The organism is Sphingomonas sp. IC4-52, assembly GCF_020707225.1.
Classification (GTDB): domain Bacteria; phylum Pseudomonadota; class Alphaproteobacteria; order Sphingomonadales; family Sphingomonadaceae; genus Sphingomonas.
Map to the genome: position 1 here is coordinate 1 of NZ_JAJFEU010000004.1, position 113,457 is coordinate 113,457.

109 protein-coding genes and 1 tRNA gene (1 of these 110 only partly in view) are annotated in these 113,457 nt (G+C 65.5%); 50 read left to right on the forward strand and 60 right to left on the reverse strand.

Annotated features, from left to right (window positions below; genetic code table 11):
• Positions 1-272 precede the first annotated feature (272 nt).
• The 4 genes from LK535_RS10870 (at position 273) to LK535_RS10885 (ending at position 3,953) form a co-directional block, all read left to right on the forward strand.
• Positions 273-1,325: a class I SAM-dependent methyltransferase gene (locus LK535_RS10870; protein ID WP_227771937.1), complete on the forward strand. Its 1,053-nt coding sequence runs from the start codon at positions 273-275 to the stop codon at positions 1,323-1,325.
• Positions 1,322-1,837, forward strand: a complete 516-nt coding sequence (locus LK535_RS10875) for a GNAT family N-acetyltransferase (protein WP_227771938.1) — start codon at positions 1,322-1,324, stop codon at positions 1,835-1,837. Before LK535_RS10870 ends, LK535_RS10875 begins: the two co-directional genes overlap by 4 nt.
• Positions 1,834-2,592, forward strand: coding sequence for a peptidoglycan editing factor PgeF (gene pgeF, locus LK535_RS10880; protein ID WP_227771939.1), 759 nt, complete (start codon positions 1,834-1,836; stop codon positions 2,590-2,592). Before LK535_RS10875 ends, pgeF begins: the two co-directional genes overlap by 4 nt.
• A gap of 146 nt (positions 2,593-2,738) precedes the next feature.
• Positions 2,739-3,953, forward strand: coding sequence for a UbiH/UbiF/VisC/COQ6 family ubiquinone biosynthesis hydroxylase (locus LK535_RS10885; RefSeq protein ID WP_227771940.1), 1,215 nt, complete (start codon positions 2,739-2,741; stop codon positions 3,951-3,953).
• A gap of 52 nt (positions 3,954-4,005) precedes the next feature.
• Here LK535_RS10885 and LK535_RS10890 read toward each other — a convergent pair whose 3' ends face one another.
• On the reverse strand, positions 4,006-4,749 hold the full coding sequence (locus LK535_RS10890; protein ID WP_227771941.1) for a hypothetical protein: 744 nt from the start codon (positions 4,747-4,749) through the stop codon (positions 4,006-4,008).
• A 293-nt stretch (positions 4,750-5,042) separates the two neighbouring features.
• Between LK535_RS10890 and LK535_RS10895 the strand changes: the two genes are divergently transcribed.
• Positions 5,043-5,735, forward strand: a complete 693-nt coding sequence (locus LK535_RS10895) for a phytanoyl-CoA dioxygenase family protein (RefSeq protein WP_227771942.1) — start codon at positions 5,043-5,045, stop codon at positions 5,733-5,735.
• 123 nt (positions 5,736-5,858) lie between these two features.
• Here the strand turns inward: LK535_RS10895 and LK535_RS10900 are convergent, their stop codons facing one another.
• Together LK535_RS10900 and LK535_RS10905 are read right to left on the reverse strand one after the other, a co-directional pair.
• A complete protein-coding gene (locus LK535_RS10900) occupies positions 5,859-6,659 on the reverse strand; it encodes a DUF72 domain-containing protein (RefSeq protein WP_227771943.1) in 801 nt (266 codons plus the stop codon).
• A 116-nt stretch (positions 6,660-6,775) separates the two neighbouring features.
• A tRNA-Gly gene (locus LK535_RS10905) sits at positions 6,776-6,850 on the reverse strand.
• Between the two features lie 141 nt (positions 6,851-6,991).
• Between LK535_RS10905 and LK535_RS10910 the strand changes: the two genes are divergently transcribed.
• The 8 genes from LK535_RS10910 (at position 6,992) to LK535_RS10945 (ending at position 14,162) form a co-directional block, all read left to right on the forward strand.
• Positions 6,992-7,702: a response regulator transcription factor gene (locus LK535_RS10910; protein WP_227771944.1), complete on the forward strand. Its 711-nt coding sequence runs from the start codon at positions 6,992-6,994 to the stop codon at positions 7,700-7,702.
• Entirely contained in the window at positions 7,699-9,039 is a 1,341-nt protein-coding gene (locus tag LK535_RS10915; protein ID WP_227771945.1) for an ATP-binding protein, read from the forward strand. The genes LK535_RS10910 and LK535_RS10915 overlap by 4 nt, the downstream gene beginning before the upstream one ends.
• 62 nt (positions 9,040-9,101) lie before the next feature.
• Entirely contained in the window at positions 9,102-9,800 is a 699-nt protein-coding gene (locus LK535_RS10920) for a carbonic anhydrase (protein WP_227771946.1), read from the forward strand.
• Complete coding sequence (locus LK535_RS10925; protein ID WP_227771947.1) at positions 9,800-11,329, forward strand: SulP family inorganic anion transporter; 1,530 nt, start codon at positions 9,800-9,802, stop codon at positions 11,327-11,329. The genes LK535_RS10920 and LK535_RS10925 overlap by 1 nt, the downstream gene beginning before the upstream one ends.
• 156 nt (positions 11,330-11,485) lie before the next feature.
• Positions 11,486-12,334, forward strand: coding sequence for a TorF family putative porin (locus LK535_RS10930; RefSeq protein WP_227771948.1), 849 nt, complete (start codon positions 11,486-11,488; stop codon positions 12,332-12,334).
• Between the two features lie 132 nt (positions 12,335-12,466).
• The gene (locus LK535_RS10935; protein ID WP_227772267.1) at positions 12,467-13,363 is read left to right on the forward strand and encodes a tetratricopeptide repeat protein; all 897 of its coding nucleotides are present in this window, start codon (positions 12,467-12,469) and stop codon (positions 13,361-13,363) included.
• A complete protein-coding gene (locus tag LK535_RS10940; RefSeq protein ID WP_227771949.1) occupies positions 13,360-13,977 on the forward strand; it encodes an LON peptidase substrate-binding domain-containing protein in 618 nt (205 codons plus the stop codon). The genes LK535_RS10935 and LK535_RS10940 overlap by 4 nt, the downstream gene beginning before the upstream one ends.
• Entirely contained in the window at positions 13,974-14,162 is a 189-nt protein-coding gene (locus tag LK535_RS10945) for a Trm112 family protein (RefSeq protein WP_227771950.1), read from the forward strand. The genes LK535_RS10940 and LK535_RS10945 overlap by 4 nt, the downstream gene beginning before the upstream one ends.
• Before the next feature lie 502 nt (positions 14,163-14,664).
• Here LK535_RS10945 and pal read toward each other — a convergent pair.
• The 7 genes from pal to LK535_RS10980 all read right to left on the reverse strand — a co-directional run bounded on the left by pal (position 14,665) and on the right by LK535_RS10980 (position 20,505).
• Positions 14,665-15,180 carry a peptidoglycan-associated lipoprotein Pal gene (gene pal, locus LK535_RS10950; protein WP_227771951.1) on the reverse strand — a complete coding sequence of 172 codons (516 nt, stop codon included), beginning with the start codon at positions 15,178-15,180 and terminating at the stop codon, positions 14,665-14,667.
• 46 nt (positions 15,181-15,226) lie between these two features.
• Positions 15,227-16,642, reverse strand: coding sequence for a Tol-Pal system beta propeller repeat protein TolB (gene tolB, locus LK535_RS10955; RefSeq protein ID WP_227771952.1), 1,416 nt, complete (start codon positions 16,640-16,642; stop codon positions 15,227-15,229).
• Between the two features lie 144 nt (positions 16,643-16,786).
• Positions 16,787-17,857: a cell envelope biogenesis protein TolA gene (locus tag LK535_RS10960; RefSeq protein WP_227771953.1), complete on the reverse strand. Its 1,071-nt coding sequence runs from the start codon at positions 17,855-17,857 to the stop codon at positions 16,787-16,789.
• 5 nt (positions 17,858-17,862) lie between these two features.
• Positions 17,863-18,294, reverse strand: a complete 432-nt coding sequence (gene tolR / locus LK535_RS10965) for a protein TolR (protein ID WP_227771954.1) — start codon at positions 18,292-18,294, stop codon at positions 17,863-17,865.
• Between the two features lie 44 nt (positions 18,295-18,338).
• The gene (gene tolQ / locus LK535_RS10970) at positions 18,339-19,031 is read right to left on the reverse strand and encodes a protein TolQ (protein WP_227771955.1); all 693 of its coding nucleotides are present in this window, start codon (positions 19,029-19,031) and stop codon (positions 18,339-18,341) included.
• Positions 19,028-19,495: a tol-pal system-associated acyl-CoA thioesterase gene (gene ybgC, locus LK535_RS10975; protein ID WP_321576558.1), complete on the reverse strand. Its 468-nt coding sequence runs from the start codon at positions 19,493-19,495 to the stop codon at positions 19,028-19,030. The genes tolQ and ybgC overlap by 4 nt, the downstream gene beginning before the upstream one ends.
• Before the next feature lie 56 nt (positions 19,496-19,551).
• Entirely contained in the window at positions 19,552-20,505 is a 954-nt protein-coding gene (locus LK535_RS10980) for a hypothetical protein (RefSeq protein WP_227771956.1), read from the reverse strand.
• Between the two features lie 205 nt (positions 20,506-20,710).
• Here LK535_RS10980 and glsA point away from each other — a divergent pair, with 205 nt between their 5' ends.
• Positions 20,711-21,667, forward strand: coding sequence for a glutaminase A (glsA, locus tag LK535_RS10985; protein WP_227771957.1), 957 nt, complete (start codon positions 20,711-20,713; stop codon positions 21,665-21,667).
• Positions 21,668-21,716: 49 nt separating this feature from the next.
• Here glsA and LK535_RS10990 read toward each other — a convergent pair whose 3' ends face one another.
• Positions 21,717-22,703 (reverse strand): NAD(P)H-dependent flavin oxidoreductase, encoded by a 987-nt coding sequence (locus LK535_RS10990; protein WP_227772269.1) that lies wholly within the window; start codon positions 22,701-22,703, stop codon positions 21,717-21,719.
• 89 nt (positions 22,704-22,792) lie between these two features.
• Here LK535_RS10990 and LK535_RS10995 point away from each other — a divergent pair, with 89 nt between their 5' ends.
• Both LK535_RS10995 and LK535_RS11000 read left to right on the forward strand, forming a co-directional pair.
• Positions 22,793-23,209: a secondary thiamine-phosphate synthase enzyme YjbQ gene (locus tag LK535_RS10995; RefSeq protein WP_227771958.1), complete on the forward strand. Its 417-nt coding sequence runs from the start codon at positions 22,793-22,795 to the stop codon at positions 23,207-23,209.
• Positions 23,210-23,214: 5 nt separating this feature from the next.
• Positions 23,215-24,696, forward strand: a complete 1,482-nt coding sequence (locus tag LK535_RS11000; protein ID WP_227772270.1) for an ABC1 kinase family protein — start codon at positions 23,215-23,217, stop codon at positions 24,694-24,696.
• 4 nt (positions 24,697-24,700) lie between these two features.
• On the opposite strand, the gene LK535_RS11005 is transcribed toward LK535_RS11000, so the two are convergent.
• Positions 24,701-25,972, reverse strand: coding sequence for an aspartate kinase (locus LK535_RS11005; RefSeq protein WP_227771959.1), 1,272 nt, complete (start codon positions 25,970-25,972; stop codon positions 24,701-24,703).
• A 52-nt stretch (positions 25,973-26,024) separates the two neighbouring features.
• Here LK535_RS11005 and ubiG point away from each other — a divergent pair, with 52 nt between their 5' ends.
• The 3 genes from ubiG to LK535_RS11020 all read left to right on the forward strand — a co-directional run bounded on the left by ubiG (position 26,025) and on the right by LK535_RS11020 (position 29,316).
• Positions 26,025-26,834, forward strand: a complete 810-nt coding sequence (gene ubiG, locus LK535_RS11010; RefSeq protein WP_227771960.1) for a bifunctional 2-polyprenyl-6-hydroxyphenol methylase/3-demethylubiquinol 3-O-methyltransferase UbiG — start codon at positions 26,025-26,027, stop codon at positions 26,832-26,834.
• Positions 26,835-26,909: 75 nt separating this feature from the next.
• Positions 26,910-28,988 carry an alpha/beta hydrolase family protein gene (locus tag LK535_RS11015; protein WP_227771961.1) on the forward strand — a complete coding sequence of 693 codons (2,079 nt, stop codon included), beginning with the start codon at positions 26,910-26,912 and terminating at the stop codon, positions 28,986-28,988.
• A 121-nt stretch (positions 28,989-29,109) separates the two neighbouring features.
• Positions 29,110-29,316, forward strand: coding sequence for a hypothetical protein (locus tag LK535_RS11020; RefSeq protein WP_227771962.1), 207 nt, complete (start codon positions 29,110-29,112; stop codon positions 29,314-29,316).
• A 96-nt stretch (positions 29,317-29,412) separates the two neighbouring features.
• Here the strand turns inward: LK535_RS11020 and LK535_RS11025 are convergent, their stop codons facing one another.
• The gene (locus LK535_RS11025) at positions 29,413-30,771 is read right to left on the reverse strand and encodes an NAD-dependent succinate-semialdehyde dehydrogenase (protein ID WP_227771963.1); all 1,359 of its coding nucleotides are present in this window, start codon (positions 30,769-30,771) and stop codon (positions 29,413-29,415) included.
• Positions 30,772-30,841: 70 nt separating this feature from the next.
• On the opposite strand from LK535_RS11025, the gene LK535_RS11030 reads away from it, so the two are divergent.
• The 4 genes from LK535_RS11030 to LK535_RS11045 all read left to right on the forward strand — a co-directional run bounded on the left by LK535_RS11030 (position 30,842) and on the right by LK535_RS11045 (position 33,313).
• On the forward strand, positions 30,842-31,078 hold the full coding sequence (locus LK535_RS11030; RefSeq protein WP_227771964.1) for an exodeoxyribonuclease VII small subunit: 237 nt from the start codon (positions 30,842-30,844) through the stop codon (positions 31,076-31,078).
• Positions 31,075-31,971 (forward strand): polyprenyl synthetase family protein, encoded by an 897-nt coding sequence (locus LK535_RS11035; RefSeq protein ID WP_227771965.1) that lies wholly within the window; start codon positions 31,075-31,077, stop codon positions 31,969-31,971. Before LK535_RS11030 ends, LK535_RS11035 begins: the two co-directional genes overlap by 4 nt.
• Positions 31,972-31,973: 2 nt before the next feature.
• On the forward strand, positions 31,974-32,480 hold the full coding sequence (gene coaD / locus LK535_RS11040; RefSeq protein ID WP_227771966.1) for a pantetheine-phosphate adenylyltransferase: 507 nt from the start codon (positions 31,974-31,976) through the stop codon (positions 32,478-32,480).
• A 119-nt stretch (positions 32,481-32,599) separates the two neighbouring features.
• On the forward strand, positions 32,600-33,313 hold the full coding sequence (locus LK535_RS11045; protein ID WP_227771967.1) for a peptidylprolyl isomerase: 714 nt from the start codon (positions 32,600-32,602) through the stop codon (positions 33,311-33,313).
• 182 nt (positions 33,314-33,495) lie between these two features.
• Here LK535_RS11045 and LK535_RS11050 read toward each other — a convergent pair whose 3' ends face one another.
• The 4 genes from LK535_RS11050 to LK535_RS11065 all read right to left on the reverse strand — a co-directional run bounded on the left by LK535_RS11050 (position 33,496) and on the right by LK535_RS11065 (position 39,344).
• Entirely contained in the window at positions 33,496-34,089 is a 594-nt protein-coding gene (locus LK535_RS11050; protein WP_227771968.1) for an exopolysaccharide biosynthesis protein, read from the reverse strand.
• A 117-nt stretch (positions 34,090-34,206) separates the two neighbouring features.
• The gene (gene katG / locus LK535_RS11055; RefSeq protein ID WP_227771969.1) at positions 34,207-36,444 is read right to left on the reverse strand and encodes a catalase/peroxidase HPI; all 2,238 of its coding nucleotides are present in this window, start codon (positions 36,442-36,444) and stop codon (positions 34,207-34,209) included.
• Positions 36,445-36,582: 138 nt separating this feature from the next.
• Positions 36,583-37,212 (reverse strand): arylesterase, encoded by a 630-nt coding sequence (locus LK535_RS11060; protein WP_227771970.1) that lies wholly within the window; start codon positions 37,210-37,212, stop codon positions 36,583-36,585.
• 101 nt (positions 37,213-37,313) lie between these two features.
• Positions 37,314-39,344, reverse strand: coding sequence for an amidohydrolase family protein (locus tag LK535_RS11065; protein WP_227771971.1), 2,031 nt, complete (start codon positions 39,342-39,344; stop codon positions 37,314-37,316).
• A gap of 145 nt (positions 39,345-39,489) precedes the next feature.
• On the opposite strand from LK535_RS11065, the gene LK535_RS11070 reads away from it, so the two are divergent.
• On the forward strand, positions 39,490-41,238 hold the full coding sequence (locus LK535_RS11070) for an ATP-binding protein (RefSeq protein ID WP_227771972.1): 1,749 nt from the start codon (positions 39,490-39,492) through the stop codon (positions 41,236-41,238).
• Positions 41,239-41,259: 21 nt separating this feature from the next.
• Here LK535_RS11070 and LK535_RS11075 read toward each other — a convergent pair whose 3' ends face one another.
• From LK535_RS11075 to LK535_RS11120, 10 genes are all read right to left on the reverse strand, one after another.
• The gene (locus tag LK535_RS11075; RefSeq protein ID WP_227771973.1) at positions 41,260-41,541 is read right to left on the reverse strand and encodes a hypothetical protein; all 282 of its coding nucleotides are present in this window, start codon (positions 41,539-41,541) and stop codon (positions 41,260-41,262) included.
• Positions 41,542-41,583: 42 nt separating this feature from the next.
• A complete protein-coding gene (gene uvsE, locus LK535_RS11080; protein ID WP_227771974.1) occupies positions 41,584-42,744 on the reverse strand; it encodes a UV DNA damage repair endonuclease UvsE in 1,161 nt (386 codons plus the stop codon).
• Positions 42,741-43,811: a DHH family phosphoesterase gene (locus tag LK535_RS11085; protein WP_227771975.1), complete on the reverse strand. Its 1,071-nt coding sequence runs from the start codon at positions 43,809-43,811 to the stop codon at positions 42,741-42,743. Before LK535_RS11085 ends, uvsE begins: the two co-directional genes overlap by 4 nt.
• A 68-nt stretch (positions 43,812-43,879) precedes the next feature.
• Complete coding sequence (locus tag LK535_RS11090; protein ID WP_227771976.1) at positions 43,880-44,833, reverse strand: FAD:protein FMN transferase; 954 nt, start codon at positions 44,831-44,833, stop codon at positions 43,880-43,882.
• Positions 44,834-44,884: 51 nt separating this feature from the next.
• Positions 44,885-45,751, reverse strand: a complete 867-nt coding sequence (locus LK535_RS11095; protein WP_227771977.1) for a DUF4198 domain-containing protein — start codon at positions 45,749-45,751, stop codon at positions 44,885-44,887.
• Positions 45,752-45,762: 11 nt separating this feature from the next.
• Positions 45,763-46,233, reverse strand: coding sequence for a DUF2271 domain-containing protein (locus LK535_RS11100; RefSeq protein ID WP_227771978.1), 471 nt, complete (start codon positions 46,231-46,233; stop codon positions 45,763-45,765).
• An 18-nt stretch (positions 46,234-46,251) separates the two neighbouring features.
• On the reverse strand, positions 46,252-46,956 hold the full coding sequence (locus LK535_RS11105) for a PepSY-associated TM helix domain-containing protein (RefSeq protein WP_227771979.1): 705 nt from the start codon (positions 46,954-46,956) through the stop codon (positions 46,252-46,254).
• A gap of 122 nt (positions 46,957-47,078) precedes the next feature.
• Positions 47,079-49,748 (reverse strand): phosphoenolpyruvate carboxylase, encoded by a 2,670-nt coding sequence (gene ppc / locus LK535_RS11110; RefSeq protein ID WP_227771980.1) that lies wholly within the window; start codon positions 49,746-49,748, stop codon positions 47,079-47,081.
• A gap of 32 nt (positions 49,749-49,780) precedes the next feature.
• Positions 49,781-50,188, reverse strand: a complete 408-nt coding sequence (locus tag LK535_RS11115) for a hypothetical protein (RefSeq protein ID WP_227771981.1) — start codon at positions 50,186-50,188, stop codon at positions 49,781-49,783.
• A 22-nt stretch (positions 50,189-50,210) separates the two neighbouring features.
• Positions 50,211-50,780 (reverse strand): HNH endonuclease, encoded by a 570-nt coding sequence (locus tag LK535_RS11120; RefSeq protein WP_227771982.1) that lies wholly within the window; start codon positions 50,778-50,780, stop codon positions 50,211-50,213.
• A gap of 99 nt (positions 50,781-50,879) precedes the next feature.
• On the opposite strand from LK535_RS11120, the gene LK535_RS11125 reads away from it, so the two are divergent.
• The 5 genes from LK535_RS11125 to egtD all read left to right on the forward strand — a co-directional run bounded on the left by LK535_RS11125 (position 50,880) and on the right by egtD (position 55,342).
• Complete coding sequence (locus LK535_RS11125) at positions 50,880-51,671, forward strand: enoyl-CoA hydratase/isomerase family protein (RefSeq protein WP_227771983.1); 792 nt, start codon at positions 50,880-50,882, stop codon at positions 51,669-51,671.
• A gap of 138 nt (positions 51,672-51,809) precedes the next feature.
• Positions 51,810-52,640 (forward strand): tRNA glutamyl-Q(34) synthetase GluQRS, encoded by an 831-nt coding sequence (gene gluQRS, locus LK535_RS11130; RefSeq protein WP_227771984.1) that lies wholly within the window; start codon positions 51,810-51,812, stop codon positions 52,638-52,640.
• A gap of 9 nt (positions 52,641-52,649) precedes the next feature.
• The gene (locus LK535_RS11135) at positions 52,650-52,886 is read left to right on the forward strand and encodes a twin transmembrane helix small protein (protein ID WP_227771985.1); all 237 of its coding nucleotides are present in this window, start codon (positions 52,650-52,652) and stop codon (positions 52,884-52,886) included.
• Positions 52,887-53,041: 155 nt separating this feature from the next.
• Positions 53,042-54,295: an ergothioneine biosynthesis protein EgtB gene (egtB, locus tag LK535_RS11140; RefSeq protein WP_227771986.1), complete on the forward strand. Its 1,254-nt coding sequence runs from the start codon at positions 53,042-53,044 to the stop codon at positions 54,293-54,295.
• 69 nt (positions 54,296-54,364) lie between these two features.
• Positions 54,365-55,342, forward strand: a complete 978-nt coding sequence (gene egtD, locus LK535_RS11145; RefSeq protein WP_227771987.1) for an L-histidine N(alpha)-methyltransferase — start codon at positions 54,365-54,367, stop codon at positions 55,340-55,342.
• 87 nt (positions 55,343-55,429) lie between these two features.
• Here the strand turns inward: egtD and kynU are convergent, their stop codons facing one another.
• From kynU to LK535_RS11160, 3 genes are read right to left on the reverse strand one after another with little or no spacing between them, the layout of a single operon-like run.
• Entirely contained in the window at positions 55,430-56,671 is a 1,242-nt protein-coding gene (kynU, locus tag LK535_RS11150; RefSeq protein WP_227771988.1) for a kynureninase, read from the reverse strand.
• Positions 56,668-57,489, reverse strand: a complete 822-nt coding sequence (kynA, locus tag LK535_RS11155; protein ID WP_227771989.1) for a tryptophan 2,3-dioxygenase — start codon at positions 57,487-57,489, stop codon at positions 56,668-56,670. The genes kynU and kynA overlap by 4 nt, the downstream gene beginning before the upstream one ends.
• A gap of 41 nt (positions 57,490-57,530) precedes the next feature.
• Positions 57,531-59,654 (reverse strand): DUF3857 domain-containing transglutaminase family protein, encoded by a 2,124-nt coding sequence (locus LK535_RS11160; RefSeq protein WP_227771990.1) that lies wholly within the window; start codon positions 59,652-59,654, stop codon positions 57,531-57,533.
• Positions 59,655-59,817: 163 nt separating this feature from the next.
• On the opposite strand from LK535_RS11160, the gene LK535_RS11165 reads away from it, so the two are divergent.
• Entirely contained in the window at positions 59,818-60,159 is a 342-nt protein-coding gene (locus LK535_RS11165) for a hypothetical protein (protein ID WP_227771991.1), read from the forward strand.
• Between the two features lie 62 nt (positions 60,160-60,221).
• Here LK535_RS11165 and LK535_RS11170 read toward each other — a convergent pair whose 3' ends face one another.
• Together LK535_RS11170 and LK535_RS11175 are read right to left on the reverse strand one after the other, a co-directional pair.
• Positions 60,222-60,542 carry a hypothetical protein gene (locus tag LK535_RS11170; protein WP_227771992.1) on the reverse strand — a complete coding sequence of 107 codons (321 nt, stop codon included), beginning with the start codon at positions 60,540-60,542 and terminating at the stop codon, positions 60,222-60,224.
• 159 nt (positions 60,543-60,701) lie between these two features.
• Entirely contained in the window at positions 60,702-62,036 is a 1,335-nt protein-coding gene (locus LK535_RS11175) for an MFS transporter (RefSeq protein WP_227771993.1), read from the reverse strand.
• A 269-nt stretch (positions 62,037-62,305) separates the two neighbouring features.
• On the opposite strand from LK535_RS11175, the gene LK535_RS11180 reads away from it, so the two are divergent.
• The gene (locus tag LK535_RS11180; protein WP_227771994.1) at positions 62,306-62,890 is read left to right on the forward strand and encodes a TetR/AcrR family transcriptional regulator; all 585 of its coding nucleotides are present in this window, start codon (positions 62,306-62,308) and stop codon (positions 62,888-62,890) included.
• Here LK535_RS11180 and LK535_RS11185 read toward each other — a convergent pair.
• The 4 genes from LK535_RS11185 to LK535_RS11200 all read right to left on the reverse strand — a co-directional run bounded on the left by LK535_RS11185 (position 62,844) and on the right by LK535_RS11200 (position 67,944).
• Positions 62,844-64,346, reverse strand: a complete 1,503-nt coding sequence (locus tag LK535_RS11185) for an efflux transporter outer membrane subunit (RefSeq protein ID WP_227771995.1) — start codon at positions 64,344-64,346, stop codon at positions 62,844-62,846. The genes LK535_RS11180 and LK535_RS11185 overlap by 47 nt on opposite strands.
• A complete protein-coding gene (locus LK535_RS11190; RefSeq protein WP_415837134.1) occupies positions 64,346-65,923 on the reverse strand; it encodes an MDR family MFS transporter in 1,578 nt (525 codons plus the stop codon). The genes LK535_RS11185 and LK535_RS11190 overlap by 1 nt, the downstream gene beginning before the upstream one ends.
• A complete protein-coding gene (locus LK535_RS11195) occupies positions 65,907-67,076 on the reverse strand; it encodes an HlyD family secretion protein (RefSeq protein ID WP_227771997.1) in 1,170 nt (389 codons plus the stop codon). The genes LK535_RS11190 and LK535_RS11195 overlap by 17 nt, the downstream gene beginning before the upstream one ends.
• 256 nt (positions 67,077-67,332) lie before the next feature.
• A complete protein-coding gene (locus tag LK535_RS11200) occupies positions 67,333-67,944 on the reverse strand; it encodes an ankyrin repeat domain-containing protein (RefSeq protein WP_227771998.1) in 612 nt (203 codons plus the stop codon).
• Positions 67,945-67,990: 46 nt separating this feature from the next.
• Here LK535_RS11200 and LK535_RS11205 point away from each other — a divergent pair, with 46 nt between their 5' ends.
• Genes LK535_RS11205 through LK535_RS11215 form a run of 3 tightly spaced genes read left to right on the forward strand, consistent with a single transcriptional unit; the run spans position 67,991 to position 69,727 of the window.
• Positions 67,991-68,572 carry an SCO family protein gene (locus tag LK535_RS11205; RefSeq protein ID WP_227771999.1) on the forward strand — a complete coding sequence of 194 codons (582 nt, stop codon included), beginning with the start codon at positions 67,991-67,993 and terminating at the stop codon, positions 68,570-68,572.
• A complete protein-coding gene (locus LK535_RS11210; RefSeq protein ID WP_227772000.1) occupies positions 68,569-69,000 on the forward strand; it encodes a YcgN family cysteine cluster protein in 432 nt (143 codons plus the stop codon). The genes LK535_RS11205 and LK535_RS11210 overlap by 4 nt, the downstream gene beginning before the upstream one ends.
• A 40-nt stretch (positions 69,001-69,040) precedes the next feature.
• Positions 69,041-69,727: a M48 family metallopeptidase gene (locus LK535_RS11215; protein WP_227772001.1), complete on the forward strand. Its 687-nt coding sequence runs from the start codon at positions 69,041-69,043 to the stop codon at positions 69,725-69,727.
• Here the strand turns inward: LK535_RS11215 and LK535_RS11220 are convergent.
• From LK535_RS11220 to rpmI, 8 genes are all read right to left on the reverse strand, one after another.
• The gene (locus LK535_RS11220) at positions 69,691-71,817 is read right to left on the reverse strand and encodes a transglycosylase domain-containing protein (RefSeq protein WP_227772002.1); all 2,127 of its coding nucleotides are present in this window, start codon (positions 71,815-71,817) and stop codon (positions 69,691-69,693) included. The two genes, LK535_RS11215 and LK535_RS11220, sit on opposite strands and share 37 nt — an antisense overlap.
• 90 nt (positions 71,818-71,907) lie before the next feature.
• Positions 71,908-72,303 (reverse strand): peptide-methionine (R)-S-oxide reductase MsrB, encoded by a 396-nt coding sequence (msrB, locus tag LK535_RS11225; RefSeq protein ID WP_227772003.1) that lies wholly within the window; start codon positions 72,301-72,303, stop codon positions 71,908-71,910.
• A 58-nt stretch (positions 72,304-72,361) separates the two neighbouring features.
• Positions 72,362-73,246 (reverse strand): class I SAM-dependent methyltransferase, encoded by an 885-nt coding sequence (locus tag LK535_RS11230; protein WP_227772004.1) that lies wholly within the window; start codon positions 73,244-73,246, stop codon positions 72,362-72,364.
• Positions 73,243-74,118, reverse strand: a complete 876-nt coding sequence (locus tag LK535_RS11235) for an aldose 1-epimerase family protein (protein ID WP_227772005.1) — start codon at positions 74,116-74,118, stop codon at positions 73,243-73,245. The genes LK535_RS11230 and LK535_RS11235 overlap by 4 nt, the downstream gene beginning before the upstream one ends.
• A 123-nt stretch (positions 74,119-74,241) precedes the next feature.
• Positions 74,242-76,593 (reverse strand): phenylalanine--tRNA ligase subunit beta, encoded by a 2,352-nt coding sequence (gene pheT, locus LK535_RS11240; protein WP_227772006.1) that lies wholly within the window; start codon positions 76,591-76,593, stop codon positions 74,242-74,244.
• Between the two features lie 13 nt (positions 76,594-76,606).
• A complete protein-coding gene (gene pheS / locus LK535_RS11245) occupies positions 76,607-77,764 on the reverse strand; it encodes a phenylalanine--tRNA ligase subunit alpha (protein WP_227772007.1) in 1,158 nt (385 codons plus the stop codon).
• 111 nt (positions 77,765-77,875) lie between these two features.
• The gene (gene rplT, locus LK535_RS11250) at positions 77,876-78,241 is read right to left on the reverse strand and encodes a 50S ribosomal protein L20 (protein WP_145117787.1); all 366 of its coding nucleotides are present in this window, start codon (positions 78,239-78,241) and stop codon (positions 77,876-77,878) included.
• 17 nt (positions 78,242-78,258) lie between these two features.
• Positions 78,259-78,462: a 50S ribosomal protein L35 gene (gene rpmI / locus LK535_RS11255; protein WP_046407959.1), complete on the reverse strand. Its 204-nt coding sequence runs from the start codon at positions 78,460-78,462 to the stop codon at positions 78,259-78,261.
• Positions 78,463-78,618: 156 nt separating this feature from the next.
• Here rpmI and LK535_RS11260 point away from each other — a divergent pair, with 156 nt between their 5' ends.
• Positions 78,619-80,754 (forward strand): AsmA family protein, encoded by a 2,136-nt coding sequence (locus tag LK535_RS11260; protein ID WP_227772008.1) that lies wholly within the window; start codon positions 78,619-78,621, stop codon positions 80,752-80,754.
• 11 nt (positions 80,755-80,765) lie between these two features.
• On the opposite strand, the gene LK535_RS11265 is transcribed toward LK535_RS11260, so the two are convergent.
• From LK535_RS11265 to LK535_RS11275, 3 genes are all read right to left on the reverse strand, one after another.
• Positions 80,766-80,996 (reverse strand): hypothetical protein, encoded by a 231-nt coding sequence (locus LK535_RS11265; protein WP_227772009.1) that lies wholly within the window; start codon positions 80,994-80,996, stop codon positions 80,766-80,768.
• Positions 80,997-81,087: 91 nt separating this feature from the next.
• Positions 81,088-81,393 carry a hypothetical protein gene (locus tag LK535_RS11270; RefSeq protein ID WP_227772010.1) on the reverse strand — a complete coding sequence of 102 codons (306 nt, stop codon included), beginning with the start codon at positions 81,391-81,393 and terminating at the stop codon, positions 81,088-81,090.
• Complete coding sequence (locus tag LK535_RS11275; RefSeq protein WP_227772011.1) at positions 81,362-82,534, reverse strand: aspartyl/asparaginyl beta-hydroxylase domain-containing protein; 1,173 nt, start codon at positions 82,532-82,534, stop codon at positions 81,362-81,364. The genes LK535_RS11270 and LK535_RS11275 overlap by 32 nt, the downstream gene beginning before the upstream one ends.
• A 74-nt stretch (positions 82,535-82,608) precedes the next feature.
• Between LK535_RS11275 and LK535_RS11280 the strand changes: the two genes are divergently transcribed.
• Positions 82,609-83,619, forward strand: coding sequence for a hypothetical protein (locus tag LK535_RS11280; RefSeq protein WP_227772012.1), 1,011 nt, complete (start codon positions 82,609-82,611; stop codon positions 83,617-83,619).
• 112 nt (positions 83,620-83,731) lie between these two features.
• Here the strand turns inward: LK535_RS11280 and LK535_RS11285 are convergent, their stop codons facing one another.
• Positions 83,732-86,773, reverse strand: coding sequence for a TonB-dependent receptor domain-containing protein (locus LK535_RS11285; protein ID WP_227772013.1), 3,042 nt, complete (start codon positions 86,771-86,773; stop codon positions 83,732-83,734).
• A gap of 240 nt (positions 86,774-87,013) precedes the next feature.
• Here LK535_RS11285 and LK535_RS11290 point away from each other — a divergent pair, with 240 nt between their 5' ends.
• Positions 87,014-87,562 (forward strand): hypothetical protein, encoded by a 549-nt coding sequence (locus tag LK535_RS11290; protein ID WP_227772014.1) that lies wholly within the window; start codon positions 87,014-87,016, stop codon positions 87,560-87,562.
• 31 nt (positions 87,563-87,593) lie between these two features.
• Here LK535_RS11290 and LK535_RS16940 read toward each other — a convergent pair whose 3' ends face one another.
• From LK535_RS16940 to LK535_RS11315, 5 genes are read right to left on the reverse strand one after another with little or no spacing between them, the layout of a single operon-like run.
• Positions 87,594-89,021, reverse strand: a complete 1,428-nt coding sequence (locus LK535_RS16940; protein ID WP_227772015.1) for an SGNH/GDSL hydrolase family protein — start codon at positions 89,019-89,021, stop codon at positions 87,594-87,596.
• A complete protein-coding gene (locus LK535_RS11300; RefSeq protein ID WP_227772016.1) occupies positions 89,018-89,446 on the reverse strand; it encodes a hypothetical protein in 429 nt (142 codons plus the stop codon). Before LK535_RS11300 ends, LK535_RS16940 begins: the two co-directional genes overlap by 4 nt.
• Positions 89,447-89,506: 60 nt before the next feature.
• Positions 89,507-90,679 (reverse strand): glycosyltransferase, encoded by a 1,173-nt coding sequence (locus tag LK535_RS11305; RefSeq protein WP_227772017.1) that lies wholly within the window; start codon positions 90,677-90,679, stop codon positions 89,507-89,509.
• Positions 90,676-91,629 (reverse strand): glycosyltransferase family 2 protein, encoded by a 954-nt coding sequence (locus LK535_RS11310; RefSeq protein ID WP_227772018.1) that lies wholly within the window; start codon positions 91,627-91,629, stop codon positions 90,676-90,678. The genes LK535_RS11305 and LK535_RS11310 overlap by 4 nt, the downstream gene beginning before the upstream one ends.
• Positions 91,626-91,922, reverse strand: a complete 297-nt coding sequence (locus LK535_RS11315) for a hypothetical protein (RefSeq protein WP_227772019.1) — start codon at positions 91,920-91,922, stop codon at positions 91,626-91,628. Before LK535_RS11315 ends, LK535_RS11310 begins: the two co-directional genes overlap by 4 nt.
• A 419-nt stretch (positions 91,923-92,341) precedes the next feature.
• Between LK535_RS11315 and LK535_RS11320 the strand changes: the two genes are divergently transcribed.
• Positions 92,342-93,805 carry a hypothetical protein gene (locus LK535_RS11320; RefSeq protein ID WP_227772020.1) on the forward strand — a complete coding sequence of 488 codons (1,464 nt, stop codon included), beginning with the start codon at positions 92,342-92,344 and terminating at the stop codon, positions 93,803-93,805.
• Here LK535_RS11320 and LK535_RS11325 read toward each other — a convergent pair.
• The 3 genes from LK535_RS11325 to LK535_RS11335 form a co-directional block, all read right to left on the reverse strand.
• The gene (locus LK535_RS11325; protein ID WP_227772021.1) at positions 93,802-94,683 is read right to left on the reverse strand and encodes a glycosyltransferase family 4 protein; all 882 of its coding nucleotides are present in this window, start codon (positions 94,681-94,683) and stop codon (positions 93,802-93,804) included. The genes LK535_RS11320 and LK535_RS11325 overlap by 4 nt on opposite strands.
• 121 nt (positions 94,684-94,804) lie before the next feature.
• Positions 94,805-96,106, reverse strand: a complete 1,302-nt coding sequence (locus LK535_RS11330; protein ID WP_227772022.1) for a lipopolysaccharide biosynthesis protein — start codon at positions 96,104-96,106, stop codon at positions 94,805-94,807.
• A 185-nt stretch (positions 96,107-96,291) separates the two neighbouring features.
• Entirely contained in the window at positions 96,292-97,257 is a 966-nt protein-coding gene (locus tag LK535_RS11335; protein WP_227772023.1) for an alpha/beta fold hydrolase, read from the reverse strand.
• A 79-nt stretch (positions 97,258-97,336) separates the two neighbouring features.
• Between LK535_RS11335 and LK535_RS11340 the strand changes: the two genes are divergently transcribed.
• Positions 97,337-98,020, forward strand: a complete 684-nt coding sequence (locus LK535_RS11340; RefSeq protein ID WP_227772024.1) for a DUF2490 domain-containing protein — start codon at positions 97,337-97,339, stop codon at positions 98,018-98,020.
• Between the two features lie 290 nt (positions 98,021-98,310).
• Here the strand turns inward: LK535_RS11340 and ctaD are convergent, their stop codons facing one another.
• Both ctaD and coxB read right to left on the reverse strand, forming a co-directional pair.
• Positions 98,311-99,993, reverse strand: coding sequence for a cytochrome c oxidase subunit I (gene ctaD / locus LK535_RS11345; protein WP_227772025.1), 1,683 nt, complete (start codon positions 99,991-99,993; stop codon positions 98,311-98,313).
• Between the two features lie 2 nt (positions 99,994-99,995).
• On the reverse strand, positions 99,996-101,156 hold the full coding sequence (gene coxB / locus LK535_RS11350; protein ID WP_227772026.1) for a cytochrome c oxidase subunit II: 1,161 nt from the start codon (positions 101,154-101,156) through the stop codon (positions 99,996-99,998).
• Positions 101,157-101,349: 193 nt separating this feature from the next.
• Between coxB and pyrE the strand changes: the two genes are divergently transcribed.
• The 6 genes from pyrE to maiA are packed head-to-tail and all read left to right on the forward strand — an operon-like array spanning position 101,350 to position 105,750.
• Positions 101,350-101,934, forward strand: coding sequence for an orotate phosphoribosyltransferase (gene pyrE, locus LK535_RS11355; protein ID WP_227772027.1), 585 nt, complete (start codon positions 101,350-101,352; stop codon positions 101,932-101,934).
• Between the two features lie 31 nt (positions 101,935-101,965).
• Entirely contained in the window at positions 101,966-102,694 is a 729-nt protein-coding gene (locus tag LK535_RS11360; RefSeq protein ID WP_227772028.1) for a pyridoxine 5'-phosphate synthase, read from the forward strand.
• A complete protein-coding gene (gene acpS / locus LK535_RS11365; protein ID WP_227772029.1) occupies positions 102,691-103,095 on the forward strand; it encodes a holo-ACP synthase in 405 nt (134 codons plus the stop codon). The genes LK535_RS11360 and acpS overlap by 4 nt, the downstream gene beginning before the upstream one ends.
• An 11-nt stretch (positions 103,096-103,106) precedes the next feature.
• Positions 103,107-104,054 carry a signal peptidase I gene (gene lepB, locus LK535_RS11370; protein ID WP_415837125.1) on the forward strand — a complete coding sequence of 316 codons (948 nt, stop codon included), beginning with the start codon at positions 103,107-103,109 and terminating at the stop codon, positions 104,052-104,054.
• Positions 104,051-105,124, forward strand: coding sequence for an AI-2E family transporter (locus LK535_RS11375; RefSeq protein WP_227772030.1), 1,074 nt, complete (start codon positions 104,051-104,053; stop codon positions 105,122-105,124). The genes lepB and LK535_RS11375 overlap by 4 nt, the downstream gene beginning before the upstream one ends.
• Positions 105,121-105,750 (forward strand): maleylacetoacetate isomerase, encoded by a 630-nt coding sequence (maiA, locus tag LK535_RS11380; RefSeq protein WP_227772031.1) that lies wholly within the window; start codon positions 105,121-105,123, stop codon positions 105,748-105,750. Before LK535_RS11375 ends, maiA begins: the two co-directional genes overlap by 4 nt.
• Here the strand turns inward: maiA and LK535_RS11385 are convergent.
• Positions 105,737-106,807: a glycosyltransferase gene (locus LK535_RS11385; RefSeq protein WP_227772032.1), complete on the reverse strand. Its 1,071-nt coding sequence runs from the start codon at positions 106,805-106,807 to the stop codon at positions 105,737-105,739. The two genes, maiA and LK535_RS11385, sit on opposite strands and share 14 nt — an antisense overlap.
• A 104-nt stretch (positions 106,808-106,911) precedes the next feature.
• On the opposite strand from LK535_RS11385, the gene LK535_RS11390 reads away from it, so the two are divergent.
• From LK535_RS11390 to LK535_RS11400, 3 genes are read left to right on the forward strand one after another with little or no spacing between them, the layout of a single operon-like run.
• Positions 106,912-107,859, forward strand: a complete 948-nt coding sequence (locus LK535_RS11390; RefSeq protein ID WP_227772033.1) for a hypothetical protein — start codon at positions 106,912-106,914, stop codon at positions 107,857-107,859.
• Complete coding sequence (locus tag LK535_RS11395) at positions 107,829-108,368, forward strand: DUF2141 domain-containing protein (RefSeq protein ID WP_415837126.1); 540 nt, start codon at positions 107,829-107,831, stop codon at positions 108,366-108,368. Before LK535_RS11390 ends, LK535_RS11395 begins: the two co-directional genes overlap by 31 nt.
• Position 108,369: 1 nt before the next feature.
• Positions 108,370-109,548, forward strand: coding sequence for a glycosyltransferase (locus LK535_RS11400; protein ID WP_227772034.1), 1,179 nt, complete (start codon positions 108,370-108,372; stop codon positions 109,546-109,548).
• Between the two features lie 19 nt (positions 109,549-109,567).
• On the opposite strand, the gene LK535_RS11405 is transcribed toward LK535_RS11400, so the two are convergent.
• On the reverse strand, positions 109,568-111,010 hold the full coding sequence (locus LK535_RS11405) for a DUF2029 domain-containing protein (RefSeq protein ID WP_227772035.1): 1,443 nt from the start codon (positions 111,008-111,010) through the stop codon (positions 109,568-109,570).
• Between the two features lie 200 nt (positions 111,011-111,210).
• Between LK535_RS11405 and infC the strand changes: the two genes are divergently transcribed.
• Entirely contained in the window at positions 111,211-111,744 is a 534-nt protein-coding gene (gene infC, locus LK535_RS11410; RefSeq protein ID WP_088334327.1) for a translation initiation factor IF-3, read from the forward strand.
• Positions 111,745-111,982: 238 nt separating this feature from the next.
• Positions 111,983-113,457 carry the 5' portion of a TonB-dependent receptor gene (locus LK535_RS11415; protein WP_227772036.1) on the forward strand. 1,360 nt of this gene lie beyond the right edge of the window, so 1,475 of the gene's 2,835 nt are visible here — the first part of the coding sequence; its start codon is at positions 111,983-111,985; the stop codon falls past the right edge of the window.

A 113,457-nucleotide genomic window follows, 5' to 3' on the forward strand; every position in this document is an offset into this window, starting at 1 on the left:
GGTTCGGGTGTTCTTCTGGGACTCGAACCTTCGAGCCCTCCCGCCATTGAAAAGGCGGGACAAAACTCGACCCTCCCCGGCGACCTCGATCACCTACCCCGGCATACTCCTCTTCTGGGCACCATTTTCCTGCAGGCAGGAATTCTCCCAAATACGGCTATATTCATCGCCGCCAGGCGCCGGCGTCTGGCGTGGCGAAGCCACCAGACCCGATCCACCAGACCCCACCTCCGCTTGCGGTAAGTGCGGCGGGTCGGCATGTCGGAGTGCTCATGACCGACAAGCCACATCACGATCCCGCGGCCGTGCGTGAGGGCAATTTGCCCGAACGGCTCGCCCGCGCCATTACGCTGGGCGGGCCGATCCCCGTCAGCCAGTTCATGGCAGCGGCGAACGCGCATTATTATGCGACCCGCGATCCGCTCGGCAGCGATGGCGATTTCACCACTGCCCCGGAAATCAGCCAGATGTTCGGCGAGCTCATCGGCTTGTGGGCTGCCGATCTGTGGGATCGCGCCGGGCGTCCCGAGGTCCGCTGGGTCGAGCTTGGTCCGGGAAGGGGCACGCTGACGGCCGATGCGATGCGTGCGGCTTCACGCGCGGGCTTCGCACCGCCGATCCACTTTGTCGAGACCAGTCCGGTGCTGCGGGAACGGCAAGCGGCCCGGGTGCCCGCCGCGACCTGGCACGACGATGTCGAGGATCTGCCCACGGACCGCCCGCTGATCATCATCGCCAACGAATTCTTCGACGCGCTGCCGATCCGCCAGCTGGTGCGCGGGCGCAGCGGCTGGCACGAGCGGATCGTCGCGTGCCAGGACCTGCTGTTCCTCCCCATCGCTGGCGCTTCCGTGCCCGACACCATCATTCCCGACGATCTGCGCGAGGCCGCGCCGGGCGCGATCATCGAGACCTCGCCGACCAGCGTCGGGATCATGCGCGTGCTTGCCGCGCGCATCGTGGCGCAGGGCGGTGCCCTGCTCGCCATCGATTATGGCTATGAGGGGCCGGCAATCGGCGAAACACTGCAAGCCGTGCGCGGCCATGCTTATGCCAACCCGTTCGAGGAGCCGGGCGACCGCGATCTGACCGCACACGTCGATTTCGCCACCCTTGGCATGGTCGGCACGGCCAGTGGCGCGGTGGTTTCCGGCCCGGTGCCACAAGGCGCGTTCCTGACGCGGCTGGGCATCGATGCCCGGGCCGCCGCGCTCGGCCCGCGCGTCGCGCCGGATCGGGATCGGCTGGTCGACGCGATGGGCACGCTGTTCAAGGCGATGGCCGTGCGCCATCGTGACTGGCCGGAGCCGGCAGGATTCGCATGATCGATTATCGCAATGCCGTGAACACGGACGGGCAAGCGCTGGATGCCATGGCCCGCCGGGTCTGGCTCGCCACCTTCGGCCATTCGGCGCCGGCCAAGGACATCGAGGCCTATGTGGCGCACGCTTACGGGCCGGAGGGGATGCTGCGCCGGCACCTCGCCGATCCGGACTTTGACTTCCAGATCGCGTTGGAGGGCGGGGTGGTGATCGGCTATTGCAAGGTCGGGCCGACGTTCTTCAACGGCGAGGTGCCCACCGAAGGCACGCTCCACCTGCATCAGCTTTATGTCGACCCCGCCGCGCATGGCAGCGGGGTGGCAGCGCATCTGCTCGACTGGTCCTGCGACCTGGCGCGGCGGCGCAATCGCCAGGCGATCCTGCTGACCGTGTGGGAGGAAAACCACCGCGCCCGCGCATTTTATGCCAAGCACGGTTTCACCCACATCGGGGATTATGCCTTCAAGACCGGTGGGCAGATTGACCGGGATCTGATCATGAGGCGCGAATTGTGAGCGATCTGGACGTTATTCGCGCGCGTGCGCTGGACGGAGTGGCGCACGGCTTTCTCGGTCGGCGCGGCGGCGTGTCGCAGGGCCTGCACGGCGGGCTGAACGTGGGGCTGGGGTCGGAAGATGATCCCGCCGCCGTGGCGGAAAACCGCCGTCGCGCGGCCGAAGCGGTGCTTCCCGGCGCGCCGCTCGTCACCTGTTTCCAGATCCATTCCGCCGATTGCGTTAACGTGACGGAGCCGCCGGCGGAGCGCCCGCGCGCCGACGCGCTGGTGACCAATCGTCCCGGCATGGCGCTGGGCATCCTGACCGCGGATTGTGCCCCGGTCCTGCTGGCGGATGCCGAGGCGGGCGTGATCGGCGCCGCCCATGCGGGGTGGAAGGGCGCGATCGGCGGCGTCACCGATTCCACGCTTGACGCCATGGAACAGCTCGGCGCCCGCCGCGATCGCATCGCCGCCGCGATCGGCCCCTGTATCGCCCGCACCAGCTATGAGGTGGATGAGGGCTTCCGACGGCGTTTCGAGGAGGAAGATCCCGCCAACGAGCGCTTCTTCGTCGATGCGCGTCAGGGTCATGCGCAGTTCGATCTGGAGGCCTATGTCACCCATCGCCTCGCCGCGGCGGGCGTACGGCGCATCGAGGCGCTGGGGCTGGATACTTATGCCGACGAAAGCCGCTTTTTCAGCTTTCGCCGCGCCACCCATCGCGGCGAACCCGATTACGGCCGGCAGATCGCCATCATCGGGCTGGCTTGACCGGCTGCTTTCGTCTTCCGCCCCCACGCGCTAGAGCGTCGCCAACACGCCCGCTGATCCGGTGACGACCGGCGCGTCGCCCCGACCCGCGCCCGGGACCACGTGGACGCAGAGGACGCGGAACGGAATATACAAGGGCCAAGCACATGCAGCACGCGGACGTACTCATCCTTGGCGGCGGGCTGGTCGGCGCGACCCTGGCGATCGCGTTGGATCGGCATGGCCTGTCCACGATCGTGGTCGATCCCGCGGACCCATCGGTCACGCTGTCGGCGGGTTTTGACGGTCGCGCCTCCGCCATCGCCAGCGCCAGCCATCGCATGCTGGAGGCAATTGGCGTCGCCGATCGGCTGGCAGGACAAGGCTGCGCCATTCGGCAAATCCGGGTGAGCGACGGGCTGGAACCCGGCGCACTCGATTTCATCCCGGATGCCGATGATGGCGCGCTTGGCATCATGTATGAAAATCGCGCCCTGCGCCGCGCGCTGGCACGGTCGCTGGCGGAAAGCGGCGTGGATTTTCGCCCGATGACTCGCGCCAGCAACGTTGAGCGTTCGGCAACCGGCGTGCGCGCCCTGCTGAGCGACGGCACCGAAGTCACGGCATCGCTGCTCGTTGCGGCGGAGGGGCGCAACTCGCCCACGCGGGCAGCCGCCGGGATCACGACGGCCCAGTGGCGCTATGATCATGCCGCCATCATTGGCGCCTTCCACCATGAACGCTCGCACGAAAATATCGCGTTCGAAATCTTCTATCCGTCGGGCCCCTTTGCGCTTCTTCCATTGGTGGACGATGAGGACGGACATCGTTGCGCCATCGTCTGGTCGGTGAAGCAGTCGCAAGGCCCGGCGATGCTGAAGCTTTCCGATCGCGCCTTTCTGGCAGAGGCGGAAAAGCGCATGGGCGGGTTCCTCGGTACATTGTCCAAGGCGAGCCCGCGGTCGAGCTATCCCCTGGGGTTCCATCATGCCGCCGCCATCACGGCCGAGCGGCTGGCGCTGATCGGTGACGCCGCGCATGGCATTCACCCGATCGCCGGGCAGGGGCTCAACCTCGGCTTCCGTGACGTGGCGGCGCTGGTGGAGGTGCTGGTGGAGGGTCGCCGCCTCGGGCTGGATGCCGGCGACGCACAATTGCTGGACCGCTATCGCCGCTGGCGGAGCCTGGACACGCTGATGGTGGCCGGCGCGACGGATACATTGACGCGGCTGTTCGGCATCCCCGGCCGCGCCGCCAGCGCGGTGCGCCGGTTCGGCATTTCGGCGGTAAACGCCATTCCGCCGCTCAAGGATCGCTTCATGGCGGAAGCGCGCGGCGAAACCGGCGCGCTGCCCCGCTTGCTACAGGGCCTGACCGTCTAAGGCGCTCTGCCGGCGGCCGGCGAGTCCGGCCGTCCGGCAGGCTGGCGTTTGTTCAAACGCCCGGCAGGCGCTGCGCCACGCTGATCCACGCGGCCGAGTTCATCAGCCCGACGCCGAAGGTCACCCCGGCGCCCGTCACGGCAGCGCCGGTCACGCTCGCCCAGTGCAGGCGGCCCCGTGACGCATAATCCCACCAGAACAGCAGCCCGAATGGCAGCAGCCCGATGACCTGGCTGATCGTGAACACCGCTGGCGATGGCGGCCCCAGGGGGATGCGGCCCATGGCCGGTCCCATGAACACCAGCGTCGCCGACAGCATCAGCCGCTTGTGCGCCTGTACGTCGCGCCGCCGGACGAAACCGAGCGTGGCCAGCGGCGCATAGGCGAGCAGCGCCCCCATTGGCAGTGCCATCCAGCCATAGGGGCTGATCCCCGGCGGCTGGGTCAGCCGCTGTGGCAGGTGGATCATCGTCAGGTACATGAACGGGATCATCAGTACCGCGACGATCATCCCCGCGACACCCAGCCGCATGTGCAGGTCGCGACGGCCGGCGGAAACCAGCTGCGTCTGCGCCCAGAAGATCGTCAGCCACAGGGTGCACAGCACGCCATGGGCGATCACCGTGGCGTCAAACGGCGCCAGCGGCCGCGGCGACGGCACCATGCCGCGCAGGAACCAGCTCGGTGCGAAACCGGCGAAGACCAGCGCGACCATCAGCCACGCCATGTAACGGTAGAAGCGCCGCTCCGCCGTATCGCGCGGGCGGGCAGCAGCAGCGGCGAAGGCGGTCGCCATGCGAAATACCTTTCATCCTGTCGATGAAGACTGCCTAGGCCACCGTCGGGCGCCCCTCACCCGCGCCGCGACGCGCCTGCGACCGTGCGACCGGCCTGCGATGAATGTGCAATCCACCTGTCGGCGGGCAGGACGGCGGCAGCACCGTTGCGTCCGCGGCCCGCACGGATCGTTGATCCGTCAGCCCCCTCCTTCTCGGGCGGCGTGGTTGAGGGCCGCGCCGGCACGAAAAGAGGTCCGCCAGGCGATGCACGTTTCACCTTGCCCGTTCCGCCTTTCCCGCGCGTAATCCGATGATGCGAGATCCCACGCCGGCGACCGCCGCGCTCACCCTTGGCCATGACGGGGCACAACTATACCGCGGCGCCCTCACCGCTCACCTCGGCGCCCTTCTCACTGCTGTCGATGACCTGCCGGACGGTCAGGCAGGGGTCCGCATCAACGGCCTTGCTCCCTTGCGCTCATTTCTTGCGCCGACCGGTCCGATCGGATCGATCGCAGCGGGCGTGCTCGGCCCGTCCAGCCGCGCGGTCCGGGCGGTGCTGTTCGACAAGACCGAAGGGACCAACTGGTCCTTGGGATGGCATCAGGATCGTACCATCTGCGTGCGACAAAGGATCGATGCTCCGGGCTTTGGCCCCTGGACGGTCAAAGGCGGCATGCAGCACGTTGCCCCGCCGTTCGAACTGCTTGCCCGCATGGTCACGATGCGGGTGCATCTCGACGATGTTCCGGCGACCAACGCCCCCCTGCTGATCGCACCAGGCTCCCACAAGGCCGGCCGCATTCCGGTCGACCGCATTGATGCCGCGGTGAACCGGCACGGCACGGCCGCGTGCCTCGCGCAGGCGGGGGACGCCTGGCTATACGCCACCCCGATCCTGCACGCTTCGCAAGCCGCAGCCGCGCCGATGCGCCGCCGCGTGCTCCAGATCGATTTCGCCGCCGAAGACCTGCCGGGCGACCTCGAGTGGCTCGGCGTTTGATTGCGTGTCCGGGCGCCGATCGTGCCGGATGCCGCTATCAGCACCGTCGCTGAATAGGCACCGCCGCCGGCTCGGAACCATGCTGGCCGATCGCCTCCGGAAGCAGGCCGAACTGTGCCGCAGTCAGGCCGACAGTCGCTCGATCAAGGCCAAAGCACCTGCGGGCGCCTTGGGTTTGAAGCCGTTGATGAAGAACACGAACGTGTCCCGCGGCTTCTGCTCCGGCGCTCCACTGGTCACATAGGGAAGGTCGCCCGGCTGGCCGCCCGCTGCCCATGTCCGAGCCGCCTCGGCCCAGCGATCCAGTGCTTCCGGGGCATAGCCTGCCGCCTCATCCTCCACCGCCGCCTCAAGCCGCGCGTACACGAAGTCGCCGGTCACATCCGCAATGGCGGGATAGTCCGTCGAGTCGCCGAACACGATGGCGACGCCGGCCGCCCGGCACATGGAAACGAACTCTGGAACGGCAAAGCTCTCGTGCCGCACCTGAACGGCATGGCGCAGCGCCACACCGTCCTGCACCTTCGGCAAAAGCGCGAGAAATGCTGCGAAATCATCGGGTTCGAACTTCTTCGTCGCCATGAACTGCCAGAGGATCGGCCCCAGCTTGTCGCCTAGCTCTACGATCCCTTGCGCAGCGAACTTGGCCACCGACTCTCCCGCCTCGGCCAGCACCTTGCGGTTGGTGCAAAAGCGCGACGCCTTCAACGTAAAGACAAATCCCTCCGGTGCCGTCGCGGCCCAGCTTGCAAACGTCGCGGGTTTGAACCCGCTGTAGTATGTCCCGTTCACCTCGATCGCGGTCACCTGCCGGCTGGCAAATTCCAACTCGCGCTTGATCGGCCACTTGGGGGGATAAAAACTGCCGCGCCACGGCTCGTAGGTCCATCCGCCGATGCCGACACGAATCGGTGCATAAGTCATGGCCGGCGGCTTAGCAGCACGTCAGCACAGTCGCGACGACTACCTCGCCTCCCCGCTCGGGATCCGGCCGTGTGATAATGCTGGTTCGGATGAGTCGCTGCCCCGATGGCAGCGACTGGAGCGGGCGAAGGGATTCGAACCCTCGACCCCAACCTTGGCAAGGTTGTGCTCTACCCCTGAGCTACGCCCGCTCTGGCGCCGTGTCCCGGAAGGTTCCGGGCTGGGTGAGGCGCGGCCACTAGCAGCGGGATTCGACCCCTGCAACCCCCAAATGCAACATTCTTCCAGAAAGATTGACCGAAGCGGCCCTTCCCGCCTACCTGCGCTGCGGCATGACAGCCCCTACCATCTTGCTCGTCGAGGACGATCCTGCGCTCCGCACGCTGACGGCGCGGGCGCTGCAGGAAAATGGCTTCAACGTGCGGCCTGCTTCGGCCGCGCCGGAAATGTGGCTCGCGCTGGACGCGGGGCCGGTGGACCTCGTCCTCCTGGACATCATGCTGCCGGGCACCAGCGGCATCGATTTGTGCCGCTCGCTTCGGCAAAAGAGCGACGTGCCGATCATCTTCATCTCGGCTCGCTCCAGTGAGACTGATCGGGTCGTCGGACTGGAACTTGGCGCAGACGATTACATCGCCAAGCCGTTCGGCGTTCGTGAGCTGGTTGCGCGGGTACGCGCGGTGCTCCGCCGTCCGGCGCTTGACCGCCGCTCCGGCGAAGGTGATCAGGGATTGCTCAGGTTCGAAGGCTGGACGATCAATTTGCCCCGTCGCGAACTCACTTCCCCCACCGGCGCGTCGGTGGATCTGACGGGCGCGGAGTTCGATCTCCTGGTTGCCCTCGCGGATCACGCGCAGCGCGTGATCGCGCGTGAACGGCTCATCGAGCTTTCCCGAACGCGGCTTGGCGACAGTTCGGATCGTTCCATTGATGTCCTCGTCAGCCGCCTCCGCCGCAAACTCTCCAGCGCGGGCGAGCAAGCACCGATCGTGACGGTGCGCGGTGTTGGTTACATGCTGAACGTCCCGGTGGAGCGCAGTTGAGGCGCTGGATACCGAGCGTCGGCCTGCTCGGGCAGGTCGTCGCCATTCTGTTGCTTACCATGCTGATCGAGTTCGGCGTCTCCACCCTGCTCTATGAGCGGGCGAGCGAGTTCTCCGTACGCGACGACGAGGCCAGGCGCTTGGCCGAACATCTCGTCATCAGTCGACGCCTGCTTGAGGATCGACCGCCAGCGCAGCGCCCGGCCTTGGCCAACGAACTCACGACCGACCGCTACGAGGTGCAGTGGGACGGGGCCGCCGGCATACCGCCCGCGGTGGAGCCAGCGCTCGATCCCATGCGCCGCCAAATCGTTGATTGGGAACCCTCGCTTAAAACCGGGGATCTGCGCCTGCGGCTCATCTCACCCGGGCGCAGTTCCAAGGTGCGCGGGGCCCTCAGATTGCGCGATGGCAGCTGGCTTCACTTCCGCACTCTTAACGCCGTGGCACGTCTGGAATTCGCCTTTGAGCGGATCCTGTTGGGGCTTGTGCCGGCGATTGCACTGATGGTGCTGGGCGGACTGATGCTCCGCCGCGCGCTCCACCCGCTGCGACGGCTCGCCGAGGCAGCGGATCGGGTTGGCCATGACGAGGTCGGGACGGTTCCTGAGGACGGCCCCCGGGAAGTCCGTCGGCTGGTTGGCGCCTTTAATCGGATGCAGGCGCGGATCGCGGCGTTGATTGACGCACGCACGCAATCATTGGCTGCGGTCGGACATGACCTGCGCACGCCACTCGCCCGGCTTCGCTTGCGAACGGAGGCGATCGCCAGTGCAGACACCCGAGAGGCGATCGGACGGGACATCTCGGAGATGGAGGCGATGATCGCGTCGCTCCTGGCCTTCCTGAGCGGAGACAGCGATCCGGAGAAGCCGTCAGCGCTGGACTTGGCGGTGCTGTGCGCAACGTTGGTCGATGATGCCGCTGATCGCGGGTATGACGCGACCTATGTCGGGCCCGATCATTTCGAGTTGCGCTTGCGCCGACTGGCAATGAAGCGGGCCCTCACCAATCTCGTCGACAATGCCCTGAAATATGGCAGGTGCGCGACTGTCGAGCTTTTGCCGGGCGACGGCATCGTGACGATACGAGTGTCGGACGAAGGCCCGGGCGTGCCCCACGAAGAGCTTGCCCATGTGCTGGAACCGTTCGTGCGTCTTGATCCGGCGCGGGGCCGCGACACGATCGGTTTTGGCCTCGGCCTGCCAATCGCGGTTCAGGCGATCAAGGCGGAAGGCGGAACCCTGACGCTCGCCAATCGCGCCGACGGCGGCTTGGTCGCCACTGTAATCCTGCCGATCACACAGCTGGCGTCCGGGACACAAAACGTAACGTGATCGCTGCGGGCCAGAAAGGCACGAGGATTATCTAGGCTGTTCCAAATTTAGGAGCAGCTTCCGTGAACGAACTGATCGGCCGCGTCTTTGACTTCGAAAAGAAAGTCTACGAGGACAGCCGCGCGCTTTACTCGAAGCTCGCAAACCATGGTCAAGAACCAAAGGCGTTGATGATCAGCTGTGCTGATTCGCGCGTGGTTCCAGAACAGATCATGCAGGCTCAGCCTGGCGACCTTTTTGTATGCCGCAACGCTGGCAACATCGTGCCGCCTTACGCAACGCAGAACGGCGGCGTCACTTCCACTGTTGAATATGCAGTATTGGCTCTTGGGATCCGCGACATCATTGTTTGCGGTCACTCCGACTGCGGCGCGATGAAGGGCCTGGCGGGCGATCCTGCCAAGCTTGAAGCCATGCCCAATGTGGTTGCTTGGCTCCGGCACGGCTCCGCTGCGCGACAAGTGGTGGATTCAAGCTATGCCGATCTCGAGGACGGCGCGCGCGTGCGGGCAGTGAGCCTTGAGAATGTCGTGGCGCAGCTTGCGCATCTGCGCACCCATCCGTCCGTTGCCGCAGGTATCGCCCGCGGCGAGATCGCGCTGCACGGTTGGTTCGTGGACATTCACGCCGGGCAGATGCTCGCCCTGAACGGCGAAACCGGCCGGTTCGAATCGGTTCGCGGCGATCGCCCGCTTCCAGTCGCTTTGCCCGCAGCGCGGCGCCTTGCGGCGGACTTCATCACTCAAGAGGCGGCTGAGTAATGACCCAGGCAGCGGTAGAGCGCCCCGGCGTCTCCATACCCTCAATTCAGTTCCTGGGGCGGGATCTCACCGCCTCGATCGTCGTGTTCCTGGTCGCGATGCCCCTGTGTATGGGCATCGCGGTCGCGTCCGGCGTGGCACCTGAAAAGGGGCTTATCACCGGCATCATCGGCGGCATCGTAGTCGGCGCGCTGGCCGGCTCGCCGCTGCAGGTCTCGGGCCCGGCCGCCGGCCTTGCAGTCATCGTTTTCGAACTCGTGCGCGATCAGGGCCTGTCAGCACTCGGACCGATTCTGATCCTGGCGGGTGCTATCCAAGTCGCGGCCGGTATCTTTCGCTTGGGCGGATGGTTTCGCGCCATCAGCCCCGCGGTGGTGCACGGCATGTTGGCCGGCATCGGCGTTCTGATCGTCGTGGGTCAATTCCACGTCCTGTTCGATGAGCGACCGCTCTCTTCCGGACCGGAAAACCTCGCCGCAATGCCCGGCCGTCTGCTTGGTTTGTCGTCCGACATTCGCGCGACCGAGCTGGCGTTCATGCTCGCGCTTGTCACGATCGGCGCCATGGTGGGCTGGGAGAAGTTCCGGCCGCAGGCGCTTCGCCTACTGCCGGGCGCGCTCGTTGGCGTGCTCGCCGCGACGCTCCTGACGCTGGTCTTCGGCCTGGATGTCGCAAAGGTGGTGGTGCCCGAATCGATCGTCGCCGCCATTGCGCCGCCCGAAAGCGGCTTCCTCGCACGGTTCATGGATCCGGCGATCCTTACAGCCGCGGTCGCCATCGCCTTTATCGCGTCCGCTGAAACGCTGCTGTCCGCCGCCGCCGTCGACAAGATGCATGATGGAGTCCGCACCGATTACAACAAGGAATTACGTGCGCAGGGCGTCGGCAACTTGCTGTGCGGCTTTGCCGGCTCTCTCCCGATGACGGGCGTCATCGTCCGCAGCTCTGCGAATGTTCAGGCCGGTGCCGTAACCCGCGCCTCTGCAATCCTGCACGGCATCTGGATCCTGGGTTTCGTCGCTCTGCTGCCGTGGTTGCTGCGGGCCATCCCGATGGCGTCGCTGGGCGCCGTGCTGGTGGTTACGGGTTGGCGCCTCGTCAGCCTCAAGCACGCCAAGCACCTGTTCAAGGATTATGGCGTTCTTCCAGTGGCGATCTGGGCTGTGACGTTGATCATGGTCGTGGCCACCGATCTGCTGACCGGCGTTCTGACCGGCATCGCCCTCACCGTTCTGGAACTGATCCCGAATCTTCGCCGCCTGAAGCTGAGGGTCAAGGAACAGCGCGACGGCGAGGCACATGCGATCGAACTTGATGGCGCGGCGACGTTCGTCACCCTGCCGAAGCTGTCGGCCACGCTGGATCGTGTCCCCGCCAGCGCACCGGTCCGCCTCGACGTCTCGAAGCTCGACGCGGTGGACCACACCACTGCTGAACTGCTGCGAGACTGGTTCCAGCGCCGCAAGGCCGCCGGAAATCCCGTGGAACTACGCGGCCAACGTGGCCGGATCGCCACACTGGCTGCATAAACCGTCGGTGCAGAAACACTTTGACGCAGTCCAGCAACATCTTGTTTGATCAGCTGCGATAGCGTCAAAGTGTCCGACCAGCTCGCGACCGCTCCCCGGGGAGGAGGAGCGCGGGCGGATCGGAAGCAGGAGGAGCCTCTGCCAACAGGAGGTTCCATGACGTTACTGAAATATATACCCGCGCTCATCCTGGCGTCCCTGGCGCTGCCCGCCGCCGCACAGGACGAAGAGCCCCCCAAGCCGGTCACAGTCAGCGGCAGCGTCGGTCTCGTCTCGGATTATCGATTCCGAGGCGTATCCCAGACAGACGAGAATCTTGCCGTGCAAGGCGGCATCACCATCGCTCATGAAAGCGGCCTGTACATTGGCACGTGGGGCTCGAACCTCGCGGGATGGGGCACGTTCGGTGGGGCCAACATGGAACTGGACCTCATCGCCGGGTACAAGGCGACGCTCGATGACGTGACGGTCGACGTGGGTGCCACCTGGTACATGTACCCGGGCGGATTCAATAACACCGACTTCATCGAACCCTACGTCAAGGTTTCCGGCACAATGGGTCCCGCGGCGCTCACTGCCGGCCTTGCCTATGCGCCCAAGCAGGAAGCGTTGGGGGCCTGGTACCTGAACGGCGCATCGGCCGCGGCTGGCGTTTATGACAACCCCGGCGACAAGAACGACAATCTCTATGTCTGGGTCGACGGCGCCGTTGGCGTGCCAAATACGCCCGTGACGCTGAAGGGACATGTCGGCTTTTCGAACGGTAATGAGGGTCTGGGCCCGTTCGCCACCAGCGTCGCCCCCACCGGTGAGTATATCGATTGGCTGATCGGGGCGGACTTCGCCATCCCAAGCACGCCGCTCACGCTGGGTGTGGCTTATGTCGACACCAATCTCAGCAGCCGGGATACGGCCTATATCCAGCCCAGCTTCAGCAAAGGGCAGGACGGCACAGGCTCGATCGCGGATGGCACCGTGCTGTTCTCGCTGACCGCGGCCTTCTGATCCTCGCCTGATCGCCCGCACGGGCGTCCCGTACTCAACCACGGAACGGGCCGGGGGGTTTGCTTCCCCCGGCCCGTCACCACATAAGGGGGATGAACGACTAATCGGGAGCAGCCCTTGGCTACGTTGGGAATGAGTGCCGCGGAAAAGGAAGCCGTTCAGGCGTTCCGCCGCGACGTGGTCGAACCGTCGATGACGAAGCTCGTCATCCTCGATTTCTGGGCGGAATGGTGCGGGCCGTGCAAGGCGCTCGCACCGGTGCTCGAAAAGGTGGCAGCTGCCTATGCCGACAAGGGCGTGGTGCTGGCCAAGGTCGATACTGACAAGAACCAGTTCATCGCCGCGCAATTCCAGATCCGCTCCATTCCAACCGTCTACGCGATGTTCCAGGGTCAATTGGTTGCCGATCTGACCAACGCCCGAACCGAGTCACAGCTGCGCACCAGTCTTGATCAGTTGCTGCGCCAATTGCCCATCCAGGGGGAGGCGCAATCGCAAGAGGCTGAGCTTGAGCCGCTGATCGCGATGGGCGAGCAAGTGCTCGGCGAAGGTGACGCTGAGCGCGCATTGTCAATTTTCGACCAATTGTTCGAAATGGCGCCCGATCATCCCGCGGTTCTGTCCGGTCGTATCCGCGCCCTGGTAGCTGCGGGTGCTCACGACGAAGCAGAAGCTGCCCTCGCCACCCTGCCGGACGACGTCGCCAGCCGCCCGGACATCGAACGCGCGCGCTCCGCTCTGGCACTCGCCAGATCCGCCCCCCAGGTCAGTGATCTGGTTCCCCTCGAAGCCGCGGTTGCTGCCAATCCTGACGATCTCCAGGCCCGCTTCGATCTTGCCAATGCGCAAATGGCTGCGGGCAACCGCGACGCGGCGGCTGACGGCTTCCTTGCCATCACTGCTCAGGAGCGTGACTGGAACGAGGGCGCGGCGCGTCAGCAACTCCTGAAGCTGTTTGAAGTGGTCGGGCTGGAGGATCCCTGGGTGTCGGCCCAGCGCCGCCGATTGTCCGCCATTCTCTTCGGATGACACGCCTTTCCATCTTTCCTTTGCCCGGCGCTCTGCTTTTTCCGGGCATGCACCTGCCGCTGCACATCTTCGAACCGAGGTATCGGGCAATGGTGTCCGATGCCATGGCGCGGGACCGCCGGATCGGCATGATTCAGCCGCGCGTCATGGAGGCTGGTGCCGGCGATCGGCCCGCCCTCTACGATCTCGGCTGCGTCGGACGCATTGCCGAGATCGAGATGCTGGACGACGGGCGCTCAAACCTGGTGCTCGAAGGGCTGTCGCTGTTTCGAGTGGTGCGCGAACTCGACGTATCCACCCTGTTCCGCCAGGTGGAGGCAGAACTCCTTCCGCCGCCAGAGCCGGAGACACTCTCGCTTGGCTCCCGCGCGTCGTTGGAGATGGAGGCCCGCCGCTTTGCCGATCGGCAAGGCTATGCGGTGGACTGGGAAGCGGTGTCGCGACTTGACGACCAAAGCCTGGTCAACGGCATCGCGCAAATTGCCCCGTTTGACGTGGCGGCGAAGCAGGCACTGCTGGAGGCCGACGGCATCACCAGCCGCGCCGACCTGATCGTACAGTTGATGCAATTCTTCGGCCGCCATGACGGCGATGACCGGGTGACGTTGCAGTGACGATCGATCCTTGGCTGCTCGAGCGGCTCGTCTGCCCGGCCACACGCACCCCGCTGATCCTGAGCGAACGGGGCGACGAGCTTGTGTCAGTGGCAGCAAGCTTGGCTTATCCGATCCGCGGCGGCGTTCCGGTGCTACTTGTCGAAGAAGCCCGGCCGCTCGCCGGCAGTTCTCTCAACGACTGAGCAAGGGCGGGCCATCATTCCGGCAGAGCCGCGAGACAGCGGCATCGTGAGCCTGCCGCTTGTTGGGGAGGGGAAGTACGCCTTCGTCGCTGCTTACGACGTCCTGGTCGCAGCGTCGGCCACTCGGTCGACGCGGACCTGACGCGGGGTCACGCTTCCGCCACCACGGCCGGGAAAGGAGACGAACAATGCATCGTCCAAGTTTCTTCCCGGCGTTGTTCGCCGGCTTCCTTCTCACCATTCTAACGTTGGCGCCGTCGATCGGCGCCGCTTGAAGCCTGCGGCGCCGGTTCGCTCCCCCGTCGCCGCTGCACATGCGGGCGTTCGCGGAACGGCGCGAACGCCCGCTTCTTTGGTGCGAGCAGAGTACGAAGCGTTCTTCAGCGCAGTTGAGCGCTGCCCTTCCCGCCTCGCAATCGGAACAAGACGCCGACGGGTCCGCATCCAGCCGCCGGCAGGCGCGCTTGCGACGCGCCGGTGCCGGCAACCGGAACGGTGCTGATCAGTTCAGGACCACCGTCACCGCGCGGCGGTTGCGTGCCCAGCTCTCCTCATCTGAACCAAGCGCCAGCGGACGTTCCTTGCCGTAGCTGATCGTGGTGATCCGGCTTGGCGAGATTCCCTGTGCCACTAGGTAGTTCTTGGCGGCATTGGCGCGGCGGTCGCCGAGTGCGAGGTTATACTCACGCGTGCCGCGCTCGTCGGCATGGCCCTCGATGGTCACGCGAATGTTCGGATAGCGCTGCAGCCAGACGACCTGGCTGTCGAGAATGCCGCGCGCCGTGCCATCGATGTCATATTGGTCAAGACCGAAGTTGACGGTGTCGCTGGTCACCGAACGCTTGAAGTCCTCGGACGAGCCCGGGACGACGGCGCCCTCGGTCGAACCGGTCGATCCGGTCGGCGCGGCTGGCGCTTCGCCGGGCGCGGGCGGAAGAACTTCGGGCCGCTTCTTCGAGCAAGCCGCAGTGGTCACCAGCGCAGTCGCGAGCAGGATCGTGGTGGTCAGTCTCGCCATTCTTTTTCTCCCATTTTCCGTACCCCGTGTTCCCCCGATAACAGATTCACGGCCGGATCGGACCCCAGGACGGGTCGGAGCCATCCAGCGGCGTTGGAACGCGGCGCTCGTTCACGCCGGTGAGGTCGACCGACCAGAGATCCGCCTTGCCGCTGCGGCCCTGTGCCGAACGGTAGAACATCAGCACGCGGCCGTTCGGGGCCCAGGACGGGCCCTCATCATGCCAGCTGTTCGTCAGGATCTTCTCGCCGGAGCCATTGGGGCTCATGATGCCGATCCGGAAGCCGCCCGACATGCGCGTGAACGCGATCAGATCGCCGCGCGGGCTCCAGGCCGGGGTGCCATAGCGTCCGCCACCGAAGCTGATGCGCTGCTGGTTCGATCCATCCGCGTTCATCACATAAAGCTGCTGCCCGCCGGAACGATCGCTCTCGAACACGATCCGGCTGCCATCCGGAGAGTAGCTGCCGCCAGTATCAATGCCCGGTGAATTGGTCAGGCGCTGCGGCGTGCCCCCGCTTGCCGGCACGCGATAAAGATCGGTGTTGCCGCCTGATGCCATGGAAAACAGGATCCAGCGGCCATCCGGCGAAAAGCGCGGTGCAAAGGTCGTGGCGACGTTCTGCACGACCAGCCGCTGCCGCCCGGAACCGATCTCATAAACATAGATGGCCGGCACCCGGCCGACGTAGCTCATGTACACGATCGATTGCTGGTTCGGGGAGAAGCGCGGTGTCAGAACGATCGACTGGCCGTTGGTCAGGAAGCGGTGGTTGGCGCCATCCTGGTCCATGATCGACAGGCGCTTGATGCGGTTTCCCTTAGGCCCGGTTTCGGACACGTAGACCACACGGCTGTCAAAATAGGGTCCCTCGCCAGTCAGGCGGGTGTAGACCATGTCGGCGCACTTGTGCGCAGCCCGACGCCAGTCTGACGGCGGCACCACAAAGCCCTGGCGCATCAGTTCCGTCTGCGCCGACACGTCGAACAGGTAGCAGCCAACAGTCAGCGTGCCGTCCCCATTGGCGCGGATATAGCCCTGCACCAGTGCCTGTGCGCCAGTGCCGCCCCAGTAGTCAAAGGCGGGAGCCTGCACTTCCGGGAACATGACCGTGCGCAGCTGCGCCGGCGACAATGGGTTGAACAGGCCGGAATTGCGCAGATCGTTGGTCACGATCTCCGCAAGCTGACGCCCAAGTGCATCCGTCGAACCGGCTGGCGTTTGCACAACGGTTGCCGCCGGCATGGTCGGGATGGCGATCGGCATTGGCGCCGAAATGCCGCCGGTCACGTCAACTTCCAGCGGTCCGCCCGGCGCTTGCGCGCCCAGAGGAGCAGGTTGCCCGGGAGCGGATTGCGTCTGAGCCACCGGCGCGGGCGCCGCGAGCGGTGGCGGTGGCACATCCTGCGCAACAACTGGCACAGCGAGCATGAGGGGGGCCAACAGGGCAAAGCGTTTCATCGTCTTCCTCTCACTCGGACGTGGTGCCCGGCTCCGTCGCGAAGCCATCCCGCCAATTCACGGGCCTAGATGAACGACACATGTAGCGCACATGAACCAGGCATCGGCGGATCGGCCCCGCGCGACACGCGTATCAGGCAAACGTCACCGCAGCTTCCACTTGAAGTTGATGTTGTTCCATCCGCCATTAGGCGTGTCGTAATATTCCGGCGGCAGTTTCAACGGGGAACACCCCTTGAACGCCGCGATGCCCAGATCCTTGACCCGTTGAGCGTAGCGCTCGTTCTGGGCGGTAACGCCGGTCTGGCGGACCACGGTCGGAGTAGCGGCAAGCGTGCCATTCTCGTTGAGGCGCAGGTTCAGCGTCGTCACGATCTCATTCGCGCCCGGGCCTGGGTCGACCTGACGATCCGCGCATGGCTGGATCTGACGTGCGATCGCCTGAACGATCGAGGCGAGCGCGGTTGCATCGATCTTCGCAGCGCGGGGCGTCTGGCTCCGGCTGGTCGAAGGTTCGGTCGTCAAGCCCTTCAGGAAATCATCGCCCAGCCGGCCGCCGCGCGGTTTCGTCGCCTTCGACTGGCTGTCCGATCCCGATCCACGCGCCTTGGCAGCTGCCGCGGCCTTGGCCTTGGCGTCCGCTGCGGCCTTTGCGCGCGCATCCGCCGCTGCCTTTGCCTTCGCCTCCGCTGCGGCCTTCGCCTTGGCAGCTGCAGCTTCCTTCGCGGCAGTTTCAGCCGCTGCGGCTTTCTTCGCCGCTTCGCGCTCGGCCGCCGGGTTCGGCCTCGGCTTTGGCTTGGGCTGCGGCTTCTCGTCCGGCTTGGGCGCAGGCTGCGGCTTGGGCGGCGCCGGCTTGGGCTTGGGCTCCTGCTTGGGCGCCGCCTTGGGTGCGGGCTTCGGCGGCTCAGGCTTTGGGGCTGGCTGCGGCGGCGCGGGTTCGGGCTCAGGCGCGGGCGCAGGTTCGGGCTCGGCCGGCGCGGGCGGCGCGGCATCGTCCGGCTCGCCAGTCTCCGGGGCGACCGACTGCGCCGGCTCCTCCACTGCTTGCGGCGCGGTCGCTTCCAGCCCCACGTCCTTCACCAGGCTGACGTCGATCGGCTGCTGTTTCAGCTTCTCTGGATTGGGGGTGGAGAGAAAGCCGACAGACAGCAGGCCGAACAGGATCAAATGCCCTGCGCCCGCTACTCCAAGCCCAACCTTTTCCGCCCGCTCCATCCGGGTTACTCGTCCCCGATCGTCACCAGCGCCACGCGGTTCAGCCCGGCACGGTTCAGTTCGCCCATCACGCGCATCACCCGCCCGTAATCGAGCGCACGGTCGGCACGAAGATACACCTGCGGCGGATCGCCTTCACCCGACTGCGCCGCGATCGCGTCGAGCCGAGCGGCCAGCGCGTCCTCAGACACTTCGTCCTTGGCGATGAAGATCCGGCCGTCCGCGTCAAGCGAGATCTCGGTCGGCTCCTTGTCCTGGTCCAGCGGCTTGGCGCGGCTGTCAGGCAGGTTCACCGGCACGCCGGCGGTCAGCAGCGGCGCGGTGACCATGAAGATGATCAGCAGCACGAGCATGACGTCGACCAGCGGCGTGACGTTGATGTCTGCCATCGGAGCGCGGCGCCCGCCGGATCGCTGTGAGGGAAGCGGCATCGCCATCGTTCAGCTCTTCGGAGCAACGATAGGAAGGCTCACCGGGCCGCTCACCGCTCGCGGTCCAGCTGACGCGACAGGGTTGCGTGGAACCCGTCGGCGAAGCGGTTCAGCCGCGCCTCGATGCGGTTGATGCCATGGCTGAAGCGATTGTACGCAATGACGGCCGGGATCGCTGCGAACAGGCCGATCGCAGTCGCGAAAAGTGCCTCGGCGATGCCGGGCGCCACTACCGCAAGGCTGGTGTTCTGCTGGCTGGCGATGCTGGTGAAGCTGCGCATGATGCCCCACACCGTCCCGAACAGGCCGACGAAGGGCGCCACCGATCCAACGGTCGCCAGCACGTTCAACCGATCGGACAGCTTATCGATCTCGCTTGCGACCGCTGCGCCCATGGTGGTCGCCAAACGTTCGCGCGTACCCCCGCGATCGATCACGGCGCCCTGAGTGGAGCGGCGCCATTCGGCAACGCCGGCTGCGAACACACGCGCGCTCGGCAGATCCTCGTCAGCCCGCGTTTTGTAGAAGGCATCGATGTCATCGGCCTTCCAGAAATCGCGCTCGAACGTCTCTGTTGCGCGCCGGGTACGACCCAGCTTGCGCCAGAACATGAAAATAATTGCCCAGGTCCAGATGCTTGCGGCGAGCAGGCCGAACATCACCAGCTTCACGACGATGTCGGCCTGCAGGAACAGCGCAACGGGTGAAAGCGTGGCAGCGTCGGTATTGAAGAACGGGTTCAAGGCCTCTTTTCCCCCTTGTCGACGAGAGCGGCAAAACGGTCGATCCAGTCGCGCGGTTGCCGCCGCGGCCGTCCAGATGGCGCCACGAGCGCCGCCACGACATCCGCCTCGGCCAGCACAAGCGTGTCGCGCATGACTCTCTGATGAATGGAAACACTCGCTGCGCCAACCGCCGTCACGCGCGTGCAGACAACCAGCGCATCGTCCAGTCGGGCGGGTGCCCGATAGCGGATGGCAAGGCTTGCCACGGCATAGGCGCCGGTGCCCGTCTCGTGCGCGGCACGCTGGTCCACGCCGGCCAGCCGAAGCATGTCCGATCGGGCACGCTCCATGAAGCGCAGGTAATTGGCGTGATATACGACCCCGGACAGGTCCGTGTCCTCGAAATAAACGCGCACGGGCAAGCGATGCTCTACGCCGGCAAAGCGCCCTTCCAGAGGCTGGTCGGCTTGGCCGGTTTCCATTTCGCCGTTGTTAACCGAACGTTGCCGGCTCGGGTAGCCCCATGGGGCCGATCTGATCAGTCGCGGAGAACCGCGGCATCAACCTCGATCCAGGGCACCCGGCGCGCGACCGCCGGAGCGCGCGCGGCCGGCGGCGGTGCTGCCCGCGTGCCAACCGCAGCCGCAGGTTTATTGGCCGTCGATGACGGGCCCGCGGCAGCAAGCCGGGTCGCGTTCGGCCCCGCTGCGGCATTCGCCGGCCTTGTTCCGGCCGCCGCAGCCACGCCCGCCCCGGAAGCGACGCTTCGGGAGGGTACCGCGGCACTCGATGAGGTCGCAGGCGCCGGCAGCGGGCTGGGCCGCGCGACCGAGACAGAGGCGGGCGCGGTGGGCTGCATGACAACAGCCGTTGCGCGCGACACCGGTATCGCCGCGGCCGGTGCGCCGCCAACAACCGGGACCGAAACCGGCGCTGCGAGCGCAATCATCGGGCGGGGCGCCAGCATTTCGGCAAATGGCGCATCAAGGGTCGGCAGCACAGCCGCGGCGAACGTCTGCAACTCACCGGGCGTCAGGCGCTCTGATTCGGCCAGCGTCGCTGCCGCGGCGGTGCAGAATGCCTCGCGCGCCTGCGCCTGCGAGAAGAAGTTGTAGAGCCTGGTCATCGCGTCGTCATAGCGATCCTGCCAGTCTCCCCCACCGGCGCGATACTGTTCGGAAAGCTGCGTCTGTGCGCTCGCCAATGTGGCTTTGTGCGTCGCCAGCATGGCATTGTAGCGTTGCACGATGGTCGCTTCCTGCGCCCCGCGGCAGGCGAGCGCCGCGACGTTCAGTGCCACCCGCATGTGCCATACCGTCGCCGCTGGAGAGAGCCCGCGGTTGATTGGCGTGATCGGGGGCGTGACGTGGACCGGAACAGCCGGAGGCTCAGGAGGCGGCACGACCACCGCCACTTCCTTTGGCCGGGAGGCGCAGGCAGCCACCGCAGCGATGGCTGCGACGGCGACGATGGCTTGCGTTACGCGTGACATGGCGGCTCCGTTCTCCCCCCGGCGCTACTACCCGATGCTGTGCCGGCCCATGGGTGAATGCAAGGTAAAGGAACCCGATCCCTCCAATGATCCGGGATCCACTGGCACCGCGCTGATGCCGGTTCCTGCATGCGCCTCGCCGACAGGGCACCGAATCGGTGCAGGCGACGTTGTTGGCCCAACCCAGATCAAGATCGGAGACGGTATGACGCAGACCCCGGCGGTGGAAGAGTTGAACCAGATTGTGACGGACATCGCACGGGAGATCAGCGAGAACGCAGAGGAGATCGAGCGGGCTGCCGATGCCAAGGAGGAAGGGCTTTCCCCCGGCCCTTTCGGCATCGCCGTCACCACTGCGAACGGCGAACTTTTGTCCGCGGGGGCGGCGAAAACCCTCTTTCCGCTACAGAGCATTGCCAAGGTTTTCGCGTTGGAGCTTGCCCTGTGCGCGATCGGGGATGATGTCTTCAAACGGGTGGGACGCGAACCGTCTGGTGATCCGTTCAACTCAATCGTCGATCTGGAGCGAACCGCAGGGGTGCCGCGCAACCCCTTCGTGAACGCAGGTGCCCTCGCGGTCGTGGATATCCTCGTCGAAGCTTTGGACGAGGATGCCCAGGCCAGTGCGGTGGTGAACTTCGTCCGCCAGCACAGCGGGCGGACAGTTATCGACCTGGATCAGGACGTGCTGGCGTCTGAGCACGAAGCCGGCGATCTCAACCGCGCCATGATGAGCTTCATGCGCCACCACGGCAATCTCCACTCGTCGGTAGACGAGGTGATGGAGGCCTATGTCAGGCAGTGCGCCATCATGTTGGATTGCGAGGGCCTGGCGCGAACGGGCCTGTTCCTCGCCCGTACCCGGCGCAATCCGGCCTACGAGGAAGCGGATGCGATTGCCCGGCGCATGCGCAAGCTGCTCGCCTTGATGATGACGTGCGGCCATTATGACGGGTCAGGAGATTTTGCGCTGCGTGTCGGGCTGCCGGCAAAGAGCGGCGTCGGCGGCGGAATCCTTGCCGTCGTTCCGGAAACCGCCGCGATCGCGGTGTGGTCACCTAATCTTGATCAGCACGGAAATTCGATGCTGGGCGTGCGCGCGCTTGAGATGCTGGCACACCGCACTGGCTGGTCCGTCTTTGGCCCGCCCATGATCGGCTGAACGGGCAACGCCCGCCCATGATCAGGCGGGCGTCGACGAGAGCTTGGAGCTATGCCGCGCGCTGCTCCAGCGCCTGCGCCGCCTCGGCTATCAGCGATGCGATGATGTCGGCCAGCGGCTCTTCCTTGGTGACCATGCCGACCGACTGGCCCGCCATCACGCTGCCATGCTCGACATCGCCATCGATCACCGCGCGGCGCAGCGCACCGGCCCAATAATGTTCGATCTGCAGCTGCGCTTCGGCCATCGCCACCGCGCCTTCGTCCAGCGCCTGCGCCACTTCGCGCTGCTTGGCGGTGAACAGCTCGCCGCCGGCATTCTTCAGCGCGCGCACCGGGATCACCGGCAGCCGCGGGTCGATCTGCACGCTCGCCACCGCGTCGCGGGCAGAGGCGCGGATGAAGGCCTGCTTGAACTTGGGATGCGCGATCGATTCGGTCGCGCAGACGAAGCGCGTGCCGAGCTGGACGCCCGCTGCACCCATGTCGAGATAGCCCGCGATCGCCTCGCCGCGCCCGATGCCGCCAGCGATGAACACCGGCACGTCATTGGCGATCGCCGGCAGGATCTCCTGCGCCAGCACGCTGGTCGAAACCGGGCCGATATGCCCGCCCGCTTCCGACCCCTCGATCACCAAAGCATCCACGCCCGAGCGGATCAGCTTCTTCGCCAGCGCCAGCGTCGGCGCAAAGCAGATGACCTTGGCGCCGCTCGCCTTGATCGCCTCCAGCGAGCCCTTGGGCGGCAGCCCGCCTGCCAGCACGACATGGCCTACCTCGTGCTTCGCGCACACCTCGATCAGCGCCATCAGGTCGGGGTGCATGGTGATCAGGTTCACGCCGAACGGCTTGTCGGTCAGCGCCTTGGTCGCGGCGATCTCCTTGTCGAGCAGCTCGACCGTCATCGCCCCGCACGCGATCACGCCGAAACCGCCGGCGTTCGACATAGCGGCGACCAGATTGCGCTCGCTCACCCAGCTCATCGCGCCGGCCATGATGGCCACTTCGCTGCCGAGGAATGCGGCGCCGCGCTCCATGCGGCGGGCGAGACGGGCGGAACCGGAACGGTCAATCTTGGTATCGTTCATCACCGCGCCGCTACACCGGTCGCGCAGCGGAGACAAACATGCGGCAGCACGCCACCGAATTGATTGTTACTGCGCCCGGCCAGGGCCTGCACGAATTCACCCGCGACGTTGTGGCCTGGGTCGCCTCGACCGGGGTGGATCAGGGCCTCCTCACCCTCTTCATCCGCCACACCTCCGCCTCGCTGCTGATCCAGGAGAATGCCGCCCCCGCCGCACGCCGCGACATGGAACGCTACCTCGCCCGCATCGCCCCCAAATCGCGCGATTACGAGCATGACGATGAGGGGCCGGACGACATGCCCGCGCATTTGCGATCGGCGCTCACCGCCACCAGCCTCTCGATCCCCGTCGCGAACGGCCGCGCGGTGCTCGGCACGTGGCAGGGCATCTACCTCTTCGAGCATCGCCGCGCGTCGCACCGCCGGCAGGTCGCGCTTCACCTGATCGGCGAGTGACCGGAATGCTGGGAACGCTGAAAGTCGCCGCCCGCGATCGCGCCCGGCTGGGCGAGGTCGCCGCCGTCATGTCGCGCTTCGGCCTCGACGTGCTGCTCGCCCGCCTCGGGCTCGGCGGCGCGCAGGACCAGCCCGAGCCGTTCGATCTGCCCGATCGCACCCGCCGCGCGCTCGAGGCGCTCGGCCCCACCTGGGTGAAGCTCGGCCAGATCATGGCGACCCGCGCGGATATCCTGCCGCCCCAATGGATCGCCGCATTCGAACAGCTGCAAAGCTCGGCCCCGCGCCTGCCCTTCGAGGAGCTCCGCCCCGCCGTCGAGACCGCGCTCGGCGAGCCGCCCGAAACGGTGTTCGCCCACTTCGATGCCGAGCCGCTCGCCGCCGCCTCGATGGCGCAGGTCCACCGCGCAACGCTGCACGACGGCACCGCCGTGGTGGTCAAGATCCGCCGCCCCGGCATCCGCCCGCGAATGGAGGCGGATCTCCGCCTGCTCGGTGAGGTCGCCCGCGTTATGGAGCGCTCCAATGCGGAGGCCCGCCGCTTCGGCGCGACCAAGCTCATCCGCCAGCTCGGCAGCGCGATCCTGGGCGAACTCGATTTCGCCAACGAGGGCCGCAACGCCGATCTGCTGCGCGACGATTTCGCGCGCGACTCCCGCGTGCTGATCCCGCGCATCCACTGGGATTATACGTCCGAAGCGCTGATCGTGATGGACCACATCCGCGGCGTGCCGCCGCGCAACGCCCAGGTGCTGCGGGATGCCGGGATCGACCCCGCCGTGATCGCCGCCTCGGGCGCGGACATCGTGCTTCAGATGGCGCTCATCAACGGCCGCTTCCACGGCGATCCGCACCCCGGCAACCTCCTGTGCTTGCCCGGCAACCGCATCGGCATGATCGATTTCGGCCTCATCGGCCACGTCAGCCCGCGCCGGCGTGAGGAATTCATCGCCTTCGTCCAGGCACTGGTCACCGACGATCCCGCGCTCCTCGCCGAAACGCTCGCCCGCTGGGCCGAACTGGAACATCAGGTCCCGCGCTTCATGCCGATCGCGGAGGGGCTGGTGGTCCGCCACGGCCGCCGTCTGGTGCTGGCCGATCTCGTCGCCGACCTGTTCGGCACGCTGCGCGAGGAGAAGCTCGCCTTCCCGCCCGATCTGCTGCTTTTGTTCAAGGCGCTGATCACATTGGATGGCGTGCTCGGCGCGATCGAGCCCGACTTCGATCTCGCCGCCGCGATGCGCCGGGCAAGCGGCCGGCTGGTGATGGAGCGGCTATCGCCGGAACGCTGGTCACGCCGCGCCGCCGCCGTCGCACTGGAGGTCGATCGGCTGGGAGACGATCTCCCGCGTCTGATCCGCGCGCTCGTCCGCCGCGCGGAGGCCCCGCCAACGGCTGCCCCGGCGCAGCCGTTCGACAGCCGCATCCTCGCGGCCGCCCTGATCGTCGCCGCGCTGATCATCGCGGCGGCGATCATGCTGACCTAGCGGCTCAGGCCGCCTCGTCGGCGTCGAGGCCGTAGGCGGTGTGCAGCACGCGCACCGCCAGCTCGGTCTCGTCCTCGTTGATCAGCACGCTGACCTTGATCTCGCTGGTCGAGATCGCAAGGATGTTGATCCCGCGCGCGCCCAGCGTCGAGAACATCGTGCTCGCGACGCCCGCATGGCTGCGCATGCCGACGCCGACGACGCTGATCTTCGCCACGCGCGTGTCGTGCACCAGCTCCTCGAAGCCGATCGCCGCACGCGCCTGGTTCAGCGTCTCGATTGATCGCGCGAGGTCCGCCGCCGGCACGGTGAAGGTCACGTCCGTCGAGCCCGAGCCCCGCGCTCCGTGATCGTGCGCGATATTCTGGATGATCATGTCGACGTTGATGTTCGCCGCGGCCAGCGGCTCGAAGATCGCCGACACCGAACCCGGCTTGTCGGGCACTGCGGTCAGCGTGATCTTCGCTTCGTTCTTGTCGTGCGCGATGCCGGTGATCAGCTGGCGTTCCACGTCTTCAACCTCCTCTTCGCCCACGATCATCGTACCGGGCAGTGTATCCGCCATCGGCGCATCGTCGCCGGTGAACGACGAGAGCACCTGGACGCGGACGTTTTCCTTCATCGCCAGGCCCACCGAGCGCGTCTGCAGCACCTTGGCGCCGACGCTGGCGAGCTCCAGCATTTCCTCATACGTCACCTTGGCGAGCTTGCGCGCGCGCGGCACGATGCGCGGATCGGTGGTATAGACGCCGTCGACGTCGGTGTAGATGTCGCAGCGATCGGCCTTGATCGCTGCCGCCACCGCCACCGCCGACGTGTCGGAGCCGCCACGGCCCAGCGTCGTCACGCGCCCCTCATGCACGCCCTGGAAGCCGGGGATCACCGCCACTTCGCCCGCACCCATGCTGGCGAGCAGTGCCTCGGCATCGATCGTTTCGATCCGCGCCTTGGCGAACGCGCCGGACGTGTTGACCGGCAGCTGCCAGCCCAGCCAGGAACGCGCCGGCACGCCGATCGCCTGCAGCGCGATCGCCAGCAGCCCGCTGGTGATCTGCTCGCCGGCGGAAACGACGACGTCATATTCCTTGGGATCGTAGAGCGCGCTCGCTTCGCGGCAGAAGTTCACCAGCCGGTCGGTCTCGCCAGCCATGGCGGAAACCACCACCGCCACTTCGTTGCCGGCCGCCGCCTCGCGTTTCACCCGCGCGGCGACCGAGCGAATCCGCTCGATCCCCGCCATCGAGGTGCCGCCGAATTTCATGACGATGCGGGCCACGGGAATACTCTCGGAGCTTGGGGAAAACAGGCGCGCCTGATAGGAGCGCCCCATGGTGGACGCAACCGTAACAACCGATACCGCTCCGGCCAGCCCCGGCGCAAGCAGCCCCGATTACGCCAGCCCCGATCACGCGAGCCCCGATCACGCGAGCATCGTCGCGACCGAGGCGGCGCATTTCGGCGCGATGGCGAAGGACTGGTGGGATCCGCGCGGTTCCTCGGCGATGCTCCACCGGCTGAACCCGGTGCGGCTGCGCTACATCCGCGAACAGGCCGACCGGCACTTCGATCTCGATCCGGCGAGCTTCACGCCGCTTGCCGGCAAGACCGCGCTCGATGTCGGTTGCGGCGCCGGCCTGCTGGCGGAGCCGTTGAAGCGCCTTGGCGCCGCCGTCACCGCGATCGACGCCGCGCCCGAAAATATCGCGGTGGCGCGCGAGCACGCGCACGCGAGCGGTCTCGTCATCGATTATCGCGCCGGCGGCGTGGAGGCAGTGGCGGGCGAGACGTTCGACCTCGTCACCTGCCTCGAGGTGATCGAGCATGTCGCCGATCCTGCGTCCTTCGTCGCCGGCCTCGCCGGCGCGCTGGCGGAGGGCGGCCTGCTGATTCTCTCCACCCCCAATCGCACCCCGCTGTCGCGCGTCGCGATGATCACGCTTGCCGAAGGGACCGGCCGGATCCCGAAGGGCACGCATAATTGGGACAAGTTCCTGACGCCAGAGGAACTGACCGAGCTGCTCGACAAGGCCGGCCTCACCGTGCGCGAAACGCGCGGGCTCAGCTTCTCGCCGACCGCCGGCTTCACCCTCTCGGACTCGCTCGCGCTCAATTACCTGATTACCGCCACCCGCGCCTGAACCACCGCGCGCAATCCACCGCTTGCGCGCCACGCCCGATCGCGCTTCAACGCCGCATCCTCACCGGAGACGTTGATGCGCATCTTGTCCTTGCTTCTCGCCTGCACCGCCATCGCCGCCGCGCCTGTCGCGGCCCAGCAGCAGACCAACGCTGCCCCGGTCGACGGCCCCACCCGCACCTTCACCGGCGCTGATCTCTTCGGCCTCTCGATCGCCGCCGATCCGCAGATCAGCCCCGACGGCCGCACCATCGTCTACGTCCGCCGCACCGGCGACATCATGAGCGATCGGATGCAGTCCTCGCTGTGGCTGATCGATGTCGCGAGCGGCAAGCAATCGCCCTTCGCTACCAGCGGCTCAAGCCCGCGCTGGTCACCGGACGGCACGCGCATCGCCTATGTCGCCGCGGACGGCGATCGTGCGCAGCTGTTCGTTCGGTGGGTCGCGACCGGCGCCAGCACCCGCGTCACCAGCCTGCCGGGTGACCCGAACAGCCTCGCCTGGTCGCCTGACGGCAAGCGCATCGCCTATATCGCCACCGTTGCCGGCCAGCCGACCACGCTCGGCAAGGCGCCCGCGAAGCCGGAGGGTGCGAAATGGGCCGAGCCGCTCGAGGTGATCGACCGCATCACCTATCGCAACGACGGACCCGGCTATCGCAAGCCCGGCTATGACCATCTCTTTGTCGTCGCGGCAGAAGGCGGCGCGGCGCAGCAGCTCACCTTCGGCAAGTTCGACGATGGCGGCCCGCTTTCGTGGAGTGCCGATGGCCGCACCATCCTGTTCTCCGCCATCCGCGGCCCCGATGCCGAGCGCCAGGTGATGAATTCCGAGGTGATCGCGGTCGATGCGAACAGCGGCACGCTGCGCACGCTCACCAGCCGCGACGGCCCGGATGCCGCACCGCGCTATTCTGATGACGGCAGCCGAATCGCCTGGATCGGCTTCGACGACAAGCGCCGCGCCTATACCAATGCGGAGCTTTACGTCGGCGATGCGAACGCTGCGGCGCCACGCTCGCTGACCGCGTCGCTCGATCGCTCGATCGAGGACGCGCAATGGGCCGGCGACGGCCGCTCGCTCTACGCCAGCTATGACGACAAGGGGCAGCGCAAGCTCGCCCGCATCGGGCTCGACGGGCGTTCGACGGTGCTTGCGGATAATCTCGCCGGCGGCGGGCTCGACCGCCCCTATACGGGCGGCGACTTCTCCGTCTCGCGCGGCGGCACCGTGGCGTACACCGGCGGTGACGCCTCGGCACCCGCGGACGTATGGGTGTGGAGCGGCGGCAAGGCGCGCCGCCTGACGAACCTCAACGCCGTGCTCACCGCCTCCAAGACGCTGGCACCGGTGCGCAAGGTCCCGGTGACGGCGCCGGACGGCCGCCCGATCGACGCCTGGCTCGCCACCCCGCCGGGCTGGCAGCCGGGTACCCGCGTGCCGCTGATCCTGGAGATCCACGGTGGGCCGCATTCCGCCTATGGCCCCAGCTTCGCGACCGACGTCCAGCTCTATGCCTCGGGCGGCTACGCGGTGCTGTGGACCAACCCGCGCGGCTCCACCTCCTACGGCGCCGAATTCGCGAACCTGATCGACAAGAACTACCCCAGCCAGGACTATGACGATCTCATGGCCGCGGTGGATGCGACGATCGCCGAAGGCGTGGCCGATCCCAACAACCTGTTCGTCACCGGCGGCTCGGGCGGCGGCGTGCTCACCTCCTGGATCGTCGGGAAGACCAACCGGTTCAAGGCGGCGGCCACGCAGAAGCCGGTGATCAACTGGATCAGCGAGGCGCTGACGATGGACAACACGCTGTTCACGTCGCGCTACTGGTTCTCCAAGCTGCCGTGGGAAGATCCCATGGGTTATTGGAACCGCTCGCCGCTCAGTCTCGTCGGCAACGTGAAGACGCCGACGCTAGTGGTGGTGGGTAGCGAGGATTACCGCACGCCCGTGAGCGAGAGTGAGCAATATTATGCCGCGCTCCAGATCGCCGGTGTGCCAACTGCCCTCGTGAAGGTGCCGGGCGCCAGCCATGGCGGCTTCACCAGTCGCCCGTCGCAATCCGCGGCGAAGGCGAGCGCAATCCTTGCCTGGTTCGATCGCTACCGCGGCGCCGCTCCAGCCGCGGCGGCAACGCCGACCAACTGAGCAATCGAACCTACTGCTGCCGCCGCGCCGGGTATTCCGTCGCGGCGGCACGTCAGTGCGCGGCAGTGTTACGGTTTGTGCCGGATTGCGCACGACTGATAGCCGGGATAGCGTCACCAACATGGTCAACCGTCGTCAGATCGCCCTAGCCGCTGGTGCGCTGTCGTTGACGGCGCTTGCCACCGTTGATCGGCCAAGCGCCGATGTACAGATTTTGACCCATGACAGTCGTGATGCCGCGCCGGCGCGCTTCCAGGCGGCTGTGGACCTGGGCGTTGCCAGCGCCTCCATTCTCGTGACGTGGACGGCCGAGCGCCTGGTGCGCTGAGCCTGAGCGGCTACACGGAAGCATCAGCGATCGCTCGCGCCCGATGGCCTCGAACGAACGGAACGCAAATCACCCGAAGGGGCGCCCCCTTCAGCGTCAGTTGAACACGGTCTTCAAGTTCATGAATTCGTGAAGGCCGTAACTGCCCAGCTCACGACCATGGCCTGATCGCTTGATGCCGCCAAACGGCGCTTCGGGCGTGGAGGCAAGCATCTTGTTTACCGCCATCATGCCCGAGGCGATATCGCGGGCGAAGCGCGCCTGCTCTTCCCGATCCTCGGTCCAGACCGAGGCGCCGAGACCGAACGGAACGTCGTTCGCCAGTGCGATCGTCGCATCCATGTCATTTGCGCGAAATACCATGGCAACCGGCCCGAACAACTCCTCCTGCGCCGCGGGATCGTCGATGGGGACGTCCACCAATATCCCTGCCGACATGAAGGCGCCCTTCCCCGGCAACGCCTCGCCGCCGAACAGCAGGCGTCCACCCGCCTTCCGGATCCGGGCGAGCTGATCAACCACGGTCTGGCGCTGCTCCTCGCTGGACAGCGGACCCATCTGAGTTGCGTCATCCATCGGATCACCCGCCACCACCGCCTTCATCCCGGCGGCAAACTTCTCCAGAAAGGCGTCGTACACGTCGGTGTGCACAATCATCCTTTTGGCGCAAATGCAGGATTGCCCGGTGTTCTGGACGCGGGCTGTCACCGCCGCTTTGGCTGCGGCATCCAGATCGGCAGACGGCATGACGATGAACGGATCGGAACCGCCAAGTTCCAGGACAACCTTTTTCAACGCCGCACCCGCGGCCTCCGCCACTTTCGCGCCGGCCCCTTCGCTGCCCGTCAGGGTCACCGCCGAAATCCGGTCATCCGCGATCAGCCTCGCCACCTTGTCGCTCTTGATCGGAAGGTTCTGGAACAGGCCGGCAGGCGCGCCGGCCGATCGAACGCGCTCTTCCATGGCGGCCGCGACGCCTTGGGAAACAGAGGCATGTTTCAGCAAACCGGCGTTGCCGGCCATGATCGTGGGTGCAAGCCAGCGCACAACCTGCCAATATGGGAAGTTCCACGGCATCACGGCCAACACAGGCCCGATTGGAAGATAGTGGGTGGTCGCCGTGCCGCCCGGCACCTTCACCTCGCGGGGGGCCAGCATCGCCGGCCCATTTTCCGCATAATAGCGGAAAGCCGCGACGCACTTTTCCACCTCGGCGATCGCGGACTTCAGCGTTTTGCCCATCTCGCGAGTCGCGATCTCCGCCAAACGACGCTTGTCGGTCTCAAATGCTTCCGCGATCCGCTCCAGCAGCCCGCATCGCGTCTCGTAATCCGTGATGCGCCACTCGTCCCACCCGGCGCGCGCTGCGTCGAGGCGCTCCTCGATCTCGTGGTCGTTCAGTTCAGGATAGCGAGCAAGTGGCTCGCCGGTGGCCGGGTTGATGGTTTGAAACATATTGCCTCAAACGATTGCTGAGCGGCGCGTATCCTTGACCCCTGGCGGTGGCGTGGCCCATAGCGCGCGCATGGACAATCCTGTGGAGAGCCTGACGTTCGAGGCCGCGCTCAAGGAACTCGAGTCGATCGTCGCACGCCTCGAGTCCGGGGACACCCCGCTGCAGGACGCAATCGAGCTTTACGAACGCGGCAATGCGCTGCGCGCGCGTTGCGCCGAACGGCTCGATGCCGCGCAAGCGCGCATTGAGGCAATCCGGCTCGACGCGGAAGGTCGCGCGACCAGCACGCCGTTCACCGCCGGATGAGCCCGTCCCCTGCGCTTGCAGCGGCACTGGCCGACACCGCGCGCGAGATCGACGCCCGGTTCGACGCACTCCTGACGATCCCGGATGATCCGCGCGCGGATCTCTATCGTGCCATGCGCCACGCAGCGATCGATGGCGGCAAGCGGCTGCGTCCTTTGCTGGTTTTCGCCACCGCTCGGCTGTTCAACTGTGACATGGAGTGCGCCGCGCGTGTCGCCACGGCTCTGGAGGCGATCCACGTCTATTCGCTGATCCATGATGATCTGCCGGCGATGGACGATGACGATCTGCGGCGCGGCCGGCCCACCGTTCACAAGCAGTTTGGCGAAGCAACCGCGATCCTGGCCGGCGACTGCCTGCATGCGCTGGCATTCGAGGTTCTCGCCGATCCGGCGACCCATCCCGATCCGTTCGTACGCGCGGAACTGGTGCTCGATCTTGCCCGTGCGGCCGGGCCCGCCGGTATGGCCGGCGGCCAAATGATGGACCTTGAGGCCGAGCGCGCGAGCTTTGATCTCACCACCGTTACGCGTCTGCAGGCGATGAAGACGGGGGCCCTGATCCTGGCAGCGGTGGAGGCAGGGGCGATCCTTGGCCGTGTGCCGCCGGAAGGTCGCGTTCACCTGCGTGGTTATGCCCGGGATGTCGGCCTGGCCTTCCAGATCGTCGACGATCTCCTCGATGTGGAAGGCGACGAGGCACTCGCCGGCAAGAAGCTGCGCAAGGATGCGGGCGCAGGCAAGGAAACCTTCGTCTCCTTGCTGGGCATTGAGCCGGCCCGCGAACGCTGCCGGTTGCTGGTCGATCAGTCGATCGCCCATCTTCGCCACTACGGGCCCGAGGCGGACCTGCTCCGCGACATCGCGCGCTTCGTGCTTCAAAGGGACCATTGAGCATGACCACTCGCATCGGCGTTTATCCAGGCACTTTCGACCCGATCACCCTCGGCCACATGGATATCATCCGCCGCGGCGCGAAGCTGGTCGATCGGCTGGTAATCGGCGTGACGACCAATCCGTCGAAAAGCCCGATGTTCAGCCTGGAAGAACGCATGATGATGGTGAAGCGCGAATGCGCCAGCCTGGATGCGACTATCGACGTGGTCAGCTTCGACCTGTTGCTGATGGACTTTGCCGAGCGTGAAGGGGCGAGCGTGATCGTCCGCGGCCTGCGCGCCGTTGCTGACTTCGAATACGAATATCAGATGGCGGGCATGAACCAGCAGTTGAATGATCGCATCGAGACGGTCTTCCTGATGGCCGACGTGGCATTGCAGCCGATCGCCAGCCGGCTGGTCAAGGAAATCGCCATTTTCGGTGGTGAGATCGGCAAGTTCGTGACCCCGGCGGTGCGCGAGGAAGTCGTCGCGCGTGTCGCGGAGACCGGGCGCCGCGGCAGGTAACCCCTTCCGGCGGCACAAGGCCGACGCCCTCAGGGGCAACGCGCACGGTCGCGCAGTTCAGTTTGGCGCAAGGCGCGATCTGGTTTAGGGCCTGGTCAAACGATCTGGTTGGGAAGACGATGCGGTTTGTTGGAATGATCGCGATGCTGGCAGCGTTGCTGGCAGGGCCGGCCATGGCCCAGGAAAAAACCCCGGAAACGCAGGCGACCGCAACCGCTTCCAAGCAGCGCTACACGCCGCCGCCCACGACCGACCTTGAGAATACCTGGTTGCTGGACCTGTCGAGCGGCGGCCGCGTGTCCATCTGGCTGCGCCCCGACGTGGCGCCCGACATGGTACGCCGGATCAAGAACCTGACCCGTCGCAAGTTCTATGACGGCCTCACGTTCCACCGCGTGATCGACGGCTTCATGGCCCAGGGCGGCGACCCGCAGGGCGACGGCACCGGCGGATCGGACCTGCCTGACGTGAAGGCTGAGTTCAATTACCTGCCGCACGTACGCGGTGCGGTCGCGGCGGCCCGCGCCCAGGACGAAAACAGCGCAAACAGCCAGTTCTACATCATGCTGATGCCGCGCCTCAGCCTGGACGGTAAGTACACCGTTTTCGGGCGCGTGCTTCAGGGCATGCAATATGTCGATGCGATCGAAAAGGGCGAGCCGCCGGCGAACCCCACGCGTATCCTCCACGCTTATATCGCGGCCGATAATCCTCCGCCTTATCAGGCAGCGCCGGTCACCCCGCCGCCGTCGCTGGACGCACCCGCAACGCTCCCCAGCGCCAAGCCCGCGGGCAACGCGAAGCCGGCAACCAAGGCCAAGCCGCGCCGCTGAACGCCGTGAGGGAGTGCGGAACGTGCCGCACTCCTCCTGCCCGAACGTCGTCACCCGGGCGGACAATCGCGCTCTGCGTGACAACGACAGGCGCCGATAAGGCGAGAAGCCTGACCGCCGACCGGCCGGCATGTCACTGGGCGACGATCGTCCCAGCGCTCAACGCGCCCTTTAACCGAAGGCTAGGCGCGCGAACTGAGCAGGCCGGCCGCCACCGCCAGCGCCGCTCCAGCCGCCACGAAGGCGACGATCATCAGCAGACCGTCCTTGACCAGCAAGGCCATGCCGAACGCCGCGATCGCAGCCATCGGCGCCGTGGTCGCCAGCGGCAATAGCTCCAGTGGCGGGATCGCCAGGGTCAGCACGAGGATCGCAGCAGCCGCCACCCTGACCATCGGCCCCTTCGTCAGCCCCGGCAGCCGTCCGTGGAACCACTTGTCCATCCGCTTGCCGACCGGCCGGACCTTCTCGACCGCCTTCTTCACTTTCTCGGAACTGAGCGAGCGATTGGCAAGAAAACCCGGCAGCCAGAGATGCTTTCGGCCGAACAGCATTTGCACAGCGGTCAGCACGATCACCAGCGCCAGCACAGTGGGCAAGCCGGGTATCGAGCCCACCGGCGAGATGTCGATCAGCGGGATGATGACCAGAAAGGGAGCGTAGCTTCGGTTTCCGAACGCCTCGATCGTCTGACCGAGCGACACTTCGTCCTTCTCGTCTGCCAGTTCGTCAAGTCGGTCGAGTATGTCGCCGACGCTGTGCGGTTCATCTGCCATCCGGTGCTGAACGGCGCGCCGCGTGCCACGGTTCCGCCACCGTAACGGTCTCTGCATACGCATAGGGCCGCGGCACCCGTGGATGCCGCGGCCCCTGTGTCACCGTCTAGGCTGCGATTACTTGTACTTCAGGTCGAAGCGATCGGCTTCCATCACCTTGGTCCAGGCCGCGACGAAGTCCTTCACGAACTTCTCCTTCGCGTCGTCGCAGGCATAGACTTCGGCCAGCGCGCGCAGCTGCGAATTGGCGCCGAACACCAGGTCGGTGCGCGATGCCCGCCAGCGCGGCTCGTCGGTGGCGCGATCGGTACCGATGTAGAGCTCGTCGCTCTTCTCATCGACCTGCTTCCACGCCGTGCCCATGTCGAGCAGGTTGACGAAATAATCGTTCGTCAGCTGCCCCGGCTTGTCGGTCAGCACGCCATGGTCGGTATCGCCATGGTTGGCGCCGATCACGCGCATCCCGCCGACCAGCACCGTCATCTCCGGCCCGCTCAGCCCCAGCAGCTGCGCCCGGTCGACCAGCAGCTCCTCGGTCGGCACGTTGAACCGCACCTGCAGGTAGTTGCGGAAGCCATCGGCCTTTGGCTCCAGCACATCGAAGCTCGCGGCATCGGTCTGCTCTTCCGTCGCGTCGGTGCGGCCCGGGGTGAACGGCACCTCGATGTCATGACCGGCCGCCTTCGCCGCCTGCTCCACGCCCACGCTGCCGCCCAGCACGATCAGGTCGGCGATCGACACCTTCTTGCCGCCGCTCGCGCTGCCGTCGAAGTCCGCCTTGATGCGTTCATAGACGTCGAGCACCTTGGCGAGCTTCTCGGGCTCGTTGACGTCCCAGCTGCGCTGCGGCTCCAGCCGAATGCGCGCGCCATTGGCGCCGCCGCGATGGTCGGACTGGCGATAGGTCGAGGCCGAGGCCCAGGCCGTCTTCACCAGCTCGCTCGTCGACAGGCCGGAATCCGCGATCTTCTGCTTCAGCGCCTGGACGTCCGCCGCATCGATCGGGGCGTAATCGGCCTTCGGGATCGGATCCTGCCAGATCAGATCCTCTGCCGGCACGTCCGGGCCGAAGTAGCGGATCTTGGGCCCCATGTCGCGGTGGCACAGCTTGAACCACGCGCGGGCGAAGGCATCGGCGAACAGGTCCGGATTGCTGCGGAACCGCTCGGAGATCTCGCGGTACTTCGGGTCGACCTTCATCGCCATGTCGGCGGTGGTCATCATTGTCGGCACCTTGACGCCGGGCGTATGGGCCTTGGGCGCCAGCGTCTCAGGCGGGTTGCCGATCGGCTGCCACTGCCACGCACCGGCCGGGCTCTTCACCAGCTCATATTCGTGGTCGAGCAGCATCTCGAAATAGGTCATGTCCCATTTCGTCGGGGTCGGCGTCCACGCGCCCTCGATGCCGCTGGTGATCGTGTGATCGCCCATGCCGCTCTCGTGGGTGGACGTCCAGCCGAGGCCCATCTGCGCAATGTCCGCGCCTTCCGGCTCTGCGCCGACGAGCGATGCGTCGCCCGCGCCATGCGCCTTGCCGAAGGTGTGGCCGCCGGCGGTGAGCGCCACGACTTCCTCGTCGTTCATGCCCATGCGGTGGAACGTCTCGCGGATGTCGCGCGCCGAACCCTTGGGATCAGGCTCGCCGCCCGGCCCTTCCGGATTGACGTAGATGAGGCCCATCTGGATCGCCGCGAGCGGGTTCTCCAGCGCCAGCCCCGACTTCTCGTCGATGCGCGTCTGGCCGAGCCATTCCTCCTCGGTGCCCCAGTAGATGTCCTTCTCGGGCTCGAACACGTCCTCGCGCCCGCCGCCGAAACCGAACACCGGGCCGCCCATCGATTCGATCGCGACATTGCCGGTCAGGATGAACAGGTCGGCCCAGCTCAGCTTGCGGCCGTACTTCTGCTTGATCGGCCACAGCAGGCGCCGCGCCTTGTCGAGGTTGCCGTTATCCGGCCAGCTGTTGAGGGGGGCGAACCGCTGCGCGCCCGATGACGAACCGCCGCGCCCGTCGCCGGTGCGATAGGTGCCGGCCGAGTGCCACGCCATGCGGATGAAGAACGGGCCATAGTGACCATAATCGGCCGGCCACCACGGCTGGCTGTCGGTCATCAGCGCGCGCAGATCAGCCTTCACTGCTTCCAGGTCGAGCGTCTTGAATTCGGCTGCGTAATCGAAATCGTCGCCCATCGGATTTCCCGACAGGCCATTCTGTTGAAGAATTTCCAGCGAAAGCTGGTTCGGCCACCAATCCCGGTTCGTACGGCCGAGCAACTTGCGAAGCGCGGCCGGTTCCTTGGAATGATCGCTGAGGGGGCTTCCGGTAACCGGGCAGCCGCTGGTCGTCGCGTCCATGGGGGATCTCCTCATCCTCGGCACATTGTGCGCCAAGACTAGGCCGATGCGGCGCCGTTGAAAGCGACATAAATTCGTCAGCGACAGCGAGGAAATCGATCAGTTCTTCAGGAACAAACTGCCGGATCGATCAAACCGTTAGGCGGCGCGCGCCGCGGCAACGGGCGAAAGCGCGCGTTCAATCGTCGGCAGCAGATGGTCGACAACAGCGGTGATCGCGGCACCATTGGGGTGAATTCGGTCGGCGAGCACCATGGTCGGATGGCCGAGAACACCGGGCGGGAAGAAGCTGGCCAGCAGCGTGCCGTGTCGCGCGGCAACCTCCTGATGGATGCCCAGAAAAGCGCCGGTTCGCGCACGCAGGAACGCCGGCGGCTCCAGCGTGGTCAGCAGAACCGGGATGTCACAGCGGCTGAACTCAAGGAGGATCGCGTCCAGATTGCCCTCCGTTTGCGCGGGCGAGAGGCCCCGCAAAACGTCATTGGCGCCAATTTGCACGATGGCGAGATCCGGACGCTCGGTCAGCCGCGACAGCACACCCGGCAGACGGCGCCGGGCGTCGCCGCTGGTGTTGCCCGACACGCCGGCATTGATCACCCGCGCCCCGTCGTGCCGCTCGCGCAGGCGATGTTGAAGCTGGGCGGGGAAGCTCTGGTCGGCAGCAAGGCCATATCCGGCGACAAGGCTGTCGCCAAAGGCAAGAACCAGCGGTGCGTTGGTGGGCATGATCAGCAAGATGGTGATCCGCCACGGTTTTTCGAGGCTCATCGGCCAGCGAAAGCTTGCCGGCGGCAGGGCGGGAAAGGCGCGGGGCCTCACCCCTGCACCACCGGGTGCGCGAGGCGGCCAAGACCGCCCCGCGCAGCCGATCAGTTGGCAGCGCCGCTCACCAAGGGCGCGGGCGCGAACGGCTTGATGCCGAACTCGGGATAGACTTCTGCCGGATAATAGAAGGTGCCGTCCTTCACGACCATGGCGATGCTCTTGACCGCCTTGAAATCCTTGGTCGGATCGCCCGGCACCAGGAAGAAGTCAGCCAGCTTGCCCTTCTCGACTGAGCCGAGCGTCGCATCCTGCCTGAGGTACTTGGCCATATCCCAGGTCGCGCGGGTCAGGATCTGCGCCGGCGTCATGCCGACCTGCTGGTACAGTTCCAGTTCGCGGTGAAAGGTGAAGGATCCGCCCGTATCGGTGCCCGGCACGATCATCGCGCCGCGCTCGTTCAGCATCCGCACCGTCGCGACGATCTTGTCATAGGCGCCGCGATACGCCGCATCATCGCCCGGCGCGGTTGCGTCGATCCACGCCTGCTTCAGACCGCGCTGAGCGCCGATCGGCAAGTGATCGAAATAGTCCGCCGCACCCGGTGCCATCTGGCCATCGCGATTGAGCAGCAGGTTCTCGTGGATGCCAAGCGTCACGTCGATCGGCGTCTTGCGCGCGGTGACGAGGCCCATCGTATGCTGCACCCGTTCGCTGTTGAGATCCAGCGATGGCAGCCGCTTCAGCGCGGTCAGCCGGAACAGCGTACGCGTGTCCTCGGTCGGCTTGATCACCCATTGCAGCATGAACTGGTTGATATGGGTCATTTCGTCGAACCCGGCCTCGATCATCTGATCGGCGGTGGCGAACGCGGGCACGTGGCCGGCCACCTTCAGGCCGCGCGCATGGGCTTCCTTCACCAGCGCGGGGATCCACGCCGGATTCATGCTGTTGTACGACTTCACGCCCCAATAGCCGCCATGGTCGGCATACCAGCGGACTGCCGCAACGGCCTCCGCCTCGCTGTTGACGAGAATGCCGTTGTTGGCGCTGAACTGGCTCTTGCCTTCGATGAAGCCCGCGCGAACGATGCGCGGCCCGGCGATCACGCCGCCGTCGATGCGCTCGATCAGCTTGTCGAGCACCGCATTGTCATTGCCCATGTCGCGCATGGTGGTGACGCCGGCGACCAGGTTCAGCAGCGCGCCTTCCTGTCCGGTGTGGGCGTGCATCTCGTACATGCCCGGAATGATCGTGCCGCCAGCGCCGTCGATCACGACCTCGCCCTTGCCGCCCTTCTGCGTCAACGGCTCGACGCCCATGATCTTGTTGCCGGATACCAGCACCGACGCCGGCGCGCCGACCGTGCCGGTCTTCGAATCGAACACCCGCACGTTGCGGATGCGCACCGTTCCCGAATAGCGGTGCGCCACCTTCTTGTTGATCGCGACAAACCGATCGGTGGACCATTGCGCGGCCAGGGTCTTCAGCCGCTCCGCTTCATCCTCATAGCCGGCGCGCACGATCACCTGCCGGGGAGACACGCTCGCGAACATCTCGCCCTTCTCGTCGAGAAGGACCGTGTCCGGCGTGGTCTCGATCCCGCCGAGATCATAACGCGTGACCTTCAGTGGCCCGCCGGTGCCGTTCACCGTCAGCGTCTCGCCCTTGGTCAGCGTCAGCGTCCCACCCGGCAGTGCGGTGATCGTGGTGCCGCCCGCCTTCATGATGGCGCGGGCATAAAGTGCGGTCGCCCAGGGGCTGCCGCTCTGGGCCACATAGACGGCCGAACCCGTGGCGTTGGCCGTCCCCTTGCCGGTAGCATCCGTCCAAGTGGCCTGCGCCCCTTGTCGCGCGAAATGCTCCTCGACCTTGGAGCCGAAGGTGGTTGTGCCGTTGATGTCCCAGGCGACAGGCAGGCCCTTGGCATCGAGCTGCAGGGTCTCTTTCATCGTCGGGCCGCGGCCGTTGTTCTTGTAATCGAAGTCGATGGCCGTGCGGTCGCCCTGCACATCGGCATTCAGATGGCCCACGTTCTTGCCCCCGAAGATTACGCTGTAGCGCTGCATTTCCGCGGCGGCGTTGGTGGCAAGCGAAAGGGCGAGCGCAGCAATTGCTGCCGAGGACAGGAGCTTCATACGCCCGCCGTTACGTGGCAGCCACCGCCCGCGCAACAACCTGTCGCGTCCAGCCATTCCCGGAACAACTGGCTGAATAGACTCTTCTAATGCGAACCACCGCCCGGTAAATGGCCGGCCAAATGCGGTTAATTCGGATGACGACGTGGCGGAAAAGGACTCCGGGAACACCACCATCGACATTGAAGGTAACGGCCAGAGCGCTGGCGTCCCCGCTGCGGGCGCGATGGACGTAGGCGCGCACGAGCCGCTGGGCGCCAGCAGCGACGGCAAGCGGCACTGGCGCGAAAGCACCATCACCGAACCTGGCTTGAACAATCGCGGCAACGTCTTCTTCGCCGCTATCGAGATGACGCGGATGCCGATGATCCTCACCGATCCGCATCAGCCCGATAACCCGATCGTCTTTGCCAACAAGGCCTTTCTCGACCTCACCCTCTATGAGGAGGAGGAAGTTCTCGGCCGCAACTGCCGGTTCCTTCAGGGCGCTCGCACCGATTCGGAAAGCGTGGCCGAACTGCGCGATGCCGTGGCCGCGAACCAGTCGATCGCGCTGGAGATCCTGAACTACAAGCGCGACGGAACGCCGTTCTGGAACGCAGTATTCATCGGCCCGGTCTATGACACATCCGGCAAGCTGCTCTACTTCTTCGCCAGCCAGCTCGACGTCACCCGCCGACGCGAAAGCGAAAGATCGTACCTGCAGGCGCAGAAGATGGAGGCGGTGGGACAGCTCACTGCCGGCCTTGCGCACGATTTCAACAATCTGCTTCAGGTGGTGAACGGCAATCTCGAGCTCGCCGTGGCCCGCAGCTCCGATGAACGCGTGCTGCGCTATCTGGCAAGTGCGCGAGGGGCCGCTGAACGCGGCGCAAAGCTCACCGGCCAATTGCTCGCCTTTGCACGCAAGACCCGGCTCGATCCCCGGCCGGTGGACGTCAGCGAGTGCCTCAACAGCTTCGCCGACGTGATGGAAAGCGCGCTCGGCAAGAAGGTGGAGCTTCACTTCAGCCTGCGCCGGGGCCTGCCCAAGGCGCTGCTCGATCCGCAGCAACTCGAAATGGCGGTCCTCAACATCGCGCTCAATGCCAAGGATGCGATGCCGACCGGCGGAGTGATCGAGCTTTCCACCGCCCGGGTGCGGCTGAACGGCGACGCTGCGTCGCGCGGCCTCTCGCCCGGCGAATATGTCGCAGTGCAGGTGCGCGACGAGGGCGAAGGCATGACGCCGGAGGTGATCGAACGCGCGGTCGAGCCGTTCTTCACGACCAAGGGTGTGGGCAAGGGCACCGGCCTGGGCCTCGCCATGGCGAGCGGCTTCGTTCAGCAGTCGCGTGGGCGGCTGGAGATCGAGAGCACGCCGGGCAAGGGAACCACGGTCCGGATGCTGTTCCCCGTCGCCGCCCGCGACGAACGCGATCTCGCCCCTGAGCCGCAGCAAAACAGCAAGCCGGCATCGTCAAATCAGTCGGGCGCCCACATCCTGGTGGTCGAAGACAGCCCGGAAGTCCTCGCCCTTGCGCGGGAGATCTTGGAGGAGGTCGGCTACCGGATCACCACCGCCGAAACCGGCGAAGAGGGCTTGGCCGCCTTCCGGAGCGCGCCCGAGGAATCGATCGATCTCGTGTTCACCGATCTCGTCATGCCAGGCGGCATCAACGGAATCGTGCTGGCACAGGAAATCGCCAAGATCGCGCCTGACGTGCCGGTGCTGATGACGACCGGCTATAACGAGGAACTGGTCGCCGATGGTCCGCTGCGCAGCGGGCTCGACGTCCTGGGTAAGCCCTATCGCCGCGCCGACCTGCTCGACCGCGTTCGCCAGGCCCTGAACCGCAAGGGTGATGGCGGGCCGCGCCGCCATATCTCGGACTATGGCTCGGCCGAGGAGTGAACGGTCTGGCGGTCCCGCCCGTCAGATCACGTCGGGCAAGGGCGCCGTTCCGGCCGACCGGCTGACGTACAGCTTTTCCGCGCAATGTTCGTTTGCCCAGGCGAGGCCGGCAGCCTCCGCATCGTCATAGGTCGCATAGGGTTCACCCCCGACCAGCGACACTGATTCAGCAGCGTCGGTATCGCCGCAGCGGAACAGCACTGATCCGTTCAAGCGGTAACGACCATCGTCCAGTTCCTGGATCCTGATGCAGTCGCTGTCGCTGGGCGCCGGCTCACCTGCCGGCAGTTTCGTGATGTCCATGATGCCTCCAGATCTCGGCCGGGAACACAACGCACGAACGGCTCATTCCGCCGCCATCAACCCTTCGTCCACGTCCGGCTCGTCGTCGGCGCTCACACCGCCATCGAGCCGCGCCTCGTCGGCGGCCAGATCCGCCGCATCCTCCTGCGTGATGCCGAACCGTGCCGCGACGTCGGGGGCGAAGCGCAGCAGATCCGGACGCAGCCTCAGCAGGCTGAGATCCTTCGCCTTGCCCTCCATCATCACGTCGAAGAGCAGCCCGTCGGCCATGCGCATGAAGGTGGCGAATTCGAACGGGTTCGTGAAATCGGCGTGCCCCGTCCAGATCGGCGGCCGAAGCACAGTCTTCACGCGGGCGGTTGCCTTTACCGGCGCCTTCAGCACCTCGCCCTTGCGCGCCCGCCCCTTGCCCGCCTTGGCGTCTGCCCGCTGCTTGGCGGTGATCTTCTGCTTCACTTCCCGCATCTCGGTACGCGGCGAGGAGAAATGAATCTTCGGTCGCACGCCGGCGGGCCAGGTGGCGAGAAATCGTTCCAGCGTGTCGCGCATGTCCAGCCGCTCGGGATTGAGGCACCAGAAATGCTGGTAGTCGAACACGCAGCGCACGCCGGTTCGCTCGTGGATCCACAACACGTCGGCGGCCGAAAAGCGGATGTCGTCATTTTCCAGCACCAAGCGCCGCTTCACGTGTTCGGGGCATTGCTCCCACCCCTCGATCCAGCGGGCACGGCTCGCTTCATGATCGTCATAGACGCCCCCGACATGGGTGATCATCACCGCTTCGTCGTTAAGCTCCATACGGTCCAGCATCTCGGCCTGGCTGGACAGATCCCAGATGCTCTTCTTGGTAAGCTCCGGATTGGGCGCGTTCAGCAGAACATATTGCGACGGGTGGAATGACAGGCGGATGTCATACGCGCGGGCCTTGGCGCCGAACGCGCGCAACTCGGCATCGCTTTCGGCCACCATGTTGTGAAACTGCGGCATGTCGGGATGGGTCGCGTAGGGCGCGATGTCCGACGACAGGCGGTACATGTCGAGCTTCTCGGCCTTCAGATAGTCCAGCACCGTGTCGAGCAGCTCCAACGAGCATTTGAGATGCGGGTTCTTCTGCCATCGACGAGTGTCGCCGGATTTCAGGCCAGGCTTGCCCATCACCTTCACAGGAAAACCGAGGCGAAGCGGACGGCTGTTGTCTGTCATGAAAGCACCTGCGCCTGAGGGATGCCGAGGCCGCGCACGAAACTGTTCCAATCGGCCAGAGTCAGGGCGCCACCGGTGGCCTGGGCATGGCCGTTGCCGTAGCGGCCATCCGCATCCGGCGGCCGGTGTTCGGCAAGAAAGTCGATGAGGTTGCGTCCGCTTGCCGATCGCGCGGCGAAATGGACCCACCCGGGGCGGTAGCCATGATTGGCCGCGATGACGATCTTATCCTTCAGCCGGCCGCGCCATTGCTGCGCCACCAGCGGATGGATCTGGCATGGCGTGTCGAGTGTGATGAGCGCCACGTCCCCCACCACCACGGGCGGCTGGCGCTTGCCTGCTTCCATGGCAGCGCGAACTTCGGCCTTCGCTGCCCGCAATGCCTCGGAATCGGCATCCACGCCCTTGGTGATTGCCTTGGGCCCATCGGCGCTGAGCAGCAGCCGCAGCGCCGGGCCGGCATCCGCCGCGGCGGTGCGTCGGGGCGCGTTGATCAGCGACACCGCGTCGCGCAGCGCGGTCTTGCCCCAGCGCGCCTGTGCTTCGGCAAGCTCGGGAAAGTCACGGCCTTCCTCCATGTCGCCGATCAGGCCGATGGCGGCCAGCCAGAGCAGGTCGTCGACATCCCCCAGCGCTCCCGCCGCCCAATACGCCAGCAGCGCACTGGTCGGCTCAGGCGACAGGCCGTTGCCGCTGATCGTGATCGCACCCGCAGGCTCGCCGGTCGGCACATGATGATCGATGACGACCGTCGGGCATCCGGGCAGCACGGGAGTGGCCCGCGTGCCAAGGTCGAGCAGGATCAGCCCCGCCGGGTCACCGGCGGAAAGGCGGCTCGCCACGTCCGGATCCCAGGGCGTCTCACCCTTTCCCGTTAGATGAATGGCATGGCGGCGTCCCGCTCGCTCGAGCGCCCGCGCTAGCACAGCGGCCGCCGCCAGCCCATCCGCGTCGAAATGCGACAGGATGGCGATCGTGCCATCCGGATCAAATCCGCCGAGCGCCTCCGCGCACGCCTCTTGCGCCGCAGTGCGCGGGTCTGAAGCAAAGGCAAGCCGGCCGATCATCTGGAATGAACGCGGCGCATGCCGGTGCGGGTCCGCGCCCGCAGGTGCCCCTTCGTACAGGCGCCCGTTTAATCAACCAGCATCCGGGAAAGGGCGGGGCTGAACCATTCGATCAGTCCCTCGGGCTGCCGGATCAATGCCCGCGCGGCGAGGTCGTTCGCCTCCGCAAGCGCCTTCATCTCCGTTGGTTCAGCTACGCTGAGCGCAGTGGCCCAGGCATCGGCCAGCATCGCCGAGCGATGAACAACACTGACCAACAGCGCATGGCCCACCGGCTCGCCGGTTCGAGGGTCGATGGTGTGCCGCCCGCGGACATAATCTCCGGACGTCGCCACGGCGAGCTGATGAAGCGCCAATCGCAGCGGCAGCGCGAGAGCGCCCGGCGTTTCCAGATCCACCCACCAGGGATCGCCATCGGGCCGTATCCCGCGCCCCACGAACTCGCCGCCGATCTCAACGAGACTGTGCCCGACGCCGTGCTCGGCCACCACCGCGGCAAGGCAATCGACCGCATAACCTTTGGCGATGCCGGACAGGTCGAGCCGTACGTCCGCCCGGCGCTGCAAACGGCGCGCCGGGGGATCAAAGGCGAGCTGTCGCCATCCGCCCGTCTGCACTGCCGCCGCGATTGCCTCCGCCGTCGGTGCTGCCGCCGATCGCTGCGGCCCATAGCCCCATAGATCAACCAACTTCCCCAGCGCGGGGTCGAACGCTCCACCCGACGCCACTGCCACGTCCAGCGCCGCGGCGATCACTGTCGCGAAGTCCGGTGGCAGCATCGTCCAGCGTCCGGGCGGAGCGCGGTTGAACCGGCTGATCAGCGAGTCCAGCAGCCAGTGGCTCATTTCCGAAACGAGCTGATCCAGCCGGCGTTCGATCGCGCGGCCGATACTGTCCACGTCCAGCCCGGCCGACGCTGCAAGCTTCACCTGCCAGCGCGTCCCCATTGTGGCGCCGCCGAGCTCCCGCACGGCTAGATCGGGGCTCCACCCGGCCAAAGCGGCCGGGTCGATCTCAGGCACCAGCAGCCTTGGCTGTCCCGCCGGAATGTCGGGCGACGCCACGGCCTCAGGTCAGGGTGCCGGCACCTCGAGCGTGGTGGTGAAGGTCATGCGCCGCTCCGTCGCACGCGGAACGCTCGCCTTGGCGTCCGTCACGGTTGCGCTCATCCAGTACATGCCGGGCACTGGCCATTTGACCCGCAACAGCCCGTCCGCGCCGGTGGTCAGCTCCTGGACCGCTTCGTTTTCGCGGAACTTCTTCGACCCAGGCACCACCGTCACGGTCACGCCGGCAGCGGGCTTGCCGTCAACCAGAAAGCGGAACTGCCCCTCTTCGTCCGACACCAGCTCGCTCGGATGCGTAACCGGCTGCATCTCCAGCCCCTTGCCGGTCGGCTTGAAGACACCGTCGCTGGGCGCGCCGGCCGTGACATAGATGGCGTTCTGACCCATGACCTCGGTCAGCTTCACATCCGTCGCGCCCGCCGGAATCTCCGCCGGCGTGGCGACGCTCTGTACCCGCGGTGCCCCCTGCGGCGCACCGGCGCCCGCTGCCGGCGGCGGGCCGCGTCGGCCGCCTACCCGCCACGTCTCGCCATTCAGCTTGAAGCTGCCCATCACAGAGGACATTTCGGTGCCGATCTTCCACGTGCCGGGCTTGTCGACCTTGACGTCGAACGTGGAGCGATGACGACCAGTCGCGGCGTTCTCGATCGCACCCTGCGTGCCATCGGGTGCCCACACCTTGATCTGCTCGGGCCGCATGGCGACGTGATCCGGGTAGAAGAGGTCGTTCGAAACCGCCGCGTCCACCGTCACATATTGGTTGGTGTCGGACAAAGTGGTGGTCGATGGCAACAGCCATTGACGGTGCGCAAGGGCGGGAGCTGCAAGCGTTGCGGCGCCCACGGCGGCGAGCAGGATGGTCTTCAGGCGCATGGTGATCTTCCTCAACGAACGGTGATGGAGCCGAGCTCGGTGCTGCCGCTGGCGCTGCCGCCGCGACCGGGCACAGTGATCGGCACACGCACCAATTCCCGCCCGCCGGTTTCGCGCGCGGCCTCGACGTTCAGCACATATTGCCCCGCCGGCAGGTTCTTGGGCAGCGGGATCTGATAGGTGCCGGGCGCTCGGGTTGCACCGCTGACACCGTCGGCCGGCAGCTTCAGGCTTCGGCCGCCCTTGCGCCACCAGCTGCGCAGATCGGCGAGCCACTTGGTCCCCGGCTCGGCGCCGCCTTTTTTTACGTCATACCAGACGAATACGGTTCGCGCCGCGCCGCCGGATGCCGGCTCCAGCCACCCTGCAACATAGGGCCGGTGATATTCGGCGACCTTCAGCCGCGGTACGGTGACGCTGACGGTTTGGGCGGCGGCGGGCGCGCTCACCACGCCGGCAAGAAGCAGATAGGCAGGGCGCATGGGTTCGCGAAAGCTCCCTCAGTGGATCAGGAACAGGGCCAGCAGCAGCGGCACGATGATGCTCGTGGCGACCAGCGGCCAGGTGGACGGACGATGCCGGGCGTGAAGCTGCAACAGCAGCAGCCCCGTCAGGGTGAAGATGATGCAGGCAACCGCAAAGACGTCGATGAACCAGAACCACGGGTCCCCGGTGTTGCGGCCTTTATGGAGGTCGTTGAAATAGGAGATCCAGCCGCGCCAGGTCGTCTCCGCGGTAATGGTGCCGTTTTCCCGATCGATGCTGACCCAGCTGTCCCGGCCCGGCCCAGGCATGGCGACATAGACTTCCTCGTCCGACCACTCACCGGGCCGGCCCGCCGGGTCGACGGCCACCGCCGCCGCCACCGCGCTGGCAACAGAGGCGGGAAGCGGTGCGTCGGCGGCATGGTCTCCGCGCAATTCAGCCAGCCGCGGCGGCGGCAGCGTCGCTTCCGCGCGCGTCACTTGCGGCTCGGCGCCGATCGTTGCCGCATGATTCAGCGTGATGCCGGTGATCGCGAACAGGAACATGCCGGCCAATGAAACGGCCGCGCTGACCCAATGCCACATATGCAGCTGCTTCAGCCAGAAGGCGCGAACCTTCTTCCTGGGCTTGGCAGGGGCAACAGGACGGGAAGACGCGGTCCGGGGCCGTTCGCCCGACACTCGCTGTTCACCCGTCACGTCCACGTCGCTGGCCTGCATGCCCATTCCATCTACGCGCTGAGGTCAGCCGCTTTCGACATCCGGCTAGAGCAATCGCGAATAACTCGCAACAGCAAAGGGCAGCCAGCGTCAGCGCCGGCTAGCGGTCGCCACCGGATCCTTCACCCCGAATTGCGTAGCGCCGTGGCGATCGCATTGATCGACAGGAGAATGCCTTCGGCAATCCGCGCATCATCCTCCCCGGCGCGGTGACGGCGCATCAATTCGATCTGCAGCAGATTGAGCGGCTCGATATACGGCAGACGCAGACGGATGGACGCGTCCAGGGTGGGATGCTTTTCCAGCAGCCGCGACTGCCCCGTCACCTGCAACAGCCCGTCCTGCGTGATCTGCCAATCATCGCGAATGCGCGAGAAGATGCGATGCCCCAACTTCTCGTCTTCGACGAGGCTCGCGTAGCGTTCGGCAATGCCCATGTCCGATTTGGCGAGCACCATTTCCATATTGGCGAGCGTGGCGGCGAACAGCGGCCAGCCCTCGGCCATCTCCGCAAGCAGCGCCTTGTCCTCGAACGCCGCGATCGCCTGACCCACGCCATACCAGCCGGGCAGCATCACGCGCGCCTGCGCCCAGCTGAACACCCAGGGAATGGCGCGCAGGTCCTCGATCTTTGCCGACTTCTTCCGGCTTGCCGGGCGGCTGCCGATCTTGAGGCCGGAGATCTCCGCAATCGGGGTCATCTGCCGGAAGAAGGTGTTGAACCCTTCCGTGCCGTAAACGAGATCGCGATAGGCGTGGAAGGCGGCGTCCGAGAGCCGGTCCATCGCTCGGGCAAAGGTTTCATTTTCGGCATTGGAAAGCGGCGCTGGCGACAGGCTGGCCAGCAGCGTGGCCGATGCCATGGCCTCCAGGTTCGTAATCGCGCTTTCGCGGGTGCCGTATTTGCCCGCGATCACCTCGCCCTGCTCAGTGATGCGGATGCGGCCCTGCACCGTGCCGGGCGGCTGTGCGCGGATCGCGGCGAAGCTGGACCCGCCACCGCGCCCCACGGCGCCGCCGCGACCGTGGAACAGCTGCATGCCAACGCCGGCCGCTTCGAACACCGGCTTCAGCGCCGTCGATGCTTTGGAGAGTTGCCAGGTGGACGTAAGGTAGCCGCCGTCCTTGTTGCTGTCGGAATAACCGATCATCACTTCCTGGTGGCCACGCGCGCGGGCGATCGCGGCCACTTCCGGCAGTGCGAACCAAGCGCTCATGATGCCCGGCGCAGCTTCCAGATCCCCGATCGTTTCGAACAACGGCACGGCCATCACCTGCGCCTGCGGGGGATCGCCCGGCACATAAAGGCCAACTTCCTTCAGCAGCAGATGCACTTCGAGCAGGTCGCTGACCGAAGTGCACATCGACACAATATACTGGCGGATGCACGCCCGTCCGTAAGTCGCGTGTGCCTCTGCCGCCGCTGCGACGATCGCGAGCTCCTTGGCGGTTTCCTCGGAATAACTGATGAAGCGGCTGGTCAGCGGCCGCGCCGTGGCAAGTTCGCGGGTCAGCAGCGCCACCCGCTCGTCCTCGCTCAGCGTCGCGTAATCGGCACAGACACCGGCGCGGGCCAGCAACTCGCCAACCACCCGCTCATGAACAGCGCTGTTCTGCCTCAGGTCGAGCGTCGCGAGATGAAACCCGAACACTTCCACCGCGCGGATCAAACGCCCAATCACTCCGCCGCTGGCGAGCAGGCCGCCACCCGCGGCGGACAAGGCGCGCGCCATGGCAACCAGATCCGCGCGAAAGGCGCGGGGATCGGGATACGGCTCTGCGTCACGCGCCGCCGGCCGTGGCGGCCGGGTGCCTACCAGCTTGCGATAGGTAGCCGCCAGGCGCGCGTAGATCCCCGACAGCGCGCGACGATATGGCTCGTCACGCCGGCTTTCGGCATCATCCCCGCTGGCTTCGGCTAATGCGATCACGGCCGGGTCCACCGGTGCATGATCCGCCGAGATCGACAGTTCCGCGCCCAACGCATGCAGCTGATCGAGATAATAGCCAATCGCCGCGCCCGAGGCCTTGCCCAGCGCGACCTTCAGCGATTCAGCCGTCACGAACGGGTTGCCGTCGCGATCGCCACCGATCCAGCTTCCCGGCCGCAGGAACCCGGGGACACGCTGTCCCATCGCGCGGTCCCACCGCTGGTACAGCGCAGGGATCACCGGCAAGAACACGTCGCGCAGATAACTGAGCGCGGTTTCCACCTCGTCCGTCACGTACAGCCGTTCGCGGCGGAGCACGCGGGTCTGCCACAGCAGCGCGACCTGCCGAACGATCGCCTCGTCGATGCGGTCGCCGTCCGGCGTTTCCTCCGCGCCCGTATCGCGAAGCGCCATCAGTTCGGCGATGCGGTTGCGATGGTCGATCATGCTCTTGCGCCGCACCTCGGTCGGGTGGGCGGTCAGCACCGGCGCGATCAGCGCATGGTCGAGCAGCGCCAGCACGGCGTCGCGGTCGACGCCCTCGTCCGCGAGTCGCTCCACCGCGGAAGCAACGTCCGCCCCTTCCTCTGCCGTTATCCCCTGCCGGTCCTCCGCCAGGTTGGCCAGCATAGAGAAGAGCATGAAGCCGCGAACGAAATCGAGCGTCTCGTCGAGCGACAACGCCTCGAGATGGTGATCCACTGCGATCCCGGCGCCGCGATGCCGCTCGACCGATGCCGAGCGGATCGCTTCGGTGGCGGCGAACAGTCGCTCCCCGCCCAAGGCCCGGATCACATCCCCCAGGACTCGCCCAAGATACCGGATATCATCATTGTTGGTGATCGACGGAAGCGCGCTCATTCCGCCATGCTGCAACCCGCCGACCACCGCCGTCAACGCGCAGCTTCGCCAGGTGTGGTCTGGCGTTCCTCCTGTCGGCGCTTGCGATAGGTGTCGCGTTCCTCGCTGGTCAGCGTGCCGTCCTTGTTCAGATCATTGCGATCGAACCAGTCGAGCATCAGGTCACCCGATTCCTGCGGGCTGAGCGCGCCGTCCTTGTTGGTATCTCCGCGCGCGATCATCGGGCGCAGCCGCTCCGGCAGTTCGTCGGCCACGATGCGGTCGTCACCGTTCACGTCCATGCGGTGGAACCGCCGCTCGATCTCGCTGCCGAAATCAAGCCGGGAGGTCACGGTGGGCGGCGTATAGTTATTGGCCGCGGCGTGATCATTCTGTTCTTCGCGCGTGCCACAGGCTGCCAGCAGCGAACCGCACGCCGCCAGCATCATCAACGATCGCATCCCCGATTAACCTCCCTCAAGATCAGGCTTCCAGCTCAACGTCCCAATAAAGCCAATCGTGCCACGTTTCGTGGAGATAGTTGGGAGGAAAGCTTCGGCCATGCTCCTGGAGCTGCCAGCTGGTCGGGCGGATCGGCTCGATATGGAGCGGCATCGCCGCCTGTTTCGGTGTCCGCCCGCCCTTGCGCAAGTTGCAGGGGGAACAAGACGTGACGACATTCTCCCATGTCGTGCGGCCGCCCTGCGCGCGCGGCACCACATGATCGAATGTCAGCTCGCGCACATGCTTGCCGCAATATTGGCAGGCGAATCGATCGCGCAGAAACAGGTTGAACCGGGTGAAGGCCGGAAATTGTGACGGCTTCACATATTGTTTCAGCGCGATCACCGATGGCAGCCGGATCGACTGCGTGGGACTTCTCACCTCGCGCTCATAATGGGCGACAATGTCGACCCGGTCGAGAAACACTGCCTTGACCGCAGTCTGCCATGGCCAGATGCTGAGCGGATAATAAGACAAAGGCGTATAGTCGGCGTTCAGAACGAGCGTCGGGCACGCGTCCGGATGGCGGATCAGATCGGGATGGAACAAGCAGGTCCCCCTTCGATACCGTGTCGTGGCGTGATGTCACGCCAAGCGATGACGCCATGATGACAGCCGGCGATTCACCGGGTCAAGGGGAGAGGATATTTGACCGACACTGTTACCTATGAGGTCGCTGATCATGTCGCGACAATCACGCTCAATCGTCCGGAGCGACGCAACGCGCTGAACTGGGATGCCTATGGCCGACTCGAGGCGGCGTTCCGGCGCTCGGTAACTGACGAGGACGTTCGCTGCGTGATCGTCACCGGCGCCGATCCCGCCTTCTGTTCGGGCGACGACGTGGCGGAGATCATGGCTGGCCCGGATTCCTTCACTGCGCGCAAGGCGCCGCCGGTGGTCCGACACCAGCCCACCCCCGCCGCCATGGCTGCGCTGGAATGCGACAAGCCGGTGATCGCCGCGGTGAACGGTGCCGCGGTCGGCTGGGGCATGGAACTGGCGCTTTATGCCGACATCCGCCTCGCATCGGAGAAGGCGAAATTCGCGGAATTGTTCATCAAGCGCGGGCTCGTGTGCGATGTCGGCGGCTTTTATCGCCTGCCCGCGATCGTCGGCCCGGCAAAGGCGGCGGAACTGCTGTTCACCGGCGACGTGATCGACGCGGGCGAAGCGGCGCGCATCGGCTTGGTGCGCGAAGTCGTGCCGCATGCGGAGCTGATGACGCAGGCCCGCGCGCTCGCCGCGCGCATCGCCGCGAATCCGCCGCTCGCACTGCGCTACATGAAAGAAGGCCTTCGCCGCGCCGCTTATGGCGATCCGCGAGAATTGGGCGGTTGGGCGATCGAGACGATCCGCCGCCTCATGTCCACCGAGGACCATAAGGAAGGCGTCGCGGCCTTCATGGAAAAGCGCGAACCGGTGTTCAGCGGCCGCTGAGCGAAGACTCGCCCCGGCGCTTCCGATCATCGGGAGCGCCGCCGCCTTGCCTCCGTCATAATAGCTAGCGTTGCAAGTACCGCGCCTTGGCCAAGCGGAGTCTTGCCGCGCGCACCGCGCCTCTACACATGCCCACGCGTGATCGTTACTCGCTTTGCCCCCTCGCCAACCGGCCGGCTGCACCTCGGCCACGCGTACAGCGCGATCCTCTCCCATGATCTCGCCCGCAGCCGCGGCGGCCGCTTCCTGCTGCGGATCGAGGATATCGACGGCACCCGCAGCCGCCCCGAACATGTCGAGACGATCATCGCCGATCTCGCCTGGCTCGGGCTCACCTGGGACGGCGAGGTGCTCCACCAGTCCGATCGTCTTCCCGCTTATGCCGAGGCGCTTGACCGGCTGCGCGACATGGGCCTGCTGTATCGCTGCTATTGTACCCGCGCGGAGATCGCCGCCGCCAGCCTGTCCGCCCCGCATGGCGCCGAACCGCTCTACCCCGGCACCTGCCGCGCGCGGGTGCCGCATCATCCCGATCGGCCGCATTGCTGGCGACTCGACATGGCGAAAGCCGTCGCGCGTACCGGGCCGATCACTTGGCAGGACCACGGCATTGTCATCGCCGCCGACCCGCTGTCGGCGGGCGACGTGGTGCTCGCCCGCAAGGATGCGCCAGCCAGCTATCATCTCGCGGTCACGGTGGACGACGCATGGCAGGGCGTGACAGACGTGGTGCGCGGACGGGATCTGTTCGCCGCCACCCACGTCCATCGCCTGCTCCAGGCGCTGCTTGATCTGCCCACGCCGGCCTATCACCACCATCCGCTGCTCACCGGGCCCGATGGCCTGCGGCTGGCCAAGCGGCACGGTGCCCCGGCTCTGGCAGACATGCGCGAAGGCGGCGCCGACGGCCTAGCGCTCGCCGCGGAACTGCGTGCGGGACGGGTTCCCATTGGCACGGGCGATGCCTAGATTGGGTCCATGCAGACGTTCCTGGTCATCCTCCTCATTGCGGCGCTGATTGCGACGCTGGTTGCGCTGGTGCGCGGCATTGTGGCGTTCCTTCAGAACGCCAGCGCGGAGGCTCGGGGAACCGGCACCGCCGGTCCGACGCAAGGACAGCTCAAATCGAACAAGATGATGCAGCAGCGCATCCTGTTTCAGGGGCTGGCCGTCATCATCGTCGTCGTTCTGCTGTTCGCTGCCGGGCGCACCTGATCGCGCGCGGCCGTGCGCCGCGTGATGAACCAAAAGGCCGGCTGTTGGTTGAACCTTGATCGAGGTTAGCGGATGGTCGGAGGGGGCATTCACCTTCCTTCCACGTTTGCCCGTGCGCGCTTGCGCAGCGACGGTCATGGAAGGTTCAACGGTAGATGCAGCCGAGGGAAGCCACCTCGCACGATGATCTGGCCGCCCGGTTCGGCCGGGTCCGTTCGCTCAGCGAGGCGCTGGTAGCGCCGCTGAGCGACGCTGACGCCACCGTTCAGTCGATGGATGATGCGTCTCCCGCCAAATGGCACCTGGCGCATACCACCTGGTTTTTCGAAACGTTCGTTCTGCGCGATCACGTCGCCGACTATCGGCTGCACGACCCGCGCTTTCCCTTTCTTTTCAACAGCTATTACGAGGCCGAGGGGCGCCGCCATGCGCGTGGTCGCCGCGGCATGGTGACACGCCCGACCCTTGCTGAAGTGAAGGTCTATCGCGCGGCGGTGGACTCGGCGTTGATCACGGCGCTGCCCTCTCTCGGCGGTACGCCGCGCGATCTGGTGGAGCTCGGCTGTCATCACGAACAGCAGCATCAGGAACTGCTGCTTACCGACATCCTCCACCTGTTTTCCGAAAACCCGCTGGAACCGGCCTTGTGGTCGCCCGCGCCCAAGGTCCCCGTGGCAATGCCGGACACGATCAACTGGCTCGACCGCGATGAGGGCGTGATCGAGATCGGCCATGATGGTCGGGGCTTCGCCTTCGACTGCGAGGGGCCGCGCCACCGCACGTTGGTTTCGGCGCATTCCCTCGCGGATCGGACCGTCACGAACGGCGAGTGGCAGCAATTCATTGCCGACGGGGGCTATCGGGAGCCTCGCTGGTGGCTGTCGGACGGCTGGTCCTGGCTGCAGCGCGAGGGGATCCATGCGCCGCTCTATTGGGAAGAGCGCGATGGCGTCTGGACCCGCTTCGGACTGGACGGCCGCCGCCCGATCGATCCCGCCGCGCCGGTGACTCATGTCAGCTTCTATGAGGCGGATGCCTATGCAAGCTGGGCAGGCGCCCGATTGCCGACGGAAGCCGAGTGGGAGGCAGCCGCCGCGGCCCATGATCCGAACGGCGGCAACCAGCTGGATTCGGCCAGCGCGGTCGAACCGCGGCCTGCCGAGGGCGGCCCGGCGTTCTTCGGCGACGTCTGGGAATGGACGGGCAGCGCCTATCGTCCCTATCCCGGCTTTTCGGCCGCCGACGGCGCTGTGGGCGAATATAACGGCAAGTTCATGAGCGGGCAGTTCGTGCTGCGCGGGGGATCCTGCGCCACGCCGCGCGGCCACGCTCGCACCTCCTACCGCAACTTCTTCTACCCCCACCAGCGCTGGCAATTCACCGGCGTCCGGCTGGCTCGGGACCGCTGACACCAAACGTCGCTGCGCGGGCGCTTGCGCTCATCAACCGGACGGCGCGCCAAAACAGGAAGGAAGCCAATGCTGAAGCAGGAAATGGAGGACGGCCAAGCCTCCCTTGCCGATCCGCAGTTCCGCGCGGACGTTCTGAACGGCCTTGCGCTTCGCCCCCGGGCCATTCCGGCGCGCTGGTTCTACGATCGCCGTGGATCAGATCTGTTCGAAGAGATCACCCGCCTGCCGGAATATTACCCGACCCGAACCGAAACGGCGCTGCTGGAGCGGATCGCGCCGGAGCTTGCTGCCCAGATCCCCCCTGGGTCGGCGGTGGTTGAGTTCGGCTCGGGTTCCTCGACGAAGACGCCATTGATCCTCGATGCGGTCCGGCCCAGCGCTTACGTCCCGATCGACATTTCCGGCGACATGCTGCGCGAATCCTCGCGCGTGCTGTCGGCCCGCTATCCCGCCCTGCTGGTCCTGCCGTTTGAGGCGGACTTCACGCGGCTGGTGGATCTGCCCCGCACCATTGCCAGCGCGCCGAAACTTGGCTTCTTCCCTGGCTCCACCATCGGCAATCTCATCCCGCGCGCTGCCGTCGACCTGTTGCGGGCCATGCGCGGGTCGCTCGGCCAGGGCGCACGCTTGTTGATCGGCATGGACCGCGTGAAGGACGAAGCCGTGCTGGTTCGCGCCTATGACGATGCGGCCGGCGTGACGGCGGCGTTCAACTGCAATCTCCTGGCGCGGATCAATCGCGAGCTGGAGGGCACGATCCCGCTCGACGCCTTCCGCCATCGCGCGATCTGGAACGATGACCGGGCACGAATCGAAATGCACCTGGAGGCGACCCGCGACGTGTCGTTCGAAGTCGAGGGGCGACCATTCTCCATCGACTCCGGTGAGACCATCCATACCGAGAACAGCCACAAATACGGCCCACGCGACGCACGTATCCTGCTGCGCGCCGGCGGCTGGACGCCGGTGATGGAATGGACCGACCCCGACGATCTGTTCGCCGTCATCCTGGCCGAGGCGCAACCGGAACGCTTCGCCCCCTGAAGGCAGCGGAGACGGCCGCGTCGCGGCGCCTGCCAGGGGGAGTGAAGACGAGGGGTTTTCGCCGCGGACCCTCGTCGGCCCAAGCGATCACGTCACCGCTGCGCGAATAGCATAAGCAGGGTCGCGCCACGCTCCCGTGGCCATGACCTCGGCCAGCATCTCCACCGCGCGCCACACATCCTCATGCGAGGTGTACAGCGGCGTCAGCCCGAGCCGCAGGACATCGGGCGCGCGGAAGTCGCCGATCACGCCGCGCGCAATCAGCGCCTGGCAAATCTCCCAGGCGTGATCATGCGCCACGCTGACATGGCTACCGCGCGCATCGGGATCGCGCGGCGTTACGATGGTAAAGCCCGCGCCGACGCACCGCTGCTCGATCCCGGCGATCAGCAACTCGCTGAGCGACCGGCTCTTCGCCGTCACATCCGCTATCGCGACGCCGTCAAAGGTATCGAGCCCCGCGTCGAGCGCAGCCATGCCGAGGATCGGCGGCGTGCCACACAGGAACCGCTTCATGCCATTCGCCGGCGCATAATCGTCGCCGAAGTCGAACGGCGCGCCATGCCCCATCCAGCCGGTCAGCGGTGACCGCAACTGCCCCTGCCATCGCCGCGCGACATAGAGGAACGCCGGGGCGCCTGGCCCGCCGTTCAGATATTTGTAGCCGCAGCCGACCGCGAGATCGGCATCGCATCCATCAAGGTCGATCTCCACCGCGCCGGCGCTATGGCTGAGATCCCAAAGGATCAGCGCGCCCGCCGCATGGGCGGCCGCGGTAAGGCCGGCCATGTCCAGCTTCGCGCCTGTCTTGTAGTGGACATGGGTGAGCACCACGATCGCCGTATCGCCGTCGATCGCCCCGGCAATCTCGCTCGCCGGAACGGTCCGCACGCGGCGATCGGGCAGCATCGCCGCCACCCCCTGCGCAATATACAGGTCGGTCGGAAAATTGCCGGGCTCGGTCAGGATCGTGGAACGGCCGGGGGCGGCGAGGCAGGCGGCAGTGATCAGCTTGAAGAGGTTCGCCGACGTGGAATCGGCCACGATCACCTCGTCCGCCGCTGCCCCGATCAGCGGCGCGATGCGCGCGCCCAACCGCGCAGGCGCGTCGATCCAGCCATGCTTGTTCCAGCTGGCGATCAGGTCCTCGCCCCACTCCCCCGCAATCGCAGCCGCCACCCGGGCCGGCGTGGCGCACGGCAAGGCGCCCAGCGAATTGCCATCGAGGTACGTCACCCCCTTCGGCAGCGCAAAACGCGCGCGGCAAGGGCTGAGCGGATCGGCGAGGTCGATCGCCTGAACCTCGGCAAGCTTGGGCCAGGCCGTCACAGCACGGCCCTCACCGTCAGCAGTTCGGGGAAGAACACCTGGTCGATCACCCGCGCCAGATACGGCACGCCAGCGGTGCCGCCGGTCCCGCGCTTGAACCCGATCACGCGCTCCACCGTCTTCAGATGGCCGAACCGCCACAGTTGGAAACGATATTCCAGATCAACCAGCTTCTCCGCCAGTTCATAGAGGTTCCAATACCGTTCGGGCTCCGCATACACCTGGCGCCAGCAGGCTTCCACCGCCTCGGACGCCTCATAGGGCTGGGTAACGTCGCGCGTCAGCTGCGCCTCCGGTACCGGCAGCCCCGCCCGCGCCAGCGCGCGGAGCGCCTCGTCATAGATGCTCGGCTGCTCCAGAGCGTCCTGAAGCATCGCTTGGAAAGCCGGTGCATCGGCGAACACGCGGATCATGCCAGCGTTCTTGTTCCCCATCAGGAACTCCATCGCGCGATACTGGTGCGACTGGAAGCCGGAGCTGGAGCCGAGCTTGTCGCGCATGGCGGAATAATCGGCCGGCGTAATCGTCGCCAGTATCTCCCAGCTGCCGATCAGCTGCTGCTGGATCCTCGCGACGCGGGCCATCATCTTGAACGCGGCGTCCAGGCGATCCTCGGCGATCGCCCGGCGCGCGGCGGTCAGTTCATGAAGGCACAATTTCATCCACAGTTCGGACGCCTGATGGATGACGATGAACAGCATCTCGTCATGCGTATCGGACAACGGCGTCTGGCAGGCGAGAAGCTCGTCCAGCCGGAGATAGCCGGTATAGGTCAATCCCGCCGGTGCACCGGCGGAGGGGTCGGAGCGGTTTTCCATGGCTCCGTCCCTAGCGCGATTGGCCCCCTTGGCGCAGCCAGTTAGTTTGCCCCCGCGCCCGCCGTTGTCGTTGCGGTCGTCCGAACCTGGCTCTGGCAGGGCGGGGTGGCGCTGGCGAAATCCTCGAAGCTGCCGAAGCGGCTCGTGGCGTCTGCCGCTATCGTGCTTGCCTTACCGGTCACTTCCCAGACATAGGATTTGTTATTGTCAAAGCCGGCGATGGCCGCGTTGAGCGCCGCCGCTTCGGCTGCGCTGATCTCGGGCGCATCGACCCGGCGGCTCTTCACCATGCGGGCGACCTGCCCGTCGAAGGACGAGATCCGCCAGTAGGAGATGCCGCCGAGCGTCCGGTCCATCGGCTTCGAGGAAAAGGACCAGCGAAAACCCTTGCCGGCCGGCGGCACCTTCACCGTTGTCGCGTAGCAGGAAAATGCGGGATAGTCGTTCGCATAGGGCGCGTCCTGCGGCTGATCCTTCGGCCGGTTCAGTTCGGACGGCGGCGGAAAGCCCCCGCCGAAGAGATAATGGGTATGGCCGTCCTTGGCGTCGCCCTCCCAGTCCATCTTACCCTCGCCGGTCAGACCAAGCACCAGCAGGCGGTTGTCCTCGTCAAAGCGCCAGCTCGTATTTGATGCTTCGACGGCGGGATATTGCTGGCGCCAGTAAGCGGCCAGCATCTTGTCCGCATCGCTCGTCGCCACTCCGGCAAGCTGGGCGCGAATGGCGTAGATCTCGTCGCCGCGCAGCGTCTGCTGGATACGATATCGAGCCGGCTTGTCGAACCCGGCGGAGGCATCGATGTCCACCACTTCGACGCGGTTCGGCAGGCGCGGGGCCGGGAAGGCGAGCGGCTCAAGCGCGCCGCCGTCGGCCCTCAGCGGCAGGACCCAGCGGGACAGCGGCGGATCGAGTGTCGCGAGCGAACGGTCCCCCAGACGCGTGCCGTCCAGCCAGACGGGCGCGCCGTTCACGGTGGCGCGCACGACGACATGATCGAAAAGGGCGGGGCTGGGCAGCCGCTGGTCCATGCCGTCGCCGCCCTTGCTCGCCACCAGCACGGCCTCCGCCGTGATCCCCATCTCGCGGAGCAGCGCGATCAGCAGTGCGGACTTGCCCTTGCAATCGCCGAACTTGCGGCTCCATGTCTCGTCGGCGCCGGCCGGCCGGTAATTGCCGCCGTCCAGCCCGACGTAAACGTAACGGATCCGGTCCTGAACCACGCGCAGCGCCGCCTCGACCCGGCGCGCCGGATCGCTGGTCTGTGCGGCGATCCGATTGGCTTCCGCGCGCACGGGCGAGTCCGCCGCCAGATCGGCCGCCTGGGCAAAGGGCGCAGCGAACGACCGGGACAAGGTGGCCCAGTCCGGATAATCACCGAATTGCACCAGCCGCTTCACCATATAACGCACGGGCGCCTGGTCTGGCAGGCTCACCGATGCAGGATCAACGAGCAGATATTGATGCTCGACCTCCGTTCCGATCTCGCGGCTCGTCGGGCTGGGAAGATCGCCGGCGCTGCGAAAGGTCAGCGCGGCGGCCTTGGGTGACAGCACACGCAGCCGGTAGGCACCCCGGATGCCCACCAGCGGGAATTGCATGAAGCCGTCCGCGCGTTCGGCGGGGGCAAGGCCGCGGCGCCGCTTGGTGGCCGCAAACTCCAGTTCGTCGCCGATCTGGAGCCCCGCCGCCTGCAGCGTTGCGGTAAGATCACCGTGAAGCATCGACTGCTCGAGATCATTCTCGCGCTGGATAACGGCGAACTTCTGGCCCGCGAGCACATCGGTGCTCTTGCCGTCGCGAATGATCGTCAGGCGATGAACGATCATTTCCTCGTTGGCCGGTGACCAGGCAACCGCGATGTTGCCAGCGCCCAGTCCTTCCGGAGAAAGGATCTTCAGCTTCCAGGATTGATATTCCTCCTGCACCCCGCTGTTCACCCGGACTTGGCTGTCGGAATAAACAACCCGCAATGGAGCGCCGGGCGGAAGGGGAGCATCGCTGGCGGCGGGCGGTGCAATCACCCATTCCGGGGCCGGCGCGTATCGAACGTCCCGCACACTGACCGCGCCCTTGTTCGTTGCCTGATGCTGCGCCGGCCGCACCTGCGCGCTCGCATTGCTGGCGAGCGCACTCACCAGGACGATCGATAATCCCCCAAACCGCATATGTCCCCCAATGTCCCCACGCGAAGCTACCAGCGCTTGTCATCGCTCGCGAGGCACATTCGTAGCCGCCGATCGAATAGCGCCGTCCTGTTTGGGGAAAGGGGCGAACGATCGGGCAAAGCGGCGGATGACAGGCGCGGGGCAGAACCGCTAAGCGCGCCCCATGTATTATGTCGCGCTCAAGAACTTTGTTGCGAGCATGGTTGAAGGCGGCGCCGACACGCTGGCCCATGTCCATGGCGGCATGCTGGTACTCATGCTGGCGCGGCTGATCACACGCCGCTCGCTCGCGACGCCAGTGCCGCTGGCCTGCGTCGTTGTTCTTCAGGTGCTCAACGAGTGCATCGACCGGTACAATCACGGATCGTGGCGTTGGCCGGACACGATCGGCGATACGTTGAACACGCTGTTCTGGCCAACGGTGCTGTTCGTCGGCCTTCGCCTGCGCCGCCAGCGCGATCCCGCGCCAAGCGTCGCGACCGGCAAGGTGGCCGAGGAAGCATAAGCGCGAACGCGCCCCCGGGCGCCCGCACCTGGCGCACCGGAGAACGCGCGTCCGGCTCGTCGTTACTCGGGCTCTACCGTCACGCTGGGACGGCGATTGATGATCACGCCGCGCTCGGCCATTTCCTTTGCGAAGTCATGCCGGGCATCGGCAACCTCGCGTCGATATTCGGCCCATGCGTCAACCCGATCGGCCTGGTCGTTCGCTCGGGCCAGATCCTTGCGCAGTTCGCGCCGGGCTTCGCTCAGATCAGTTTTGTAATCCAGATAATGTGAATTACTGTCGTCATACACAGCACCGCGGAAAGGCTTGTCGCCAGCCTGTGCCGGCGATGCTGCAATGAGCGGAATACTGGCTGCGGCCAGTGCAATGATGATCTTCATACGCCTCCTCCGATTACTCTTTGCGGAGGCTGGTTATAACCGCGCCGAAGGTAGGTCGGTTCCCTTCAACCAGAATCACCACCTGAACTGGCATGCTCTATTATCAGCCATTCAGCGCCTTTACTTTATGGACGCGGAGACAAAATCATGAGGGCGTGATCAGCCAGCCATGCGGCGGCGATCGTCGGCATCAAGCGCGCTGAGCGAGGATCCCTTGCTTTCCCGCATGAACATCGCGGCGATCAGGCTGACGCCCGCGCTCAGGCCGACATAGATCGCGAGCGGCATCCAGCTGTCATAGACGCGCAACATCGACGCCCCGATCAGCGGCGCCCAGGATCCCGCCACGATTGCGGTCACCTGATAGCCGAGCGACACGCCGGAATAGCGCATCCGCGTCGGGAACATCTCCGCCATGATCGCTGGCTGCGGCGCATACATGAGGCCATGGACCGCGAGGCCCGCCATGATCGCGGCGAGCATGATGACCGTGTCTCCGGTGTCGAACATGGGAAATGCGGCGAACGGCCATGCCATCGCTAGTGCGGACCCCAGAAGGTAGATCGGGCGGCGGCCCAGCCGGTCGGCCAGTGCGCCAGCCGCCGGAATGACCACGACGTGCAGCAGGTGGCCAACGAACAGGAGTCCCAGGATACGGCTCGTGGCGATGCCGCGATGGGCCAGGTAGGTGATCGAGAACGTGACCACCATGTAATAGAGGATGTTCTCGCCGAACCGCAGCCCCATCGCGTTGAACACCGCGCGCGGGTATCGCCGGAACACTTCGGTCACGCCATGCCCGGCATCGGCGCGACGTTCCGCCTCCTCCCGCGCCGCATGGAACAGCGGGGAATCGCTCACCTGTGTGCGGATGTAATAGCCGATCGCGATAATGATCACCGACAGCCAGAAGGCGACCCGCCATCCCCAGGCGAGGAAGGCCTCCTCGGATAGGAAGGTGGACAGGAGCAGCAGCACGACGGTGGCCAGCACATTGCCCAGCGGCACGCCGGCCTGGGGAAAGCTGCCCCAGAAGGCGCGGCTCCGGTTGGGACTATGCTCCGTCACCAGCAGGACGGCCCCGCCCCATTCGCCGCCGAGCGCGAATCCCTGGATGAACCGCAACAGCACCAGCAGCGCCGGCGCCCAATAGCCGATCGCGTCGAACCCCGGCAGGCAGCCCATCAGGAATGTCGACGCCCCGATCAGGACCAGGCTGAACTGAAGCAGCGACTTGCGCCCGATCCGGTCTCCGACGTGTCCAAGGACGACGCCGCCAAGCGGTCGCGCGATGAAGCCTACGGCATAAGTGGCAAAGGCCGCGATGATGCCGTCCAGATTGTTGGCGGTCTGCGGAAAGAACAGCTTGCCGAATACCAGCGTCGCCGCTGTGCCGTAGAGGAAGAATTCATACCATTCGACGATGGTGCCGGCCATCGACGCGCCGACCACCTTGCGCAGGTGGGACAGGTCCGCCTTGGCTTCGTGCTCCATCTCACTTCCCCTCCTGCGCGCCGGACGGCATTGACCCGCACCCTGCTGAATGACGGCTTAGATCGGCTGCCACTCCTTGCCCAGCGCGCTCGCTATCGGACGTTGGCGGACGGCATAGCCAGCTGGCCATCGCTCCGCCCGGAAAGGCCGATCGAACCCGGCAATGCACTGTTTTGACCCAATGCAATCCTGTTTTGGGCCGCGAGTGCCCCACCCAATTCGTCATCCGCCAGGGACAAGCCGCCTGGCCCTCCCTATATTGCCCCCGCATGGAGAGGCACGAGCCAGACAAGCGCCGCAGCCGCGCGCCGCGGCGCGACGCGCAGGAACGACGCGAAGCCCTGATCGCTTCGGCGGTCCTATGCTTCACCGCGGAGGGCTATCGCGTCCCACTGGACACGATTGCGGAGCGCGCGGGCGTGGGCCGCGGCACGCTTTATCGCAACTTCAAGGACCGCGACGCCCTCGTGGTGGCGATCTTCTCGCGTGAGGCTGACAGGCTGGAACAGGTCATCGATCCCGCCCGCCCGCTTGTGGACATCCTCTCGGGCTTCGTGCTGGACGGCGCCGTTGCATCCTCCCTGTTCGCGCGTATCGCCGCTGATCTGCAACTGGACGAAACCAACCGCGCCGCCCTTGAGGCGCTAGGCAACAGGATGGAGCGGATTTTTGCCCCCGCGGTCGCCGCCGCCAAGGAACGCGGCGAGATCGCATTCACCGTCACGCCGCGCGACATCGTGCTCGCCGCCCGTATGGCCAGCACCGTGATGCTGCCCTTTCTGAGCGAGGATGAAGTGGCGGCTCAGGTCAGCGAAGCGCTGCGCCTGGTGTTTGACGGCCTGCGCCCCCGTTAGGGTTCGGCGCACGCCAGCCGAGGCCCAGCGCCTTGTTTATCGCAATATAGCTCTGCGTTAGCTGAGCCTTCGCCTGGGCGACGGCAGCCGCCGCAGCGATCCGTTGCCGCTCCACGTCGAGTTGGTCGATCACCGTAGTTGTTCCTGCCTCTACCCGCTGGCGGTTAAGCGCAGCGGCCCGGTTCGCGGTCGCTTCGGCCTGCGCAAACCGGCCCAGCTGTGCACGCGTGCTGCCGAACCGCGACAATGCGGTTTCTGCCTCCTGCAGCGCCTCCAGCACGGCTTGGCGGTACCCGGCCTCTGCCGAGTCGCGCTGCGCTTCCGAAGCCCGGGTGGCCGCTCGCGCCCGTCCGAAATCCAGGAACGACCAGTTCAGCGAGGGCGCAATCAGGGTGGTCAGGTTTCCGAGGTCAAATATGTCGCCCGGCTTCGTGCCGCCCAGCCCCAGAAGCCCCATGAAGCTGATCCCCGGCAGCTCCTTCGCCTTGTTCACTCCGACGCCAGCAGTGGCAGCCGCCAGCTGCCGTTCCGCCGCCCGGATATCCGGACGTTGAGCAATCAATGCGGCCGGATTGCCGATCGGTACGGTGGCCGGAGGGAGCGGCACCGGCGCATCTGCGGCGAGCATGGTATCGACGGCGCCCGGTGCCTGCCCGGTGAGTACCGCCAAGAGGTTCAACTGCTCGTCCCGCTGCGCGCCGAGCGGGATCGCCTCCGCCTCGGTATTTTCCAGCTGGTTCTGCAGGCGCTCGAGCTGCAATCGGGAGGCGGTACCGCGGTCAACGCGCTGACGCGTCAGCGCAAGCTGCTGCTGCTGAAGCCTGGTGGATTCGGCATTCAGCCGGATGCGCGCCTGTATATCGCGAAGCGCGACATACGCCTGGGCGACCTGTGCGGAGAGAGAGACCTGCGCATCCGCCAGATCTGCTTCGCGGGCTGCTGCAGTAGCGCGCGCCTGCTCGACGCCGCGTCGCCCGCCGCCGAATAGATCGATTTCCCAGGAAACGTTGAGACCGACATTGTAGAACTCGAGCGCCGTTCCGCCGTCTCCCGCACCATCTTGTCCGCCGTTGCCCCCGGATCCGCCGCCGGGCGCCCCCAACCCGACGCCGGGCAGTTCCGCATATAGATACTGCCCCGTGGCGCTGGCGCTCGGGAGGCGCGCGGCCCGCTGTTGACGCAGTTGAGCCTCTGCCTCGCGGATACGGGCGCTTGCCTGATCAAGGCTCGGGTTATGCGCCAGGGCATCCTGTACCAGCGCGTCAAGGGTGGGATCGCCTAGGGCCTCCCACCAGCGCGCCAGACCGGGTGTGGCGCTAAGCGCTGGATCCCGAGCCCGCACAAAGGTGCCGCGATCAACAGCCTGCGAGGCTGCCGCTGGAGGTCCCTTATAGTCCGGACCGACCGTGCACCCGCCGACTAGAGCCAGGGCTGAAGGCAAAACAAGTCGCCGCATCAGTGCACCATCGCCGGGCCGGCATCCTTGGGCAGGGGGCGCAGGAACAGCACGAGCGGCAACACCACCAATGTTCCCACCCCCATGATCCAGAATATGTCGTTATAGGTCATCACGAGCGCCTCCGCCTGGATCTGCTGCGATAGGAGCCGAAGACCGGCCTCCTGGTCACCGACCGCCTGCGTCAGGGACCCGACGTAATCCTGAACGCTCTGGCTGTTGGCACCGAGCGATTCCTCAAGGCGCCGCGAATGGTACCATAGGCGCTTGTCCTGGAGGATCGAGATACCCGCGAGCGCAAAGCTGCCACCCAGATTGCGCACTGCGTTGAACAGCCCGGATGCGTCGCCGGCATCCTCTGCCGGCACGGACCGGACCACGGCCTGGCTGAGGAACAACATGCCGAGGATCTGCCCGACGCCCCGCATCAACTGCGAGATGGTGAAATCACCTCCACTCGATTGCGCGGTCAGGTTGGAGTCCAGAAGCGCGGAACTTCCCATGATCAGGAGGCCGCCAGCGACAGCTAGGCGGATATCCACTCTCCTGAGCAGCAGCGGTACGATCGCCATCAGAAACAGGCTCGGCAAGCCGGATAGCAGCACCACCTTCCCGGACTGAAGGGCATTGTAATCCGCCAACGTGGCCAGGAATTGCGGGATGGCATAGCTGGTGCCGTACAACACCATGCCCAACACCATGCCCATGAGCGCCACAGCGCCGAACTGCCGGTCTAAAAGGAGCTTTAACTTGATGATCGGCCGTTTGGCGGTCGCCTGACCCCAGAAGAGCAGCCCGAAACCGACCAGACTGATCACGAACATCCAGCGAATCAGGCTGGAGTCAAACCATTGTTCGCGCTGCCCATCCTCCAGAAGGACGGTCAGGCCACCCAGACCAAGCGCCAGGCCGACGATCCCGAGCCAATCCGCCTCGCGGATGAGATGCAGGTTGGATTTTTCGTGCCGCAGCCCAAGCAGAAGCAAGGTCACCAGCACCGCGCAAATCGGCACATTGATGAAAAAGGCATAGTGCCAGCTGATATTCTCGGTGAGCCACCCACCGATCAGCGGGCCGAGCACGGGCCCAAGAATGGCAGTCACACCAAAGGCGGCGATGCCGATCGGCTGTTGGGCGGGCGGCAGCCGCTGCGCGATGATGGTTTGTGCCGTCGGGATCATCGCCCCGCCGGTAAAGCCTTGCCCGATCCGCCCGACGATCATCATCGGCAGACTCGTGGAAAGCCCGCACACCACTGAAAATGCCGTGAACAGTGCGGCAGCCAACAGCAGAAATGTCCTCAGACCGAGCATCCGCTCGAGCCAGGCCGCCATCGGAATGATCACGATCTCCGCGACAAGATAGGCGGTGGCGATCCACGTTCCCTCCGTCCCGCTCGCCCCTATCTCCCCTTGGATGGTGGGCAGGGCAGAATTGACGATCGAGATATCGAGGGTCGCCATGAACGCGCCCAAAGTTCCTGCCGCGACGGCCAGCCAGGCGCCGAGATCTGCACGCTTTGTGCCGGTCCGCGGCGCCGCAGGTGCCAAGCTCGCCACGTCAGCGCGCCCGCTGATTTGCTTGAACCGTTTCCTGCTGTTCGCGAATGCGCTCGAGCTCTTCGCGTGCGGACTTCGTGTTCACCGTTACGGTCAGAGACAAGCCGGGTACGAGCAACCGGCGAGCCGCCGGTGTTGCTTCTATCGAGATGCGCACCGGAACGCGCTGGGTGATCTTCGTGAAATTCCCCGTGGCGTTCTGCGGCGGAAGCAAGGAGAATTGCGCACCGGTCCCCGGCGCCTGACTTTCTACGCGCCCGCCGAGTTCCATTCCGCCCAGCGCATCGACCTTGATCGTGGCTGGCTGGCCGGGCCGCATCAGCGCGAGCTGCGTCTCCTTGAAATTTGCCCTGATATAGAGCTTGTCCAAGGGCACGATCGACATCAGCCGCGTACCAGCTTGCACGAATTGGCCGACGGTCACCGTTTTGTTGCCGATCCGCCCCGCGATGGCTGCGCGAATGACGGTTGCGCCCACATCCACATTAGCAGCGGCCAGTTGCGCCCGCGCGGCCTGCCCCTGCGCCTGCCCTTGCCGTACCTGGCTTTCGAGTGAAGCGACCCGGCGCTGCTGCATCGCCAAAACGGCTTCCTGTGCCCGTACGTTTTCCGCCGACTGCCGCGCCGTGACCTCAAGCTGTGCGAGTTGCTGGCGACTTTCCGCACCCGATGCAGCGAGCGGCCGATATCGCGCCACCTCGCCTGCATCGAAGGCCGCCTTGGCGCGTGCAGCGGCCAGTTGAGCCCTTGCTTGCTCGATCGTGGCATATTGCTCGCGGATCTGGGCGCGGACCGCATCCGCTTGTGCCATGGCGACCGCGATCTGCGCCTCTGCCTGTGCCGCTTGTGCGCGCGCGTTTCGCGGGTCGATCCGCAGGAGCGGCTGGCCCGCCGTTACGTCCTGATTTTCCGACACGAGAACGTCAGCGACATAGCCGGCCACCCGCGGCGCAACCGTGACCATATCGGCCGCCAGCTGCGCATCGTTGGTTTCCTGCAGGTATTTGCCGGTGGTTTGGTATCGGAGGAACCACAACCCACCCCCGGCAAGCACGACAACGGCAACCAACGCCAGGACCAACTTCGTCCGCGCGCTGAGCGACTTGCGCCCGCTGGAGCCATCATCCTGCACGTCAATCGACTGATCTTCGCCGACCTGAGATTCGGTCATCACGGAACTCGCGACTGGTGGTGCCAGGGGGGCACCTGGGGGGGAGAGGCTGTTAAACGGACGTTTTGTCCGGATCAAGACGCGCGAGGCCACCCGATCGTTCCAGCGCTTCTGCAAGCTCGAGGAAAGAATGCGCACGCCACGGTGGCTCGGCGTTCAGCACGCAAAAAGTAGTGGCCGCGGAAAACGCCCGCGGCCATCACAGATGTATTGCGAAACTGCAGCGAAGAGCGGGCACGCTCCCGCCCCCCTCGGATTACATTCGCGGCCCAGCCACTGCGCGAACTGCTTGTTTGGGCTTTTCGTCGATCAGCTTGGCAATAGCCGGGGCACGCGCGTCAGCCCTGGCGTAGTCCCGCGCCGACATGCCGGCCACGTTATCGGTCTGGTCTGGATTTGCCCCCGCGGCCAAGAGGCTGCGCACGAGCGCGAGATCACGCTTCTGCACGGCGCGGATCAGCGGGGTCTCCCCGCCCCCGTTGCCGAGATTCGGATTGGCCTTCGCGGCGGCAAGGAGGTCGACGATCGCGTGCTGGCCATATTGCACCGCAAGGAGCAGCGGCGTGTCGCCGCGGCCGTCGCGCATGTTCGGATCAGCGCCCCGTGCAAGCAGGAAGCGAAGATAGGTTGCGTCCCCCCGCTTCGTCACGATGTGCAGCGCGCCCTCACCCGTGGTGACATCCCGTGCGTTGACGATGCGCTGGCCCGGCTGGTCGAGCATCTTCACGACCTCGTCGCCGTTCGATTTACGCACCGCTTCGAGGAACTTGTAGCCTTGCGACTGCTGCTGGGCCGCGGCAGGTAGCGCCGCGAGGATCAGGACGGGGACGAACAGGCGGCTAAGCGTCTTCACGGGCAAACGATCCATCTGATGGTTGCGATGGCCGCCCTAACAGATCAAGGCTGCTCGTGCCATGAACGTCCGACCATTCACCTGGCTCGCGCCACTCGCCCTTCTCGCCTGCTCCCCGGCTCAGTCGCCGGTCAGCCCGCCGTTGGAAGGAGCACGCATCGGGGGCCCGTTCACGCTCGTCGATCAGGACGGGAAGCGCTTGTCCGACTCCGCCCTAGCTGGCCGGTACCGCATCATGTATTTTGGCTACACTTTCTGCCCTGATGTCTGCCCCGTTGATGTCCAGAATCTGGCTGCCGGGCTGAAGCTTCTTGAACAGAGCGATCCTGCGCTGGCGAAAGAGATCGTCCCGGTGTTCATCACCGTCGATCCGGAGCGGGATACGCCGGCGGTCTTGAAACAGTTCGTGTCTGCCTTTCACCCGCGCATGATTGGGCTGACCGGCACGCCGGAGGAAATCTCCAAGGTGGCCAAAGAGTTCGCTATCTTCTATCAACGGGGGAAAGGCACCACCGGCGGCTATCTGATGGATCACAGCCGCCAGGCTTATTTGATGTCGCCCGAGGGCAAGCCGCTTGCCCTGCTGCCGCAGGACGGGGCGCCACAGGCGATCGCTGACGAGATCAAACGCTGGGCTGAATGAACCGCTTCTGGGAAGATACGCCGCTCGAAAAGCTGGACCGCGCACAGTGGGAAGCGCTGTGCGACGGTTGCGGCAAATGCTGCCTCCACAAATTGGAGGATGAGGAAACGGGCGAACTCTTCCCGACCAACGTCGCCTGCCGGTTGCTCGATCGACGTAGTGGGCAATGCTCCAACTACCGGCATCGTCACGCCTACGTCTCTGAGTGCGTGCGCCTTTCGATGCGCAACGTCGATGCGATCGAATGGCTGCCCACCACCTGTGCATACCGCCTGCGCCTCCACGGTGAACAACTGCCGGACTGGCACTATCTCGTCTCCGGTGATCGCGAGGCTGTGCACCAAGCAGGCGAGTCGGTGCGCGGTTGGACGATCAGCGAGGACGACGCCGGCGAACTCGAATATCACATGACCGACCGCCGCCTGTGATCGCCCACGGCCTCGCTGATCTGCCTCTCCCTACCCAGCCGTGACCGAAGACATCGAGATCGTCCGCCACCCCACCGCGCGGCGGGTAAAGCTGGCATTTGATCCCGCAACCGGTCGTATTCGCCTGACGGTCCCCAAACGTGCTTCGACCAGCAAGGCGCTGGCATGGGCGGCCGGTCACCGCGAGTGGATCGCGGCCCAGCGCGCCAACTTGCCGCAGGCGCGGCCCTTTGTGCCTGGGGCAATGATTCCGGTCGACGACGAGATGCTGACAATCGACTGGCGCGAAGGTCCATCGCGGATCGTGCGGCGCGACGGAGATCGTTTGCTCCTCTCCGGCCCGGAAGCAACGATCGCCCGGCGGGTGGAAGCGTGGTTCCGTCGAGAAGCGCTACGGCTGCTCAAGGCCGACAGCGCCTTTTACGCCGCCCGTGCAAAGGTTGCTGTTGATCGGGTGACGGTCGGCGATCCGCGGGGGCGCTGGGGCAGTTGCAGCAGCAACGGCGCAATCCGGTATAGCTGGCGCCTGATATTTGCACCGGCCGCAGTACGACAGGCGACCGCTGCTCATGAAGTCGCGCACTGCGTCCACATGAATCACTCACCCGCCTTTCATGCGCTGGTCGAAGCGCTGTACGGCAGTGATCCTAGCCCGCATCGGCAATGGCTGCGCGCCAATGGCGCCTCGCTTCACTGGTACGGTCGTTCTTCAATAGGGGGCGGCTGAGGCCGGCGATCGCGGCGGGACTCGCGCGGCGGCTCGCGCCCGGTCACCCGATCGATCCAGTCCTGGTCCAGGCGCTGGTCTAGGGCGGCCGGTGCCGAAGGCTCCTCATCATAGCCTTCGGGCACTGGCCGTTCGCCACGCGGCGAAGGACGCTCGATACCGCGTCCATAGCTTTCGTCGGGCACGGGCACGCCATCAACCGCAACCGGGGCGCCGCTTTCATCCACGAAGATGCTGTTGTCGGGCTCTCCGAAATAGCTCTCTTCGTCTGGCTCCAGCTGCCACTCGGGCAGGGTTACTTCCGTCTCGAACTGCTCAATGGGCCGTGCCGCCACCGCCTTGCCCATGAACTGGGCAAAAGCGCGTGCGGGGGCGGCACCGCCCTGCAATCCGCCAATTGGCTTCGCGTCATCGCGGCCCATCCATACTCCGGTCGTGAGACCAGAGGAGAAGCCCAGGAACCACCCGTCCTTCGACGAAGAAGTGGTGCCCGTCTTACCAGCCACGGGGCGACCGATCTGTGCGGCACGGCCAGTGCCGGTGTTAACCGCGGTCTGCAGCAGGTCCGTCATCTGAGCCGCTACATAAGGCGCCACAAGCACGCGGCTGCGATCTACCTCATGTTCGTAGATCACCTCGTTGTTCGCCGTCACTTTGGTGATGCCGAACGGCGTCACCGCAACGCCCTTGTTTGCGACGCTTGCGAACGCGCGCGTCATGTCGATCAGTCGCACGTCGGATGTGCCAAGCACCATCGACGGATGCGTGTTGATGGACGATGTGATGCCGAAGCGGCGGGCCATGTCGGCGACAGTCGTAAAGCCGACCTGCTGCCCCAGCTTCGCCGCGACGGTGTTCAAGGAATACGCAAAGGCAGTGCGCAACGTCACTTGCCCGGAGAAGCGCCGCGAACTGTTGCGGGGGCTCCATCCGCCAATCGTCACTGGCTCGTCTACCACCGTCGACTCAGGGGTCATCCCCGCTTCCAGCGCAGCCAGATAAACGAACAGCTTGAACGCAGAGCCTGGCTGGCGCTGCGCTTGGGTTGCGCGGTTGTAGATCGAGGACACATAGTCCTTGCCGCCGACCATGGCCCGCACAGCCCCGTCGCGATCGAGGGCGACAAGAGCGCCCTGGGCACCACCCGGAGCATTGGCCCGGATCGCAGCGTCAGCAGCCCTCTGCATGTTGAGATCGAGCGTGGTCCAGACCTCCAGCGGTCGTTCGGTTTCATCGATCAACAATTCCAGCTGCGGCAACGCCCAATCGGTGAAGTAACGCACGCTGTTTTGCTTGGGCTCGGGTGCAAGCTTCACGGCATTCGGGTCGGCATCCGCCGCCTCGCTGGCGCTGATCACGCCATTCTCAGCCATCACGCGCAGCACCACCTGCGCCCGATCAACAGCCGCCTGAGCGTCTGCGGTGGGAGAGTAATTGGATGGCGCCTTCACCAACCCGGCAATAATCGCCGCTTCACTCAGCGAGAGCCGGTTGGCGCCATGACCGAAGAACTTGCGCGACGCCGCGTCGATCCCATAAGCGCCGCCGCCATAGTAAACCTTGTTCAGGTAAAGTTCGAGCACCTGATCCTTGGTGAACTTGCGCTCCATAGCGAGCGCGAGGATCCATTCGCGGAACTTGCGGCCGAACTTCTTCTGATTGTTAAGGAAGACGTTACGCGCGAGCTGCTGCGTAATCGTGGAGCCGCCCTGCACCCAGCGCCCCCGATCCAGGCGGACCTTGACCGATCGTGCGACGCCGATCGGATCCACGCCGACATGGCTGTAGAAGCGCTTGTCCTCAACGGCGATGGTCGCATCGCGCATCACGCGCGGAATTCGATCGAACGGCAGCCACTCACCATAGCTTGGCCCGATGGAGACGAGAACCGTGCCGTCCACCGCATGCACGCGAATCATCTGACCGTTCGGTGAGGATTTCAGCTCTTCAAACGAGGGCAGCTGCGCACGCGCGATGTAAACCGCGGTGACAAGGGCACCAACCGCCAGCACCGCGAGCGCGATCAGCAACTTGATCGTGATCGACAGGCGGCGGCGCCAAGGCGAACGGGGGGCAGGGGCGCGGGCCATCGAAGCGCCTTGTGGGATAGAAGCTTAGGCTGTGCTTAACAAGATGAGCTACCTCCACCGCGCCGGCGCAAACCGGCGTGGCGAAGCCGCTTACTTGCGAGCGCGGAAATCGAGGCTGACGGAGTTCATGCAGTAACGCAGTCCCGTCGGCGGCGGGCCATCGGGGAACACATGGCCAAGGTGGCTGTCGCACCGTCCGCAGCGCGATTCGATCCGGATCATGCCATGGCTGGTGTCGCGATGATCGGTCACCGCATCAGCCGCAATCGGCTGGGTAAAGCTGGGCCAGCCCGATCCCGAATCATATTTGTCGGCGCTGTCGAACAATTCCAGCGCGCAGGCCGCGCAATGATAGATGCCGTCAGCCTTGTAATCATTGTACTTGCCGGCGAACGCCCGCTCGGTGCCTGCCTCACGCAGCACATGATATTGTTCGGGCGTAAGCCGCTGTTTCCATTCGGCTTCCGACAGGTTCAACTGATCCATGGGCGACTGTTCTCCGTAACTTTCCCTGCATCTGGGAGCGCGCGATGCAGGGTGCAAGTCACGCGTTGGACCAGCGCGCCCAGATCGCGGTCGGCAGCACCAAGCCGCGCGCCTCTTCGCGCACGCCAAGCTCGCCACATTCCACCTTACCCGGGAGATCGGCGAACACCTGGCGCAGCATCTCGCCGATCGCCAGCGCGGACATGCGCACGGCATAGACGGTGAGGAACAGCGCGCGCGAGTTGCCATCGAGCAGCTGGCGGCAATCCGCGATCAGGCCGGGCAGATGCTCCTCCAGGCGCCAGATCTCGCCATCCGGCCCGCGGCCATATTTGGGCGGATCGAGCAGGATCGCGTCATAGCGGCGGCCGCGCCTCACCTCGCGCGCGACGAACTTTGCCGCATCGTCGACGATCCAGCGCACAGGGCGATCGGCCATACCGGAAAGCTTCGCATTGGCGCGCGCCGCCTCGACCGATTTCTTGGACGCATCGACATGGACCATCTTCGCGCCCGCCGCTGACAGCGCGAGTGTGCCGACGCCGGTATAACCAAACAAATTCAATGCTTCAGGCTCGGCCACGCCGTCCAGCTGCTCACGCAGCCAGGACCAGACTGGCGCCATGTCGGGAAAGAAGCCCAGGTGGCGGAAGGGTGTGTTCTGCGCGGTGAAGCGCACCGTGCCGGGGCCGACACCCCAGGCGAGCGACCAGCCGTCGCGTGGCACGGGACGGGTGTAATGCCACTGGCCGCCGCCGTCCTCGTCGCTGCCAGGAATGAATTCTCCGTGTGATTTCCAGTCGTTACTGGCCGGCGCCCAGAGCGCCTGCGGTTCGGGCCGGATGAAGCGATAGTCGCCGTAGCGCTCCAGCTTTCGCCCGTGGCCGCAATCGACGAGGCCGTAGTCGCCCCAGGGTTCACCGATGAGCGTGTCGAGTTTCATGGGAGAAGCGTTACTGCCATGCTGATGTGCTTGGAACCGCCCGGCGGAACGAGGAAGATGCCGGGTTTGTCGGCGAATTCACCGGCATAACCCTCCGGATCTGCGATGCCGTGCCAGGGTTCGACGCAAATGTAGCGAGCGCCGGGCTTGGTCCAGATGCCGAGCATCGGGGCGTCGGGGAAGTCGATCCGCAGATGCGGCCCGCCAATGGCGCCATAAGTGACGCTGGAGGAGCGGACCTGGTCCCACACCAGGGCGTCATGCGCGAACAGATCGTCGGCGAGGTGGAGCGTCCGACCGTCCAGCGGAGAGGGGTCAAAGCCGGCCTTGATCGTGCCGTCATCGGCGATCGGCCGGACACCATCCGGCTCATTTTGGCCAAAAGTGATGGCGTGCTGGCCACGTTCCCCGCCGCCCGGCAGCGGCCAGGCGAAAGCAGGATGGAAACCGAAGCTCGCGGGCATTTCGTTCGGGTTTCGATTGCTGATCAGGATTTCGGTTTGCAGCGTCGCGCCGTCGAGGCGGAAGGTCGCGTCGAGTGTGAAGGCGAAGGGGTAATGGACGCGCGTCTCTTCGCTGTCTTTCAAACGGAAGGTCGCGTGCGTCGGTCCGCGATCGATCAGCGTGAACGGCAGGCGGCGGGCAAAGCCATGCTGCTTCATGGGGTATTCGCGGCCCTGGATGCGGATCACCTCGCCCGCGGGCTTGCCGACGACGGGGAAGAGCAAGGGCGCGCGGCCGGTCCAGAAGGCAGGGTCCGCATCGGTCATCAGCTCGCGACCGGCGGCGTCCTTCAGCGAGGACAGTTCCGCGCCGAGCGGGTTGATCGCTGCGGACAGATGATCGTTCGCAATGGTGATCCAGTCGGCCATGCGTGCTCCTCAGCCATTGCGTCATTCCCGCGAAGGCGGGAATCCTTAAACGCTGATGTCGGCGATAGAGCCGTGACCGTGGCGTATATGGATCCCCGCCTTCGCGGGGATGACGAGTTTGCGTTATCCCCTGAGCGAGGCGCCCAGCTTCGCGGCGGCCGCGACGACCTTGTCGGCGATCGCCTTCAGCTCCGCCTCGACGAACGCCTTCTCGCCCGGTTGCAGTACCACCTCGACGGCCATCGAGGTTTCCCCGTCCTTGGTGAAGACGTCGAACACGCGGGCGGAGACGATCGCGGCCTTGTCCGCGCCCTTCACGGCGCGGGCGAGCGCGTCAGCGGCCAGACCCTCGGGCACGAGGAAGGCGAAGTCGCGGCGGACGGCCTGGAGCGCGGGCGGCGTATAGGCCGGGCGCATGAAGCCAGCGGAGCGCTTCGCGGGAATCGCATCCAGGTACAGCTCCACCGCGGCGACGCCGGCGTCGAGATCGAACGCGCGGGTGACGTTGGGGTGGAGGATGCCGAAGGCGGCGAGCACCGTCTTGGGCCCCAGCCGCAGCGTGCCCGACTGGCCCGGATGCCAGGCGTCACCGGCTTCGCCGAACACCTGCAAATTGTCGACCGGCGCACCGGCGGCGGCGAGCAGCGCTAGCGCCTCCGTCTTGGCGTCGAACGCGTCGAAGCCTTGCGCCTTGCCGGTCTGCCAGTGCCGCGCGCGGCGGTCGCCGGCGAGGACGAGGCTGAGCGTCGGGCGTTCCTTATCGGCGAGATAGCGGCGGCCGATCTCGAACAGGCGGATCGTGCCGGCCCCGCGCCGCACGTTGCGCGCCGCGGCCGAGAGCAGGCCGGGCAGCAGCGACGGACGCATGACCTTCAGGTCCTCGCTGATCGGATTGGCGAGGGTGAAAGCGCCGCCACCGAAGGGCGCGGCCTCAGCCTCCGAGATAAAGCTCCACGTCACGGCTTCGTCTAGGCCGCGGGCGGCGGCGGCGCGGCGGACGCGGCGCTCCAGCTTCTGCTCCGGCGTCGCGGTGGGCGTCGCGACACCCGGGGTGCGGGGCAGCGGCACCGAGGGGACGTTGTCGATGCCCTCTATACGGATCACTTCCTCGACCAGATCGGCCGCGCCGTCGATGTCGCGGCGCCACGTCGGCGGGGTGACCTGCCAATCGTCGCTGACGGTGAAGCCGAGCGACTGAAGGATCGCGCGCTGCCGCTCCGGCGCGACGGCGAGACCGCCGAGCGTTTCGGCGCGGGCGGGATCATAGGCGTAGCCGCGCGTGCCGAGCGGCGGCTCACCGGCGCGGGTGATGCCCGTCGGCTGACCGCCGCACAGATCGATCACGAGGCGCGTCGCGATCGCAAGGCCATCGTCGAGGAAGGCCGGATCGACACCGCGCTCGAACCGCTGGCGCGCATCGCTGGTCAGCATCAGCTTCTGGCCGGTGCGCGCGATATGTTCGGGATCGAAATAGGCGCATTCGATGATGACGTCCGTCGTCGTGTCCGACACGCCCGACTCTTCACCGCCCATGATGCCGCCGATGTCGTGGACATGGGCGTCGTCGGCGATGACCGTCATCGTTTCGTCGAGCGTGTAGGTCTTGCCGTTCAGCGCAAGGACCGTCTCGCCCGCCTTCGCCTTGCGCGCGACAAGGCCGCCGGACAGCTTCGCCTTGTCATAGACGTGCAGCGGCCGGCCGAGATCGACGGTGATGTAATTGGTGATGTCGACCAAGGCCGAGATCGGCTTCTGCCCGATCGCACGGAGGCGCTTCGCCAGCCACTCGGGCGATGCCTCGTTGCTGACCCCGTTCACGCCCTGCGCAAAGAAGGCCGGGCAGCCGGCGAGATCATCGGTGCGCACGTCGGGGCCGGGGCCTTCGCCCGCGACCGGCTCGACGCTCAGCGGCTTCAGCGTGCCAAGGCCAGCGGCGGCCAGATCGCGGGCGATGCCGCGCACGCCCATGCAATCCTGCCGGTTGGGCGTGATCGACACGTCGATGACGGGATCGTTGAGGCCCGCCCATTCGGCATAGACTTCGCCGACCGGCGCGTCGGCGGCGAGTTCGATGATGCCGTCATGATCGTCGCCCAGCTCCAACTCGCGCGTGGAGCACATCATGCCGTTCGATTCGACGCCGCGGATCGCCGCGACCTTCAGCACCATGCCGTTCGCCGGCACGGTCGCGCCGGGAGAGCCGAACACGCCGACGAGGCCGGCGCGGGCGTTGGGCGCGCCGCACACGACCTGCAAGGGGCCGTCACCGGCGTCGACCGAGAGCACCTGAAGCTTGTCCGCCTGTGGGTGGCGCTCGGCGGTCAGCACCTTGGCGATGCGAAAGGCGGCGAGCTTCTCGCCCGGGTTCTCGACACCCTCGACCTCAAGCCCGATGCGCGTGAGGCCGACCAGGATCTCGTCAAGCGAGGCGGAGGTTTCCAGGTGGTCCTTGAGCCAGGAAAGCGTGAATTTCATTTCAGTCGTCCGATCACGCCGCGCCGACGCCGCCCGACAGCGTCGGGACGTCGAGGGCGGAGAAGCCATAATGCTTGAGCCAGCGGATATCGCCGTCGAAGAAGGCGCGCAGATCGTCCATGCCGTATTTCAGCATGGCGAGGCGATCGATGCCGCAGCCGAAGGCGAAGCCCTGCCATTCGTCGGGATCGAGCCCGCAGGCAGCAATTACCTTGGGGTGGACCATGCCGCTGCCCAGCACCTCCATCCAGCCGCCATTGAGCACGTCGCCGCCCCCGCCGATCACGCGCTTGCCCTTTTGCAGCGTGTAGCCGACGTCGACCTCCGCCGACGGCTCGGTGAAGGGGAAGTAGCTGGGGCGCAACCGCAGCACGATATCGTCACGCTCGAAGAAGGCCTTCAGGAACGTCTCGAGCGTCCATTTGAGGTGCCCCATCGTGATCCCCTTGTCGATCACGAGGCCCTCGACCTGGTGGAACATCGGCGTGTGGGTCGCGTCGCTGTCGCTGCGATAGGTGCGGCCGGGCGCGATGATGCGGATCGGCGGCTTGTTCGCGAGCATGGTGCGGATCTGCACCGGGCTGGTGTGGGTGCGCAGCAGACGGGGCTCCGCCCGGGCCGCGGCGTCGGCAGAGCCGTCGCCGTCGGACGGCGGGCTTTGCCCGCCGCCGGCCGCTCTCGCTGGAAGCTCGAGGTAAAACGTATCATGCATCGCGCGCGCCGGGTGGGTTTCCGGAATGTTGAGCGCGGTGAAATTGTGCCAGTCGGTCTCCATCTCCGGGCCGGTGGCGACCGCGAAGCCGAGGTCGGCAAAGATCTCCGCCAGTTCGTCCATCACCTGACTGACCGGGTGGATCGTGCCGGCAAGCGGCGTATCGACCGGCAGCGTCATGTCGACACGCTCGGCGGCGAGCTTCGCCTCCAGCGCGGCAGCCTCCAGCGTGGCCTTGCGATTGGCGATCGCAGTGGTCACCGCCTCGCGCAGGCCGTGGATCGCCGGTCCCTTCACCTGGCGCTCCTCGGGGCTGAGGCCGCCCATCGACTTCAGCAGCGCGGTAACGCGGCCCTGCTTGCCCAGCGCGTCGACGCGCACGGTTTCCAGCGCCTCCAGCCCGGCCGCGGCCTCGATCGCGGTCAGCAGGTGCGTCTTCAGGTCGTCAATCTCGGTCATCAGTCTCGCCCATGCGGGTTGTTAGGCGCGCTTTACTCGGGAAGGCGCCAGACACGCAAAGGGCGCGGGTGTTGCCACCCACGCCCTTCGTGTCGCTTCAGATGAAGGGGCTTAGGCCTGGGCCGGCAACGCGTTCTTCACCTGAGCGACGAGCGCCGTAAACGCTTCGCCTTCGTGCATCGCGATGTCGGCCAGGACCTTGCGGTCCAGATCGATGCCCGCAAGCTTCAGGCCATGCATGAACTGGCTGTAGGTCAGGCCCTCGGCGCGGACGCCGGCGTTGATGCGCTGGATCCACAGGCCGCGGAAGGTCCGCTTCTTAACCTTCCGGTCGCGATACGCATACTGGCCGGCCTTTTCGACGGCCTGCCGCGCGATGCGGATCGTGTTCTTCCGGCGACCGCGGTAACCCTTGGCCTGTTCCAGAATGTTCTTGTGCTTGGCGCGAGTGGTTACGCCCCGCTTGATGCGTGCCATGTGCTAGTTCCTCTCGCTCAACGCAGGCCGTACGGCGCCCAGGCCTTCACCGTCGCGGTGTCGGCCTTCGACAGCACCTTGGTGCCGCGGTTCTGGCGGATGTACTTGCTGTTGTGGCTGATCAGGCGGTGGCGCTTGCCAGCGACGCCGTGCTTGAGCAGGCCGGATGCGGTGAGCTTGAAGCGCTTCTTGACGCCGCTCTTGGTCTTGAGCTTGGGCATTTTGGTCCTTTCAAATCGAGCGAGACTGGAACCGCCGCGGCAGCCCTGATGGCCGGGCGATTCTTTTCACCTCGCTGGGAAGAAGCGGGGCGCATAGCGGCGGGGCGGGTGAAATGCAACCAACCCCTGCGCCATGCGATTTGCGCTTTCATGGACATGGCGACTAAACCTGATCGGCAGCCTGCGCTGTCCGGGGCAAAGCCCTTGCCGGACAACGGCCCGCGCGATCCGCGTCGCCGCCGCCATATCCTGCGCAACACGATCATCGCCATCCTCGCCATCCCCGCGCTCATCTGGCTGGTGCTGTTCATCACCAAGGGCCGATTTCTGAAAGGGCCGTTCGAGACGATCGTCGGCCGGATGGCCAACCGTGAGGTGCGCGTCGGCGGCGATTTCCAGCTGTATTTCGCGCCGCTCAGGATCAAATTCTACGCCGAGCGCTTCACCATCGCCAATCCGGCCTGGGCGACGCGGCCCTATCTGTTCCGCGCCGACCGGATCGACACGCGAATCGCGCCACTGTCACTGCTGTTCGGCAAGCGGCGACTCCACTGGCTCGACCTGCAAAACGGCGCGGCGGATCTGGAGTGGAACGCCGGGCATACCACCAACACCTGGACGTTCAGCGAGAAGAAGGGCGGCAAGCCGCTAGAGTTTCCGCGCATCGACGTCGCAACCGTGCGCGGCACGACGGTGCGCTATCTTGATCCCCGCATGCGGCTGCTCGCCGATCTCGGGATCGAGGACATCCGTTCGGAAGATGCGCAGATCGGCAAGTCGGTGCGGGTCGGCGGTACCGGCCGCATCCGCGACACGCCGTTCCGCGTCACCGCGCAATTGCTGTCCCCCGACGCGACGGTGAACCGCGGCGAGAACAAGCTGACGGCGCGCGCCTGGGCCGCGAACAACGTGGTCGACGTGTCGGGCACGCTCCCCTCGCTCGCCGAGATCGAGAAGGTGCCGCTGCAGACCCGCGCGCGCGGGCGTGACCTGTCCGAGCTGCTCGGCATCATCGGGGTCGTCCTGCCCGAAACGCGGCGCTATGCGCTGAAGGGCCGGATGGTGAAGGACGGCGAGGTTTACCGCTTCACCAACATCGCCGGCACCGTCGGCGAGAGCGACGTCGCGGGCAGGCTGACGGTGACCAACGGGGATCGGCTGCACCTCGATTCGGTGATCCGTACCCGCAGCCTTGATATCGTCGATGCCTCGGTCCTTGTCGGCTATAATCCCGACATCGTCGAAACGAGGGGTGCGGTCGCGGCGGCGGCGGCGACCGGATCAGGCCCGCGCAAGCTGCTCCCGGACGATGACATGCCGGTCGAGAAGATGCGCACCTTCGACGCTGACCTCGTGTGGACGGTCGACCAGGTGAAGTCGCGCCGCGTGCCGATCTCGAACATGGAGCTGACGCTCGATCTCGATCGCGGCCGCCTGGCGCTGTCGCCGTTCAACTTCGCCATGGCGCGCGGCAACGTCGCCAGCGACATCGTGTTCGATACGCGCCAACGGCCAAGTGCGGTGAAGTATGACTTCCGCCTCGCGCCGACGCCGATGGGTCGGCTGTTCGCAGGCTGGGGCGTCGCGGAATCGGGCACCACCGGCACCATCAAGGGCCGTATCCAGCTGAACGGGCGGGGCGACTCGATTGCTGATTCGCTCGCGACGTCGAGCGGCCGGATCGCCTTCGTCATGCCGCAGGGCGCGCTCTGGACACGCAACGTCCAGTTGTCCGAGCTCGACATCGGCACCTTTGTCCAGAAGATGTTCGCCGGAAAGCTGAAGAAGCCGGTCGAGATCAATTGCGGCCTCGTCGCCTTCACCGTGCGCAGCGGCATCGCGGCGGCAGACCCGATCCTGATCGACACCAGCAAGAACGTGATCCTTGGCCGCGGCGGCTTCAGCTTCCGCACCGAGGCGGTTGACCTTGCCATTCGCGCCGACGCCAAGAAGTTCAGCCTGTTTTCCGGCCAGTCGCCGGTCGGGATCGGCGGCTATTTCTCCGCGCCGTCGCTTGACGTGATCAGCCCGCAGTTGATCGGCCGGGCAGGCGCTGGCCTCGGTCTGGCAGTGGTAGCCTCGCCGCTGGCGGGCGTTCTCGCCTTTGTCGACATAGGCGACGCGAAGTCGGCCGCTTGTGGCCCGGTGCTGGCGGGGGCAACGGCAGCCGCGCAACGCACCACCAAGGGCGAGAAGCGCGACGACGTCGGCAGCGGCACCACCGCCAAGGACGAGAAGGGCAAGGAGAAACCCGGCAAGGAACAGCGCAAGAAGTTCCTGGGGATCTTTTGACCGGTAAGTGACTACATCGTATCGGAAAGCGGGCGGCCGGCGCTATGCTCGATGATAGCGCGGGCGCGACGGTTGCCCCATTCTTCCACCTGGCGCCATTCCGCCTTGGTCTTGCAAACACGCTCCTTGCGGACCAGCGAGCCGGTGATTTCGATCTTGCGGCAAACGCGTTCCGCTGGCGGCGGCGATATACCGTCGGACACAGCCGCAACCTGAAGCAACAGCCCCAAAGACCTGATCATTGATGTTCCCCCCAAGCGCCGCCCACATGGGCGCACGCTTCACGCGGCGGGAGGTGCCCCCACACACCCGCCGCGACCAAGCAGCCGATGATTACTGACCGGTCGGACGCCCGGTGCTGTAATCAACAATCGCCCGGGCGCGAGAATTGCCGTTTTCATCAACAGCGCGCCATTCAGCCTTGGTCTTGCAGACCCTTTCCTTGCGCACGAGCGAACCGGTTACTTCGATGCGACGACAGATGGGCGAATCGGCGGGCGGCGATGCCGGCATCGCAGAAGCAGGCGTGGCCGCAGCCTGAAGCAAGACAGCAAGCGCAACAGAAATACCCGACATTCCCCATTCTCCCCGTTTGAACTTGATCCGCTCACCCCACGACAGGGGAACTCGATAGTTCATCTACCATGGCGCAATAGTCGGCAACAATGGCCTGCTCTTCCGGGGAAAGATGTGGATTCCAGACGTCAAAGATCAGCACGGCGCGTAACTCATCGCTGTTGTTCCATGCTTCATGTTCGATGGTGTCATCAAAAGCGAAGGGTTGGCCGACCACCCATTCCCGGGTTTCCCCACCGACGCGGAAGCCGCAGCCCGGTGGCACGATCAAGGGCAGATGCACGATGGCCCGCGTATTGGTGACGCCAGTATGCGGCGGAATGCGGGTGTGCGGCTTCAGCATGGAAAAGAACGCGCTGGGCGCCCTGCCCGGAATGCGCGCACCTGGCAGTGCCGCCAATGCGGCTGCCGTGTTGGGGCAGCGATCCAGCACGGGCGTGTTGGGGCGACCATATTCCCACAGGAAGCAGGCGCCCCAATCGAGATTGTGGTTGAGTGGATCCCACTGGCTGCCGGAAACCCCCTTTTCCATTCGAACATAGGGGATCAGATCCGCGCCGGGATCCGCGATCAGCGCCTGAAGCTCGGCGCGGATCGCGTCTGTCCTGGCGGCGAGATCCGCGAACCAGGGAAAATGATGGTCGTCAAAGAATTCGTCAGCGGGCAAAAAGGGATAGTGAATGCCCGCACAGACATTCGGATAAATGCGACGGGTGCCGAGCGAATGTTCGATGAACGCCTGGGCACGACGGCGGCTCGTCTGCCCGAAGTCGTCATAGCGTGGCGCAAGTGCCTGGCGGATGGGTGTCGCGAGGGCCGCTCCCTGTTGCGCGCAATAATCGCGGGCGTGGGCAAGCAGCCCGGCCAGTTCCTCGCTGGGACTGGCGATCTGTTCACCCAATTGAATCACACCGGACCAGCGAAGCATTGCCTCGCGTCGGTCGCCGGCCCGTTCAAACCATTGCGCCAGCCGCACCAGAGCGGCGAGATCGCGCGCATCAATGCCGAGGGCCCCTTCCAGCGCCACACGCTCACCAGACTCATCCCCCGCCAAGCGGCGCGCATGAGCCAGATTGCGCCACAGGCTACCCGCGGACGGATCAAGCGCCACCGCCTGCTCGAAGCATCGTTGCGCCTTCGCGAGATCACGATTGCGCAGGGCCGCCAGGCCTTGGGCATTGGCTTCTTGAGAGGTCAGCGACATGACCTCCTCTTATGTCGCGGCAACAACGTTGGAAAGACAATGCTGCGCCCGCGAAGAAAGGCTAACGGCAAGTAATGTATCCCGGCAACACTTTCGATCCTGCTGATGCAAGCTGGCTGGCGCACCGTTACGAGCCAGTTCGCGATCAGCTACTCTATCGATATGTTCCGCGCGAACTGCATCAGAATGGGCCATTTCTGACAGATGAGTTGATCGGCAAGCAGCCGGAGCACGTGCTTGACCGTGAAACGGCCTTGGCGGCGGCGCGCGGCCATGCGGCACCGCTGCACTTCATTTTCCACTCCGCCTTTTGTGCCTCCACGATGCTGGTGCGCGCGCTTGATCTGCCTGGCGCCGCCATGGGCCTTTCCGAACCGGTTCTGCTGAATGACGTGACAGGCATCCGCCGCCGCGGCGAACGCACCGGGCCCGATCTGGCCCGATTGCTCGACCATGCGATGGCGCTGCTCGCCCGTCCGTGGAGCCCGGGTGAAAGCGTGATCGTGAAGCCTTCCAACATCCTGTGCGGCTTGCAGCGGCCGATGCTGGCGTTGCGACCAGATTCCCGGGCGATCCTGCTCCACGCGCCGTTGCGCACGTTTCTCGCGTCGGTGGCGCGCAAGGGGCTGTGGTGTCGATTGTGGGCGCGGGAGCTGCTGGAGGGCCTGCTGCACGACGGGTTGGTCGAGCTCGGGTTTCAGCCCGCTGACTATTTCCGGCAGAGCGATTTGCAGGTCGCCGCGGTAGGCTGGCTCGCGCAGCAGCGACAGTTTGCGTTGCTGACGCAGCATTTCCCGGATCGGGTCCGTTCGCTCGATTCCGAGGCATTGATGGCTGATCCGGCGCGCGTGACCAGTGCGGCTGCGGCGTGGTTTGGCTTGCCGGCAGAGCGATTTAGCAACCACGCAGCCCTGACGCGGCACAGCAAATCGGGGCAGCCGTTCTCAACCGGGGATCGGGCCGAGGAGCAGGCGGCAGCCATCGCGGCACATGGCGACGAGATCGACAAGGTCCACGCCTGGGCGGTTGTGCTCGCAGAGCGCTCCGGGATTCCGATGGCCTTGCCCTATCCGCTGCTTCGCTGACCCGCGTCTGGTCACCGCCTTGGCTGAGCCGGCGCTAAAGTGCCGGGCGTACAGCGGACAAAAAAAGGGCGGGCACAAGGCCCGCCCTTCTCCGTTGGTTTGAAGGTCGCGCTTAGAAGCGGATCTTCGCAGCCATCACGTAACGGCGACCGATCGCGTCGTAGGTCGACGGGAAGGTGTTGCCGCTGTTGAACGAGGTCGAACCAGCCTCACCGCCAACCAGCGGCGGCTCGATGTCGAACAGGTTCTGGATGCCGATGGTGAAGGTCAGGTTCTCGCCGACACCGATACGGGTGTTGAGGTCGATATAGTCCTTCGCACCGATGCGGTTGAAGTTGACCTCACGGCCAGCAAGCCCACCAGCGCTCGCCGGCAGCGTGCCCTCGAACAGGTCACCCAGGCCCGGCTCATACCGGGTCGAACCGATGTGACGCCACAGCACCGAGATGTCCACGTTCTCGACCGTCAGCGTCGGACGCACCGACCACTGCCACTCGGGGATCGGCTGACCGCAGTTCGCCGAATAGTAGCCGACGCACTCGCGGTTCTCACCAACGCCCACAACGGCCTGGAAGCGCGACTTCTCAACCCAGGTGAGCTGACCGGCCAAGCTGAGCTTCGCGAAGCCCAGATCGTGCGCGTAGTTCAACGTGGCGTCGATACCGCTGGTTTCCAGCGTGCCGAGGTTGGACGTGCCGAGGATCAGGCCCGGAGTGGTGGCATAGTCACCGCTCACCGAACCCGTAAGCGGGTTACGGCCGATCAGCGCGCAAGCCGCGGTGCCCGCAGCACCCGGAGCCGGCGAGTAGTTGCCAGCGGCATCCGGTTCACCGAAGCAACCCGAGATCGCGTCGTCCGGCGTCGGCGACGTGATCGCGTCCTTGATCTTGATGCTGTAGTAGTCAACCGAGATCGACAGACGCGGGATGAAGCTCGGCTGGAAAACCACGCCCGCCGTCCAGCTGGTCGAAGTTTCCGGATTCAGCGCGAGATTACCGCCACCGGTGGTGTTGGCCTGACCCGAGGTCGGCTGCGCGATCGAGTTGATCGTCGCAGGCGTCGCGCCCTGCGCAAGGCAGACGGCGGCGAGTTCGCCGGTCGGGTTCGGACGGATACGAGCGCCCACATCGTTGAAGGTCGCGCACGGATCGTTGTTGAGGTTGGTCAGCACCGTGTTGATCGGCGAGAAGAGCTCGGAGATGTTCGGCGCACGAACGGCGCGAGCATAGTTACCGCGGATCTTCAGGCCGTTGACCGGAGTCCAGCTACCGGCCGCCTTCCAGGTGGTGGTGTTGAAGCCCGGATCACCCGCCGCATCGATCGAATAGCTCGAATAGCGGATGCCGCCTTCGACCGTCAGATCCTGGAAGAACGGACGGTTCTGAACCAGCGGGACGATGATTTCGCCGATCGCTTCGTAGACGTCATAGCCGCCGTCGATGTTCGGGTTTGCACCGCCGGCGCCGCCGAGCTCACCAGCCGAAGCCAGCGTGTCGGAGATCTGCGACGCGCTGTAGCGGCGATATTCGCCACCAACTGCGAACGAGATCGGGTTTTCGGAGAGCGGGCTGGACACGCCGAAGTCGCCGCTGACCGTTGCACGTGCCTGCGCCAGGGTGGTGCGGGTACGAACGGTCGACGTCTCGTTCAGGAAGTTGATCGCGTCGCTCGTCCAGGTGGCGTTGTTCTCTGGACCGAACCAGTTGATCGGAACGCAGCCGGCCGGCGTGCCGCTGAAGCACGTGGTCGGGTTGTTGGCGAGCAAGCTGGCGCGCACGCGCGAGTTCAGGGTGTAGCCCTGAATTTCCTGCAGGTTCTCGGACTCACCGTACGAACCGAAGATGTCCCAGTCGATCGTGCTGGTGATCGCGCCGCGGAAGCCCAGGCGATAGTCGAAGAAGGTCGTGGTGTATTCGCTGATACGCGGACCAACTTCGGTCGAACGACGCGACAGAGCGGTGGTGACCTCCTGGTAGCCCGGCGTGCCCGGCGTCAGCGCCGGATTGGCAGCGGCGGCGCAAGCTGCCGCCGAAATGCCGTTCGCCGTGCAGAACGTGTTGCGCAGCCCGTCGGTGAGGAACGGGTTGTTGAGCGGGATCTGAACCGGCAGAGCAAAGGCGCCCGACGGTGCGATGATCGTGGATACGGTGTTCTTCGAGAAGATGCCGCGGGTGTAAACCTCAACCGCGTCGCTCACCTCGTAGTTCGCGGCGCCGTACATGTTGAAGCGCTGGAACGGCGTCTGATAGACGTTGTACGGGTTGAAGTTGAACGCGGTGAACGCGGTACCCGGACGGAAGTCCGTGCCGGCTGCATTGACCTGGCGCACACCCTGACCCGGGAGCGAGAAGCGCGACGGGACTGCCGTGCCCGAGCCGCCTGCTGCGCCGTTGCTCGAGCTGAGCGCGAGAACGCCGAAGCTGCGGTCGCCCTGATAGAGGGGATCGGCTTCCTGGTAGCCGACGCTGAACACGGCGTTGCCGCGGCCGTCGTCGAAGTTCGCACCGATCGTCACGTCGGCGCGGAAGATGTTTGCGTCACCCTCTTCGCTGATCTGCTCGGAAATGTTGGCTTCGATGCCCGAGAAATCGCGGCGGGTGATGAAGTTCACCACGCCCGACACGGCGTCTGCGCCGTAGGTGGTCGAAGCGCCACCGGTCAGCACGTCGACGCGGTCGATCAGCGCCAGCGGGATGTTGTTAAGGTCGAAGCGGCCGTTCAGTTCGGCCGGGACCAGGCGCACACCGTCAAGCAGAACGACGTTGCGGTTCGAACCGAGGTTACGCAGGTTGACGAACGACGCACCGCCGTTGCCGTTGTTCACGGCCGAACCGATCGACGGGGTGATGCCCGGCAGTTCGCGCAGCAGGCCTTCCGCGGTGTTCGCCTGACGCAGGTCGATTTCGTCCGCGCCAACGACCTTCACCGGGGTCGCCTGAACGAGGTTCGGGTTCTTGATCAGCGTACCGGTAACGACGATGTCGCCGGTCGAGGTCTCGGACGTGTCAGCACCTTCCTGCGTGACAACGCCCGGTGCGGGTGCACCCGGGGTGACGGTCGAGTCGACCTGTTGAGCGGACGCAGCGCCGGCGGCCATGACGGCGCCGACGAACAGCGTCGTCGTCAACAAGCGCGAGCGAAAAGTTGTGCGCATGTGTGTTTCCCTTTTGATGCCCCGGTTGGACCCGGTTTATCGGCTTGCCCTAATGTGCAGTCGGCCCTGACCAACCCACATGGAGCAACGGGCTAGTCAGCAAATCACGCCCCTGCAATCTCCACCCAACGCAACTGCAACATTGCGGCGCGGGTGTAACAGGAAGGCAACACTTTCCTGTCCGCCTTGTCCGCTTTCGCGACACTCTCTATCGCTCAAACCACTTCAGGGAGACAATAAATGGCGCAGTTCCATCGGCTGGCAACAAGCGCACTCATGGTTGCACTGATCGGTGCAGGTGGTGTGGCGGACGCGCAGGCGCAAACGCAGGACGGGGCGGGTTCGCGCGTCCTCCGATCCTTCTCGCAATGCCGCGCGATCACAGCAGCCGAACAGCGCCTCGCCTGCTTCGACAAAGCGGCAGCGGCGCTGGAGCAGGCCGTTCAGGCCAAGGAGGTGCGCATTCTCGACAAGGAGGACGTGCGGCGCACGAAGCGGTCACTCTTCGGCTTCACCCTGCCCCGCGTCGGCCTGTTCGACGACAATGACGATGAGGAAAAGAAAGAGGAGTTCAGCGAGATCAACACCACGGTCGCCTCTGCCCGGCAGGTGCAGAACGGGCGAGTCGAAATCCGGCTGAACGGAGAAAACGAGGCGGTCTGGCAAACCACCGAGGCGATGACCTTCCCGCCCAAGCCGGGCGACAAGATTCGGATTCGTCGGGGCGCCATCGGCAGCTATTTCATCACGATTGGGGGACGGAGCGTCCGCGGCATGCGCGTGCGCTGAGCCACCCGGCCGAGCGCACGCGTGCGCTCCGCTAGGCGGCGGCGGTCAGCGCCGGCAGGACGGCGGATCGGATCGCCTGCTCGATCCGCTGCGCGTAATAGTCGAACCCGATTTCGGGCGGATGGACGTTGTCCGCCGCGACATAGAAGCTGGCGTTGGCCGTCCCACCAGGCACTCCGGTGCCATTGTTCCAAGGTCCCAGCACCCAGGGTGGTAACGCCCCGCAGATCGGTACGAAGAAGGTAAGCGGATCGCCATGCTGGGCGACAGCAGCAGCAATGGCCGCCTCCGTCGCCGGAGCGCCGGGCAGGTTGATCGACGGCACTCCGACGACAACGACCGGGGCCGCGGTGCCGGCGCGGATCGCCTTCAAGGTCGCGGCAACTGCCGCCTGGACAGCGGATGGCGTGTAACCGACGTCATTGGTCGACCCCATCAGCAAGATCACGTCCGGCGCCAGCGACAGCACCCGGGGGACTCGCTCACCAAAGGTCAGGAGGCCGGTGGCGGACGGATTGCAATATCCGGTCCCGCCGACGGAGAGATTCCATGTGTCGCGCCAGCCAAGCCGCTTGGCGAGCAGCTGCGCGACCGATCCCCCAGCCAGCCAGGGGCCGTAGCTGGATCCGGCATTGTAGCTGTCCCCGATAACGACCATCCGCGGGGCGCCAGCGCCAGCCGCACTCACGATCGCGGATGCGGGCGCCTGGACACCGCCGAAATAGGAGGCGCTCTTCCCGGTTTCCACCTCATAGTGCCGCAGGCGCCGCCCAGTGCTGGCGGTCCAGTCGATCACCATCCACTGATCCTGCCCCGCCGCCACATGGCTGCCTGGCATCAGATAGCGGCCGTCGACCAGCACCCGGATTTGCGCGGAACCCGCAGGCAGGAAGAGCGCGACCTTTTCGCCGTCGCATGCGAAGGATACGGAAGCGCCGGCGCACGTCGGCATTCCTGCGTTCGCCTCAAAGCTGGTGAGCGACCAGAAATTGCCCCGTAGCGGGGATGCTGCCGCCCCGCGCACGACATAAGCTTTGGGGTGGCCGGCGGGCGTCCAAGCGACGCCAATCGCCGGATTGCTGGTAACGACCGACACGATTGGCGCGCCATCGGCAGGATCGGGGGCACGCGCGCCGCCCAAGTACGCCCAATAGAGCGAAGTGCCGCCATCCGCGAGATATTGGCCGCTGCTGGTGTTTACGGGGCCGGGGCCGACGGATGGCGAGACGCCGCCGACGCCGCACATGTACCAGCTGCCGCCATGCGTCACGACCTGGCCCACCGCGTAAGCCGAGTTCGGCGCATAGGCCGGCGCGGGGAGCCAAGAGCGCAGAACCGCCGGATTTCGTCCAACCGCTGCCTCTGCCGCCCGTAAGAGGCGACCGTGCCGTGTGGATGTACCGACCGCATCTCGTGCCCGGGCAGCCATGCCGCGTGCCAGGATATCCCGCCCGCTCACTGCGCCACCCGATAGGTCAGCGTTCCCGCAACCAGCGTCACGGACAGATAAAAGGTGGCACCGACCTCGCTCTCGTCAGCCACCGCCTCATTGGCGTTAGCGGTGAATCTCCCCCATCTGGCCCCCGCGGCTGTCAGCGGCAGGGCAGTCGCGCCACCGTCGACCGAACGAAGTAGCTCGACGGCGCCGGACCAATCCCCCGACAGCGTGAGCCAGATCGGCCGGTCCAGCTCTGGCGTGAAGGGGCCTGCCAGGCCGCTAGCCATCATCGTACCCGCTAGCGGGGTGGAGGCAGCGGGCCTCCGTACGGGCCGCACCGGCAAGGGATTATCGTCGTGAACCGCCACTGCCGGGGCATCCACTGCCCCGAATGCAACCGCATATTGCGGCACAAACCCCGCGGGGACTTCCACTTCCGCCATCATTACCACTCCTGTTGTTCCCGATACGTTCTACAGGAGGGAGCGAGATGTAGGACAGGCCCTTCAGCCGATCTCGCGCTCGATCAGCAAGCGGAGGCTGTCTGCCGCACGTTGGATGTGGAAACGGTCAACGAAACAGGCGCGCGCGTTGCGGCGCATGGCCAGTCGCTGTTCGGGACAACAATCGGCAAAGTGCGTCAACAATTCACGCGTCCCACCTAGCGTGTCAGCGGCGACGAGGCCCGCGCCGTCAGCCACCACCTCGCGCCAGATCGCCACCTGATCACTGACGAGCACCGGCGTGCCGGCTGCCAGCGCTTCGGCCAGCGCGATACCGAAGTTCTCCTGGTGCGAGGGGAGCACAAAGGCGCTGGCGGCGCGCAATGCGCCTGCCTTGGCCGAACCTGAAAGCATGCCGGGAAAATGGACGCGGGCCCCTAACCCCGCCTGTTGCGCGGCGGTTCGGAGCCCAGCGACCAAGCCGACCTCGTCGGGACCCGCGATCACCAGATCTAACGCAGGCTCGCGATCGGCGATGCTGCCGAAAGCATGAACCAGCAAGTCGCAGCCCTTTTTCGGGTGAATTCGACCGAGGAAGAGAAGGAACGGCCGGTCGCCCAGTGCGGGCAGCAACCGACGAAAGGCTACAACGTCAGCCGCGCTGTCCCCGCTCAGATCAGCCGTGCCATAATTTACGACGCCGCCGCGAAGGCGGTAGGGGCGAAACGCGCCTTCGGCCCGCACGCGTTCCTCCTCACTAGTGAACAGCACGGCGCGCGCGCCTTGTAGCAGGGGCCCCTCTGCCCACCACCAACTCGCCTGCTTGCCGAGATGTTTGAGCGGTGCCTCGCGACGAAACCATGGATCCAGCATGCCGTGCGGAAACACGAAATAGGGTGTCGCACCGCCAGCCAGCGCGATCCGGGCGCCACGCGCGGCATAACGCCACAGGCCGGAGACGATCACCGCATCGTACCGCGCTGCATGCTCGCGCAGCCAAGGCACCATCGCCGGCGAGTAGCGGTAGCGGCTGAGCAGTCCTCGTCCACGCGGGGCCCCCAAACCGATGATGGTGCCGGGGTAATCGGGCAGGTAGCACTCCTCCGGCGGATCAAGGGTCAGCATGTCCTGACAATGCCCTTGGCTGGCCCAGATCTCACCAATTCTGCGCGCGCCCTCGATCGGGCCGCCGGTCCGTGGATCGGCGCTGGTGATGATGCGCAGGATGCGAGTCATGCCGCTGGAGCGATCGGCAGTCCACTAAGCGTAGCCAGGCGCGCGAGACGCTCGTCCCGGGTTCGGCAGGCCGCCAGCTCGCTCTCCCACTCGGCAACCTTGGCGGCCACAAGGAAGCGGTACCAGAAGCCTTGGAGCAAATGGTAGATCAGACCAGCACGACCGTCGAGAAAACCACCCTGGCCGATGTAGCGGTACAGGAAGTATCCGATTGGACCCGCCCATAGTGGCAGGCGTTGGAACACCTTGTTCTTCAACACCCGCTTGCGTTTTGCCTGGCCCGTCAGCGCGATCGGCGCTTCATCGAACAGCGCGTGGCGTGCGGCCAGCACTTCGATCGCCTCACGCGTGGCGTAGCCGTTGTGCTTGGCCGTGAAAAAGGTGAGATCACCGCGATTGGCGTCGACAAAACCGCCCGCCATCCTGATCGTTCTGCCGCGATCCACCACGACATGCTCGTCCATCCAGCGGCTTTCGACCCGCCCCGCTCCCGTTCGCCAGATGCGTAGCAGCCACAGCGGATAACGCCCGCCATGCCGGATCCAACGCCCCATGAAGAGGTGCTTGCGGTTCAGCATGATGCCGGTGACGTCACGATCCAGGCCCGGCAGGGTCCGGATGATGGCGAGCGCCAGATCGTCCTCGATGAGTTCATCGGCATCCAGCCGGAGCGTCCAAGCCGTTGCGATGCCGCCGTGCCCCAGCGCCCACTGCATCTGCGCGGCATGGCTGGTGAATGGGTGTTGAAGGACGCGCGCGCCCGCCTCGCGCGCCAGCGCTACCGTGTCGTCGGTCGAGAAGCTGTCGACTACCAGCACCTCACGCGCGATGTCCTGCACGCTGGCAATGGCACGGCCGATATGATGGGCCTCGTTGAACGTCAGGATGACGACGGTGAGATCCGGTTTGCCATGCGCCCGCCACCTTTCCGGAGAGCCATTGGCGATCATTCCGGCGCCTCGAAGCGGATGCGCCTGCTGCGTATAACCGACGCCGGGTTGCCGCCATAAACTGTCCAGGGCGCCAGATCCCGCATCGCACAGCCACGCGCGCCCAGAACCGCGCCGGCACCGACCGTCACGCCTGGTCCGACGAAAGCCTCCGCAGCGACCCAAGCGCGAGCCCCGATCGTGATGGGTCGGGCATGAAGCTGGAATGCGGCATCTTCGATGTCGTGGGTGCCAGCGCACAGATGGGCCCGTTGCGAAATCACGGCATAAGCGCCGATCGTGATGCGAGCCATGGAATAGACGATCGCCCCCGACCGATCGCGGCATGATCATCAAGCACGAGGTTGGCCGGCGACCAGATCCGGGCGCTGCCATATACATTTGCCGTTGTCGCAACACGCGCGCCGAACAGGCGCAGCAGCAGCCGGCGCCACGCCCGCAGCTGTGGCGGGCTCCAGCGCCCGAGAAGCAACCACGTCGCGCCCCAGGCAAGACGGTATAGGCGGTTTCCCAGCGAAAAACTGGCTCCCCCTTCCCACGCGCGCGTGGTTCGCCCGTCAAGCGGCTGCAACATCGCACACTGGCATTGCTTATTCCCCCAGTTCGCAAGGTTAAGCGATCCGGTGGATACCCGCAACGCAGTGTATCGACGCTTCGGCATTGTGCCGGTACGTCATTGTGGGGGAAACAGGGGGGAGGCGCACGTTCGCCGATGAGATCGCTTGGCTGGCCTTATTCCATTATCCTCTTGCTTCTGGCTGTTGCGCAGCTGTTGCTGGGCGCCAGCTTCTGGATTCTCGCGGTTCTCCTGATGATTTCCGCCGCCGCGCTCGTCCCGCTTACCCGATCGAGCTGGCGCATATCCGACGGCCTCTATGCGATCATGACCGTTTACTTCGGCTCGGGCGCACTTGTCGTGAAAACATTGGCTGGCCAGCCTGTTCACACCAACCTGCATGTGCCGGATTCTTCCGCCGGATATCTCCTCCTCGGTTTCTGTTCGATCAGCATCGGCTACGGGGTCAGCCACGCCGTTCGCAGGCCAGCGCGCATAGCGGAGCAGTTGCGAGCGGTGACCAGCCATTCGCCCAATCTCGTCCGTTTCGCCGTACCGATCTTCCTGGCGGGGGCATTGTTCTTGTTCCTGCAGACCCAGTTCCGGCCGATTGCGGCGGACGGAGGGTTCGAGCCGGGTGGCTTCGGCGGGTTTGGCACCTTTTACCCGCTGCTTCTGCTCGGTGCCGCGATGCAGGCGGCGCTTGTCGTGCTGCAGCCCCGTCAATACCGGCACCGTGCTGTGCTCGCGGGGATGGCCGTCGTCGTTCTGGCCCTTACGTTCGCCGACAATACGAAGCGGACCTTGTTCGACTTCCTGTTGATCATCGGCCTCGTCTTCATCGTGCATGGTGCGCGGCCCCGCTGGCGCTGGGTCCTTCCGATGATGGGGAGTGCAATTCTGCTACTCGCGCTGGTCATGCCTGCGATCCAGATCGTGCGCACCATGGCCGACGTGCGCAGTACCGGGAGAATCACCGCCACCTGGCAGGTCATCCGCAACGCCGGCTTCGACCCGCTGCGCCTCGCCGCAGAGGCCGAACGGATCGCCCTGGGTCATCAATTGAGCTGGCGCGAAAGCTATATCTTCCCACTGGCTTGGAATACCGAGCGGTTCACCATGATTCAGCCGGTCGACCTTGTCGCGCGCGGGCTCGATGAACATGGAACGATGGGCGCCGCGGACTTGTGGCGTGACCCGCTGGAAACCCTGCTGCCGGGATTCCTTCTGGACAAGTCTCTAGCCAATGCGCCTGATCGCATCGCCTGGCACTATGGCTTTCGCGCGAGCGGCTCCATCGCGCGTCCGGTGGTGGGCCTGATCGCGAGCAGCCTTGCAGCGTTCGGCCTTTTGGGCGTGCTGCTGCTGCCGATGCTCGTCACGGCCCTGACCTTTGTGGTGCTGGATCTTTTGGGCGGGCGGCTCACCGGGAATGTGTGGGGCGCATTCCTGCTCTCTGCGACCACGTTCCTTGCGGAGAAGGAGGTCAGCACCACGCTGTCCTTCTTCTGCCGGAGCTTCCCTTTCCTGCTGCTGATCGCGGCATCGTTGCTGTTGATGGGCCGTGTGCGGCGCGTTCGTCCGATGCGGGTGATCCCCATCAACGGCATGCCGCTCTAGAGCAATGCCTCCAGGTTCTTCGTAAAGGCAGCGCCGGAATATCGCTGCTCCACCTTCCGGCGGCCGGTCGCGCCCATCTGCTGAGCCAGCGAGGGATCGTGCAGCAGCCGCTCCAGCGCCCGCGTGAGGGCGGGCACGTCCACCGGGTCCACGGTGATGCCATCAATACCGTCGTCGATGACTTCCCCTGCCCCGCCGAAGCATGATCCCACCACCGGCAGGCCGCGTGCCCAAGCCTCAAGGTAGACGATCCCGAACCCCTCCTTTGACGAAGGCAAGGCGAAGACGTCCGCCCGTGCATAAGCTTCCGCCAATTCGGCTTCATCGACGCTGCCGGGCAAGTTCACCCGCCCACTCACGCCGAGCGCTGTGGCTAGAACTTGCAACTCCCGCCGTAACGGGCCGTCACCGATCACCACCAGACGGGCGTCGGGCAGGGCCGGCAGCGCGCGAACGAGCTTGTCGACATGCTTCTCGCGTTCCCCCGCGCTCAGGCGTGCGACCGCCAGGATCGTATTGCCCGACCCACGCGCCGATTGGCCCGGAAGATCGACGGCGTTGGGGAAGAGAACGAACTTGCCTTCATCCAATGCGAAGGCAGCGGCCATTTTGCCCATCGAAAAGCGGCTGACGATCGCCACCTCGTCCACTGCGTTGCGCAGCAGCGTGCGCTCCCAGCGGCGCACCGGCCGATACGCCGGGTCGCCCCAAACCTCGATGCCATGGGCAAAGAGGATCAATCGCGTTCGAGGGCGCAGCAGCCGGATCAGCGCCGCGAGAGGGAGCAGGTTGATATGCCCGATCAGCACCGTGTCGGCGCGCCAAAGCGCCCGAAACAGGGTTGAGGTGAATTTCCACCGTTTGTCATCTGCACGCATGGCGACCGCGGTTCGTCTTCCCAGAGAGTTCAAGGACGCGATCACCCGCCGGTTGAACCGCTGGATCCCGCCATGTCCGCGTGCCGAAAGCCCGATAAACAGGACGACAGAGCTGGGCGGCTCACCGCGCACGATAGTTTCCAGCCAACAGCGTGATGGGGATCATCGCGGCATGCGCGAGCAGCAATGCCGCTGCGGTACCATTCAGCCCGAACCTTTCGGTGAGCGGGCCAGCAATTGCGACGGTCGCGGCGGCAACGATCAGGAAAATCACCGTGGCGGTGCCGTGGCGATTCACCGCCGCAATGGGCGTGAACAGACTGGACCATATCATCTCTGCGGCCACGCTGCCGACCAGTAACAGGAGAAACGGGTAAGCGGCCGCCACTGCGCCATGGGTCAGCAAAGGCAGCACCACCGGTGCCGCGACCAGAACCGTCACCGCGTAAACGAGAATGATACACAAGGTGACGCCCGCCTGAACGCGCAGGAGCCGCCCTGCGCGCTGGTGGTCACCGCTACCGGCCAGCGCGGCATATTCGGCGGTGACGCTGTTATTGATCATGTTGATCGCGGCCATGCCCATCCGCGTGATCGTGCGGCTGATCGCGAAGGTCACGGTTCCCACCGCCCCCAATGCGCCGCCCACAACCAGCACTGGCGCCTGGATCAAAAGCGCCTGACCGAGCGGCAACAACATATAGGCGATGGCGGGGCGCCACAGCCCCTCCAGGGTTTCCCGATCAGCAGCGCGGACCCCGAGGCGAAGCCAGCCCGACAGACGCCGCAGCCAGCGGTAAGCGCCGAGGAGCGCAAGCAGCCGTGCCCCCACCATAGCCGCAGCCGCGGCCACCAGGCCACCGCCCGCAACAGCGGCGGTTGCGACGGCCACGCCCTCCAACAATCTGGCGCTCGCTGCCCAGATTGCTTCGCTCGCAGGCCGGTTTTCGGACCTGATACCGGCGCATACCAGCAGAAAGAACTGGTACAGAAGGACGTTCACGACCAGCAGCAGCACCGTCCCCCGCGCGGTCGTCGGCGTAACAGCGTCAGCGCCGAGGACATCCGGCACATCGACCGCGATGATGATCAGCGCGCTGAGCCCCAGCAGCAATGGCGCTGCGACACACAGGAGCGCGAAGATGCTGTGGAACACCCGGGTGGCGGCGTCCCGCTGCCCCGCGGACACCGCCATGACCATTGCGTTCTTGGCAACATAGGTGAACCCGAAGTCACTAAACGTCAGGTAGAATGGCACCGCCGACAGCAGCAGCCATGCGCCATATGTTCCAGGCCCCCACGCGTGGAGAAGCAGCGGAACCAGCGCAATCTGAACGACGACGGTGACGATCTGGCCATAAGCCTGCGCCGAAACCGTTCGCCCGAGGCGCAATGTCGTGGCCCGGTCGAGTGACCGGCCCATCAGCCCTCGCCCGGTCGCCACACCGCTTGCTCCCCCCAACGTCCCCGATCGCTAGCTGCGGCGTTTGCGTCGGCGGGGCAAGCGGCTTTGTTGCAAGAGAGTCCGGCGACGACGGCGTGTCGGCGTCGGCTCAGGTGCCGGGGGAGCTATATCCTGCGTCCCGCCCCCGATCTCTTCGGCCCGGATCAGTCCAGGCGCTTCAGCCAATCCACCAGCAAGTTGTTCACTTCCTCCGGGCGTTCTTGCTGCGTCCAATGGCCGCAACCGTCCAGCAGATGGCCTTCCACCAGCGGAACGTGGGGACGCATTACGCCGATCGGATCGGCGATGGCCCCGAACCCGGTGGTAGCGGGGTCCTTCGTTCCACCGATGAACAAGGCGGGCTGCTCGATGCGCCGATCGCGAAAAGACTGCAGCCAGGTAAAATCACGCTCGTGATTGCGGTAGCGGCTGATCGGCCCGAAGAAACCGGACGCTTCGAACTCAGCGACATAATAATCGAGGTCTTCCCCCGTCAGCCATGCGGGGAATGGGTCGGGATCGACCATGTCTTGCAGCAGAGAAGCGCCCGCGGGCTTGGTCGGCCAAGTGCCCGGGGGCGCGTCGCCTGAAATCGCGTAATAGAATTTTCGCAGGAAGTCCCGGACGTCGTGCTCGGCCTCCGCTTCCGCCGGCCCGACTTCCTGAAACCATTCCTGGTAGAAGAAGCGCCCCTTGTTCGTGAAGGCCTGGCGAAACACTTCGGTGAAGGGACGGGAGGGAACGCCGGTATAGGGCACCGACAACGCCGCTACGGCACGAAATTGATCAGGCCGGGTCAGTGCGGAATTCCAGACCTGCGGCGCGCCCCAATCGTGGCCGACGAGAATGGCCGGGGCGTCTGGTTGAAGCGTCTGGGCCACTGCGGTGATATCAGCAACGAGCTGCTCCATCGCATAATCCTCGACGCGATCCGGCTTGTCCGAGCCGCCATAACCGCGCACGTCAATTGCCGCAGCCGTAAAGCCGGCACCGGCGACCGGGGCAAGCTGATGCCGCCAAGAATACCAGCTTTCCGGGAAGCCATGCACCATCAGGACGAGCGGACCGTCACCTTCCACCGCCGTGCGGATGCGGACAGGGCCGGTATCGATCATCCGAGACTCGGGCATGTCTTCTCTCCTCCTACATTTTGTTGCTGCGCTCGCGCGGAGCATGACGGCTCCCCAGCCGGCCGGCTAGGGCATCCTCATGTACCGGCTGCTTTCCGTTTGTCTCCTGTCCTGCACGACAATCGTTGCCCCTGCCACTGCGCAGACGAGTCATGACGAGGCGCTGTGGGTGAATGGAACGGTGATGGGCCGCGTCCAGGGGCCGGTCGTGTTCTTCGCGGAAGTTCAACCCCGTGTAGGCGACGGTGTGTCGCGACTATCGCAATTGCTTCTTCGTCCCGCCGTCGGCGTCGAGCTTTCCAAGCACGTCACGGTTTATCAGGGATACGCCCATGTCATCGATCCGGTGGAGAATGGGCCGGATCGGCGTGAAAACCGCCTGTTCCAGCAAGTGACGTGGAACGTCGGCAAGATCGGGCGACTAGAGGTTCAATCCCGCACTCGGCTGGAGGAGCGCTGGCGTTCCGATGGTAATGGCATGGCACTGCGCGCGCGCCAGATGATGCGTTTCGAGTATCCCTTGGCGCCCGACGCCAGGCGCGTGGCGGCGCTCGCGTCGGTCGAGGGCTTCGTCGGGCTGAAGTCCGCCGATTGGGGCGGCGTGAACGGTTTTGACCAGGTCCGCACGTTCATCGGCGTAGAGGTCCCGCTGGCAGGGGCGTCGACGGTCGAGGCAGGATATCTCAACCAGACGCGCGATGCACCGGGCCGGCGCGTCGACATGGTTCACGCCGCCTCGCTGAGCCTCTTCATTCGTCTGTAACCGAGGCCTCCGGCGAAAGCGCGTCCACGCCGCCTTGCGGCCATCGACCGCCAACCGAAAGGAAGCGCCAGTCGGCTGACGCTGCCTGCGCCGCGGTGAGCGCCGCGCGTTTGTGCTGACCAGGGCCGTTACAGTCCGAGCACCTCATTCCCGATTGCAGCGGCCTTGTTCGCGTGCCCGAGCCAGACAACGTCGGAGCCACAGCCGGGATGGCGCGATCACAAACGCACATAAAGAAAGCGCCCCGGGAGTTACCTCCGCGGGGCGCTGACCTTTGCCTTGTCAGGCGATCAATGGTGCTTGTCGTCCTCGATCACCGGCAGCGTTTCGAACTGGTGATACGGCGGCGGCGACGTCAGCGTCCACTCGAGCGTGGTGGCACCCTCGCCCCACGGATTGTCGGGCGCCTTCTTGCCCGCGGCAAGCGACCAGACGAGATTGATGAAGAAGATCACCATACCCAGCGCCATGATCTCATAGCCGTGGGTCGCGATCTGGTTCCAATAGGCATAGGCGTCCGGATAGTCCGGGTAGCGCCGCGGCATGCCCTGGAGGCCCAGGAAGTGCATCGGGAAGAACAGGATGTTCACGCCGGTGAAGAACACCCAGAAGTGCAGCTGGCCGAGGAACTCGTTGTACATCTTCCCCGACATCTTCGGGAACCAGTAATAGAAGCCGGCGAACAGCGCGAACACGGCACCCAGCGACAGCACGTAGTGGAAGTGCGCCACCACGTAATAGGTGTCGTGCATGTAATCGTCGACGCCCCCGTTGGCGAGCACCACACCCGTCACGCCACCCACGGTGAACATGAAGATGAAGCCGATCGCCCAGGTCATCGGCGTTTTGAAGGTGAGCGAGCCACCCCACATCGTCGCGATCCACGAGAAGATCTTGATGCCCGTCGGCACCGCGATGACCATGGTTGCGGCGGTGAAGTACATCTTGGTGTTCACCGACAAGCCGGTGGCGAACATGTGGTGCGCCCACACGACGAAGCCGACCACGCCGATCGCCACCATGGCATAGGCCATGCCGAGGTAGCCGAAGATCGGCTTGCGGCTGAAGGTGGAGATGATGTGGCTGATGATGCCGAAGCCCGGCAGAATCATGATGTACACTTCGGGGTGACCGAAGAACCAGAACAGGTGCTGGTACAGCACCGGATCACCACCGCCGGCCGGATCGAAGAAGGTCGTGCCGAAGTTACGATCGGTCAGCAGCATGGTGATCGCCGCAGCAAGAACCGGCAGCGACAGAAGCAGCAGGAACGCGGTGACGAGCACCGACCAGGCAAACAGCGGCATCTTGTGCAGCGTCATGCCCGGTGCGCGCATGTTGAAGATGGTGGTGATGAAGTTGATCGCGCCAAGGATCGACGACGCACCTGAAAGGTGAAGCGACAGGATCGCCATATCGACCGATGGACCCGGCTCACCATAAGTGGAGAGCGGCGCATAGACCGTCCATCCGGTACCCGCACCCGATCCAAAGAACGGTGAGCCGAGCAGCAGCAGGAACGACGGCACCAACAGCCAGAAGCTGATGTTGTTCATGCGCGGGAAGGCCATGTCCGGCGCGCCGATCATCAGCGGCACGAACCAGTTGCCGAACCCGCCGATCATCGCCGGCATCACCATGAAGAACACCATGATGAGACCGTGAGCGGTGATCATCACGTTCCACAGGTGAAGCGATTCATCGAACGTGCCCGGGCCGTGCAGCATGGCGAGCCATGTCGGCAGATACTGAATGCCGGGGTCACGCAGCTCGACACGCATCAGGCCCGAGATCGCGCCGCCGATGATGCCGGCGAAAATCGCGAAGATCAGGTAGAGGGTGCCGATGTCCTTGTGGTTCGTGGACATGAACCAGCGCTGGAAGAACGCGGGCTTGTGATCCGCGTCATGATGGTGGTGCGCGTGGTCGTCGTGCGCCTGGAAGGCGGACGGGTGAAGTGCGGTATCGGTCATGATCAGCGTCCCGAGTCGCCGGTGCCGCCCGGATTACCGGTGGCGCCCTGCGGGGAGGTGGCGGGTTCGACGGTCGCGTTTTCGGTCGGACCGGTCAGGTTGTCCGCAGCTGCTGCATCAGCGGCAGCACCTGCGGAGTTATCGGCACCAGGCTGCGGGATCGCGGCTGCCGACGATTGAGCCGTGCCAGGCATGGAGCCGCCCTTTGAACGGATCCAAGCCGCAAACTGTGCGGGCGAAACCGCCTCAACGGCGATCGGCATGTACGCATGGCGCGCACCGCACAGTTCCGAGCACTGGCCATAATAGATGCCCGGCTTCTCGATGGTGAAGCTGGTCTCGTTCAAACGGCCGGGGACCGCGTCGAGCTTGATCCAGAAAGCGGGGATCGCCCAGCTGTGGATCACGTCATTCGCGGTGGTGATGAGACGGATCGGCACGCCGACCGGCAGCACGACGCGATTGTCTGTGGCGAGCAGGCGGGGGCCATCTGCGTCGGTCCGGAAGCGCTCACCAGCGGCAACCTCGTTCTGCTCCTTCAACATGTTGGCCGTGATTTCGAGGCCGCCATGATCCGGATACTGATAGCTCCAGTACCACTGGTTGCCGATCGCCTTCAGCGTGACGGCGTTGGCCGGTGCAGGCTTGAACTGCGCGGAAAGCAGGCCAATCGACGGCACGGCGATGGCGACCAGGATCAGCACCGGCGCGAGCGTCCAAACGACCTCGATGGCCGTGTTGTGGCTCGTCTTCGACGGGATCGGGTTAGCGGCCTGACGATAGCGGATCACCACCCATACCAGCAGCGCCAGTACGAGGAGACAGATCACCACGATCAGCGGCAACAGGATGTTGTTGTGGAACCCCATCGCCCGCTGGCCATTCTTGGTGACCTGCGGCTGGATCGACATGAGTCGATCAGTGGGCTGACCAATGACGGGATTTGCCGTCAGCGGTGCGCCGTTAGCCTGCGCCGATCCCGGTGCAGCGGGAGCCGAATCCGGCGCCCGTTCCCCGACATTGACCGAATTGCCGATCGCTGCTGCTTCGGCAGGAGCGCTTGCAACATCGCCCCCCGTCGCCGCTGGCTGGGCTGCGGCGGGCGCGAGCCCGGCCAGCGCGAGCCCAGCGGCCAGCATCCATCCCTTGAACGCGCTTCTCATCCGTGCGGTAACCTTGCCTCTCCAGTGCGGAGCCCGCACACCCCCTGCGCAGACCCTTTGGACACTGCCGCCTATACGGAGGGGTTCCGCGCGCCTCAAGCACGCATGTTGCTTTATTTACGCCAGTCACTGACCCTCCGTTGCATGGTCGCGGCGTCGTTCGTATTTCGGGAGGCGGACGAAAGGGCGATTAGTGACCAACGACGAGGTTCTGGCGGAATTCCGAGCGGCAGATGCGCTGCTCGAGGGGCACTTCATCCTGTCGTCGGGGTTGCGATCATCGCGCTACCTGCAATGCGCCCGCGTGCTGATGGACCCGCAGCGCGGCGCGCGGCTCGCCGCAGCACTGGCCGCCCGGATTCCCGAGGAGCTGCGCTCTCGTATTTCTGCCGTTGTGTCGCCCGCCATGGGGGGCGTGATTGCTGGGCATGAGATGGCGCGCGCCCTTGGTGTCGAGGCGATGTTCGTGGAGCGGCCAACGGGCACCTTCGAGCTGAGGCGCGGGTTCCGCCTGGAGCAAGGCCAGGAAGTTCTGATGATGGAGGATGTCGTCACGACCGGCCTTTCGTCTCGCGAGGCGATCAAGGCCATCGAAGCGGCTGGCGGCCGGGTGATTGCCGGCGCCGCCCTGGTGGATCGGTCGAATGGCAGTGCCGACATCGGCGTCCCGTTCTTTCCGCTTATCCGCCTTGATGTGCCCACCTATGAGGCGGACTCGCTCCCTCCGGAGCTCGCCGCCATTCCGGCGATCAAGCCGGGTAGCCGGTCGGCGGCGTGATCACAGCCGGGCCCCGGCGGAGGGAGGGTAGATGAGCGGACATTTGCGCCTGGGCGTCAACATCGACCATGTCGCCACCGTTCGGAATGCCCGTGGCGGCACTTATCCCGATCCTGTCCGTGCGGCTCAGCTGGCGGCCGAGGCTGGCGCGGATGGCATTACGGCGCATCTGCGTGAAGATCGCCGCCATATCACCGACGAAGATATCGCGAAGCTTTCCGAAACGCTGACCATCCCGCTCAACCTGGAAATGGCCGCGACCGAAGAGATGCTGCAGATCGCGCTTCGGCATCGCCCCCATGCAGCGTGCATCGTTCCGGAAAAGCGAGAGGAGCGCACGACCGAGGGCGGCATTGATGCGGCCGGCCAGTTTGAGCGACTTCGGCCGATGGTGGCTGCGCTTGGTGAGGCCGGCACGCGCGTATCGCTGTTCATCGAGCCGGACGCGCGCCAGATCGATGCCGCGCTGCGGCTGGGCGCGCCGGTGGTCGAGCTGCACACCGGCCGCTATTGCGAGCTCGACGGCGGCGGGCGCGCAGAGGAGTTGCGGCGAATCACCGAAGCCGCGGCGCTGGCAGCGAAGAACGGCATCGAAGTTCATGCCGGCCATGGCCTCACCTTCGACAATGTGGCGCCGATCGCGGCGATCCCGCAGGTCGTTGAGCTGAACATCGGCCATTTCCTGATCGGCGAGGCGATTTTCATCGGACTGGCCGAAAGCATTCGCCGGATGCGCGCGGCGATGGATGCGGCACGATGATCGTCGGTCTTGGCTCGGATCTGTGCAACATCGAGCGGATCCAGGCATCGCTCGATCGCTTCGGCGCCAGGTTCGAGAACCGTGTCTTCACCGACGTCGAACGCGCCAAAGCCCAGCGCCGCCCGTTCACGATCGCGGGCACCTACGCCAAGCGCTTCGCGGCCAAGGAAGCCTTTTCCAAGGCGGTCGGTACCGGGTTTCGCCGCGGCGTTTTCATGAAGGACATCGGCGTCGTGAACGCCCCCTCCGGAGCGCCAACGCTTGCGCTATCCGGGGGCGCCAAGGCGGCTCTTGACGCCATGATTCCCGCGGGCCACCGCCCGCGTATCCATTTGACGTTGACCGACGATCATCCCTGGGCGCAGGCCTTTGTGATCATCGAGGCCATCCCGGACGAGTGAACCTCAGAGACGTGAACGATCTGGCCGAGAAACTGCCGTTGACGGGCGAGCCCCCGGCTGACGAAGCGCCCAAACAGAGGGGCGAGCGTCGCTTCGACTGGTGGGGCGAGGCAAAAGGCCTGTTCTGGCTGATCCTGGCCGTGCTGGGCTTCCACAGCTTCATCGCCAAGCCTTTCTACATTCCCAGCGAATCCATGCTGCCTGGCCTGGAGGTCGGCGACCGGCTGGTTGTCTCCAAATATGCCTATGGATGGTCGTTCGTCTCGCCAACGATCCCCAATCCGGCCGCCATGTTCAAGGGCGCGGTCCTGCACCAGCCGGTTGAGAGCTGGTCCTTTCAGTTGCCGGCGTGGCGCGGGCGAGTTTGGGGCGCGATGCCGAAGCGTGGCGATGTCGTGATCGTCACGCCGCCCGGGCAGACCAGCGACTATATCAAACGCGTGATCGGCCTTCCCGGCGACACCCTGGAGGTGCGGGCCGGAACGGTGATCCTGAACGGAAAGCCGGTGTTACGAGGGCCCACCCACTACAAGGACCTGCCGGTGGATCTCAACGCCACCTGCGATCCGTGGCAATATCCCGAAGCCAAGATCACGCGCGCGGACGGTGTCACTGTCTGTCGCCTGCCGATCGTGACGGAAACCCTGCCGAACGGGCGCCGTTTCGACACGGTCGAGTTAGGCACCAGCCCGGGCGACTATTATGGGCCGGTCCAGATCCCAGAGCATCACGTGTTCCTTATGGGAGACAATCGCGATCGGTCCGCTGACAGCCGTTTCGCGTTGGGCGGCAGTGAGAAGGGCCTCGGTGGGCCGGTGCCATGGGAGAATATCGGTGGGCGCGCCGAATTCATCACCTTCTCTGTCGACGGATCCGCAACCATCAACCCCCTCTCGTGGTTTGGATCGCTGCGGAGCGGCCGCGCCGGCATCTCGCTTCACCCGGAGGAAACACGTTGAGCGAAGCGGGCGTAAGGGTCGTCGAGGGAGCCAGCCCGCATGAAGTTCGCGATCCAGCCACCCGGCGTGAGATAAAACGCGCCGCGGTGTGGCTCGGCATGGCTTCAGCGATCGCGCTGGTCGTGCTGCTTGTCCAGCCGTTGCTGATCATCTTCGCCGGCCTCGTATTTGCTTCGATGCTCGACGGTGGAGTGCGCCTGCTTGGCCGGGTGCTGCCGATCGGGCGAGGATGGCGGCTGCTGATCGTCTGTCTTCTCACCGTGGTGTTTCTCGTCGGCACGTTCGTGCTCACCGGCGTTCAGGTGGCGGAGCAGGTCAATCAGCTGCGCACCACCCTGGAATCGCAGGCAGTGCGGCTGACCAGCTGGCTGACCAGCCATGGTCTGATGCCAGGTGCCTCCGACATCAGCGGCATCGCGCGTCAGGCGATGAGTTCGGTTGGTCGGCTCACGTCCTGGGTGGGCACCGCCGTGGGCGCACTGACCACCATGTTCATGATCCTGGTGATCGGCCTCTTCATCGCCATGGACCCGCGTGCCTATGAGCGCGGTCTGCAATGGATGATCCCCGAGGAGAAGCGCGCGGAATTCGCGATCATCACCGAGCGCATGGGCCACACGCTGCGCCGGCTGCTGTTCGGCCGAATCATCGGCATGGTGGCAGAGGGCGTGCTTACCTGGTTCGCGCTGATGATCGGCGGGGTTCCGATGGCGCTGATCCTGGGAATCCTGACCGGCATCCTTGCCTTTATCCCGAATATCGGCGCCTTCATTTCCGGCGCGCTGATGATCGCCGTCGGCTTCTCCGCCGGGGTCGACACCGGTATCTGGGCGATCGGCACCTATGTGATCGTGCAGACCTTCGACGGTTATGTTCTGATCCCTATGGTTGCGAAGCGCACCGTTGACATGCCGCCGGCGCTGACACTCGGCGCGCAGATCCTCGCCAGCGCGCTATTCGGCATCCTCGGCCTCGCGCTGGCCGATCCGATGACTGCCATGATCAAGACGGCCATGGAGCGTCGGAGCGAAACCGTGGAAGACGAACGCGACGAGGAAGCGCGCGCATGAAGATCGTACTGCACGATTATTGGCGCTCGTCGGCATCCTATCGTGTGCGCATCTGCCTGAACCTGAAGGGTGTGCCCTACGATTCAGTGCCGGTGAACCTGCTGGCAGGTGATCAGACCAGTGACGCCAATCGTGCGATCAATCCGCAAGGCTTTGTGCCGACGCTGGTCGTGGATGGTCGCCCTCTCACCCAAAGCCTTGCTATCGTAGACTGGCTGGACGCGAACTTCCCTGAGCCGCCCATGGTGGACAAGGATCCGTTCGTGCGATCCGGACAGCTCGCCCGAGCGCTGGCGGTGGCGGCAGACATTCACCCGCTGAACAACCTTCGCGTGCTGAAACGTCTCGAATCCCAATTCGGGGCGGATCAGGCAGCGCGTGATGAATGGTACCGCCACTGGGTGGTGGAAGGCTTGGCGGCGCTGGAGCAAATGGCGGGCGGCGGCCCCTTTCTTGGCGGCGATTCGCCCGACATCGCCGATGTGTGCCTTGTGCCGCAGCTTGCCAATGCCCGGCGGTTCGCGGTTCCACTAGACGCCTTTCCAAGGCTTTGCGCAGCAGAAGCAGCAAGCCTCGCAATGCCTGCGGTTCAGGCAGCAGCCCCCGAGCGGGTCAAGCCCGCGTAAGGCTGTCGAATAGTTTCAGGTAGCGCTTCGCTGAATCCGTCCCCGGTGGCGAAACGGGCTGGGGCCGGACAACGTCGCCGAGCCAGTGGTTTAGCGCGGCAACCAATGCTGCAGCATCGTCGCGCGGCACGATGGTGCCCAGCGAAGGCGACGGAATGATCTCCGCGACCGCTGGGGAGCAATCGGTTGCCACCACGGGCGTGCCGACGGACAGCGCTTCACTGAGGACGCCGGGCACGCCCTCGAACTCCGAGGGCAAGGCGACCATTGTGGCACGAGACATGGCACCGATCGGATCCGCCACGTGCCCCGGCAGAAACAGCTCTATACCGCATGCTTTCGCCTGGGCTTCCAGTGCCGCGCGGCATTCGCCCTCTCCCAAGAGGACCAGCGCGACCCGCTCCCTCAATCGGGGAATGGCATTGATCAGGCGGTCCCAGCGCTTCTGGGGTACGAGCCGGCCCACGCCCAGTATGTAACGGGGAGGAAGGCCCGGCACCGGCGCGCACGCGAGAGGCTGCGCTGGAGGATTAGGGATCACCGCAATCTGTTTGACGTCGAGTCGCATTGTCCGGGCGAGTTGCGCGGCGCTTGCGTCCGACATCGCTACCACCCCATCAAGGAAGCGCGGGTGCTGGCGCAGCCATGTGGCGTGAACGAGGGTCATCAGCTTCCCGAAATCTGGCCGATCCACCGCGTTGGAGATCTTCCCGACGATCGGTGGACAAGACCTGCCCAGACGCCAGCGCGTCCATGCAGCGACCCCGGTATAATGGCTGCCAGGGCAGAATGTGACGTCAGGCTGGACGGCCTTCGCGTAGCGGGGCAGCGCCCGTAACGCGGCATAGTCATCGGCGCCGAGAGAGATCACCTCGACACCCGCAGGCAGCTCACGGCGCAACGGGCCCGTCGCATCACCAATCACCAGCGTAACGCGGCGGCCCAGCCCGTGCCACTCACCGGCAAGGCGCAGCAGCGCACGTTCCACGCCGCCGCCGCGCAGCGTTTGGGCGTAACCAAGAATGTGTCGCGCGCCGCTCATCTTGTTTGGACGCACCCTACAGCCCAGATTGCGGTCGAAAAGAAACCACATTCGGGCGCCATTCGCCCAAACCGCCCGCGAGATGATATGCGGGACGCGTGCAAAGGAAGCCCGAGGTCTTGAGCGCAAAAGCCGACAGCGTGCCTGCGGGCGTGATCGATGCCGATTTGCCGGACATCGCGGCGTTGCAGCCGGCGGAAACCCTGCGTCGCCGCTGGCCCGCCATCGTGGGCGCGGTGCTCAGCCTCGCCATGTTGGTGATGCTGGGTCGCGAATTGCTGGACACCGGGCTTGCGGGTCTCAGCCGTGCGGCGCCCGATTCGCCCTGGTTCTATGTCGCCTTCTTCGGCCTGTACATGGCGGCGCCGACGGGTGACTTCATCATCTTTCGTCGCCTCTGGGGGATACCTTGGGCGGGCTTTGCGGCGCTCCACAAGAAGCGAATCGCGAACGATGTGGTGCTCGGATACTCAGGCGAAGCGTATTTCTACGCCTGGGCGCGCGCGAGGGCGAACCTCGTTGCCGCACCTTTTGGCGCGGTGAAGGACGTCTCGCTCCTCTCCGCGATCGCCGGCAATGGCGCCACCATCCTGCTTTGTGCGCTGGCGCTACCGGTCGGCTATCAGCTGATGCCACCAGGCGTGCTGAACGCGGTGGCGGGTTCGGCGGTGATTACCCTTGCCATCAGCCTGTTGCTGATCCTGTTTTCGAAGCGGGTCTTCTCGCTGCCGCGCCGTCAGCTTTGGCAGGTGTTCTGGATTCATTGTGCCCGCATCGCGGCCAGCTCGCTCCTTCTGGCACTGGCCTGGCACTTCGCCATGCCGGAGGTCTCCCTTTGGATGTGGCTGTTCCTTTCGGCCGCACGGCTGCTCGTTTCGCGCTTGCCGCTCGTACCGAACAAGGACCTGCTGTTCGCCAGCTTCGCGATCCTGCTGATTGGCCAGGGAGAGGCGCTCAGCGAGATGATCGCCTTTGTGGCCGCCCTTACCCTGGTGGTGCACATCGCCCTGGTGCTGGCGTTTGCGGTGGGAGCCGGTTGGACCGGGCTTCGGCTTTGGCGGCGCTGAAGTCAGTTCCTTTGCTTCTCGGCCTGCTTGCCCCGGCGGCGGCCCAGGCGCGCGTGCTTGGCAGCGACGCGGAAGCCTGTATTCAGCGTGACCAGCCGGCCATCGAAGTGGCGGTGCAGGGCCTGAAGGACCGGACAGGCAATCTGAAGCTGGAACTGTATCCGGCAACGGAAGCTGACTTCCTGAGGGATGATCGAGACCTGTTGGCCGAGGGCAAGTTCTTCCACCGTGTTCAAACCACGAGCCCGCAGGCGGGCCCAGTCACCCTGTGCATCAAGGCGCCCGCGCCGGGCCGGTACGCGCTGTTCGTGACCCATGATCGGGACAATAAGAACAAGTTCAATGTGTGGACGGATGGCGCCGGCATCCCGTCCAACCAGCGGATTGGCCGATCAAAGCCGACACTGGCACAAGCCGTCGTCAATGTTCCGCGCGGCGTGGCACGAGTCACCGTCCGTGTTCAGTATCTCCGCGGATTGATCCCCAGCTTTGGTCCGGTCACCGACTGACATGCGCGTCGTCGACGTCAACGAATTCTACTCGCCAACAGGCGGCGGCGTCAGGACCTATATCGACCGCAAGATCGGCATCATGAACGAACTCGGGCACGAGCTGATCCTGATCGCGCCGGGGCCGGAGGAACGAATCGAGGATCGGCCCGGGGGTGGGCTGATCCACTTTGTCCGATCCCCGAAATTGCCGTTCGATCCCAATTACGGCCTCTTCTGGGATCGCGCCGCGGTGACGCGGCTGCTGGACCAATATGATCCCGATGTGGTGGAGTGTTCGTCGCCCTGGCGGCCCGCCTGGTTTGTGGGCCAGTGGCAGGGCCGCGCGCTGAAATCCTTCTTCATGCACAACGACAATATGGCCGCTTACGCCCAGCGCTGGTTCGAAGGGGTCGCGAGCCATGACCGCATCGAGCGGGCGTTTGGCTGGTACACCCGCTATATGGCGCGCTTCCTCAACCTGTACGATCGGGTGGTCACTAATGGGCCGGCTCTAGCCAAGCGCCTGCAAGCGCGAGGGCTGCGGATCGACGCTGCCATGCCGCTCGGCATCGACCGCGGGCACTTCTCACCCGGCTTGCGCGATGGCGCGCTGCGGCGTGCATTGTTGCGGCAATGTGGCCTGGACGAAAGCGGGCTGCTGCTCCTGGGTCTCGGACGCCATCATCCGGAGAAGCGCTGGCCCATGGTGATCGACGCTGTTGAGCGCGCCGGCGCCACCTTTCCCGTGGGGCTCATCCTGCTCGGGCAGGGGGTGGATACCGAGCGGATGCAGCGGCGCATTGCCGGCAGCCCGCATATCCGCCTGTTCCGCCCGGTTTACGACCGCGAGCGGCTGGCGCGCATCATGGCCAGTTGTGATGCGCTGATCCACGGATCGGAAGCCGAGCCGTTTGGGCTCGTTGCATCGGAGGCGATGGCGTCCGGGTTGCCGCTGATCGTGCCCGATTCCGGCGGATGCGCCGAAGTGGCGGAGCCGCTGTGTGCCGAACTGTACCGGGCCCGCGATGCGGTGGCGTGCGCCGATGCCATTGCCCGGATGCGTGCCCGCAATCCCCGCCTGCTGCGCCAGGCGGCCACGGCCGCAGCCGGCCGGGTGCGAACGGACCGGGAGCATACCGTGGAGCTTATGGCCTATTATGAAGCGGCGCTGGCCGCCAGGCGGAGCAAAGCGGCCTAAATCGGCGCAGCGCTGGCCACTATCTTCGACGGTAGATCGTCATCGTCTCGCGGCCCAGTGGCCGATGAGCAGCAACGACATAGCCGCGCGCCATCGCGGCCGTCACGATGGCGCGAATTTCGGGCCGTTCCCCAATGGAGAGCGGGCGCATCACGATCACCTGCGGCGCCAGGGCGAGAATGCGGCGAACCTCCGCTTCCTGATCGACGCCGATCGCGCCCTGCTCCCGCGTGCGATACAGATGGCTGGGGAAGAGATATCGCGTCACACGGCACCGCGGAACAGCAGCGTAGATCTTGGGCGTGCCCGAATAGACCCACAGGCAACCCGGGCCATCGCCGATCGCATGAACGAGGCCTTCGAACTGAGCGGGGCCGCCCCGGCCGAGCCGGTCGGCGACAATGGTGACCGTGCCGATCAATGCGGCCAGCCCCAGGGCGACCATTCGCCCGCGCTGACGAGCGCCGAGGAACCCGGCTGCGCAGACCGCACCGGGCACAATGGCCGGCAAGGCATAATGATCGAACCAGCCGCCGAAGACGACGATTCCCGCAATTGCGACGCTGAGCCAGCACAAGAGGAAGCGCTGCGCACCTGGCGCCACCTCGCCCTGTGGCTGACCGGCCCCCTGCCCTCCCGCACCGTGGCGTACCGAATCGACCGCCATCACCAGCAACGGCAGCAGAAGCGCGGCGACCTTCAAGAAATTGCCCACTCGCTCGAGCGCAGGATCGGTTCGCCGGGCAGAAATCGACCGGAAGTTCGCGAAGGTGAAGGCGTCCAGATGACCGATCGCCGCATAATAGCCCGCAGCGGCAATGGTCGGCAGGAGCGCGAGCGTCGCGAGCCCCACGCCTGGTACCGCGACCCGGCCGATCGGACGGCCCGCGCGCCAATCCCGCGCCATGATCCAGATGCCGAAGAACAGGCCCTCGAACAGCGCCGAATATTTCACCTGTAACGCCAAACCGACCAGCAGCATGGCCGCACCATCGCGCCAGCCGCTACGCGCCCGGTTACCGATGATCAGCAGCGCCGCACCGGCCATCAGCGGATTGTAGAAGACCGGTGACTGCCCCCCCTGTCCGCTCGCCAGGTTGAGCCACAGGATGTAGGCGACGCCGCTCAGCGTGGCGCCCCGTGCCCAACCACCGGCCTCGGCCAGACGGGCGATGATCCATGCCGTGATCACCACCGCGACAAGCGCCAGTGCCTGATAGGCGATGATGCCCCAGCCGAACGGCAGGGCGGCGGGGAGAAGATAGATCAGGAACAGCCCGGGCGGCTTGCGGTCCCATATATCGACATAGGGCAAGGCGCCGGCCCACATGTCGCGAGCGACGGTGAAGTAGAAATCCTCATCGACATGGACGATCGGATTGGCGAACGTCACTGCCCGTGCGGCGATCGCCACAGCCAGCAATAGCAACAGCCGGTGGCGATCAAGGGTGCCCAGGTTCATTGCCGGCACGCCTAAACACCCGCCTGTGGCGTGTCACCGCTCGCCGGCAGGTAAACCGCCCGACCGTCCGGCAAACACGGCAGGATCATTTGCGCGAACAGTTTAGCCCGAAGTGGCCGATTGAAGTCTTTCGATCCGCGACAGGACGCATTATATATTCGTCGTTTGAAGCAACAGGAGAATTGACCATCCGTCCGCCCATGATGCGCCGGCCAATGCAGGCGCCGCCGATGAACGGCCCGCGATTCAACGAGTGGATCCAGAGCCAAAAGGTCCGCGTGATCGATCACGAGGGCGAGAATCTCGGCGTGATGTACACCCGTCAGGCAATCGAGCAGGCCAAGGAAGTCGGGCTCGATCTGGTCGAGGTGTCGCCCAATGCCGATCCGCCCGTGGCCAAGTTCCTGGACGTCGGCAAGTACAAGTACGAGGCGCAGAAGAAGGCGAACCTCGCCCGCAAGAGCCAGAAGACGCAGGAGATCAAAGAGATCAAGATGCGTCCGAACATCGATGATCACGACTACGACACCAAGATGAAGAAGGTGGCGGAGTTCATCGGTGAAGGCGACAAGGTGAAGGTGACCATGCGCTTCCGCGGACGTGAGCTGAGCCACGGCCAGCTCGGCATGGCAGTTCTCCAGCGCGTGGCCGAACAGGTCGCCGAAGTAGCGAAGGTGGAAGCCTATCCGCGCATGGAAGGCCGCCAGATGCTGATGGTGCTCGCGCCGAAATAATTTTTCCGGATCGCCTGCGAAACGGCCGCGCCTCCAGCAGAGGTCGCGGCCTTTTTCATGTCTGACGTAGCGTCAACTGACACTTCAGACAGGGCCGCTACGGACCAATCGTGGCATCCGCGCGACACGCCGATCCCAAAAGTTTCCTGTGCAACAAAAAATTCTTTGCGCGCCGGACGGGCGGCCTAAAGGCACCGCTCCCATCGAACCACGATAATTATACCTACCGGAGAGCCCGATGCGTCGCGTTGCCTCGCTTTTGTCCACTGCCGTTCTTTTTGCCGCCCTTCCCGCACTTGCGCAGGAACAGCCGAGCCAGGACCCGACCGCTGCCGGGTCGGTTGATCAGCCCCAGGCCGCACCCGCCAGCGATACCGATCTGGGCGCCAACGAGCTGGGCGCAGGTGACATCGTCGTCACCGCCACGCGCCGCGCCGAGCGTCTGGCCGACGTGCCGATCGCCGTTTCCGCCGTCAGCCAGGCGGCACTGCTGAATTCGGGCGCCAACGACATTCGCGGCGTGGCACAGCTTGCCCCGTCGCTGCAGGTTTCCTCCACCGGCAGCGAAGCGAACGCCACCGCACGCGTTCGCGGCATTGGCACCGTGGGTGACAACCCCGGCCTGGAAAGCTCGGTCGCCGTGTTCATCGACGGCGTGTATCGCAGCCGCACCGGTTCGGGCCTGAACGACATCGGCGAAGTTGACCGCATCGAAGTGCTGCGCGGGCCGCAGGGCACGCTGTCCGGCCGCAACGCATCGGCCGGTGCGATCAACATCTACACCCGGATGCCCGACGACGAGTTCGGCGGCTATGTCGAGGGCACCTACGGCAATTACGACAACATCCGCCTTGCCGGTGCGATCACCGGGCCGGTGGTGCAGGACGTTCTGTCGTTCCGCCTGGACGGTGTGTTCAACAAGCGTGACGGCTTCCTGAAGGACGTCATCAACGACACCGATTACAACGATCGCAACCGCTGGTTCGTGCGCGGCCAGCTGCTGTTCGAACCGACCAGCGACCTCACCATCCGCCTGCTGGGCGATTACACCTGGCGTGACGAGAAGTGCTGCGGCGCCGTGTACGTCGACCTGCGCGAGAAGCTGGACCCGACGCCGGGCCAGCCAGGCGACTTCACCATCAACCCGAACGGCAACCGCATCGTCGACGTGCTGCGCAGCCTGGGCGGCGTCTTCCCGAGCGCGGGTGATCCGTACAACCGCCAGATCGCCAACTCGCCCGGTCGCGCTTATTCGAACGTGACCAAGGATTACGGCGGGTCGATGCAGGTCGACTATAACTTCGGCAACGTGTCGCTGACGTCGATCACGGCCTATCGCGAATACAAGGCCGGCAACGCCTCCGACATCGATTACGGCAATGTCGACATCGGCTATCGCGCCGATGATGGCCGCGCCTTCCGCCAGTTCCACACCTTTACCCAGGAACTGCGCCTGCAGGGTTCGCTGTTCGACGATCGCCTCGACTGGCTGGTCGGCGGCTATTACTCGAACGAAGACCTGGTCGTCGGCGACAACCTGCAGTTCGGGTCGCAATATGGCGCCTTCGCATCGTGCCGCATCGTTTCGACGATCAACCCGGTCGCTGCGCTTCGCAACCCGGCGGCTCCGGGCTGCCTTGGCACCTCGCTTGTCGCCCCCGGCACCACCGGGCGCGCAGCTGTGCTGGGCGGGCTCACCCAGGCACAGGTCGC

Excerpts from the sequence above, each read along its gene's own strand:
- LK535_RS11195 (WP_227771997.1), bottom strand. The coding sequence starts at position 67,076 with ATGACCGAATCTCAGGTCGGCGAAGATCAGTCGATTGACGTGCAGGAT.
- maiA (WP_227772031.1), top strand. The coding sequence starts at position 105,121 with ATGAAGATCGTACTGCACGATTATTGGCGCTCGTCGGCATCCTATCGT.
- LK535_RS11035 (WP_227771965.1), top strand. The coding sequence starts at position 31,075 with ATGAGCCCGTCCCCTGCGCTTGCAGCGGCACTGGCCGACACCGCGCGC.
- LK535_RS11290 (WP_227772014.1), top strand. The coding sequence starts at position 87,014 with ATGGCGCAGTTCCATCGGCTGGCAACAAGCGCACTCATGGTTGCACTG.
- acpS (WP_227772029.1), top strand. The coding sequence starts at position 102,691 with ATGATCGTCGGTCTTGGCTCGGATCTGTGCAACATCGAGCGGATCCAG.
- LK535_RS11315 (WP_227772019.1), bottom strand. The coding sequence starts at position 91,922 with ATGGCTCGCATCACGATCGGCGCTTATGCCGTGATTTCGCAACGGGCC.
- LK535_RS10875 (WP_227771938.1), top strand. The coding sequence starts at position 1,322 with ATGATCGATTATCGCAATGCCGTGAACACGGACGGGCAAGCGCTGGAT.
- pal (WP_227771951.1), bottom strand. The coding sequence starts at position 15,180 with ATGGCGAGACTGACCACCACGATCCTGCTCGCGACTGCGCTGGTGACC.
- LK535_RS11045 (WP_227771967.1), top strand. The coding sequence starts at position 32,600 with ATGCGGTTTGTTGGAATGATCGCGATGCTGGCAGCGTTGCTGGCAGGG.
- LK535_RS11025 (WP_227771963.1), bottom strand. The coding sequence starts at position 30,771 with ATGTTTCAAACCATCAACCCGGCCACCGGCGAGCCACTTGCTCGCTAT.
- LK535_RS11000 (WP_227772270.1), top strand. The coding sequence starts at position 23,215 with ATGCTGGGAACGCTGAAAGTCGCCGCCCGCGATCGCGCCCGGCTGGGC.
- ppc (WP_227771980.1), bottom strand. The coding sequence starts at position 49,748 with ATGAGCGCGCTTCCGTCGATCACCAACAATGATGATATCCGGTATCTT.
- LK535_RS11050 (WP_227771968.1), bottom strand. The coding sequence starts at position 34,089 with ATGGCAGATGAACCGCACAGCGTCGGCGACATACTCGACCGACTTGAC.
- LK535_RS11085 (WP_227771975.1), bottom strand. The coding sequence starts at position 43,811 with ATGATCGGCCGGCTTGCCTTTGCTTCAGACCCGCGCACTGCGGCGCAA.
- LK535_RS11325 (WP_227772021.1), bottom strand. The coding sequence starts at position 94,683 with ATGCGTGCAGATGACAAACGGTGGAAATTCACCTCAACCCTGTTTCGG.
- LK535_RS11335 (WP_227772023.1), bottom strand. The coding sequence starts at position 97,257 with ATGCCCGAGTCTCGGATGATCGATACCGGCCCTGTCCGCATCCGCACG.
- ctaD (WP_227772025.1), bottom strand. The coding sequence starts at position 99,993 with ATGACCGATACCGCACTTCACCCGTCCGCCTTCCAGGCGCACGACGAC.
- infC (WP_088334327.1), top strand. The coding sequence starts at position 111,211 with ATGATGCGCCGGCCAATGCAGGCGCCGCCGATGAACGGCCCGCGATTC.
- LK535_RS10935 (WP_227772267.1), top strand. The coding sequence starts at position 12,467 with ATGAGTGCCGCGGAAAAGGAAGCCGTTCAGGCGTTCCGCCGCGACGTG.
- katG (WP_227771969.1), bottom strand. The coding sequence starts at position 36,444 with ATGGACGCGACGACCAGCGGCTGCCCGGTTACCGGAAGCCCCCTCAGC.
- LK535_RS11210 (WP_227772000.1), top strand. The coding sequence starts at position 68,569 with ATGAACCGCTTCTGGGAAGATACGCCGCTCGAAAAGCTGGACCGCGCA.
- LK535_RS10980 (WP_227771956.1), bottom strand. The coding sequence starts at position 20,505 with ATGTCACGCGTAACGCAAGCCATCGTCGCCGTCGCAGCCATCGCTGCG.
- LK535_RS11320 (WP_227772020.1), top strand. The coding sequence starts at position 92,342 with ATGAGATCGCTTGGCTGGCCTTATTCCATTATCCTCTTGCTTCTGGCT.
- uvsE (WP_227771974.1), bottom strand. The coding sequence starts at position 42,744 with ATGACAGACAACAGCCGTCCGCTTCGCCTCGGTTTTCCTGTGAAGGTG.
- glsA (WP_227771957.1), top strand. The coding sequence starts at position 20,711 with ATGACGCAGACCCCGGCGGTGGAAGAGTTGAACCAGATTGTGACGGAC.
- LK535_RS10930 (WP_227771948.1), top strand. The coding sequence starts at position 11,486 with ATGACGTTACTGAAATATATACCCGCGCTCATCCTGGCGTCCCTGGCG.
- LK535_RS11265 (WP_227772009.1), bottom strand. The coding sequence starts at position 80,996 with ATGATCAGGTCTTTGGGGCTGTTGCTTCAGGTTGCGGCTGTGTCCGAC.
- LK535_RS11220 (WP_227772002.1), bottom strand. The coding sequence starts at position 71,817 with ATGGCCCGCGCCCCTGCCCCCCGTTCGCCTTGGCGCCGCCGCCTGTCG.
- LK535_RS11300 (WP_227772016.1), bottom strand. The coding sequence starts at position 89,446 with ATGATGGCGGAAGTGGAAGTCCCCGCGGGGTTTGTGCCGCAATATGCG.
- LK535_RS10940 (WP_227771949.1), top strand. The coding sequence starts at position 13,360 with ATGACACGCCTTTCCATCTTTCCTTTGCCCGGCGCTCTGCTTTTTCCG.
- LK535_RS10910 (WP_227771944.1), top strand. The coding sequence starts at position 6,992 with ATGACAGCCCCTACCATCTTGCTCGTCGAGGACGATCCTGCGCTCCGC.
- tolB (WP_227771952.1), bottom strand. The coding sequence starts at position 16,642 with ATGAAACGCTTTGCCCTGTTGGCCCCCCTCATGCTCGCTGTGCCAGTT.
- LK535_RS11405 (WP_227772035.1), bottom strand. The coding sequence starts at position 111,010 with ATGAACCTGGGCACCCTTGATCGCCACCGGCTGTTGCTATTGCTGGCT.
- pheS (WP_227772007.1), bottom strand. The coding sequence starts at position 77,764 with ATGACCGAGATTGACGACCTGAAGACGCACCTGCTGACCGCGATCGAG.
- LK535_RS11030 (WP_227771964.1), top strand. The coding sequence starts at position 30,842 with ATGGACAATCCTGTGGAGAGCCTGACGTTCGAGGCCGCGCTCAAGGAA.
- ybgC (WP_321576558.1), bottom strand. The coding sequence starts at position 19,495 with ATGGAAACCGGCCAAGCCGACCAGCCTCTGGAAGGGCGCTTTGCCGGC.
- LK535_RS11135 (WP_227771985.1), top strand. The coding sequence starts at position 52,650 with ATGCAGACGTTCCTGGTCATCCTCCTCATTGCGGCGCTGATTGCGACG.
- LK535_RS11015 (WP_227771961.1), top strand. The coding sequence starts at position 26,910 with ATGCGCATCTTGTCCTTGCTTCTCGCCTGCACCGCCATCGCCGCCGCG.
- msrB (WP_227772003.1), bottom strand. The coding sequence starts at position 72,303 with ATGGATCAGTTGAACCTGTCGGAAGCCGAATGGAAACAGCGGCTTACG.
- LK535_RS10960 (WP_227771953.1), bottom strand. The coding sequence starts at position 17,857 with ATGGAGCGGGCGGAAAAGGTTGGGCTTGGAGTAGCGGGCGCAGGGCAT.
- LK535_RS11170 (WP_227771992.1), bottom strand. The coding sequence starts at position 60,542 with ATGAAGATCATCATTGCACTGGCCGCAGCCAGTATTCCGCTCATTGCA.
- LK535_RS11100 (WP_227771978.1), bottom strand. The coding sequence starts at position 46,233 with ATGCGCCCTGCCTATCTGCTTCTTGCCGGCGTGGTGAGCGCGCCCGCC.
- LK535_RS11330 (WP_227772022.1), bottom strand. The coding sequence starts at position 96,106 with ATGGGCCGGTCACTCGACCGGGCCACGACATTGCGCCTCGGGCGAACG.
- LK535_RS11175 (WP_227771993.1), bottom strand. The coding sequence starts at position 62,036 with ATGGAGCACGAAGCCAAGGCGGACCTGTCCCACCTGCGCAAGGTGGTC.
- LK535_RS11285 (WP_227772013.1), bottom strand. The coding sequence starts at position 86,773 with ATGCGCACAACTTTTCGCTCGCGCTTGTTGACGACGACGCTGTTCGTC.
- LK535_RS11270 (WP_227772010.1), bottom strand. The coding sequence starts at position 81,393 with ATGAACTATCGAGTTCCCCTGTCGTGGGGTGAGCGGATCAAGTTCAAA.
- LK535_RS11095 (WP_227771977.1), bottom strand. The coding sequence starts at position 45,751 with ATGCGCCTGAAGACCATCCTGCTCGCCGCCGTGGGCGCCGCAACGCTT.
- LK535_RS11260 (WP_227772008.1), top strand. The coding sequence starts at position 78,619 with ATGGCGACTAAACCTGATCGGCAGCCTGCGCTGTCCGGGGCAAAGCCC.
- LK535_RS11310 (WP_227772018.1), bottom strand. The coding sequence starts at position 91,629 with ATGATCGCCAATGGCTCTCCGGAAAGGTGGCGGGCGCATGGCAAACCG.
- LK535_RS10895 (WP_227771942.1), top strand. The coding sequence starts at position 5,043 with ATGATGCGAGATCCCACGCCGGCGACCGCCGCGCTCACCCTTGGCCAT.
- ubiG (WP_227771960.1), top strand. The coding sequence starts at position 26,025 with ATGGTGGACGCAACCGTAACAACCGATACCGCTCCGGCCAGCCCCGGC.
- LK535_RS11200 (WP_227771998.1), bottom strand. The coding sequence starts at position 67,944 with ATGGATCGTTTGCCCGTGAAGACGCTTAGCCGCCTGTTCGTCCCCGTC.
- LK535_RS11180 (WP_227771994.1), top strand. The coding sequence starts at position 62,306 with ATGGAGAGGCACGAGCCAGACAAGCGCCGCAGCCGCGCGCCGCGGCGC.
- LK535_RS11360 (WP_227772028.1), top strand. The coding sequence starts at position 101,966 with ATGAGCGGACATTTGCGCCTGGGCGTCAACATCGACCATGTCGCCACC.
- LK535_RS11280 (WP_227772012.1), top strand. The coding sequence starts at position 82,609 with ATGTATCCCGGCAACACTTTCGATCCTGCTGATGCAAGCTGGCTGGCG.
- LK535_RS11235 (WP_227772005.1), bottom strand. The coding sequence starts at position 74,118 with ATGGCCGACTGGATCACCATTGCGAACGATCATCTGTCCGCAGCGATC.
- rpmI (WP_046407959.1), bottom strand. The coding sequence starts at position 78,462 with ATGCCCAAGCTCAAGACCAAGAGCGGCGTCAAGAAGCGCTTCAAGCTC.
- LK535_RS10925 (WP_227771947.1), top strand. The coding sequence starts at position 9,800 with ATGACCCAGGCAGCGGTAGAGCGCCCCGGCGTCTCCATACCCTCAATT.
- LK535_RS11165 (WP_227771991.1), top strand. The coding sequence starts at position 59,818 with ATGTATTATGTCGCGCTCAAGAACTTTGTTGCGAGCATGGTTGAAGGC.
- LK535_RS11105 (WP_227771979.1), bottom strand. The coding sequence starts at position 46,956 with ATGCAGGCCAGCGACGTGGACGTGACGGGTGAACAGCGAGTGTCGGGC.
- LK535_RS11075 (WP_227771973.1), bottom strand. The coding sequence starts at position 41,541 with ATGGACATCACGAAACTGCCGGCAGGTGAGCCGGCGCCCAGCGACAGC.
- pheT (WP_227772006.1), bottom strand. The coding sequence starts at position 76,593 with ATGAAATTCACGCTTTCCTGGCTCAAGGACCACCTGGAAACCTCCGCC.
- LK535_RS10900 (WP_227771943.1), bottom strand. The coding sequence starts at position 6,659 with ATGACTTATGCACCGATTCGTGTCGGCATCGGCGGATGGACCTACGAG.
- LK535_RS11065 (WP_227771971.1), bottom strand. The coding sequence starts at position 39,344 with ATGAAGCTCCTGTCCTCGGCAGCAATTGCTGCGCTCGCCCTTTCGCTT.
- LK535_RS11275 (WP_227772011.1), bottom strand. The coding sequence starts at position 82,534 with ATGTCGCTGACCTCTCAAGAAGCCAATGCCCAAGGCCTGGCGGCCCTG.
- LK535_RS11020 (WP_227771962.1), top strand. The coding sequence starts at position 29,110 with ATGGTCAACCGTCGTCAGATCGCCCTAGCCGCTGGTGCGCTGTCGTTG.
- LK535_RS11400 (WP_227772034.1), top strand. The coding sequence starts at position 108,370 with ATGCGCGTCGTCGACGTCAACGAATTCTACTCGCCAACAGGCGGCGGC.
- LK535_RS11060 (WP_227771970.1), bottom strand. The coding sequence starts at position 37,212 with ATGAGCCTCGAAAAACCGTGGCGGATCACCATCTTGCTGATCATGCCC.
- LK535_RS11115 (WP_227771981.1), bottom strand. The coding sequence starts at position 50,188 with ATGCGATCGTTGATGATGCTGGCGGCGTGCGGTTCGCTGCTGGCAGCC.
- LK535_RS11185 (WP_227771995.1), bottom strand. The coding sequence starts at position 64,346 with ATGCGGCGACTTGTTTTGCCTTCAGCCCTGGCTCTAGTCGGCGGGTGC.
- LK535_RS11205 (WP_227771999.1), top strand. The coding sequence starts at position 67,991 with ATGAACGTCCGACCATTCACCTGGCTCGCGCCACTCGCCCTTCTCGCC.
- LK535_RS10885 (WP_227771940.1), top strand. The coding sequence starts at position 2,739 with ATGCAGCACGCGGACGTACTCATCCTTGGCGGCGGGCTGGTCGGCGCG.
- LK535_RS10870 (WP_227771937.1), top strand. The coding sequence starts at position 273 with ATGACCGACAAGCCACATCACGATCCCGCGGCCGTGCGTGAGGGCAAT.
- tolR (WP_227771954.1), bottom strand. The coding sequence starts at position 18,294 with ATGGCGATGCCGCTTCCCTCACAGCGATCCGGCGGGCGCCGCGCTCCG.
- rplT (WP_145117787.1), bottom strand. The coding sequence starts at position 78,241 with ATGGCACGCATCAAGCGGGGCGTAACCACTCGCGCCAAGCACAAGAAC.
- LK535_RS10995 (WP_227771958.1), top strand. The coding sequence starts at position 22,793 with ATGCGGCAGCACGCCACCGAATTGATTGTTACTGCGCCCGGCCAGGGC.
- coaD (WP_227771966.1), top strand. The coding sequence starts at position 31,974 with ATGACCACTCGCATCGGCGTTTATCCAGGCACTTTCGACCCGATCACC.
- coxB (WP_227772026.1), bottom strand. The coding sequence starts at position 101,156 with ATGAGAAGCGCGTTCAAGGGATGGATGCTGGCCGCTGGGCTCGCGCTG.
- LK535_RS11305 (WP_227772017.1), bottom strand. The coding sequence starts at position 90,679 with ATGACTCGCATCCTGCGCATCATCACCAGCGCCGATCCACGGACCGGC.
- LK535_RS11160 (WP_227771990.1), bottom strand. The coding sequence starts at position 59,654 with ATGCGGTTTGGGGGATTATCGATCGTCCTGGTGAGTGCGCTCGCCAGC.
- LK535_RS11340 (WP_227772024.1), top strand. The coding sequence starts at position 97,337 with ATGTACCGGCTGCTTTCCGTTTGTCTCCTGTCCTGCACGACAATCGTT.
- LK535_RS11230 (WP_227772004.1), bottom strand. The coding sequence starts at position 73,246 with ATGAAACTCGACACGCTCATCGGTGAACCCTGGGGCGACTACGGCCTC.
- LK535_RS10990 (WP_227772269.1), bottom strand. The coding sequence starts at position 22,703 with ATGGAGCGCGGCGCCGCATTCCTCGGCAGCGAAGTGGCCATCATGGCC.
- egtB (WP_227771986.1), top strand. The coding sequence starts at position 53,042 with ATGCAGCCGAGGGAAGCCACCTCGCACGATGATCTGGCCGCCCGGTTC.
- kynA (WP_227771989.1), bottom strand. The coding sequence starts at position 57,489 with ATGGAAAACCGCTCCGACCCCTCCGCCGGTGCACCGGCGGGATTGACC.
- egtD (WP_227771987.1), top strand. The coding sequence starts at position 54,365 with ATGCTGAAGCAGGAAATGGAGGACGGCCAAGCCTCCCTTGCCGATCCG.
- LK535_RS10890 (WP_227771941.1), bottom strand. The coding sequence starts at position 4,749 with ATGGCGACCGCCTTCGCCGCTGCTGCTGCCCGCCCGCGCGATACGGCG.